This is a genomic window from Sphingomonas sp. EU05-FHT14C10 (assembly GCF_058790595.1).
Genome location: NZ_JBYTEN010000010.1, coordinates 1 through 110,773, shown reverse-complemented (window position 1 = coordinate 110,773; position 110,773 = coordinate 1). Strand labels below are relative to the sequence as shown.

The following is a 110,773-nucleotide window of genomic DNA, read 5'->3' as shown; positions in this document are numbered from 1 at the left end:
CCAGCATATTGCCCGGCCGCAGGCGCGCGGCGTCGCGTGCGGGAGGCAGGCCGAACAGCCGCGCATATTCGCGGCTGAACTGCGAGGCGCTTTCGTAGCCGACCGCGAAGCCGACGCGCGCCGCCTCGCATTGCTCGGCAAGCAGGCGCCGGCGCGCTTCCTGCAGGCGGATTTGCTTGTGATATTGCAGCGGGCTCATCGCGGTCACCGCCTTGAAGTGGCGGTGGAAGGACGAGCTGCTCATGCCTGCCAGCGAGGCGAGATGATCGATGCGCAGCGGCGCGGCATAGTTGCGGCGTATCCAGTCGGTCGCGCGCCTGATCTGCGACAGGCGGCTGTCCGAGCGCGCGATCTGGCGCAGCATCGCCCCCTGCGGCCCCTGCAGCAGGCGATAGATGATCTCGCGTTCGATCATCGGCGCCATCACCCCCGCATCGGCGGGGGTGTCGAGCAGGCGGAGCAGGCGATGCACCGGATCGAGCAGGTCGCGGTTGATTGGATTGACAGCGAAACCGCGGCCGTTGGCATCGCCGGGTACCAGATCGGCATCGAGGAGGAGCGCCGCGATCGTTGACGGATCGAGCCGGATCGCGACCGAGATATAGGGTTTGTCGGGGCTGGCGTTGACGATCTGCCCGGTCGCGGGCACATCGACCGTCGCCATCATGTAAGTCGCGCAATCATATTCGATGATGGTTTCGCCGATCGTGACGCGCTTGCGGCCTTGCAGCACGAAGCAGACCATCGGCTCATACATGCTCTGGTGCGGGCCGGCGCATGCGTCGTCGACGTAAACGGCAAGGCGCGGGAAGGCGGGCTGCCAGTCCGGTCTCGCATGTCTGAGCGCCAGTGCGCACAGTTCGTCCATCTGTTCGTGCATTAGCATCAGATCGGCTTTCGACGCTGCGACCGCAACCCCGCGCGGCATGGTTTTGGCAGGATCAGGCAAGACTGTGGCAGCATCGGGCGACGGGAGCGCGCGAGCGCGCCCTATCTCCGCTCCGCTACAAGGAGGCGTAAATGACGACGACTAACAACGAGACCAGCTTCGGCGCTACCTCGACGACTGACGAAGTGCTTGCCGGGGTCGATCTTTCGGGCAAGCGCATCCTCGTCACCGGCGTATCGGCCGGGCTGGGCGTGGAGACGGCGCGTGTGCTCGCGGCGCACGGCGCGCAGGTGGTGGGCGCCGCGCGCGATCTCGCCAAGGCCGAACGCGCCACCGCCGAAGTGCGCGCGCAGGCTGCCAATGGCGGCGGGCTTGAGCTGATCGAGCTCGACCTTGCCTCGCTCGCCAGCGTTCGCGCCGCCGCCGATTCGCTTGTCGCGGCGGGCAAGCCCTTCGATCTCGTCATCGCCAATGCCGGCGTGATGGCCACGCCCTTCGGGCACACGGCGGACGGGTTCGAGACGCAGTTCGGCACCAATCATCTCGGCCACTTCGTGTTCGTCAACCGTATCGCGTCGCTGTTCGCGCCGGGATCGCGGCTGGTGAACCTCGCTTCGTCGGGGCACCGCTTCGCCGATGTCGATCTCGAGGATCCGGGCTTCGAGCATACGCCCTATGCCGAGTTCGTCGCCTATGGCCGCTCCAAGACCGCGAACATCCTGTTCGCCGTCGAGTTCGACCGGCGGCACAAGGCCAAGGGCATCCGCGCGACTGCCGTGCATCCGGGCGGCATTCAGACCGAGCTGAGCCGTCACATGGCGCCGGGCGCGACCGAGGCGCTGATCGAATCGCTCAATCGCGACCGTCCCGCCGGCGTCCCCGCATTCCAGTTCAAGACGATCCCGCAGGGCGCCGCGACCTCGGTCTGGGCCGGCGTCGTCGCCGATGCCGACGCGGTCGGCGGCCATTATTGCGAGGATTGCCATGTCGCCGAGATTACCGACGGCGGGGCCGATGGTATCAGCGAGGGTGCGCGCCAGGGCGTCCGTAGCTATGCCGTCGATCCGGAGCGCGCCAAGGCGCTGTGGGCGAAGAGCGAGGAAATGGTCGGTGAGCGATTCTGATCGGCTGACCGGGGAGCGCCCGACCCGTTCGGGCGCTGCCTCTTCATGAAGGTGGTGGACAGGGCTGGATTCGAACCAGCGTACGGGAAACCCGGGCAGATTTACAGTCTGCTGCCTTTAACCACTCGGCCACCTGTCCAGCGGGCCGCTGCAAAGCGAGGCGGCTCAATGGCGAAGCGCGGGAGCGCTGTCAACGGCCCGCATGCAGGCATGACGATTGATCTTGCGCCATAGCGGGCATCGGCGTCTAAGGCCGCCATGCGCAAAGGCCACAGACCATCCAAGCCGCACAGCGGCCGCCCCCGTTTCTGGGGGCGTCACGCCGTCGTCGCGGCGCTCGCCAATCCCGACCGCCGCGTCCACAAGCTGTGGGCGACGCGCGAGGCGATGGCGCAGCTTGGCGGGGAGATTGGCGACCTGCCTTCCTCGCTTCCCGTCACTTATGCCGATGTCGCCGATCTTGGCCGGCTGGTGCCCAGCGATGCGCCGCATCAGGGGCTGGTGATCGAGGTCGATCCGCTCGAGGATATGTGGCTGAGCGAGCTGCTCGACCAGGGGCGCGACGATCGCCGGCCGCTGATCATACTCGATCAGGTGACCGATCCGCACAATGTCGGCGCGATCCTGCGTTCGGCGGCGGCGTTCGACGCGCTGGGCATCGTCACGCAGGACCGGCACGCGCCGCCTGAATCAGGGACGATCGCGCGCGCCGCATCGGGCGCGCTGGAAATCGTGCCCTGGGCGCGGGTCGTGAACCTTGCGCGCGCGCTCGACGAGATCGCCGAGGCGGGCTTCTGGCGGATCGGGCTGGCGGGCGAGACCGAAAGCACGCTCGCCGAGGTGATGGGCGAAGCGCGGATCGCGCTGGTGCTGGGCGCCGAAGGCGAGGGTATCAGGCACAACACCGCCACGCATTGCGACGAACTGGCGCGACTTCCGATCAGCGACCGGGTAGAAAGCCTGAACGTGTCCAACGCGGCGGCGATCGCGCTTTACGCAGTCGCCACCCGCTGAGCGGGGGAATGAGCATGGCCCGACTGCCGCTTCGGCTGGCTTTCGCGATCGCGGCGCCCCTGCTGCTGCTCGGCTGCTTCCTGACGCCCGGCAAGTTCGTCTCGACGCTGTCGGTCAATGCCGACCGCAGCTTCACCTTCACCTACAAGGGCGAGGTCTATGCCAAGGACGGCGATGCGGCGGCGGCGCTGGGCAAGACCGCATCGGGCGGCGACGATCAGGACGATGATGACGGCACGCAGGCCGCGTTCATCCTGACCGCGCAGCAGAAAGGCGACGAGGGCGGGGAAAGCGCCGCCGAGAAAGCCGAGAAGAAGGCGGCGGCCGAAGCCAAGAACCGCGCCATCGCCGCAGCGCTGGCCAAGGAATCGGGCTATCGATCGGTCCAGTATCTCGGCGACGGCAAGTTCCTGATCGACTATGCGATCAGCGGCACGCTCGACCACAGCTTCATCTATCCGTTCAACACCGATGCCGAGATCGTCTTCCCGTTCATCGCGATCGAGCTGCGCGGCAAGGATATCGTGCGCGTGAAGGCACCGGCCTTCGCCAACGACAATGACATGCCGGGCACCGACGGCGCGGCGAGCAAGCTCGACGGCATCTTCACGCTAGACACCAATGCCGAGATCGTCAGCCAGAACAACGAGGACGGTGCGACGACGACGAATGGCCGCAAGACGATCGTCTGGCGCGCAACGCCGCTGACCAAGGAAGCGCCGACCGCATCGCTGAGGGTCGCGCCGCTCAAATAGGCAGGCGTTCGGAGCCGGTCATTTCCGTCATTGCGAGCGACGCGCGGCAATCCAGTCTTCGCGCCGGGCATCGTCTGGATTGCTTCGCTGCGCTCGCAATGACGGGGTGGGCAGCGTGACGATGGTCGCTGTAGAGAATGGCGGAAAAGCGCGATTCCGGTTTCTGGAAGTTGACAAAGTTGAGAGGCTGGAGCGGTCCTCTCAACTTTCAAGCGGCGGCGATGTCAAAGAGCGGGGCGCTGTTCGTCCGCACGGCGCATAGCATCGCCCTGCTGCTGTAGGACAGCATCGTGGTTGCGCGCCGCCCCATTCCCCGCGCGCCGAAAAATCTGCCCCGCGCGATTTTGGTGGCCCCGTTTTCCGACGACCCACGCCCTCCCTTGTGCAGACCGGGGAGCGGTCTCGACGGATCACTCATTGAGCAGGGGCTTTTCATGGGACGTTACATAGCATTCGCAGCCATCACGACGGCGGGCCTCGCGGCCCTGTCGCTGGAAGCGCCGGCGGAGGCGCAGACTGCGCCCGCCGCCTATAACAGCTGTTCCTATTCGGCGAACGGCGCCAACGCGCAGACCTATCCGCATTCCTGCGCCTCGACCTCGGTCAGCGGAACGCCGGTCGGCAACTGGGGGCAGATTTCGGGCGCGTCCGCGGCGATCGTCAACGGGCGCGTCGATGAGAGCGTGACCTATGTCAGCGGTCCCGAGCCCACCGCCAATTACACCGGCTGGGCCGACAATGGCTGGACCAACACGGCGAGCGCGACGTCAAACTCGCTGTCCTACGCCTATGCCAATGCCAATCTGTCGACGGGATCGGTCCACGCCTATGCGACCAACCCGGACGCCAATTGGGGGCAGAGCTTCGCGACCTCGCAGATCAGCGATATCGTGACCTTCAACAATAGCAGCGGCGGCGCGCTGACGCTGAGCATCGGCTATACTTTCGACGGGGTGTTCAGTGGCGTGGTCGCCAATCAGGGCGGCGCCTACGCCTCGATCTACATGGCGCTGACAACCCCCGACTATACGCTGAAGTTCGCCGGTTCGGGCAACAACCTCGTCGGCGGGACCAACGGCTATGCGAGTGGCGCGCAGGCGCTGATCGATGCGGGCGGAGGCACTTATGGCGCGGCCGGGACGGTCGGGCTGTCGACCTTCATGAGCGCCGCGGACTACAGCTTCACCGGCGACTATGATGCGGCGACGGGCTTTACCAGCGGCGCGTTCAGCACCGACATCATCATCCCCGTCGGCGTGTCGCAGCTCGGCTTTTCGTTGTTCCTCGACCTCGGCTGCCGCCAGCGCCAGATCACCTGCGATTTCGGCAATAGCGGGCTGTTCAAGTTCGCGGCGCTGCCCGACGGGCTCAGCTTCACCTCGGCATCGGGAACGCTCTTCTCGGCCTTCGCGACCCCGCCGGGCGATCCCAATGCGGTGCCCGAGCCGGCGACCTGGGCGATGCTGATCTTCGGCTTCGCGCTGATCGGCGGAGCGGCGCGACGGAAGAAGTCCCATGGGGCTTATGTCGTAGCGTAAGTGTCGGCGCCCCGCTCATGTGGCGGGGCGCCGGTTTTTGAAAGGATGTTTGCAAGGTCGCCAGTTTTCGGCCGAGTTGCGGCCGGTGCCGGTCATGAGCATAGTTGCCGAATGAGGCATCAGTTCGTCTTTCTGCTTGCGTTGGCCGTTGCGCTATCCGGCTCCGCTGCTTGGGGCGAAGAGCGCGATGAAGACGACTGCCTCCGTCTCCGGCCGGGCATCACCTCATCGGTCGAAATGGCGACCTGCACATCTGATCTCTCGGGATCACAGCAAGCATTGGCCGATGCGCTGGCCAATCTTCGCGCGCATATTCCGCGCGAACGTCGCAATCAGTTGGACAAGGCTCAGCGCGCGTGGCTCGCTTACAGGGATGAGCACTGCTTATGGGAAGCAGGGGGCAACCCAGGAAGCACAGGTTATAGCGCAGCAGTCATCGCTTGCGCCGCTGACATGAACCGTGAGCGCGCCAAATATCTGCGAGATGATCTCAGGGATCGTTGGTAGCGCTTTCTTCCTGTCCAATCTCGGTCGTTCCCGCCCGCAACTGCACCCCCTAGTCGCGGGGGCCGTCGTCCCGTTCCTTATCCTCGGGCAGCGGCGCGTGCTGCTCGGGCGGCATCGGCGGCGGGCCGCGGCGTTCGCCGGGGCGGGCCGAGAGGTTGAGGCCGTCGGGGCCGAGGCTGACGTTCAGCTGGACCGAGCCGAGATCGGTGTCGATGCTGAAGCTCGCGGCGTTGGCGAGGTCCAGATCCTCATCGCTGACATTGTCAGCTTCGTCATCTTCCTCGGGCGCGGCGGGGATCGCGGCGCCGGCGACGGCGCTGGTCATGAAATCGCGCCAGATCAGCGCGGGCAGGCCGCCGCCGTGGAGGCCGGGCAGCGGGCTGTTGTCGTCATTGCCGACCCAGACGCCGGTGATGAGCCCGCCCGCGAAGCCGATGAAGATCGCGTCGCGCCCGTCCTGCGTCGTCCCGGTCTTGCCGAAGGCCTGGACGTTGAGGCGCGCCGAATGGCTTGTCCCGCTGTTGACCGAGGCGGACAGGAGATCGAGCAGCATTTCGTGCGTGCGATCGTCGAAATGGCTCTGGCGGTTGAAGATCGAATCGTACCAGCCACGTTCCTTTTCGGGCAGGCCGTGCGGCTTGACCGGATAGGCGCCATCGGCGACCGCGGCATAGGCCGAGGTCAGTTCGAGCAGCGTCACGCCCGAGGTGCCGAGCGCGATCGTCGCGTCATTGCCGATCGGCGTGGTGATGCCGAGATCGCGCGCGGCGCGGACGACTTCCTTGACTCCGACCTGCTGGATCAGCCGCGCGGCAGCGACGTTGCTCGACCGCGCAAAGGCCTGGCGCAGCGTGATCTTGCCCAGATAGCGGCCGTCGCTGTTCTTGGGCGACCAGCCCTCGATCGTCACCGGATCGTCGTCGATCGTCGAATCCGGGGTCATGCCGGCGCGGAGCGCGGCGAGATAGACGAACAGCTTGAAGGTCGATCCGGGCTGGCGGCGAGCCTGCGTCGCGCGGTTGAAGGGGCTGGCGGCATAGCTCTTGCCGCCGACCATCGCGACGACGCGGCCATCGGGGCGCATGGCGACCATCGCCACCTGCGCCCGGCCGAGGCCGGAGCGGCGCACCGCGCGTTCGGCGGCGCGTTGCAGCGGCACTTCGAGCGTGGTCTGGATCTTCTGTTCGGCATAGACGTCGCCCGCGCGATCGCGCGCATCGGGCAGCACCCAATCGGCGAAATAGGTGCCGCTCGGCACATCGGCGACGGGGCGGACGTCGAGCGTGGCGGGCCCGGCGGCGCGCGCCTGCGACGCGGTGATCACCCCGGCATCGAGCATGGCGGCGACGACCAGCCTCTGCCGCGCCTGGGCGCCCTTGAGATTGGATGTCGGGGCGAGGCGCGACGGCGCCTTGACCAGCCCGGCGAGCATCGCCGCCTGCGCGATGGTCAGCCGCTCGGGCTCGCGGTTGAAATAATGCTGCGCGGCGGCGCGCAGGCCATAGACATTGTCGCCGAAATAGACGTTCGACAGATAGCGCTGCAGGATCTCGTCCTTGCTCAGCCGCGCTTCGAGCCAGAAGGCGATCAGCGCCTCGCGCAGCTTGCGGCCGGCGGTGCGATCGGCATTGGTGAAGGCGACCTTGGCAAGCTGCTGAGTGATCGTGCTGCCGCCCTCGCGCAGGCCGCCGGCGCGCATATTATGCCATGTGGCGCGGGCGATGCCGATCGGGTCGATGCCCCAGTGGCTGTAGAAGCGGCGGTCCTCGATCGAGGTAAAGGCGCCGGGGACATATTTGGGGAGTTTCGCGACCTCGACGGGTTTGGCGATGATCGCCCCGCGCCGCGAGATCGGCGTGCCGTCGGCCGCAAGCAGCACCACGCTGGGCGGCGCGATGGGCTTCAGCGAGCGCGACAGGGGCGCGGTCACCAGCAGCCAGCCGACGAGCAGCGCGAACAGGCCGCCGAGGATCAGCGACGCCCATTTGATCCGCCGCCACCAGATGCGGAAGCGCGAGGGCGGCGGTGCGGCGGGCGCGTCGTCATAAGGCGTCACGCCGGCGGGCAGCGGCGCGCCCAGGTCGGGATTCAGAAGATCGGGCTCGTCGTCGCGCATCGGATTCGGGGAACTGTCCTATACTGATAATACAGTAGCAGCCTGTCGACGCGCGGGGAAGATGCCGCGGCGATCAGAAATCCGGCTTGTCATAATGGGCGGGTGGCGTGATCACTTCCATCCGCTCGGAAAGCAGCGGGCGAAAGCTGGGCCGCGACTTGAGCCCCGAATACCAGCGCTTCGTCTGCTCGTGCCCGCGCCAGTCGATCCCGCCCAGATAGTCGGCGACCGAGATATGCGCGGCGGCGGCGAGATCGGCGAGGCTGAGCGTCGCGCCGCCCAGCCAGTTGCGGTGGTCGATCAGATAATCGGTATAGTCGAGGTGGTTGACCGCCAGCTTCATCGCGTGGCGCAGCACATTGGCATCGGGGCTGGCGCGATCGACGAGGCGCTTCTTCATCCGCTCGTGCATCAGCGGCTCGACCACGTCGGCGTAGAATTGCTCGTCGAACCACGCGGTCAGGCGGCGGATCTCGGCGCGGTTGATCGCGGTGCCGTTGATCATCGGCGCCTTGTTCACCGTTTCCTCGAAATACTCGCAGATCGCGACGCTGTCGATCAGCACCGTGCCTTTCTCGGCCTCCACCATCACCGGGGTGCGCCCGGCGGGGTTCAGATCGAGAAACTCGTCGCGCCGCTCCCACGGCGATTCGCGCACCAGCTCATAGCCGACGCCCTTCTCCCCCAGGAGGAGACGGACCTTGCGCGAGAAGGGGCAGAGGGGGAACTGATAGAGTTGCCACATCCGGTTCGCCTAGCAGGTCAAAGACCACTGGCCAACCGGACAGGCGCTTCCCGTCATTGCGGGGAGGCGGAGCCGACGAAGCAATCCGGCGCGGCCTTTGCCATCGGACTGGATTGCTTCGCTATGCTCGCAATGACCGGGACGTGGTCCGCTGCCCGCGCCGTCACTCCGCCGCCACGGCTTCGATCGCATCGTTCAGCGGCTGATCGAGCCGGTGGATCATCTCCTTCGGGCAAACCTGCCAGAAACGGTCGCGCCAGCGATCCCAGTCGTCGAGGATGCTGTTCGCCCATTTGCTGTCGGTCGCGACGACATGCTCGGCGATCAGCGCCTTGGCGCGCGCTTCCCACCAGGCCGAGCCGAAACGCTGCCAGATGATGCTGTCGGGATTGGCGCGGCGTTCGAAATCGCCGGTCTCGTCGAGCACGAAGGCCATGCCGCCGGTCATGCCCGCGCCGAAATTCTGCCCGACCTGGCCGAGGATCACCGCAGTGCCCCCGGTCATATATTCGCAGCCGTTCGCGCCGCAGCCCTCGACCACCACGGTCGCGCCCGAATTGCGCACCGCGAAGCGCTCGCCCGCCTGACCGGCGGCAAACAGCTTGCCCGAGGTCGCGCCGTAGAGGACGGTGTTGCCGACGATCGTGTTGCGGTGGCTGTCGAGCGGCGAGCTGACCATCGGGCGCACCGCGATGATCCCGCCCGAAAGCCCCTTGCCGACATAGTCGTTGGCGTCGCCGAACACCTCGAGCGTGATGCCCTTTGCCATGAAGGCGCCGAGCGACTGGCCGGCCGAGCCGCGCAGGCGGACGAGGACGTGGTTGTCGGCGAGCATCGACATGCCGAAGCGCCGCGTCACTTCCGCCGAGAAACGCGTGCCGACCGCGCGGTGGGTGTTCCGCACATTGTAGGTGAGCTGCATCTTCTCGCCGCGCTCGAATACCGCCTTCGCGTCGGAGAGCATCTGCGCGTCGAGGCTGTCGGGCACTTCGTTGCGGAAGGTCTCGATATTGAAGCGGCGCATCTCCTCGGGCGCATCGACCTTGGCGAGGATCGGGTTGAGGTCGAGATCGTCGAGATGCTCGGCGCCGCGGCTGACCTGACGCAGCAGCTCGGTATGGCCGACAATCTCGTCCAGCGAGCGGAAGCCGAGGCGGGCGAGGATCTCGCGCACTTCCTCTGCGATGAAGGTCATCAGGTTGATGACCTTCTCCGGCGTGCCGGTGAACTTGGCGCGCAGCTTCTCATCCTGCACGCAGACGCCGACGGGGCAGGTGTTGCTGTGGCACTGGCGCACCATGATGCAGCCCATGGCGACGAGGCTGAGCGTGCCGATGCCGAATTCCTCGGCGCCGAGGATCGCGGCGATGACGATGTCGCGCCCGGTCTTGAGCCCGCCGTCGGTGCGCAGCTTCACGCGGTGGCGGAGCCCGTTGAGCGTCAGCACCTGATTGGCCTCGGTCAGCCCCATTTCCCAGGGCGTGCCGGCATATTTGATGCTCGTCTGCGGCGACGCGCCGGTGCCACCGACATGGCCCGAGACAAGGATCACGTCCGCATGCGCCTTGGCGACGCCCGCCGCGACGGTGCCGATGCCCGCCGAGCTGACCAGCTTCACGCAGACGCGCGCGCGCGGATTGATCTGCTTCAGGTCGTAGATGAGCTGCGCCAGATCCTCGATCGAATAGATATCGTGGTGCGGCGGCGGCGAGATGAGCGTGACGCCCGGCGTCGCGTGGCGCAGCTTGGCGATGAACTCGGTGACCTTGAAGCCGGGCAGCTGGCCGCCCTCGCCGGGCTTGGCGCCCTGCGCGACCTTGATCTCAAGCTCCTCGGCGGCGCCGAGATATTCGGCGGTGACGCCGAAGCGGCCCGACGCGATCTGCTTGATCACCGAATTGGCGTTGTCGCCATTCTGATAGGGGGTGTAGCGCTCCCTGGCCTCGCCGCCTTCGCCCGACACCGCCTTGGCGCCGATGCGGTTCATCGCGATCGCCAGCGTCTCGTGCGCCTCGGGGCTCAAGGCGCCCAGCGACATGCCGGGGGTGACGAAGCGCTTGCGGATTTCGGTGATCGCCTCGACCTGATCGATCGGCAGCGGCTGCTTGGCGTAGTTGAACTCGAGCAGATCGCGCAGATAGATGGGCGGCAGATCGCGGACGCCGCGCGCGAACTGCAGATAGGTCGAGTAGCTGTCAGTCGCGACCGAGGTCTGCAGCAGGTGCATGAGCTGCGCCGAATAGGCGTGCGGCTCACCGCCGTGGCGCTGGCGGTAGAAGCCGCCGATCGGCAGCGTCGCCACCGCCGGATCGAAGGCCGCTTCGTGCCGCTCCACCGCGTTGACGGTGAGCGAGGCATAGCCCTCGCCCGAGATCTTTGCGGGCATGCCGGGGAAGAGATCGTTCACCAGCGCGCGGCTGAGACCCACCGCCTCGAAATTATAGCCGCCACGATAGGAGGAGATCACCGCGATCCCCATCTTCGACATGATCTTGAGCAGCCCGTCGTCGACCGCCTTGCGATAGCGCTTGAGGCAATCGTCGAGGCTCATCTCGCCGAACAGGCCGCGCGCCTGCCGGTCGGCGATCGCGGCTTCGGCCAGATAGGCGTTGGCGGTGGTCGCGCCGACGCCGATCAGCACCGCGAAATAATGGGTGTCGAGGCATTCAGCCGAGCGGACGTTGATCGAGGCGTAGCTGCGCAGGCCCCGCCGCACGAGGTGCGTGTGGACGGCGGCGGCGGCGAGCACCATCTGGATGGCGACGCGATCCTCGCCCACCGTCTCGTCGGTCAGGAACAATTCGGTCCGCCCCTCGCGCACCGCCTTTTCGGCCTCGGCACGGACATGCGCGATGGCGTGGCGCAGTGCATCGGGCCCCTGATGGCGCTGGAAGGTGCAGTCGATCACCGCCGACTGGCCGGCGAAATGGGCGCGCAGACGATCCCATTCGGCCGAGCTGAGCACCGGCGATTCGAGCACCAGCACGTCCGAGCGCTGACCCTCGGTGTCGAGGATGTTGGCGAGATTGCCGAAGCGCGTCTTGAGGCTCATCACGTTCGATTCGCGCAGGGAATCGATCGGCGGATTGGTGACCTGCGAGAAATTCTGGCGGAAGAACTGGCTGATCAGGCGCGGCTTTTCCGAGATGACGGCGAGGGGCGTGTCGTCGCCCATCGATCCGACCGCTTCTTTGGAATCGGCGACCATCGGCGAGAGGATCAGCTCCATATCCTCGAGCGTCTGGCCCGCCGCGACCTGGCGGCGCATCAGATCGGCGCGCTCGTAGCGGCCGCTGACCTTGCCGGGATGCGCGGGGAGATCGTCGAGCGAGAGGAAGCCGCCGCCCATCTCGGCATAGGGCTGTTCGCCCGCGATGCGATCCTTGATCTCGAGATCGTGGTAGAGGCGGCCCTCGTCGAGATCGACCGCGATCATCTGCCCCGGCCCCAGCCGCCCCTTGGCGACGACGGTGCTTTCGGGGACGACGACCATGCCCGTTTCCGACCCGACGATCAGCAGATTGTCCGCAGTTTCGGTATAGCGCAGCGGGCGCAGCGCGTTGCGGTCCATGCCCGCGACCGCCCAGCGTCCGTCGGTCATCGCTAGCGCCGCCGGCCCGTCCCACGGCTCCATCACCGAGGCGAGATAGGCATACATGGCGGCATGCGATTCAGGCATGTCGTTGCCGTTCTGCCAGGCTTCGGGGACGAGCATCAGCTTGGCGGTCGGCGCGTCGCGACCGGCGCGGCAGATCGCCTCGAACGCGGCATCGAGTGCTGCGGTATCCGAAGCGCCGGCCGGGATCACCGGCTTGATGTCCTCGCTATGCTCGCCGAAGGCGATCGAGGCCATCTTGATCTCGTGGCTCTTCATCCAGTTCTTGTTGCCGCGGATCGTGTTGATCTCGCCATTATGCGCCAGCGTGCGGAAGGGCTGGGCCAGCCACCATTGCGGGAAGGTGTTGGTCGAATAACGCTGGTGGAAGATGGCGACGCGGCTTTCGAAGCGCTCGTCGACCAGATCGGGATAGAAGACCGACAGCGATTCCGCGAGGAACAGCCCCTTGTAGATGATCGAGCGGCACGACAGCGAGCAGATGTAGAAGCCGCTGATTTGCGCCGCGATCACCTTCTTCTCGATCCGGCGGCGGACGAGGTAGAGGTCCTTTTCGAAGTCACCCGCGTCCTGATCGGCGGGCAGGGGCCCCGCGATCATGATCTGCTCGATCTCCGGGCGCGTCGCCTGAGCCTTGGGGCCGATGACCGACACGTCGACGGGCACCTGCCGCCAGCCATAGATGGTATAGCCCGCCTCGATGATTTCGGACTCGACGATCGTCCGGCAGGTTTCCTGCGCGCCCAGATCGGTGCGCGGCAGGAAGATCATGCCGACGGCGAGGCGATTGGGCAGCGGCTTGTGACCCGAATCGACGATCGCATCGTCGAAGAAGCGCGCGGGCAGATCGACATGGATGCCGGCGCCGTCGCCGGTCTTGCCGTCGGCATCGACCGCGCCGCGATGCCACACCGCCTTCAGCGCATCGATCGCCGAGGCGACGACGCGGCGGCTGGGCCGGCCGTCGGTCGCGGCGACGAGGCCGACGCCGCAGGCGTCGCTTTCAAATTCGGGCCGGTACATACCCTCGCGGGCAAGGCGTTCGCGCTGGTCCATCATTGCTCCGCTCCCTTCTTCGCGGGCGAGGTCGTCGTTCGGGCCGGAGGCGGGGGCAGGTGGGCGGTCGCCGCCTTCACCTTCTCCATGATCGCCGGCATGTCCTTCATCATCTCGGGGATGAAGGCCTGCATCCGCTTCATGATCGCGGGATCGGTCATCAGCATCATCGATTCGTTCGCATAGGCCTTGCCCGTCGGCGTCGCGAAGAAGCGGCTGAGCTCGCCGAGCTGCTCGACGTTGAACTTCGCGGCATAGGCCTCGGCGACGCCTTCGCGAATGTCGGGCTCGAAGCGCGACATGATCTTGGCCATCTCGCCCATCAGCGTATCCATGGTCAGCTTCAGCCGTTCGTCGAAATAGGGATCCTTCTTGCGCGCCTCGTCGAGCGGGAGGCCGAAGGCGTTGCCCGCCATCATGTCCATCATCGCGCCCGTCGAGCGCTGCATGATCCGGGCATAGGTGCCGAGCGGCCAGATCGAGTCCACGACGACGCGCGCAGCGGCAAGGCGCTGGGGATCGATCGAGGTCTGGAGCGTCATCGCCGCAGCGGGGGCGGCGGCCGGGGCCTGTGCCAGCGCCGGCGCGGCGACCGAGGCCGCGAGGATGAGGAGAAGCGGCTTCACGCGACAGCCCTTTCGCGCGCGGACGGCGCGAGCGCCCTGGCCTTCAGATAGCGGTGCATGTGCGCCGCGACGTCGCGGCCGTCGCGGATCGCCCAGACGACGAGCGAAGCGCCACGCACGATGTCGCCAGCGGCGAAGACGCCGTCGAGGCTGGTCATCATGCTCTTGTGATCGATGCGGACGGTGCCCCAGCGCGTGACGCCGAGCTCGGCCGCGCCGAACAGCGTCGGCAGATCCTCCGCATCGAAGCCGAGCGCGGTGATCACCAGATCGGCGTCGAGGCGGAAGGCGCTGCCCGGATCGGGTTCGGGCGCGCGGCGGCCGCTGGCATCGGGCGCGCCAAGGCGCATCTTCGTCGCGCGGACGGCGCCGACCTGCTTGTCCGTCGCCTCGAACGCCTCGGGTGCGGAAAGCCAGACGAACTCGACGCCTTCCTCCTCGGCATTGGCGACCTCGCGCTGCGACCCCGGCATGTTGGCGCGATCGCGGCGGTAGAGGCACTTCACCGATTTTGCGCCCTGGCGGATCGCGGTGCGCACGCAATCCATCGCGGTGTCGCCGCCGCCGATGACGACGACATGCTTGCCCGCGGCATTGAGCGATCCGTCCTCGAAGGCGGGAACGGCGTCGCCGAAGCTCTTGCGGTTGGAGGCGATGAGATAATCGAGCGCCTTGACGATGCCCGCGCTGCCGATGCCCGGCGCCTTGATCGCGCGCGCTTTGTAGACGCCGGTCGCGATCAGCAGCGCATCGTGGCGCTGGCGCAGTTCATCGAGGCTGGCATCGTCGCCGACGTTGAAGCCGGTGTGGAAGACCACGCCGCCTTCGGCCAGCCGGTCGACGCGACGCATCACCACCTGCTTTTCCAGCTTGAAGCCGGGAATGCCGTAGGTCAGCAGCCCGCCCGCGCGATCGTGGCGATCATAGACATGGACCTCATAACCCTCGACGCGCAGATATTCGGCGGCGGTCAGCCCGGCCGGCCCCGCGCCGATGATCCCGACCGACTGGCCGCGATCGCCGCGCGCGCGCAGCGGCTCGACCCAGCCTTCGGCCCAGGCGGTGTCGGTGATGAATTTCTCGACCGAGCCGATCGTGACGGCGCCGTGGCCGGAGAATTCGATCACGCAATTGCCTTCGCACAGCCGGTCCTGCGGGCAGATGCGGCCGCAGATCTCGGGCATGGTCGAGGTTGCGTTGGACAGTTCATAGGCTTCGCGCAGCCGCCCCTCGGCGGTCAGGCGCAGCCAGTCCGGGATGTGATTGTGGAGCGGGCAATGGACCGAGCAATAAGGCACGCCGCATTGCGAACAGCGCGCGGCCTGCCCCTCCGCATCGGGGGCGGCATAACGGTCGGCGATCTCGCGGAAGTCCGCCGCGCGCTCGGCAGCGTCGCGCTTGCCCGGATAATCCTGGGCCGTGACGACGAACTTCAACATCGGGTTGTCGGCCATGCCTGATCCTTTCCGGCATGGACCAATAGACTGAAAACCCACGCAGTCACGCGGATTCCGCAATATGGGTCAGCTATACTGACTTAATATCGGCAACATTCCGGGGGCGCCGTGCGATCCTTGTAATATACTTACAGTATATAGGTCCGTATCGGTCTTACCGCGCCAGAAGCCAGACCAGCGCGATGCCGCCGGCGACGATTCGGTACCAGGCGAAAGGCGCGAAGCCGTGGCGCTGGACGATGCCGATGAACCAGCGGATGACCACCAGCGCGACGACGAAGGAGACGACGAAGCCGAGCGCAATCGCCTTCATGTCCTCGCCGCCCAGATGCGCGCCCGACTTGTAGAGCTCGTACCCCGAGGCCGCGATCATCGTCGGCACCGCGAGGAAGAAGCTGAACTCGGTCGCCGTCTTGCGATCGACGCCGAGACCGAGCGCCCCCATGATCGTCGCGCCCGAGCGGCTGACCCCCGGGATCATCGACAGGCACTGGACGAGGCCGACGCCGAGCGCGGTCTTCCAGCCCATCGTCTCGACGCTGATCGGCTTGCGCTCGCCCACCAGCCGCTCGATCAGCAGGATCGCGATGCCGCCGACGATCAGCGCGACCGCGACGATGATCGGCGTTTCCAGCATCGCCTTGACCAGCTTGTAGACGAGCAGGCCGATAACCGCCGAGGGCAGGAAGCCGAGGAGGACGTTGCGCGTGAAGGCGATCGCGCTTTTGTCGGCGCGGAGCAGCCCGACCGCGACCGTCCAGAACCGTCGCCAGTAAAGCACGATCACCGCGAGGATCGCGCCGAGCTGGATGACGACGTCGAACGTTGCCGAGGCCTCGGACTTGAAGCCGAGCAGCTCGCCGGCAAGGATCAGGTGCCCGGTCGACGAGACGGGGAGGAATTCGGTCAGCCCCTCGACGATGCCGAGGAGGATGACGATCAGCAACGGTGAGAACATCGCGGTCTGCCTTCATCGGCGCGGCGGCAGGGCGCCGCGCCGTCTGGATGGGGGGAAAGGCTGCTGCCGCGCCCGATCAGGCCGTGTGCGCGGCGAAGCGGCCGTTGCGGCGATATTGCACCAGCCAGTTGGGCGCGACCGCGCCGAGCGGCGTCGGTACGATGCCGAACGCCTCGAGCCCCGCCGCGCCGGCCTGCGCGACCGAACCCTGCTGGAGCATCCGCCACTGATCGGCGGTGATCGGCGCGCCGGGCAGCCAGCCAGTGGCCTTGGCAAGCAGGCCGGCGAGCGAATCGGGCACCGCCGCGAAGCTGCGCTTGTGATTCACCCAGCCGGCGATGCGGCGATTGAGCTCGGCAAGGTCGATCACCTCGGGGCCGGCCAGCTCATAAATGCGGCCGGCATGGCTTTCGGGATCGGCGAGCGCCGCGGCGACCGCGCGGCCGACATCGCCGGCGAACACTGGCTGGACTTTCGACTGGCCGCCGATCAGCGGCACCACGGGCAGATCGCGGATGAGGCCGGCAAAGCGGTTCACGAACTGGTCCTCGGGGCCGAAGACCAGCGACGGGCGCAGGATCGTTGCCCGCGGGAAGGCGGCGCGGACGCGGGCTTCGCCCTCGCCCTTCGAGCGACCATAGGCAGAAGGCGATTCGGGCGACGCGCCGATCGCGGAGAGGTGGACGAGCGCCTCGACACCGGCAGCGGCGGCCGCCCTGGCGACATTTTCCGCGCCCTCGACATGGATGGCGTCGAACTTGCCCTTGAGGATGCCGACGAGGTTCACGACCGCGTCCGACCCGGCCAGCGCGCGCGCCACGCTGTCGGGGCGCGTGACGTCTGCGGCGACGAACTGCGTCTGCCCAAGCCCGCCCAGCGGCTTCAGAAACCAGGCGGCGCGCGGATCGCGCTGTGCGATTCGCACGCGCGCGCCGGCGCTCAGCAGCGCCTGCGCCACATAGCGCCCGAGGAACCCACCGCCGCCGAACAGCGTGACCAGACCGTCCTTCATCGCCCGAAAATCTCCTTCGCAACCGGCCTTCGCGCCGGAAAGCCCATTGCCCCATGCTGACCTTTGTTGACAAGGCCAAGCCGGTGCCGCTAAGCGCCCGCTCCTACCCCGTGCCCAGATGGCGGAATTGGTAGACGCACCAGCTTCAGGTGCTGGCGATCGCAAGGTCGTGGAGGTTCGAGTCCTCTTCTGGGCACCATTTCGGTCCAAAAGCCCGAGTCCCTAGCACCGCCGCCTCTACGCCAGAGACGGCGGTGAGGGTGCGCAGCAACTCGGTGCGCGTGCCGCAGATTCGCACATCCGTCTTGCTGTGGACCTCGACCCGCTGGGCCACCGCCCGAATATGGTTTCGCGCATAGGAGCCATCGTCGTGGCGGAGCTTGCGTTTGGCGACCAGCGCGAAGGCGTGAAGGCTCTCGACCGTGATCTCCGGGCTGATCCGCTCAATGTGTGCGACCGCGCGCTCGGCATCGCCTCTGGCCTGGTCGCGGATGGTGGTCAGCTCGGCAATCCGCGCCTTGAGCGACGGATCGCCCATATCGACCAATCCATTCTCGATCGCTTCATAGAGCCGGGAAAGCTTGGTCTCGACCTCAGTCGCGCGCCGTTCCATCTCGGCGACGTGCTGGCGGCGCTCGGTCACCCATTCGTCGCGTCGGGCAATAAGCTGGTCCATCAGCACTTCAAGGCGCGCGGGATCGAGCAGCCGCTTCTCCAGGTGCTCGATCACCGCCTCGTTCAGCCGATCCATCGGAAGCGAGACGCCGGGGCATCCCGTCTTCCCTTTCGTCGCCTTGGTCGCGCAGGTGTAGTAGCGATACTCCTGCCCACTCCGGCTGGTGCCGGTGCGCAGCGTCATCGCGCCACCGCAACAGGCGCAGAAGCAGATGCCCGTCAAGAGCGTCGATCCGCCCACCGCCCGCGGCGGCATCATCTTCGGGCTGCGCGCTTTCAAGGATCGCTGCACGGCCTCGAACTCCGCCACCGTTATGATCGGCGGCACCTCCATGATGGCGTGCTCGGTCTCCGGCTTCGCGCGCCCCTTCTTCACGTCATAGGTGTTGAAGCGGTGCTCGCCGATATAGGTGGTCCGCGTCAGCACCTGATGGACCATGCCCTTGCCCCACCGACCGCCATAGCGCGTGCGGATATTATTCTCATTGAGCCAGCACGCGATCGCCATGACCCCGATCGGCCCGCGCCCATCCGCGCCTTCCAGCGCCAGCCGGAAAATGCGGCGCACCGTTTCGGCGTGGAGCGGATCGATCTCCAGCTTTTTCTTGATCTTCGCGCCGCGCTGCTCGGCCGCGACCGCGCGATAGCCGATCGGAGGACGGGCGCCATTCCAGAAACCCTGCCGGGCGTTTTCGTTCATCGCGCGCAGCGTATGCTTGCCGTTCTCCTTCGACTGATATTCGTCGAACAGCGTCATGATTTTCCGCATCATCTCGCTCATCGGATCATCGCCGAGAATCTGCGTGATGGAGACGAGCTGCACGCCGTTCTTCGCCAGCTTGCGGAGGTAGAACTCGAACTGGAATTGATCGCGGAAAAAGCGCGAGAAGCTATGGACCACGATCACGTCGAAGGGCGACGGCCTTTCCAGCGCCGCGTCGATCATTTCCTGGAAGGCGGGACGGCGATCGTCTGTGCCCGAAACCCCCGGCTCGACAAACTCGGCCGCGACTTCCCAGCCGTTCGAGTGGCAATAGCTCGACGTCTGGCGGCGCTGGTCCGGGATCGACAGATCGCTCTCGGCCGAACGCGGCGACGAGACGCGCAGGTAGAGCGCGGCCCGCAGCGCCGGTTGCACGGCTCCGGTTTCCGAGGGGGCGAGAGCAGCGTTCGTCATCGTTCGACCAATCTTTGAATAGTGTGCATCGGCAGCACGAGGCGTTGGGAATCTGGCAGGCGCACGAAGCCATTGCCTTCGTAGAAGGCTGCCGCGCGATCATTGATGGCGTCCACGACGAGTATCGACGAGCCAGCTGTCGCGGCCGTCGCCCAGACGCGCTCGACGGCATCGGCGATCAGGATCGCCCCAAGGCGTTCGCCCTGCCTCGCTTGCGACACCGCGAGCTGGCCGATCAGCGTCGCGGCGACGAGCGGGTAACGCGGGACATGCTTTCGCGCCGCTGCCGGAATGTCGCCCTGCGCGATGTTGGCCTGACTAAGCGTGTAATAGCCGAGAACCACGCCGGGATTTGCACGCTCGGCGAGAACGAACACACCAGCCGAGCGGCGGCGCATGTCCTGGCCCGCCTGCCTCCGCAAATATCGATCGAGACTGTCGATGCCGCAGGAAAATCCCTCGCGGTCGTGATGCGGCCCCAGCGGCTCGACCTGCAAATCCGCATGCGCCGTCATGATCAGGACGCAACCCGGCGCCGGTGCTCCTGGAGAGCGCGGATCAGCCGCTCGCTGGGCTCGGGCGGATTGATGAGCGCATCGAAGAACGCCGCGCGGTCGCGATCCGACAGCACGAGCGTTTCATGCTCGGCGATCGTTCGCCGCGCCGTGTCGGCTAGCGCTGTCACGCAAAAGTCGCTGACCTTGCGCCGCGTGAGGTGAGCTGCCCGCTCGATCAAATCCTTCGTTTCTTCGTCAATACGGAAGCCGAGCCGCTCGACGCGATTGGCTCTGGCGGACTCCGCTACGGCTTGTTTGCGCGGCATGGGACCGACTCCTGACTTATCCATTTCCGCTACAATGTACGTCACTTTGACGAACATTTCAACCCCTTTCCATTGGCCGTTTTAGGGGAGCGGCCCGAACAGGGCGTCCAGCTCCTCACGAAAAGCGCCTTCGATGACGCGCAACTCGGCATCGCCGATGGGAACCTGCTCGGGCCAGTCGTCGGTAACGACGATCGGCGCGCTGGCGGCATTCTTGCGCGCCGACGCGCGCGTCGGCTGCGGCTGCATGTAATCGTGCAGGTCTTCCAGCCCTTCCGACCAGCCGCGGGGTGCGCGGCGGCGACGTTTGCGAGAGAGTCCCATATTGCTCAAGCTGCCGCGCATCTCTCGGGAATCCAGCAAAATCGCCCTCGGGCGCATACATGCCGGACCCGTAGCAACGGCGGCGGGATTCGGCGCACGGCGGCGCAAGGCGGAAATAGCGAAGTGTAGCGTAGCAAAGATAAGTGCTCACGGCGGGATCGTGGATGCCGTGTGCAGCCCGGTTTGCTATCCTCCCGCGCATGGACTCGCGGACGGACACCGACACCGACACCGACAGAATCGACGAGGCGGTGCTTGCCCTGCTATGGCTCAACCTCAGCACCACCGGCACGGCCTGGAAAGGCTTCGACTGGAGCGCGATGGATCGACTGCACGAACGCGGGCTGATCTCCGATCCTGCGCGCAAGGCAAAGTCGGTGCATCTGACCGACGACGGCATGGCCGAAGCCGAGCGCCTATTCACCGCGCTGTTCGCTCGCCCGTGAATCCTGCCACGCCGACGCGAAAGCCATAACCCAGCCATCGCTGCTGGGTCCGCTGAAATACCGGGTGCAGCATTGTCTCCCGTCCTGCCTGCCCGACCGACCCTCGCGGCCTCCCTCGTGGCTTGATCTGATCGTGTCCACCTGGCGGCGCAACGGCGCCGGGCAGCTTTTTTCCGCCGCCTTCGGCTTTGCAGCGCGAAGCAAAAAAGCGGCCCTTTGGCCGTCCATAGGCCGCAAGCGGTGCGCAGCCGAACGTCCCCGATCTTCGACACGCCACGAGGCCGCGAAGGGCGCGGTCCCGAGTCAAGAAAGGACTGACGACATGATCTGCGGAAACTTCAAAGCGACCGATCGCGGCTTTCACGGCGAAATCCGCTTTTTCGGTCTCAGCGAGAAGGTGGAAATCCTTCGGATCGGCGACAAGGCAAGCGACAAGTCGCCCGACTATCGCATCGTTGCCGCCGACGATGAACGCGTGGAATTCGGTGTGGGCTGGCTCAAGGCCACCAAGGACCAGAAGCCCTACGCTTCGCTCAAACTCAATCCGGTCCTGGCGCCGGACGTTCATCTCCGGCTTGTCTCGACCGAGACAACGGGCAAGTTCGAGCTGAAGGTCGACTGACCGCGGAAGCGTCCCGCCAGCAATGGCGGGGCGCTTCCAGTTTTCCATAAAGGATCTGCGCCGTGCGAAACCGCACCAGCCATTGCATCGGCCTGCCACCGGACGATGCCATACTCGCTACAGGCGCCCGCCCAGCCAGATAACGGTAAGCCCAGGACTCCGCATCCTGGTCGACGGAGGCATCCATGCGCGCAAAGTGCAGGGGAAGCGTCCCACTTCTGCCCCCATTCCTACCTTGCCCGGCGTGTTTTCCACTATGGCCCTAGCCTTGCCGATCCCGCTTTGCCCGAAAATCCGTTCATCTCCCTCCCGGGCTGGTTGCTGATTAGCGCATCTGGCTTTGCCGGGCGCCTCATGCGGGAAGTGGCATAGCCACCAAGCAGAAAACCGGCGCCAGCGCCTACGGTTTCCGCAAGCGGACCCTCCGTTTTTCAGCTTGCCCGCGTCGCCCGCCAAAGCCTGCCTGATGCATCAGCAACGCCAGCACACAGGAGGCAGACATGAAAAAGGATTGGGCAAAGATTCGCAGGATCAACAAGGCCAGGGCCGACCGGAAGATGGCCGCCGAGCAGGCCAAGCCGGAATGGGAACGGAAGTGGGAAGCGCGCGAACTGGCACGCGCCCACGGATACATCCCCTACCTCAGCGATGAGGTTGCAGCCTACCGCGACCTGTAAGGCGGACAGCACCCGATGGCGCCCCACGCCATCGGGTTTTTTTGTGCCTCGCAGGATAGCGGTCTGGGGGGATCGAGCAGGGATCGGCCTGAAGGCCGCGCCGGTAATCCCGGCTGTCATTTGCTTTTCGCGCCGCCAAGGCGGCGCGATCGTTGCTAAGGACGTAGTCCTCGCGCCGGTCAAGGTAAGTGGAACCGTCCGGGGCGGTATCCCCACCTTCCGCGCTTCGCTTGTGCAGGCGGGTGATTCCCCTCCGCCCCGGCCGCCCTTGCCCCGTTGCTACCCTTGGCTCGCCGCCGGGCAGAAGTTCAGGCGCGGCATTCCGCTTCGCTGAACTTCAGAACCAAAGGATTTGAGATATGACCAGCAAGGCACAGGCTCCCCGCGATGTGATCTTCAACGGTGATTGCATTGAAGTGATGCAGGCTTTCGATAGCGGCACGGTGGATTTCATCCTGACCGATCCGCCCTATGTGACCCGCTACCGGGACCGCCAGGGGCGCAAGGTCGCCAATGACGATAACGGCCGGTGGCTGCGTCCGGCGTTTCGGGAAATGCACCGCGTCTTGAAGGATGGCGGCTTTGCGGTTTCCTTCTATGGCTGGAACAAAGTCGATTTGTTCATGGATGCATGGAAGGCGGCAGGCTTCCGCATCGTCGGCCATCTTGTTTTCCGCAAGCGTTATGCGTCATCGGCCCGCTTCCTTCGCTATGAACATGAGCAAGCCTATTTGTTGGCAAAGGGCAATCCCGTCCGTCCGACACGGCCTATCCCCGATGTGCTCGATTTTCCTTACAGCGGGAACCGCCTGCACCCCACGCAGAAGCCGGTTGAAGCACTGGCGCCATTGATCGAGGCTTTCACGCAGCCGGGCGACCTTGTCCTGGACCCATTCAGCGGTAGCGGTTCGACCCTTGCGGCAGCCCAGCAACTCGGGCGCGACTGGACCGGCATAGAACTGGACAACGGCCACTATCACACCGCCAGCAAGCGGCTTGCCGCGCGGCAGCATCGCCGGGCGGCCGCATAGGTCGCCACCCTTTCCCATCATTCGCGCCCGTCCCTGCGGCGGGCGCCACCCTCACAAGGAATTATATCATGCGCTGGATTATCACATCCGATCATATGGGCACTTCCCTTGCCGGGGTCGGTGAAGATGCCGAAGGAAGCATCGCCTATGCCGGCACGAACGAGGGCGACAGTTTGCCGATGGAGTTTCGACTCTATGACGCGCGCCATAAGCTTTGCTTTGAAGGGCGTTGCGGCGACATTGACGCCGATTGGTGGCACGGCTTTGAGCCGCTGATTTGGACCTGGAACGCATTTCGCTGCCGGCGGCTGACCTACCGCCGTGTTGACCGAAGCTGGAAAGAACAGCCGTTCTTGCCTTTCTCGGGCCGATATTGAGAACCGACAACCGACAACCGACAACCGGCTGCAGGTCCTGCCCGGAGCAGCGGCGGCCGCGCGGCCCATAGGTCCGCGCGGCCGTCATGGCGCGCGCTCGCCGGGCATCGCCCGGCTCGCAAGAGACAGTAGCCAGAACGGCGTCCCCGTCCTAAGAAAGACGTGGGCCGCTACGCGGCGGCCTGGGGCGTGGAAACCCCTGAATATCCGGTTGGGCGTCGGCCGTGACGGCGCCGCTATCCTTGACCACATGGTCGGGGAGCCTGTGACGTATACAACAGGCTTCCGGGCTAAAGGTCACAGGGACCGAGATATTCCGGTTTTCCAACTCCCCGATCAGGGTCAGGAGCGAAGTTTGCGGGGGCGCACCGCAGACGAACCGCTGCTGACCTGGAACCCGACCATTGCGGACGACGCGCGAAGCCATGCCCGCCGTGCGTATAGAATCGTCTCCGTTTCGGTCTAAAAGGTTAACGGGACTGGAGGAACGGGGGCGTTATGACCGGCAAGCATTTCAAGGATCGCGCGCCCGACGCGCCGCGGCTCACCGCCTATGACGAGGATCACCTCGCCGACTATATCCGCCTGCTCGATACCGACGACGAGGGCGCCGACTGGCGCGACGCGGCGGCGCATATCTTCGGGATCGATCCGGCCGCGGAACCCGAACGCGCCCGCGCGATGCATGAGAGCCATCTCGCCCGCGCGCGCTGGATGACCGAAGTGGGCTACGCATATCTGCTCGGCCCGCGCGCCATCGAATAAGTTAACATTCAGACCGAAATGGATTTTTCCGGTCGTGGATTCCGATGCGCGGCCGGCATCGCCTGGCGCGGCCTTCGCGCTGTCGGGATGCAGTGCTTCTCCCGATCCTCGGCGGTCCAGACTCCGCACAATGAGCGGCTGGAGAGGATGATCCCATGCCAATGACGCCCGAAGGGCGCGCGCGGCGTGCCGGCAATGCGCCGGACACGCCGGGCCGGGCCGAATTCGCCGCCGCGTTCCTGCAACGCAACCGCCAGTATCGCGCAGAGCGGGCGCGACTGAACCCGAACGCCCCGGCCAGCGAGCGAACGACGCTCGCCCGCCGCTGGGGGTTGTCCTTTCGCCTATCTGCCTGATGAGCTGTCGGGCACGGTGATCTGGCGGCCGGAACTCACCGCCGTCACCGTGATCCTCGACGCTGCGCCGGAAGGATATACCGGCGCCAAGGCGGTCGATCCGCTGGCGCTGGGCGCGCTGCTCGCCGACCAGGCCGGAATCGACGGCCGGCATGTCGTCGTCGCTGACGCGGCCGGCGAGCATCGGCTGTGGCTGCGCGATCCGACGCCCGGCCGGCCGCTCGCCGCGATCGTCCCGCTCGACAAGGACTTCATCAAGCGCATCCTCAGCCTGCTGCGTTTCCATCGACTCATGTCGGGCAAGCGAACCGGCCCATTGCCGCGCGGATGGCCGCTCACCCCGATCCGCGCGGCCCGGCTCGAGCTGATGCTTCGCGCGCTCGATCTGCGCCTCGCCGGGGCGACATACCGCCAAATCGCGATCGCGCTCGGCAGGGACGAGGCCGCGCATCTCTCGGCATCCGATTTCAAGAATTCGGACGCCCGGTCCTTCGCTTATCGCCTGGTGCGCGACGCCACCGCCATGATGAAGGGCGACTACCGCAAGCTGCTGCGCTTCCGCTGATAGCGCCCGCCGCATGACAGCGGCCGGGGGGTGGTCACATCGGCGCAGCTGCGAATCTTCGTTCCCCACCCTGCCGTGAGCACTTCGCCATGATCGCCTCCTGCCACCCCGCCTCGCAGGAGACGCCCCTTGTCCCGACCGCCCGTGACCCTTCCGCCCCGCTACCTGCGGACCCCCGAGGCGGCGCGCTTCCTTGGCCTTTCCGGCCGCACGCTTGAGAAGCACCGCTATTTCGGGAGCGGCCCGGCCTATCGCCGGATCGGCGGACGGGTGGTCTATTCGGTCGACGACCTGCGCGCCTGGGCCGACCTCGGCACCAAATATTCCACGTCCGACCCCGGCCAGAACGATCTCATGCCGCAGCGGGATGCGGCGATCACGCAGAGCCGCCGATGATGCCGCGCACCGCCTCCCGTTCCGGCGAGCGCGCCCAACTCGCGCTGTTCCCCTCGCTCGGGCGCGATATCGCGCCGCGCGATGCCCAGGACCTCATGGCCTGGCCGTTCTTCAGCCTCGCCAAGCGCAGGCGGGTGACGCCGATCGATTTCCGCATGGGCGCGACCTGGATATCGGTCGAGGCCGTGCCCGAACATGGCATGGCGACCATATGGGACGCCGACGTGCTGATATGGGCGGCGAGCCAGATCGTCGCCGCGCGCGACGCGGGGCTGCCGACCTCGCGCCTGATGGCGACGACGCCGCACGAAATCCTCACATTCACCGGACGAGGCACCGGCAAGGATCATTATGACCGGCTGAAGGCCGCGCTCGACCGGCTGCAATCCACCACGGTCGCCACCTCGATCCGCCAGCAGCACCAGCGGCGACGCCATCGCTTCTCGTGGATCAACGAGTGGCAGGAACGGCTCGACGGCGACGGCCGTCCGCTTGGACTGGAGCTGATCCTGCCGGACTGGTTCTATGCCGGCGTCGTCGACCGCACGTTCGTGCTCACCATCGACCGGGCCTATTTCGACCTAACGGGCGGGCTGGAACGCTGGCTCTACCGGATCGTGCGCAAGCATGGCGGCCAGCAGGAAGGCGGCTGGAGCTTCGACGTCCCGCACCTTCACCTGAAATCCGGCGCGCTCTCGCCCTTGAAGCAGTTCGCGTTCGAGCTGCGCGCCATCGTGCAGCGCCAGTCGCTGCCGGGCTACGCGCTGGCGATCGAGCGGGCGTTCGGCCGCGAGCGGCTGACCTTCGCGCCCGTGCCCGCCGATCCGTTCGAGAAGGCGGCGCGGGTCATGGGGCTGGCTGTGGATAACCGGCCATGAGACTCGGCCTATTGAAAACCGCCGGACTCGGCCGATTAAAAACCGCTGACTCGGCCTATAAAAAACCGGACCTCCGCACAAGCTTCTGGAATCGCTCGCGGAATCGGCTCTCTTCTAACTATGCTAACAGTAAAGAATACTTCGTATTCTTTCTAACGCGCTTTGGTGCTGTGGATAATTCGCGAGACGACGCGAAGTATCGGGCAGTAAATCCGCCGTCTCCCCTACGCTATACTACTACGCCTTTTGCGTGCGGCGATCAATCCCGGCACCGTGTTACGCGGCGCGGGCCGGAACCGCGGCCATGATCGCCGCCCAGCACTTCGGCAGCATCTCGGGCGGCAAGGACAGCCAGGCCGTCCTTTGCCGGATGGTCGAGCGGATCGAGCGCAGGGGGCTTGCCGCGTTCGGCAACCGCGCGCCGCGGTTCCTCTCGGCAGACAACGGCCACGAGAACCCGATCACGCTCGACCACATCGCGTATCTCGACGGCTGGCTGCGACAACGCACCGGCCTGTGTATCGAGACGGTCTCGGCGAACGACGTGCCGGGGCTCACAGACGCGGCGGCCTTCGCCCGCAAGCGCGCGATGCTGCGCGAGGAATGGTCGAAGGAGAAGCGGCGGACCCGCCATAAGGGCGCGTGCAACCAGCGCCGGGCCGCGTGGCAGGCAGGCAGGCTCACGAAAGGCCAATGGCTCGCCGCGTGCGAATGTCCCGTCCTGGTCTCGCCCCCGGTTCCCGATCATCTGATCGACCGCGCGCTCGAGCTGCTGCATCCCACCGGCATCCCGTTCCTCGACATGGCGATGCTGCACGGCCGGTTTCCCGGCACCAAAACGCGCTTCTGCACCGACGAGACCAAACTGATCCCGATGATGCATCGCAAGCGTCCGCTGCTCGATGCGGGGATCTCGGTCATCGACTGGATCGGCGAGCGCGCCGACGAAAGCCCGGCGCGGGCGAAGAAGCCGCCGATCCAGTCGGTGCGGCATCCCTCCGGCGCCCGCAAGGTGCTCTACCGGCCCATCTTTCGCTGGTCGGCGGCCGACGCCTTCGCCATCTCCGAGCGCCACGGACTCCGGCATAACCCGCTCTACACGATGGGGATGAGCCGGGTCGGCTGCTCGACCTGCATCATGGTTAGGAAGCGCGAACTGCGCGCCTGGGCCATGCGGTTTCCCGCGGAAGTCGATCGCGTGCGGGAGTGGGAACGGCTGGTCAGCCTCGTTTCGCGGCGCACCGCGATATCGGGAGCGCCGGCATCCCTGCTGCCCGCGCCGACCGTGCCCGGCGATCCCGCCGATCATGGACGTGCGACGATCGACAGGGCGATCGCGTGGTCGCGCACCAGCCGGGGCGGCCGCAACTACGACCTGTTCCTCGCGCAGGAGCAGCGCGACGCCGATGAGCACGGCCTGCTCTGCGACAGCGAATACGGGCTTTGCGAATGATGCGCGCGCTCGACCTGTTCAGCGCCGCGGCGGGCGGCTGGTCGCTCGGCCTGCACCGCGCCGGATTCGTCACCGTCGCCGCCTGCGAGATCGTCGAATGGCGCCGCATCCTCTACGCGGAGAACAATCCCCATGTCAGACTCTACGCGGATGTCCGGTCCCTCACGGCAGCTCGACTTGTTTCTGAACTTGGATTCCTGCCCGACATCATCGTCGGTTCGCCGCCGTGCCAGGACATCTCCAGCGCCAACACCAAAGGCAGGGGGATCGAAGGCGAACGGTCGGGCCTCTACCTCGAAGCCGTCCGGCTGGTCGGAGAGTGCCGCCCTCGCTGGTTCGCTTTTGAGAACAGCGCTAATCTGCGAACTCGCGGCGCTGACCGGCTGCTCCTTCTCCTGGAAACGCTCGGCTACGCCTGCGAACCGTGCGTGGTGGCTGCTGAAAATGTCGGCGCCAACCATGTCCGCAAGCGGTCCTGGCTTATCGGCTACGACCCAGGCCAGCTTGCCGACGCCGGTATCGCAATCCCAGCAAGGCGGCATCCGGCTGGAGGGTGGATCGGGCGCACGGACGGCCCTCAAGGAATCGGGTCTGTTCGACCTGTTTCGCGAGAACAGGCTGCCGACGCCGATGGCGACGGACGGGATGAGGGACGGCGCGGGCGGCGGCGCAGGATCGACATATCCGCTTCGCATGATCCTCGCGACGCCGCGCAAATCGGATGCGGACAAGGGCGGCCGGGGCGATGTGCTCAGCCAGTTGCAGGGCCATGCGAGCCGGCACGCGGGCATGATGCCGACGCCTGTCAAACCGAACGGCGGACGGAGATTGAGCCGGCAGGAGATCGAAACGGGACGCCGGGCGAACGGCGCGAAGGCGCAGATCGACACGCCGAACCTGTTGCGCCACGCGGCGGAAATCCTCCCCACCCCGACGAAGCGCGACAGCCGGATGGACGGCTGGAGTCCGGCCTACGATCGGCGGAAATCGCCGACGATGGACGCGGTGATGGACGGCGCGATGACGGATCGCGCGCCGGACAAATGGGCGGGCGCCCGCGCGCTGGCGGCGATGCTGCGGAGCCGTGGGCTGACTGGAACGGCGGCCTTGCCCATCACCTACGGCTGGATGATGGGCTTTCCGCCTGGGTGGCTGGCACGCGCGTTGCGATCGGCGCTGGAAAGCGGACGGCTGCGGCCAGCCTGATCGTCGAGGCGTTCGGCGACGCCGTTCTCCCGCAAATCCCCGAAGCCATCGGCCGCGCCATCCTGCGCACCGAAGCCGCGCTCGACGTCGTGCTCGGGCGAACCTCCCCCGACATCACCGGAGACGAACGATGAGCGATCCCGCGCATCCGCAGCGCATAGACTTCAGCGGGTTCGAAGCCGCGCTGCGCCGCCGCGCGGCGGAGCAGGCGCAGGCCGCCCGAACGCCGACAGAACCAACGGCGCTGGCATCGCGATCGCGGCTGACCGAAGTCGAACTGACCTGGATCGAAAAGAAGCTGGAGCACTGGATACGCTTCGGCCGCGTCGCGCAGGAACGCATCGTCACACGCCGGACGCGCGTCATGAGCTTCCGGCCGGGCGCGGTGTTTGCCTTCGTCCGCTGGACCGCCAACGACTATGGCACGATCGCCTCGCGCATCGACGTGGTGCGCGCGGTCACGCCGGGCGAGCCTTATACGACGCTGCCGTTCGTGCGGCCGGGCGGCGAAATCCTCCTGCACATCGAGAGCTGGCCCAAGGTCCAGCAGGTGCTCGCCGCGATCGACGCGGTGGAGACGGCGGGCGTCGATCCCTGCGACGCGGCGCCCGAGCACTGGCGCCACGTCCACAACCGCATCGCCGCGGGACACCAGCCGCGCCCTTACACGCTGGAGCGGCATCGCGCCTGGCTTCGCCGCAAGGAGATCGAAGGGTGACGCGCCGCCGCTACGTCATGGCGACGGCCACCGCCGCGTCCGCCTTCGCCGCGGCGTTCGTCGCGATCGCCGTCGCCGATCCTTTCCCGCGCGTGATCTGGAACGCCAGCGCCAGCGCGCCGATCGGGCTCTACCGCATCCATCCCGACCGCGATCCCGCTATCGGTGTGCTGGTCGCCGTCACGCCGCCCAAGCGGCTTTCCCGCTGGCTTTCGGCGCGCGGCTATCTGCCCGAGGGCGTGCCGCTGCTGAAGCATGTCGCCGCGAAAGCCGGGCAGCGCGTGTGCCGCATCGGCGCCGTGGTGAGCGTCGATAGCCAGTCCGTCGCCAGCGCCCGCGCGCGTGACGGCCGGGGCCGCCCGCTGCCGGTCTGGCGGGGCTGCCGCACACTGCAACCGGGCGAACTGCTGCTGCTCAACCCGTCCGTCCCCGACAGCCTCGACGGCCGCTATTTCGGCCCGCTGCCGGCGTCCGCCGTCATCGGCCGCGCGACGCCGCTGCATCTGCGCGCGCCGTCGCAATCGCCTTCCACCCCCGAAGCCAAGGAGATTGGCCATGCCGACGAATATCTTTGAACCCACCGCCAATGGCTATGCCGGGCGCGCCCGGTATTTCGGTGTCGACGAGCAGATCGTGCTGGTCGCGATCGATCCGGGCGACGCCGAGAACGCGCCCGATTACCGCGTCCACCTCGACGACGAGGACGGCCCGGAAGTCGGCGGCGCATGGAAACGGGTCGGCGAACGCGCGGGCAATTACATCGCGCTGGAGATCGACAGCCCGCTCTTCGGGGCGCCGTTCCGGCCGGTTCTGTTCCGCGCCGACGACGATGGCCGGACGTTCCGGCTGTCATGGAAGCGCCCCCGGCCGCGCGACGACCGGAGCTGATCGGTGGCTGTTTCGATCATCATCCCTTTGTTCGCGGAAAAGCCGCATCCCTCCGTCCCGCTCGGTCGCAGGCTGACCGGCGCGCGCAGCGAAGGTCAAGAGTCTGCCCCGGACTTGATCCGGGGGCGGCCCACGGCCGGCGCATCGCGCGCACCCTTTACCGCAGCGAGCACGCTGGCAGGCTGGCGTAAGAGCGGGGGCGGATTGGCCGTCCTGCTCGCGGCCCTGCTGCTGTCGTCCGGCATCGGGCCGAACGCTGTGCGGGCACAGGACACGCCGGCCGAACGCACGGCAGCCAGCCATCCCTATGCCGTTCACGTCGCCGACGCCGCGCGGCGCTTCGGCATCCCGGAAAGCTGGATATGGGCGGTGATGCGCGTCGAGAGCAACGGCGATGTCCGCGCGGTCTCGACGGCCGGGGCGATGGGCCTCATGCAGATCATGCCCGGCACCTGGGCGAGCTTGCGCGCGCGCCACGGGCTGGGACGCGATCCCTATGATGTGCGCGACAACATCATGGCGGGCGCGGCTTACCTGCGCGCGATGCACGACCGCTACGGCAACGCGATGGCAATGCTGGCGGCCTATAATGCGGGGCCGGGCCGCTACGACGAATATCTATCGCGCGGCCGTCCGCTGCCCGCCGAGACGCGCGCCTATCTCGCAAAGCTCGCGTCGATCATAGGCGGCGCGGACGACAGCCGGCTTGCTGCCGCACCGCCGTCCGATCCTTTTGCATGGCGCAGGGCTGCATTGTTCGCGGCGCGGCCGAACGGCGATCCGGCCGCACCGGAAACGTCGTCCGGCGAACGCGCGGCTGACATGCGCGCTGCGGTCGAACCGCCCGCGAACAGCCTGTTCGTCGCGCTGTCGGGGCGGAGGCAGCCGTGAAGATCGCCTATGCCGATCCGCCCTATATCGGCTGCGCGCATCTCTATCGCGATCATCCCGACTATGCGGGCGAGGTCGATCATCCCGCGCTGATCGAGCGGCTCCAGCGAGACTATGACGGCTGGATTTTGCATGCCGCCGCGACGCCGGAATCGGTCGCCGTGCTCGCGCCGCTCGTGCGCGAGACCGGCGCGCGGTGGATGGCCTGGGTGAAAGGCTTTGCCGCGTTCAAGCGCAACGTGCCGGTCGCTTATGCGTGGGAACCCGTCATCGTGAAGCCCGCGCGCAAGCCGGTCGTAAGCAAGCGGCTGGTCCTGCGTGACTGGATCGAATGCCCGATCACGCTGCGCCGTGGGCTTACCGGCGCGAAACCCGAAGTGGTCGCTCATTGGGCGTTCGAGACGGTCGCCGCGCGTCCCGACGACACGCTCGACGACCTGTTCCCCGGCACCGGCGCCGTCGCCGAAGCGTGGCGAACCTGGCGCCTCAAGTTCGCGCTGCCGGGCGATCCCGTTGCAGCGCCGCCGCGGCCGAATTGCACGGTGGCTGCACGTCGAGAGGCGAGCGGCGCGCCATGACCGCCCCCGTTTTCAGATTGCCCGGTTGGAAGGTGGAAGTGCCTGGAAGGGCAGGAAAAAGCCGAAGGAAGGGACGGCAAGATAGAAAGCGCGCCCCAAATTCGCTGAAAGCCTATGTCTTTCAACGATTTGGCGCGGGTACGTCGGTCGGCGAGCGTGCCGCTCGGAAGAAAAAAGCCAGCAAAATCAAAGCGCCGAATGGCACTATGGGCCATTTTCGGCGGAAAGCGGCCCGGCCGTGAGCGAGGACGAGGATTTCCGCGTCCGGCCGGGCAAGGTCAGGAACAGGGGAGCCGGCCAGGGCCGCAAGGCGCAAGGACTTGTCGTCCAGGTGCTCCGCGTCGCCGCGCGCAGCGGCGGAGGCCGGCGAACGGCCGGCTGGGGCGGATCGCGCCAGCGCGGGCAATCGAACTTCGGCCGTGGCCGCACGTCCTTCGCACGCAGCCGCCTGTTCGGATCGGGCCGGCGCGTGCTGGTCAAGATTGTCCCTGTCACCCGTTTCCACCGGAATGGACGGCCGAGGGCGCCGCTGTCCGCGCACATCGCCTATCTCAAGCGCGAGGGCGTCACCCGCGACGGATCGCCCGCGCGGATGTTCGACGCCAATGGCGATGGCGCCGACGATCGCGCCTTCGCCGATCGGTGCAAGGACGACCGGCATCATTTCAGGATCATCGTCTCGCCCGAGGATGCGGCGGACCTGTCGGACCTTCGCGAATATACCCGCGATCTCGTTCGCCAGATGGAAGCCGATCTCGGCACCAGGCTCGAATGGGTCGCGGTCGATCACTGGAACACCGACAACCCGCATGTCCATCTGCTGGTGCGCGGCGTCGATGACCATGGCGCCGACCTTGTCATCAACCGGGACTATATCAGCCACAATCTGCGCTCGCGCGCCGAAGAACTGGCCTGGGCCGAGCTGGGTCCGAAACCGGAGCATGAAATCCAGCGCGCGCTCGAACGCGAGGTAACGGCCGAACGCTGGACCAGGCTCGACGCCGAGATCGATCGCACGGCGGACGCACTCGGCGTCATCGACTTGCGCCCCCAGCAGCCCGGACTCGACGATCCCCAGGTCCGCCGCCTGATGATCGGCCGCTTGCAGCATCTGGAAACTATGGGGCTCGCAGCCGAGGCCGCGCCCGGTCAGTGGGCACTGGCGTCGGATGCGCAAGCCAGGTTGCGCGAGCTGGGCACGCGCGGCGACATCATCCGCACGATCGGCAAGGCGCTGAACGGTCGCGGCCTGCAGCGCCCGCTCGACACTTACGAGATCGTCAGCGCAGCGCCGCAAAAGCCCATCGTCGGCCGGTTGATCGACAAGGGGTTGCACGACGAGTTGCATGGCTCGGCCTATGCCGTGATCGACGGCATCGACGGGCGCACCCACCATGTCCGGCTTCCGGGCATCGAGGCGCTGGATCGCAGCCCGGATATCGGCGGCATCGTTGAGCTGCGCGCCGTCGGCCGGCCGGGCGATCCGAAGCCGTCCCTGTTCCTGGCGACGCGATCCGATCTCGACCTCGCGGCTCAGGTGAAGGCGAGAGGCGCGACCTGGCTCGATCATCGTCTGATCGAGCGCGGCCGTGGAGTGACGGCCGCCGGCTTCGGATCGGAGGTGCAGCGGGCGCTCGACCAGCGCACCGACCATCTCGTGCGCGAAGGACTGGCCCGCCGCTTCGGCAACCGCGTGGTCCTGCAAGGCAACCTGATCGAGACGCTTCGCCGCCGCGAACTGGACGCGACAGGTGCCGAGATCGCGGGCCGGACGGGGCTCGCCTACCGGCCTACCAATCCCGGCGACAAGGTCGCCGGCACATGCCGCCAGCGCCTCGCGCTCGCCTCCGGTCGCTTCGCGATGATCGACGACGGGTTGGGCTTCCGGCTCGTCCCCTGGTCGAACGACCTTGAACGCCAGCTCGGGCGCCAGATCGCGGGCATCGCCCGCAACGGCGGCGGCATCGGATGGTCATTGGGCCGCAAGCGCGGCCTCGCCCCCTGAAAGAAGGAGACTCTCATGCCCGCTACCAAAATCCTCTGGGGCCAGATCATCGCCGTCTTCCTGATCGTGGTCGCCGCGATCTGGAGCGCCACACAATGGACCGCGGCGGCGCTGGCGTATCAGCCCGAGCTTGGCGAACCCTGGTTCACGGCGCTCGGCTGGCCGGTCTATCCGCCCTACGCCTTCTTCTGGTGGTGGTTCAGCTACGACGCCTATGCGCCCGCCATCTTCCAGACCGGCGCCTGGATCGCCGCGTCGGGCGGCTTCGTGGCGGTCGCTGTCGCCATCGCCATGTCGGTCTGGCGCGCACGCGAGGCGAAGAACGCGGAAACCTATGGCTCGGCGCGCTGGGCGACCGAGGACGAGGTGCGTGCGGCCGGGCTGCTCGGCGACGACGGTGTGGTGCTCGGCAAGCTGGGCCGCGCCTATCTGCGCCACGACGGCCCCGAGCATGTGCTGTGCTATGCGCCGACCCGCAGCGGCAAGGGCGTCGGCCTCGTGATCCCCTCGCTTCTGACCTGGCCGGCATCGGCGATCGTTCATGACATCAAGGGCGAGAACTGGACGCTGACCGCGGGCTTCCGCGCGCAGCATGGCCGCGTGCTGCTGTTCGACCCGACCAACGCGGCGTCGGACGCCTACAACCCGCTGCTGGAGGTGCGGCGCGGCCAGTGGGAAGTCCGCGACGTGCAGAACGTGGCCGACGTGCTGGTCGATCCCGAAGGCAGCCTGGAGAAGCGCAACCACTGGGAGAAAACCAGCCACGCGTTGCTGGTCGGCGCGATCCTGCATGTTCTCTACGCCGAGCCCGACAAGACCCTGGCGGGTGTCGCCGCCTTCCTGTCCGACCCGGCGCGGACGATCGAGCAGACGCTGGCCGCGATGATGGCGACGCCCCATCTCGGCGAAGCCGGCGTGCATCCGGTGGTGGCCTCGGCCGCGCGCGAACTGCTCAACAAGAGCGACAACGAACGCTCGGGCGTGCTCTCGACCGCCATGTCGTTTCTCGGGCTTTACCGCGATCCCGTCGTCGCCCGGGTCACGCGCGCCTGCCACTGGCGCGTCATGGATCTCGTATCGGGCGAGCAGCCGGCGACGCTCTACCTCGTCATTCCCCCCAGCGACATCTCGCGGACCAAGCCGCTCATCCGCCTGATGCTCAACCAGATCGGGCGGCGGCTGACGGAGGAACTGCCGAGCGGCGCCAGGCGTCATCGCCTGCTGCTGATGCTCGACGAGTTTCCCGCGCTCGGGCGCCTGGACTTTTTCGAGAGCGCGCTGGCGTTCATGGCCGGCTATGGCCTGAAATCCTTCCTCATCGCGCAGTCGCTCAATCAGATCGAGAAAGCCTACGGGCAGGACAATGCGATCCTCGATAACTGCCATGTTCGGGTGAGCTTCGCGACCAACAACGAGAAGACGGGCGAGCGCGTGTCGAAGGCGCTCGGCACCAAGACTGAGATGCGCGCGATGAAGAACTACGCCGGGCACAGGCTCTCGCCCTGGCTCGGGCATCTGATGGTCTCGCGCTCCGAAACCGCCCGCCAGCTTCTGACCCAGGGCGAGGTCATGCAGCTGCCGCCCGACGAGGAAATCGTCATGGTGTCGGGCGTCCAGCCCATCCGCGCGAAGAAGGCTGCTTACTACGCCGATCCCCGTCTCGCCGCGCGGATCATGCCGCCGCCCGATCCGGCCGCATCGCCACCTCGGGAAATCCGTCCCGACGACTGGACGGGGCTCGCCGCTTCGGCCGATCCCGCCGAGATCGCGGCAATCATCCGGCGCCAGGAGGATGCCGCCAACAGCGGGCTGCGCCGCGAGCCCGAGCTTCCCGATCATGTCGCCATCGTGAAGGAGACGACGCCCGCACCGCCCGCGCAGGAGTTTTCCATCGTCGAGGACGAACCCGAGGATGCTGCGCGCCAGGCGGCGGCACGGCGGCGGATGCAGGGCGTCGCGCGGCAGGCGTCGCTCGATCCCGACGACGGCATCGAAATGTAGGAGATTCCCATGCGCGTGCGTCTCAACGTCTATTTTCCGCCCGAGCTGGCCCGTCAGGTCAGCGAGCTGGCGATCCGCCGCCGCATCTCGCGCTCGGCGATCGTGGAAGCCGCCGTCACCTCCTGGATGTCGCCGGACGGCGCCGACCGGATGGAGGCGGCCTTCGCCCGAAGGCTCGACCGGCTTTCGCGGCAGGTCCAGCGGCTCGAACGCAACACCGGCCTCACCACCGAGGCACTGGCGCTTTTCGTCCGCTTCTGGCTGGCGGTGACGCCGCCGCTGCCCGACGAGGATCAGGCGGCCGCCCAGGTCAAGGGCCGCAAGCGCTATGAGGGTTTTGTCGAGACGCTGGGCCGCCGCTACGCCAGCGGCAAGAGCCTGCTCGACGAAATACCGGAGGATATTGCAGGTCGTGACGGCGGCTCCACCGACACATGACAGTGCAGCGAACCAGCCGGGGCCGGCCATGCGCGAATCGGCCAGGTATCTTCACGAAATAGCGCGGGCGGAGAGCGGTGCTGAAAGCGTCAGACCGCAACGCGCACTTATCTGCCGCCGTCACTACTACGCCCTGACATAGTTGTTGCCTCGCGCGATTTCCTGTCTCTCTTGATGTGCCCCTGACGCCGGGCGGCGGTTCGCCCGGCCTAATTCAGGGGCCGTTTCTTGTCCGTCCAGCCGATCCGATCCGAAGCGAACACGCGCGGCGCGCGGATGCTGCGCACGGCGCTGGGGCCGTCGATCGCGGCCTGGCTCGACGATGCCGCCGTGATCGAGGTGATGCTGAACCCGGACGGACGGCTGTGGGTCGACCGGCTCGGCGAGGGCATCAGCGACACCGGCATGACGCTGGCCGCCGCTGACGGCGAGCGCATCGTCCGCCTGGTCGCGCATCATGTCGGCGTCGAGGTTCATGCCCGGTCCCCGCGCGTCTCCGCCGAGCTGCCCGAAGGGGGCGAGCGGTTCGAGGGGCTGCTGCCGCCCGTCGTCGCGGCCCCGGCCTTCGCCATCCGCAAGCCCGCCGTCGCGGTGTTCACGCTCGACGACTATGCGGCCGCCGGGATCATGTCGCCGGCCGAGGCGGCGGCATGCCGCGATGGCGTCGCCGCTCGCGCCAACATCCTCGTGGCGGGCGGCACCGGCAGTGGCAAGACCACGCTGGTCAATGCGCTGCTGGTGGAAGTCGCCAAGACCACCGACCGTATCGTCCTGATTGAGGACACGCGGGAGCTGCAATGCGCCGCGCCGAACCTCGTCGCCATGCGCACGAAGGATGGCGTCGTCTCGCTGTCCGATCTCGTCCGGTCCTCGCTGCGCCTGCGCCCTGATCGCATCCCGATCGGCGAGGTGCGCGGCGCCGAGGCGCTCGATCTCCTCAAAGCCTGGGGCACCGGCCATCCGGGCGGCATCGGCACGATCCACGCCGGAACCGCGCTCGGCGCGCTGCGCCGTATGGAGCAGCTCATTCAGGAGGCCGTCGTCACGGTCCCGCGCGCGCTGCTGGCCGAGACCATCGACCTGATCGCCGTGCTCGTCCGCGACGGGCACGGCCGCCGCCTCGCCGAGCTGGCCCGCGTCGAAGGGCTCGACGCCGCGACCGGCGACTACCGCCTCACGCCGCTCACCACCCCCCAGACCGGAGACCTGCCATGACCAACGACGCCACGCCTCTCAGGACCATGAAGGGCCGCCTGCTCGGCGGCACCGTGCTCGACCGCCTCGGCCATATCGGCATCACCGCGGCCGGGCTGCTCTACGCGATGCCCGCCCATGCGGGCGGATCGTCGATGCCGTGGGAGGCGCCGCTCCAGTCTATCCTCGAAAGCATCGAGGGGCCGGTCGCCAAGATCATCGCGGTGATGATTATCATCGTGACCGGGCTGACCCTGGCCTTCGGCGATACGTCGGGCGGGGCACGGCGGATGATCCAGATCGTGTTCGGTCTGTCGATCGCGTTCGCCGCGTCGAGCTTCTTCCTCTCGTTCTTTTCCTTCGGTGGCGGAGCGATGGTCGCATGACCGGCGCGGCCGATCATGGCGAGCCCATCGCGGGCTACTTCGCGCCGGTCCACCGGGCGCTGACCGAGCCGATATTGCTCGGAGGCGCCCCGCGCTCGCTCGCCATCGTCAACGGGACGCTGGCAGGCGCGATCGGGCTGGGCCTGCGCCTCTGGATCGCCGGCCTCGCGATATGGGCGATCGGCCATGCGCTCTCGGTATGGGCCGCGCGGCGCGATCCCCAGTTCGTCGACGTGGCCCGCCGCCACCTCCGCTACCCGACATGGATGCAGCCATGATGAGCTTGCGCGAATACAGGAACGGCGCCGCGCATCTCGCCGACTTCCTGCCCTGGGCCGCGCTGGTCGGGACAAGCGTCGTTCTCAACAAGGACGGCAGCTTTCAGCGCACCGCCCGTTTTCGGGGACCGGACCTTGATTCCGCCACGCCAGCCGAGCTGGTCGCCACCACGGCGCGGCTCAACAATGCGCTGCGCCGTCTCGGCTCGGGCTGGGCAATCTTCGTCGAAGCGCAGCGCACGCCCGCGCTCGACTATCCGGAATCGGACTTTCCCGATCCGGTCTCGGCGCTGGTCGATATGGAGCGGCGCGAACAGTTTCGCGAAGAAGGCGCGCATTTCGAGAGCGACTATTATCTGACGCTCCTCTGGATGCCACCGGCCGAGGACGCCGCCCGCGCCGAAACCTGGCTCTATGAAGGCCGTTCCGGCACGGGCGTCGATCCGTGGGAATTGCTCCAGAGCTTTACCGATCGCAGCGACCGGGTGCTCAATCTGGTCGAGGGCTTCGTGCCCGAGGTTTGCTGGCTCGATGACGGCGAGACGCTGACTTACCTGCACAGCACGATCTCGACCCGGCGCCAGCGCGTGCGCGTGCCGGAAACGCCGATGCATCTCGACGCGCTGCTCGCCGACGAGCCGCTGACCGGCGGGCTGGAGCCGAAACTCGGCGACCATCATCTGCGCACGCTGACGATCACGGGATTCCCGAGCGTCACCTTCCCCGGCCTGCTCGACGAACTGAACCGGCTCGCCTTCGAGTATCGCTGGTCGACCCGCGCGATCATGCTCGACAAGACCGACGCGACGAAGCTGCTGACCCGCATCCGCCGCCAATGGTTCGCCAAGCGCAAAAGCGTTGCTGCGATCCTCAAGGAAGTGATGACCAACGAGGCATCGACGCTGCTCGACAGCGATGCCTCGAACAAGGCGGCCGACGCCGACACTGCCTTGCAGGAGCTGGGCGCCGACTACGCCGGCATGGCCTATGTCACCGCCAGCGTGACGGTGTGGGACCGCGATCCCGCCATTGCGGCTGAAAAGCTGCGGCTGGTCGAAAAGGTCATCCAGGGTCGCGACTTCACCGTGATCCCCGAGGGCATGAACGCGATCGAGGCGTGGCTTGGGAGCCTCCCCGGCCACACCTATGCCAACGTCCGCCAGCCTCCGATTTCCACCATCAATCTCGCCCACCTGATCCCCCTGTCAGCAGTATGGGCGGGGCCGGAACGGGACGAGCATTTCGGTGCGCCCCCCTTGCTTTATGGCAAGACCGAAGGCTCGACCCCGTTCCGGTTTTCCCTTCATGTCGGCGATGTCGGGCACACCCTCATCGTCGGGCCGACCGGCTCCGGCAAGTCGGTGCTGCTTGCACTGATGGCGATGCAATTTCGCCGCTACGAGAACGCGCAGGTCTTCGCCTTCGATTTCGGCGGCAGCATCCGCGCGGCTGCGATCGGTATGGGCGGCGACTGGCAGGATCTCGGCGGGATGCTCGCCGACGAGGCCGGGGACGGCGTGCAGCTCCAACCGCTCGCCCATATTGACGACCCAGCCGAACGCGCCTGGGCCGCCGAATGGCTGGCGGCGATCCTCGCATCCGAGAATGTGACCGTCGACCCGCAGGCCAAGGAGCATATCTGGTCGGCGCTGACCTCGCTCGCCACCGCGCCGATCGCGGAACGGACCCTGACGGGCCTTGCCGTCCTGCTCCAGAGCCAGCAGCTCAAGCAGGCGCTCGCGCCCTGGTGCGTGGGCGGAGCATGGGGCCGGCTGCTCGATGCCGAGACCGAGCGGCTTGGCGAGGCCACCGTTCAGGTGTTCGAGACCGAAGGCTTGATGGAAAGCGGCGCGGCCCCGGCCGTCCTGTCCTACCTGTTTCACCGCATCGCGGGGCGGCTCGACGGCAGCCCGACGCTCATCGTCATCGACGAGGGCTGGCTGGCGCTGGGATCGCCCGCGTTCGCCAAACAGCTTTCGGAATGGCTGGTGACGCTGCGTAAGAAGAACGCCAGCGTCATCTTCGCCACCCAGTCGCTCGCGCAGATCGAGGGCAGCACGATCGCGCCCGCCATCGTCGAGAGCTGTCCGACCCGGATATTCCTGCCGAACGAACGCGCGGTCGAACCGCAGATCGCGGTGATCTACGAGCGGTTCGGGCTCAACGCCCGCCAGATCGAAATCCTGAGCCGGGCGACGCCGAAGCGCGATTATTACTGCCAGTCAAGGCGCGGCAACCGCCTGTTCGAGCTGGGGCTTGGCGAGGTCGCGCTGGCCTTCGCCGCCGCCTCTTCCAAGACCGATCAGCGCCGGATCGCGGAGCTGGTGGAGGCGCATGGCGCGCCTGCCTTCGCGGCCGAATGGCTGCGTCACCGCGGCTGCGCCTGGGCGGTCGAGCTTCTTCCCGAACCTCAACCCGATCCGCTGGCCGGAAACCGGGAAGATACCGGCCAGCTCCCCCTTGCCTTGAAGGACATGATCCCATGAAAGCCACCATCCTGCGCCGCGCCATGCTGGCCGGCGCGATCGCCACGTCCGGCATGATCGGCACCACCGCCGCGACGCCCGCGCACGCCCAGTTCGGCGGGATCGTCTATGACCCGACCAATTACGCCCAAAACGTGCTGACCGCCGCCCGGTCGCTCCAGCAGATCAACAACCAGATTCAGCAAATTCAGCAGCAGGCGACGAGCCTCATCAACGAGGCGCGCAATCTCGCTTCGCTGCCGCTCTCGACGGTCGACGTTCTCCAGCAGCAGGTCCGGCAGACGCAGCAGCTGCTTAGGCAGGCCCAGCGCATCGCCTACGATGTCCGGGACATCCAGAGCGCCTTCACCGACCGTTACAAGGGCACCGCGCTCACCGGCACCAACGCCCAGATGATCGCCAATGCGAACGCGCGCTGGGAGGACAGCGTCGGCGCGTTCCAGGACTCCTTGCAGGTGCAGGCCGGCGTCGTCGGTAATATCGAGGGCGCGCGCACCACGATGAACAGCCTGGTCTCGGCCAGTCAGTCGGCGACCGGCGCGCTCCAGGCCGCGCAGGCGGGCAACCAGCTTCTCGCCCTGCAATCGCAGCAGCTCGCCGACCTCACCGCCGCCGTCGCGGCGCAGGGACGGGCGCAGTCGCTCGACGCCGCGCGGCAGGCCGCGATCGAGGCGGAGGGGCGCGAACGCTTCCGCCGCTTCTTCGGCCGCGACTGACAGGAGAAGCCGCATGTCGCGCAATGCAAAGATCGCCGGTGTCGCCGCGCTCGGCGGCATCATGCTGGCCGTGGCGCTCGCGGGCTCGCGCGAACCGCATGAACCGCAGCTTGAAGCCGTCCTGCCCGTCCTTGAAGAAGGAGAGCAGGAGAAGCGGCTGGCGCGCGAACTGGAACGCTGCGCCACGCTCACCATGCCGGATTCCGGCTGCGAGGCGGCATGGGCGGAAAAGCGCCGCCGCTTCTTCGGCAAGGATGCCGACGCGCCCGCGCCGGGCGAGCATCCTGCGCTTCCCGCCGCATATGACAGCGACGGCAGCCGGGCTGACGAGGCGATCCGGCCGGAGCTTCCCGGCCCCTTTGTCCCCGCCGATCAGGCCGGGAGCACCGCGCCGTGAGTGACACCGGGATCGTCGATACCTTCCTCGACACCTTCACCAGCTACATCGACAGCGGCTTTGGCCTGCTCGGCGGCGAGGTCGGCTTCCTGTCCTCGACCCTTATCGCGATCGACGTGACCATCGCCGGGCTGTTCTGGGCCTGGGGCGCCGATGAGGACGTGATCCAGCGGCTGGTCAAGAAAACCCTCTATATCGGCGCCTTCGCCTTCATCATCGGCAATTTCCAGACACTGGCGACGATCCTGTTCGACAGCTTCGCGGGGCTGGGGCTCAAGGCGAGTGGCGATGCCCTCAGCCTCGCGGAGTTCATGAAGCCCGGCACGATCGCTGCAAAGGGTCTCGATGCGGCGCAGCCACTGATCGACGCGATGGAGGCCTATAACAGCCTCTGGTCGGTGTTCGCCAATCTCGCGATCATCGCCGTGCTGCTGCTCGCCTATCTGATCGTCGTCCTCGCCTTCTTCATTATCGCCATCCAGATATTCATCACCCTGATCGAGTTCAAGCTGGTGACGCTGGCCGGATTCGTCCTGCTGCCCTTCGCCTTCTGGAACCGCACCGCGTTCATGGCCGAAAAAGTGCTCGGCCATATCGTCTCCAGCGGGATCAAGGTGCTGGTGCTCGCGGTCATCACCGGGATCGGCACGACCCTGTTCAGCACGTTCACGGCGACGGTCGGTCCCGAACCCGACGCGCGGCAGGTTCTGGCGATCGCGCTCGGCGCGCTGTCGCTGCTCGGCCTGTCGATCTTCGGCCCCGGCATCGCCAACGGGATCGTCTCGGGCGGGCCGCAGCTCGGCGCGGGCGCGGCGGCCGGCACCGTGCTGGCGGCGGGCGGCGCGCTGGTCGGTGGCGCCGCCGCCGCGAAGCTCGGCGTCGGCGCTGCCGCCTCGACCATAGGCGCGACCGGGCGGATGGGTGCGGCAGCCGCGCAAGGCGGCGCGCGCATGGCGGGCGGCGCGGCGGGCGCCTACAGCGTCGGCTCGCTCGGCAGGAGCGGCGCGGGCGCTGTGGCGGGCGGCATGGCCGCTGTCGGACAGACGGCGGCGACCGGCGCCGTCAATGCCGCGCTCTCGCCGCTGCGCCGGATGGCCGGCAAGGCGAGCGCATCCATGAAGGACAACTTCCGCACAGGCGCCCGCGCCGGGCTGGGCGTCGCTCCCGCATCGGGAAGTCCCGCGCCCGCGGCATCGCCGGCAGCCCCGGCTTCCGCGCCGCCCGCATGGGCCTCGGCCATGAAGCAGCGCCAGTCCGCGACCCACGGCGCGACCGTCCTCGCTCACACGATGAAGGCCGGCGACAGCCACGGCGGCGGCGGCGGTCCCGACGTCAAGGAAAGGGAGTGATCCGAAAATGTTCCGACGACCCACCATCCGCTACGGCCAGACCCCCGAACCCGCGACGCCCTACCAGCGCGCCGCGCAGGTCTGGGACGACCGCATCGGTTCCGCCCGCGTGCAGGCGAAGAACTGGCGCCTTGCCTTCTTCGGCGCGCTCGCCCTGTCCGGTGGGCTCTCGGCCGGACTCGTCTGGCAATCCGCCCGCGGCCATATCGTGCCCTGGGTGGTGCAGGTCGATCGGCTCGGCGAAGCGCAGGCCGTCGCTCCCGCCGAAACCGGCTACCGCCCGACCGATCCGCAGATCGCGTTCCATCTCGCCCGGTTCATCGAGCAGGTCAGGGCGATCCCGGCCGATCCGGTCATCGTCCGGCAGAACTGGCTCAGGGCTTACGATTTCACGACCGACAAGGGCGCACTGGCGCTCAACGACTACGCGCGCGCCAACGATCCGATCGCACAGGTCGGCAAGGTGCAGGTCGCGGTGGACGTCTCCAGCGTGATCCGTGCCTCCGGCGACAGCTTCCGCGTCGCCTGGATCGAGCGGCGCTATCAGGACGGCAGTCTCGCCGAGACGACCCGCTGGTCGGCGATCCTCACTGTCGTTGTCCAGACCCCGCGCACCCCCGACGCGCTGCGCAAGAACCCGCTCGGCGTGTTCGTCAACGCCCTCAACTGGAGCAAGGAGCTGTCGCAATGACACGCATGTCCGCCCGCCATGCCGCCAGCGCGGTTATGTTATTGTCCGCAACCGCGCTGGCCGGCTGCGCCACCTCATCGGCGAAAGCGCCGAGCATCGCTTACGATGATCCACCGCGCGAGATCGCGGCCACGCCGGCCGCACAACCGCCACGCGTGGTCGAGGTGGTGACTATCCCCGAACCGCTGCCGCTTCCGGGCCAGTTGAAGCCGGTCACGCAAAGCGCCTCGCCGCGAGAAGCGACCGATCCGCGCCGCCGCGTCGGGGCCGCGAACGCGGCCGCCCGCGTGCAACCCACCCGCGACGGCTATGTGAACGCCATCCAGCAATATCCCTGGACCGAAGGCGCGCTTTATCAGGTATATACCGCGCCCGGCCAGGTGACGGACATCGCGCTTCAGGAGGGCGAGCAGCTCGTCGGGCCGGGGCCGGTCGCGGCCGGCGACACCGTGCGCTGGATCATCGGCGACACGGTGAGCGGCAGCGGCGCGACGGCGCGCGTGCATATCCTCGCGAAGCCCACGCGGCCCGACATTTTCACTAACCTCGTCATCAACACCGACCGGCGCACCTATCATATCGAACTGCGCGCGACGGCCTCGACCTATATGGCGTCGGTGTCGTGGACCTATCCGCAGGACGCGCTGATCGCCCTGCGCGGCGCAAACGCCGCCGCTGCCGCCTCGGCCCCCGTCGCCACCGGCATCGACATCGCGGCGCTCAATTTCCGCTACCGGATCGAGGGCGACCGCGTGCCGTGGAAGCCCGTGCGCGCCTTCGACGATTCCGCGCAGGTGTTCATCGAGTTCCCGGCCGGGATCTCGCAGGGCGAGATGCCGCCGCTGTTCGTGACCGGCGCGGCTGGCGACGCCGAGCTGGTCAATTACCGCGTGCAGGGGCGCTATATGGTGGTCGATCGCCTGTTCGCCAGCGCGGAATTGCGCCTGAGCGACAAGCGCACCGAGCGGCGCGTGCGAATCGTGCGCGACGGCGCGGACACGTCCCGCAGGGGGCGGTGATGGCCGATCCCACCAATACGCCCGTCCAGCCAGCGCCGCAGGCATCCCCCCAACCCGCATCCGCGAACCCCGCCGCCTTTCAGCTTCGCGGGCCTGCGCCGCGCGTCATGCGCCTTTCGAGGAAGGCGCTGGCGACGCTCGGCGTGGTCGCGGGGCTCGGTATCGGCGGCTCGCTCTGGTATGCGCTCGCGCCCAAAGGAGAACAGGCGGCGAAGGAACTCTACAATACCGACAGCCGCGCCGCATCCGAGACCATCACCTCGGGGCCGAAGGATTACGGCCAGGTCCCGAAGCTCGGCCCCAGGCTTCCCGGCGATCTCGGCGGCCCGATCGTCTCGGCGCAGCAGCGCGGGGAGAATGTGCCCGTGCCACCGGTCGGCGCGCAGCCCGATCCGCGCATCCAGGCCGCCGAAGCCGCTCGCCAGCGCATCGCCCAGGAACGCGATGCAGCCCGCACCAGCATGGTGTTCCTCGGCGGAAGCAGCGCCGGGACCGGTGCGATGCCGTCCTTGCCGAGCCTCGCCATCGCAGCGCCGGAGGCCGCAGCTCCGCAACCGTCAGAGGCTGCGCAGGGCGACCAAGCCGCCAAGCGGGCGTTCATGGCGCAAGCGACCAATCAGCGCACTGTCAGCGCCGAGCGGCTGACCGCGCCGGCCTCGCCCAACATTGTCCAGGCCGGCAGCATCATCCCCGCCGCGCTGATCACCGGCATCCGTTCCGACCTTCCCGGCCAGATCACCGCCCAGGTGACGCAGAACGTCTATGACAGCATCACCGGGCGCATCCTGCTCATTCCGCAGGGCGCGCGGCTGATCGGCGAATATGACAGCGAGGTCGCCGCGGAGCAGACGCGTGTGCTGCTCTCCTGGGACCGCCTCATCATGCCGGACGGGCGCTCGATCGTTCTCGAGCGCCAGCCCGGAACGGACGCCGCGGGATTTGCGGGGCTACAGGGTCGCGTCAATCAGCATTGGGGCAATCTGCTGAAAGCCGCCGCCGTCTCGACCTTGCTCGGCGTCGGCGCCGAGCTGGGGGCCGACAGCGAGGACGACCTCACCCGCGCGCTTCGGCGGGGATCGCAGGACACCATCAACCAGACCGGACAGCAGGTCGTGCGGCGGCAGCTCAATGTGCAGCCGACGCTCACCATCCGGCCGGGGCATCCGCTCAGGGTCGTCCTGACGAGAGATTTGATCCTCGAACCCATCGGAGCAACGCGATGACCAAACTCAAGCTGGGGCAGATCCCCGAGGACAAGCCCGTCAAGCTCGCCGTGGAACTGCCCGCGCCGCTGTTCGAGGATTTACGGCGCTACGGCGAGATTCTCGGCGAGGGCAGCCCGATCCCGCCCGCGCGCCTGATCGCGCCGATGCTGGAGCGGTTCATGGCCACCGACCGCGCCTTTCGCCGGCATCGCGCGCAGGGGGACTGAAAGCCCGTTCGCGTGGTCAATTGCCAAAGAACTTCTTGTGCCGCGCTCGGCCCTCCGCCTCGGTCACGGCCATCTCGGCATTGAAGCATTCGTCGCCGCGCGTCGAGCCTTCCGCGCACTGTGTCAGAACCTGCCGGGCCTCGTCGAGATGCGCCGCGAAATATTGCTTGCCGCGCGGCTCCGCGGGCGCGGCGACGGGCACAGGACTCGCGACCGCTGCTGCCGGTTCGGCCGGCGCGATCACCGGGCGCAGAACGAAACCCGCTCCGAACCCGACGATCAGCGTGACCAGCACGATGATGAGTGTCTTTCCCTGCGTCATGACGGCTCCTTTCTCCGGTTGCAAATCAGGCCGGCCGTTGGTTGCGATCCCGCCTGTTAACGTCGCATGTCACTGTCTCGCGCGGTCACGGGATGTCGAAGGACAGCGCATAGCGGTCGCGCACGAAGGCGAGGAAACGCCTCAGCGCGGGATTGGCGTTGTCCTTTCGCCAGTAGCCCGAATAGTTGATGAAGGCCGGTCCCTGCTCGCCCTGGACGGGGCGATAGATGACGTCGGGATAGCGAGCGCCCGTCGCGCCCTCGCAGACGATCGACACGCCCAGACCGCCGCCCAGCACGCTCAGGATCGCCTCGCGGCTGGCCTGATGCATCCTGATATCGGGAGGCTCGCCCGCCATCATCAGGCGGCCGAGCAGCAGGTCGCGGATTTCCGGGCCGGGATCGGCGGCAGGCAGCAGAAAGCGCTCGCGCCGCAAATCGGTCCAATGAACGGCCTCGCTTGCGGCAAGGGCATGATCTGCCGGCAACGCGGCCATGACACGCTCGTTCCACAACCCCTCACGCCGGAATCCGGCATGGCCCGCTTCGCCGACCAGGACCGCGATATCGATCTCGCCCGTATCGAGCCCCGCGAGCAGCGCGCCCCGGTCGGCTTCCACGCCGTCGATCTCGACATCGGGATTTGCCGCTCGCCAGCCCAGTATGGTGGCGCGCAGATGGCCGGCCGAGATCGCGCTGTTGTGTCCGATCATAAGTCCCCCCGCGCGGCCCTGGCCCGCCGCCCGCATCGTTGCCACCATCTTGTCCGCGTTCGCCACCATCGACCGCGCCGCGCGGATGAACTGCGCGCCGGCGAGCGTCATGCTGACGCCGCCCTGCGAGCGGTTGAAAATCCGTCCGCCGATCACCCGCTCCAGCTTCAGGATGGCCCGGCTCAACGTCGACTGCTCCACGTCCAGCACCCTGGACGCGCGATAGAAGCTGCCATGATCCGCCGCGGCGATGGCGTAGCGAAGTTGGCGAATGTCGAAAGGCATATCTATTTCTTCAATCCGACATGGTCAGTACAATCTGAATGGCCGATACCGAGTATAACTCGGTATCGGCTGTAGAATCCCAAGGAAGGCACTCTGTTTTTATGCGCTAGATTAGCCGCTTTATGTCGGCATACTGGCCTTGAGTTTCCAGAAGCACGGTCACTTCGGCATCACCCCGATTGCGCCAATACCAACCATGATTGCCGTTAAACGCAGCCGTAATTACGCCTTCGCCCCTGGAAAGGCCGCGCTTCTTTTCGTAGCTGATCGATTGTCCGCCGCCGTCACCGTGGAGGTCGACATTCACGGCTCCGCCTTGAACGGTCCAGACGAAGCTCGCCTTTTCCCCTCGTTTCATCACGAGCTTCACCTCTGCACCCTCGCCGGGTTTCAGAGTGACGCTCATCCGATCAGTCCGGCCCGGCGCAGCGTCGACTGCGGGCGGGGCGTCGGCGCTCTGCCCAGGGGCGATGGTTCTTCCTGATGCAGCGGCCTCGATGATGGCCCTGCTTCTGGCATCATTCGCGGCGGTATCAACTTTCCTGTCCGCTTCGGCCTCTTCGGCGAGTTGGCGCTTTATATCCCCCATATCAGTGAAACCGAGCGCGCGGCCGATTCCGGTAGGATCGACACCATATTCGGCCGGGAGCACGATCGTGACGAGGAGCGCGACGGCTGTCACGGCAGCGATCACGGTCGAACGGATAAGCTGGCCGGATGACGGCAGTTCGGCTTGTGAGGGTATGGGCGTGTTATACATGGTTCAAATCCTTTGATCAGGCGACGACCCAGCCGGTGAGCTGATATCCGATCAGCACGAACCCGGCGGTCATCATCACGACGTTGGCGGTGTAGGCATGACGCCAGAAGCTCGGCGTTCGGCGCCAGAAGCCCATGATGATCAGAATGGCGGCGAGCGCGAGCAACTGACCGAGTTCGACGCCGACATTGAAGGCCAGCAGGTTAGGCAGCAGGCCGTCGGGAGAAATCTCATAGTCGATGATCTTGTTCGCCAAGCCGAAGCCGTGGCAGAAACCGAATATCAGCGTTGCAGCCTTGGTGTTCGGCTGGAAGCCGAACCAGCGTTGGAACGCCCCAAGGTTGTCGAGCGCCTTATAGACGATCGAAAAGCCGATGATCGCGTCAATAATATAGCTGTTGATGCCGAAGTCGAAGAAAACGCCCAGCAGCATGGTCGTCGAATGGCCGATCGCGAACAGGCTGACATAGATCGCGATATGCTTCATCCGATAGAGGAAGAAGATGATCCCGAACAGAAATAAAATATGATCGTATCCCGTCACCATATGTTTGGCGCCGAGATACATAAACTCCAGCAGGTGAACCCCGCTGATCTCCTGGATATAGCCCTTATCGCCTTCGGCGACGGCATGGGCGAAGGCGGTGCCGGTCCAAAGAACGAGGCTCAGCCCGGTCAAGAACAATAACAATAGGAGCCGGGAGGACGCACGTCGTCCGTGCGCCGGCTCAGTAAAAGCCTGTATCATGAGAATACCTGTCTATCTATGTGAATTGCCGCGCTGGCGCGGCGTCGCGGTCACATCGAGGACAGGTACTCCGGGGGGCGGTCCATAGGGTCGCTGTTGCGGCCGCTCAATATCGGTCCGGCCTGAGGTGGCCATCCCTGTTGCACAAGAGGGAGATCGACGCCTGACTGGGCAACACCGATAGGCGTATCATGGCTATGGTCGGCCGGGTTATGCCCATGCACATGGCCACGCACGCGCTCGCCATCATCGCCGTCGTCATGGATGTGGCCGTGGGCAGCGGATTGCTGCTTTAATTCGGCATGGCGTTCTGCCTCCGCAGCGAGCGTTGCACTAGGGGCGTGGCGTGCAATAGCCTGACAAGCGGAAAGTTGCACAGCAAAGGCGAGCAGGCCCAACAGAAAGCGGCGGAATGTTTGACTTGAAAACAGTGTGGACATGGCTCCGTCGCTGTTCTTTCCCGGCTGCGTCGGTTAGAGATATTTAGAGATAGCTTGAAACTCAGCCATCGCCTTTTCGCCGTGCGCCGGATCGCCACCGATGCAGTGGCTGAGGTGATCCTGGATCAAGGTTCGCTTGGCGGTCGCGATCGCCTTTTCGACCGCCTGCAATTGCATGGCGATATCGGAGCAGGATCGTCCGTTCTCGATCATGTCCACGATGCTGCGTAAATGACCGGTAGCCCGGTTGAGGCGTTTGACGATTGCGGGATGGGTCGAGTGAGGATGGGGATGGGACATCTTCTTATCATCGTTACCTAAGGTCATGCTGTCGAGACGTAGTTTTCGGTTCACCGACCGCCAGGTAGGAATTTGATCATGATGCCACCGACCGAAAGAGCGATCGACACCAGTCCTTTATTGACCTTTTAACCGCAACGAGGATAAAGGCAAGTATCCCCCTGGGGGGATATGCCCGACTCGTTGGAAACCATGCTCGCCGTTCTTGCGAACCGAACCTACCGGCATCTGCTGCTCGCCCAGGTCATCGCCCTGGTCGGGACCGGCCTTGCGACCGTGGCGCTCGGCTTGCTGGCCTACGATCTCGCTGGCGGCAATGCGGGCGCTGTCTTGGGAACAGCTCTCGCTATCAAGATGGTCGCCTATATCGGGATTGCGCCCATCGCCGGGGCCTTTGCTGATCGCGTCCCGCGCAGGGCGCTGCTCGTTTCTCTGGACCTCGTGCGCGCGGCCGTTGCGATCTGCCTGCCCTTCGTGAGCGAGATTTGGCAAATCTATGTCCTGATCTTCGTGCTCCAGGCTGCCTCGGCCGCATTTACGCCGACCTTCCAGGCGACCATTCCCGACGTCCTGCCCGATGAGCGCGACTATACCCGCGCGCTCTCGCTGTCGCGCCTCGCCTATGACATGGAGAATATCACCAGCCCGATGCTGGCGGCCGCCTTGTTGACCGTGATCAATTTCCATTGGCTGTTTTCCGGCACGGCGATCGGTTTCATCGGTTCGGCGCTGCTAGTCGTTTCGGTCATTCTGCCGCGCGCCGAGCGGTCAGCAGATCGGCAGGAAAGCCTCTATGCCAAGACCACGCGCGGGATGCGTATCTACCTCCAGACGCCGCGCTTGCTCGGTCTGCTGGCGATTACCTTGTCCGCCGCCGCCGCCAGCTCTATGGTAATCGTCAACACCGTGGTCATCGTCCAGAGCTTACTCGGGATGGCCCAACGCGACGTGGCGCTGACTCTGGCAGCTTATGGTCTGGGTTCGATCGCCGCAGCCCTGCTTCTGCCCCGATTGCTCGACAGGATCGATGATCGAAGGGTTATGGTCGGTGCAGCTGTCGCCCTGTCTGTGGGCCTCGGCGCAATGACCTGGATCAGTATCGCCGTTCCGGTCGGTCCTTCGTACTGGCACATGTTGCTCGCTGGTTGGGTCGTGCTGGGGATCGCATATTCGATGAGCGTCACGCCTTCGGGGCGGTTGCTCAAACGATCGGCCAATGCAGAAGACAGGCCGGCGCTGTTTGCCGCACAGTTTGCTCTCAGCCACATATGCTGGCTGATATGCTATCCGCTGGTTGGTCAACTCGGCGCCAATATCTCCATGACCGCTGCGTTCGGTGCGATGGCGATTTTTGCAAGTGCGGGCACGATTTTTGCCTTGCTATTTTGGCCGTCTGACGACCCCGATGTCGTGCCGCACGAGCATGACGATCTACCGAAGGATCATGAGCATATTCGTCTATATCATACGGGCGACGGTGCCGCACACGCCTATATGATCGACGATCTCCACCCGCATTGGGCGAGGCGGGCATGAGGGCCGTTCGCTGTCTTGCGGGAAGGTCGGGATTGCCGATTTGCGCATTTGCCGATAGTAAAAAGAAGATGCGCCTCGGCCAACGCCATGTCCTTCATGCAAAAGCCGCCAATCGATACCTCATCGTTGGCGCGCTGTTGGCCATGCTAGCGATGCTCAACGTGCTCGGCTTGAATGCTTGGCACAGTTCGATGGCCGGCCATGATGAGACGAGGATCGAAAGCGCTCTTGTCCAGCATGATGACGATAGTCCGTCCATGCCGGAAGTCGATCTTCATAAGGCGACCCACACGGTCATTCATGGGTTGGCGGACATCGTGCCTAGCACTGGCATGACTGCTACTTTCTTCGCCGTTTCAGGCGACTGGTTCGTTTCCAAAGACTTCGTCATCAGCGGTCTTTTACCGGAAGCCCTTCTGCGTCCCCCACGAGGCTGATGCCCGCGCGCCGACCGGCGTTCCGCAAGCATAACCTCAAGGAAAATCCAAATGACCGATTATATCGGCCAACGGCGCGTTCGCGTGGCGCTGTTTGGCCTGTTCACGGCGGCCGGCGGCCTGATGTGCACAAGTGTAAACGCGCAAACCGCCCCGCCTTTCGCAGAACTCTTTCGCGAGACACAGGAAGCGCCGCGTCAGGTGATCCTGGAAGCAGATGTCGAACGCGCCGAGGGCCTGGCCCGGCAAGCACGGGCACGGCCCAATCCCAGCATTGGGGTGATGACCGAGAACATCGCCGGTCAACAGCCCTATAGAGGTTTCGACCGGGCCGAGAGCACACTGCAACTCAACCAGGTCATCGAGCTGGGCGGCAAACGCTCCGCGCGCATTGCGGCTGGCGAAGCGGGAGTCGTAGCCGCTCGCGCCAGGAGCAGGGATGGTCGCCTGGCCTATGCCTATGATCTTGCCCGCGCTTACGGCGCGGCGGAGATCGCTGATCGACGAATCACTCTGGCGGAAGATGAAGTCGAGAAGGCCGAGACTGACCTGCGTGCTGCACGCGCGCTCGTTGGGGCTGGAAAGGAAGCGCGGCTGCGCAGCCTTCAGGCCGAGACCGAGGTCAATTCTTTACGGGCATCCGTGGACACGGCGAAGGCCGAGCGGGTCGGCGCCTATGCGCGCCTTTCCGCGCTTGCTGGTCAGACGACACCGTTCACTACCTTGTCCGAACCTCTCCTGGGAAGGTTCGAGGCGCGGTCCGGCTATGGTCCCGTGGACCCGATGCAGACCGCACCTTACCTCGCCGCCAAGGCTGAGCGAGAGGCGGCAGCGCATCGTGTGATCGTGGCACGGCGTCAAGCAGTGCCGGACGTGACGGCGTCAGTCGGCGTCCGTCGTTTGGAAGTCGACAAGGCCAATGCGATCATCGCGGGGATAACTGTCCCCTTTCCGCTGTTCGATCGCAATCGCGGGAACATTGCCGCCGCCCAGGCGGAGCTACGCGGCGCGGAAGCGCGGGCAAATGCTACCTTGCTAGAATTGGAAGCAGAAATCAGCGCCGCTGTCGCCCTCAACGAAGCGGCGGACGCGCGTGTCGCAGCGGCCGAACAGACGCTGCGAACGGCAGACGAGACCTACCGGCTTGCTCGCATCGCCTACGAGTCCGGCAAGTCGCCCCTGATCGAACTCATCGCGGCAAGGCACGGGCTGGGACTTGCGCGCGGGGTCGTTCTCGACGCTGCCGCTGCCCGCCTCGATGCCCGCGCCAATCTCGCCCGTCTCCAGGGCCTCACCATCACCGGAGAACCGGTCCAATGAACGACAAGAACCGCCTCTATGCCGGTGCCGCCCTTGGGCTGGTCGCCGCCGCCGCGCTCGGCTTCGGTGCCGCGCGCCTCACGCAGCCTTCCGCCTCTGCTCCGGCAGCAGAAACGGAGTCGCAAGCTTCGGCTGCACCAACCGATACGATAGCCATATCGCAGCAGGGCATCGCCGCGTCACAGATCGGCATTGCTCCCGCCGCGTCCGGTGAACTGGACGCGGCGATCCCGGCCGCCGCCACGGTTGAAGCTACGCCGGATGCCGAGGCGGTGTTGACCGCAAGAGCGCCCGGCACCGTGACCCGAATCTTCAAGCGGATCGGCGATCCCGTCGGGCAAGGTGAAACCCTCGCTCTCGTTGAGAGCCGGGATGCTTCGACGATCGCCGCCGATCAGGCGGCGGCGGCGGCGCGCGTCACGCTCGCCAACCGCCAGCTCGCGCGTGAGCGGGGCTTGCTGGCGCAAGGTGTGAGTCCGAGAGCTGACTATGAAGCCGCCGAAGCGAATCTCGCCGTCGCACAGGCCGATGCCCGCCGGGCGAGCGCGGCTGCGGGCGCAGCAAGGGTGTCGAGAGACGGCCGCTCGGTCGCGGTGGTGAGCCCGGTCAGTGGCCGCATCACGTCGGCTCCCGCCAATCTCGGCCAGTTCGTCGCTGCGGAAACCGAACTGTTCCGCGTTGCCGATCCGCGCCGTCTGCAAATCACGGCCAGCATTCCTCCGGCAGACGCCGGGCGCGTGCGCACAGGCGATCGCGTCGAACTCACCGTCAGCGACGGCCGCACCATCGAGGGCCGCGTCCGGTCCGCGACCGGCGTGATCGATCCGCAGAGCCGGGCAGCGACCGTCGTCATCGAGCCGAAGGGTGACGCGGGCTTGCTCGCTCCGGGGCAGCTCGTCCAGGCGCGCATTTTTGCGAGCGGCGGTGCCGTCAAAGATGGCGTTATGGTGCCGCAGGATGCCGTGCAGACGATCGGGGATCGCACCGTCGTCTTCGTTCGGACCCGTGACGGCTTCAAGGCGCAGACGGTCCAGGCCGGCAGCCGCAGCGGCGGGCTCGTTGCCATCGTCTCCGGCCTCAAGGCCGGGACGCCGATCGCCACCACCAACGCTTTCCTGCTGAAAGCCGAACTCGAAAAGGAGTCGGCGGAATGATCGCGCGTATCCTCAGCCTCTCGGTGAGGGGGCGATGGTTCGTCGCCTTCCTCGTCCTCATCATCGTCGGCATCGGCGCATGGCAAATCACCAAACTGCCGATCGACGCCGTGCCCGACGTCACCAACCGTCAGGTGCAGATCAACACCTTCAATCCGACGCTTGGTCCCGTCGACATGGAAAAGCAGGTCACGTTTCCGGTCGAAACCGCGTTGGCCGGTATTCCCGGCCTCACCCTGACCCGATCACTGACGCGCAACGGATTCAGCCAGGTGACGGCGGTATTCACCGACGACACCAACATCTATTTCGCGCGGCAGCAAGTGACCGAACGGCTCGCCCAGGCAAGGGATAGCCTGCCTGCCGGCGTCCAGCCCAATCTGGCGCCGCTCAGCACCGGCCTCGGGGAGATTTTCTTCTACTCGGTCGCCTTCCGCCATCCCGACGGGAAGGGCGTGAAGATCGAGAACGGAAAGCCCGGCTGGCAGTCGGACGGCAGCTATCTCACGCCCGAAGGCGAGAAGCTGACGACCGAACTCGCCAAGGCGGCTTATCTGCGGACGGTGCAGGACTGGATCATTCGCCCGCAGATGCGGACGGTGCAGGGCGTGGCCGGCGTCGATTCCAACGGCGGCTATGTGAAGCAGTATCTCGTCCAACCCAACCTCAATGCGCTGGCTTCCTATGGTCTCTCGATCACGGAGCTGGCAGACTCGCTGGAGCGGGCCAACCTCTCTGCCGGTTCCAATTACATTCGGCGGGCCGGTGAAAGTTTCCTTGTCCGCGCCGACGCACGCCTCAAGTCGATCCAGGACATTGAGGAGGCGGTCGTAGCCACGCGCGCCGGCGTGCCGGTGCGTGTGAAGGATGTCGGTCACGTCGAGATCGGTGGCGCGGTCCGCACCGGCTCGGGCAGCCGCATGGGATCGGAGGCGGTCATTTCGACCGTGCTGATGCTGACCGGCAGCAACAGCCGGATCGTTGCCACCAGCGCGGCAGACAAGCTCACGGAAATCAACCGGGCACTTCCACCCGACGTCTTCGCGGAGCCCGTTTACAATCGTTCCAAGCTCGTCAACGCCACCATCGCCACTGTCGAGAAGAATCTCGTCGAAGGCGCTTTGCTCGTCATCGTCGTCCTGTTCCTGCTGCTGGGCAATATCCGTGCAGCGCTCATCACCGCGGCAGTGATCCCGATCACCATGCTCATGACCGCTACCGGCATGAACAGGCTCGGCGTGTCGGGAAACCTCATGAGTCTCGGCGCGCTCGACTTCGGCTTGATCGTCGACGGCGCGGTCATCATCGTGGAGAACGCGCTCAGACGCCTTGCGGAGCGGCAGGAGCATGAAGGACGGCTTCTTACCCGATCCGAACGCATGGAGGAAACCACACTCGCCGCACAGGAGATGATCCGGCCGACCGTCTATGGCCAGCTCATCATCTTCCTGGTCTTCGTGCCGCTGCTCACCTTCCAGGGCGTCGAGGGTAAGACCTTCGCGCCGATGGCGATCACCCTGATGGTGGCGCTCGCGTCCGCCTTCGTGCTGTCGCTGACCTTCGTGCCCGCCATGATCGCGCTCGTGATCACCGGCAAGGTCAGCGAGACGGAGGTGAAGCCGATCCGCTGGTTCAAGGAGAAATACGCGCCACTCCTGACCAAAGCGGTGGCGCATCCACTGCCGTTTGTCGCCAGTGGCGCGGGCGTGTTCGTGGCGGCGATATTCGCCTTCGGCCTGCTCGGCGAGGAGTTCATGCCGCAGCTCGACGAGAAGGACATCACCGTTACCAACTTCCGCGTGCCCTCGGCCTCAATCGACCAGTCGACGCAGATGCAGCTTCAGATAGAAAATGCGCTGAAATCGCTACCGGAGGTGGCATTGGTCTTTTCCAAGAACGGCAACGCCGACCTTGGCACCGACCCGATGCCGCCCAACGCCTCGGACACCTATGTCATCCCCAAGCCCGAGGATGAGTGGCCGGCCGAGGTCAAGTCGAAGGAGGACATCCTTAAGCGAATCGAGGAACGGATGAAGCCGCTGATCGGCAATCGCACCGAGATTCAGCAGCCCATTCAGATGCGCTTCAACGAACTCATCGCCGGCGTGCGCGCGGATGTCGCGGTCAAGCTCTATGGCGACGACCTCGGCGCGATGAGTGCCCAGGCCAACCGGATCGCCGGTATCCTTCGCTCGATACCGGGCGCCGGTGACGTCAGCGCAGAGCAAACATCGGGTGCGCCGACCTTCGACGTTAAGATCGATCGGCAGGCTGCGGCGCGTTACGGCCTGTCGGTCGAGGAGGTGGCGAACACCGTCGCCGCCGCGCTCGGCGGGCGCGAGGCCGGGCTGCTGTTCGAGGGCGATCGGCGCTTCTCAGTGGTGGTGCGACTGCCGGACGCGCAGCGCGACGATCTGGAAACGCTTGGCGCGATTCCGGTCATGCTGCCCGCAGGACCGGGCGAGGTCGCGCGCTCGATCGCGCTGCGCGAGGTGGCACGGTTCAGCTACACACAAGGGTTGAACCAGATCAGCCGTGAGAACGGCAAGCGCATGGTCGTCGTGCAGGTCAATGTGCGCGGTCGCGATCTCGGGGGCTTCGTCACCGAAGCCCAGGAGAAGATCGGCCAGCTCAATCTGCCCGCTGGCATGTATACCGATTGGGGCGGCACGTTTGAAAGCCTCCAGTCGGCACGTTTGCGCCTGCTGATTGTGGTTCCGATCTGCTTCCTCGCCATTTACGCACTGCTTTACATGGCGCTCGGCGGCTTCGTGCCGGCGGCGATCGTGTTCTCGGCAGTGCCGATGGCGCTGGCGGGTGGGGTGTTTGCGCTGCTGTTGCGTGGCATACCCTTCTCGATCACGGCGGCGGTTGGGTTCATCGCCCTGTCGGGCGTCGCCGTGCTCAACGGCCTCGTCATGATGAGCGCGATCCGAAAGCGGCGTGACGATGGCGTCGATGAGGATGAAGCGATCATCGGCGGCGCGATGGAACGTGTCCGGCCAGTGCTGATGACCGCATTGGTCGCCAGCCTCGGCTTCGTGCCGATGGCGCTCGCCACGGGCACCGGCGCCGAGGTGCAGCGTCCGCTCGCGACAGTCGTGATCGGGGGCCTCATCACCTGCACGGCGCTCACCCTGCTGGTCCTGCCGGCGATCACTGCGCTCATGTCCCGCTACATGGCCGGGCGCGGGCAAAGGGATGAGCGCGCAGAGCCGCATGAGCCCTTGCCGGCCAACTAGCAAGAGGGGCCGGCGGCGAACCGCAAACGTCGTCGGCCCCTCGACACGAAACGAAGAGAGGACAGCGTTATGACAGCCAAATCCTATTCCTTGCTCCGTATCTTCACCGATGAACTGGCGATGAGCGGCGACCGTCCCGTGTTCGAGGTGATTCTGGAGAAGGCGAAAGCGCATAAACTGCTTGGAGTGACGGTCCTGAACGGGCGTGTCGGCTTCGGGCATTCCAAACTGATTCATGCCTCTGGCTTCCTCGATCGCAATGATCCCCTGGTCGTTGAAATCGTCGACGAAGACGAGCGCCTTCGGACGTTCGTGACGGAGATCAACACCATACGTAGCATCGGGCTCATCACGATCGCGCCGGTCGAGACATTGCTCGGCGCGCGCGACGATCAAGCCTGAAAAGGCCGTCGAGACGTCGGGAGCTGAGCCATGTTCACCGTCGAGAATGAAACCGTCATCCACACGTCGCTTCCGCGGGTTTGGACCGCCATCACGAGGTTTGACGATTACCCTCGCTGGCATCCTTTCGTCAGAATAACCGGTTCGCTGACGTCGGATACAAAGGTCGATTATTCGTTCCGCATGAAGACAGGCAATGCGCCTTTCCGAACCGTCGATGCCCGCATTGTAACGGTAGATGAGCAGCGGTGCTTTGCCCTGCGCTTCGGTCTGGGAAAGCTTTTCGCACTGGAGGAAAGCTACCTGCTCTCTGCAATCCCCCCAGGCGCGCGCGTGGTCCACAGTTTCCGCTGCACGGGGCTTTTATCCTTGCTGCCGCTCAAAGGTGCGAAGCGACTTTTCGGTTCGTTGCTCAGGGCCGAGGACCGCTTGCTCGCGCGGCATCTTGCGCTCCGCAGGCCGTCAACTGCACCCAGGCGTCGCGCCAGGAAGGGCTTTCGCTCCGGTGCTTAAAATCGAGATTGGTTCGGGCCTGCCCCTTGAGGTCTGAACCACGCCGCGGGCGCTCGCCCCCGCGCTCGCGGCGAAATGTCCCCTCAGGGTGCGGGAAACGGGAGCCTCTATCGGGCGAACGGAAAAATGAAGCGACAGGAGGCAGCGTTACGATGAGTGAGGCAGTTGAACCCCGGGAAGACGGTGCGACCTGGCGCGACCTGATGACACGGGAACGCTGGATCGAAATTGGCCGGATACTGCTTACCGGCACGGTGGCGCTGCTGTATTGGCAACAGCTTGTGCCGATCCAGGTGCTTTGGGCTGCGGTCGTCATCGGCCTCTATCCGCTGGTCAGGACAGGGCTCGCCGACCTCATAACTGAACGTAAGATCGGCACCGAGATCTTCGTGACGATCGCGACCATTGTCGCGATATTCGGCGGCGAAACTGTGGCCGGCGCCGTCCTAATGGTCATCATTCTCATTGCGGAGTTCATTGCCGACCTCAATACCGATCGCGCTCGCGCCTCGATCAAGGCGCTGATCGGGTCCGTGCCCCAAACCGCGATCGTGCGGGATAACGGGTCGGAGCGCACGGTGCCGATCGCGGCGCTCAAGGCGGGCAACATCGTCCTCGCGCGAACCGGCGAGAAAATCCCGGTCGATGGCGTGGTCGTCGGCGGGCGAGCCTCGGTCAACCAGGCACCGATCACCGGTGAAAGCGTCCCCCAGGACAAGACGGAGGGTGCAGAGGTGTTCGCCGGCACCATCGTTGAAGCCGGCGCGCTCGACATCCGAACCGAAAAGGTCGGCGGCGATACGATCTTCTCCCGCATCATCGCGCTGGTCGAAAATGCCGAAGCCGAGGCTGCCCCCGTGCAGAAGCTGGCCGACAAGGTCGCGGGATGGCTGATCCCGGTCGTGTTCGTCTTCCTGATCGTCGTTTTTCTGGTGACGCGCGACGTCTCCAAGATCGTGACCTTGTTGATCTTCACCTCGCCGGCAGAGCTTGGCCTGGCGACGCCGATCGTCATGATCGCCGCGATTGCCAGGGCTGCTCGCAGCGGCATTCTCATCAAGGGCGGGCTCTATCTTGAGCAACTCGCCAAGGCAGACGCGATCGCCTTTGACAAGACCGGCACGCTGACCGCCAACAAGCCGTTAGTGGTCGACGTCAAGGTGACCAATCCAGATTTTTCGGAAACGACACTGCTGCGGATCGCGGCCGCCGCCGATCGCCGCTCAGCCCACCCTTTGGCCAAGGCGGTGGTCGAGGCGGCCGCCGAGGACGGAATCACAGTGCCGGAACCGGAAAACTACGAGCAGGTTCAGGGTCGAGGCGTTAGGGCGACCGTGGAAGGCAGAACCGTTCTCGTAGGTAATCCGGCTTTACTTCGCGAGAACGGCGTGTCCATCGCCTATGCTGTCGAAGATCGGGATCGCACGCCCGTCCACGTCGCGGTTGACGGCCGGTTTTGCGGGATCATCTTCATCGCCGATACGCTGCGCCCAGGGGCGCGAGAAGCCATCGCCGCTTTGAAGGAAAATGGCGTCAGACATATCGTCATGCTGACCGGCGACAATCAGACGACTGCTAACGCGATTGCGAGAGACTTGGGTGTCGATGAGGTCAAGGCCGACCTGATGCCCGAAGACAAAGTCGCCATGATCGCCGACTTGCAGAAGCGCGGCTATAAGGTTGCGATGGTGGGTGACGGCGTCAACGACGCGCCGGCACTCGCGCGTGCCGACATTGGCATCGCCATGGGCGGCGGCGGCACGCAGGCGGCGTTGGAAGCCGCTGACATCGCACTGATGACCGACGACCTCGGCAAGATTGTTGGCGCGCGCACTATCGCGCGTCGCGCCTATCGGACCGTCCAGGAAAATCTCTGGGTCGGTGTCGGAGTGGTCCATGTGCTTGGCATCACCGCCGCGCTCATGGGCTGGATTGGACCAATCCAGGCGGCGTTCATCCATCTGGGACCAGACGTTCTCGTGTTCCTTAATTCGGTCAAGCTTCTGCGCGTCAGGATTGCGGAAGCATGATGGAGGGGTCTCGGCGTTGGCCACCGAGTGCTGAGTCCTTCGGGCATAAGTGCGGAAACAGTCCGCGCCATGGGCGTCTCACTGGATGCCCATCGCGAACGAGGCAGGGAGACTGAGGCATGCGACATCCGAGCGAACGGCATCTGGTGCAGCGGGTCGGCTGGCTGCGAGCGGCAGTGCTCGGCGCTAATGACGGCATCATTTCAACCTCCAGCCTGGTGGTCGGCATCGCTTCGGCCCAGACGAGTTCGTCGACGGTAATGCTGACCGGCGTCGCAGCGCTTATCGCCGGCGCAATCTCGATGGCGGCGGGTGAGTATGTCTCGGTGAGCAGTCAGGCCGATGTCGAAGGCTCCGACCGGCTGCGCGAAACGCGCGAACATGCATCAGACCCCGAGGAGGAACGCCGCGAACTGGCCGCTGTCTATGAAGCGCGCGGGCTTGCACCCGACCTCGCCGTCCAGGTCGCCGAGCAGTTGATGCGCAGCGATCCGGTCGGCGCGCACATGCGTGACGAGCTTGGCATCACGTCCGAATTGGCGGCACGGCCGATCCAGGCGGCACTGGCGTCGGCGGCAACCTTCTGCGCAGGTGCGATCATACCGGTGTTAATGGTCGGCGTGGTCCCGCGCGCCTCGCTGGTCATCGCAATCACGATCGCGACGCTCGTCCTCCTCGCCATTCTCGGCGCGATCGGCGCAAGGGCAGGCGGCGCGTCGATGTGGCGTGGCGCGGTGCGGGTGACCTTCTGGGGCGCGATCGCGCTGGCAGCCACGGCGGGCATCGGCCACCTGTTCGGCACGACTGTGCAGTGAAGGATGCGAACCGCTATGCCTTCTGTCGATCGCGATGATCGCTATAGCGGCGCCCTATGCCGGGTTGTTCGTGACAGCGTTCGTCGCCGCGACCCTGCTGCCTGCACAGTCCGAAATCCTGCTCTCGGCGATGGCGATCAGTGGGCGATACGATCTGCTCCTGCTGCTGTTAAGTGCGACGGCAGGAAACACGCTCGGTTCGCTTTTCAATTGGCTGCTCGGACGCGGTTTCGAACGGCTGCGCGACCGGCGCTGGTTTCCGTTCAAGGCCGCCACGGTCGAGAAGGCCGTTTGCTGGTATGCCCGGTGGGGCAAATGGTCTCTCCTGCTTTCCTGGGCGCCGATTGTAGGAGATCCGCTAACCTTTGCGGCCGGATTGCTACGCACGCCTTTACGGGTCTTCCTGCCGCTGGTGTTGCTGGCCAAAGGCGGGCGCTATGCCGTGCTGCTGATCGCGGTCGAGGCTGTGCGGTAATCTGCGAAAGCTGCTGCGTGTCGCCTCACCAAATTCAGCGCCCAACAAGTGGAAGTGTGAAGCATGGTTCGAAGATTTTTTGCGGACGCCCCTGATTTCAAATTGGATTTTGACGCACTGGTGGAAGCGCGGCGCGAAGCCGACGAGGATGTCTCGGTGGTCGTGCGCGAGGTGATCGCGGCTGTTCGCCGGGACGGCGACGATGCGTTGCGCGCCTATACTTGGAAGTGGGATCGGCACGACCTCGACCAGACCGGATGGACGATCGGCCGCGACGTTTGCGAGAGGGTGTTCCGCGACCTCGACCCTGACTTGCGTATGGCCCTGGAACTTGCCGCGCGGCGGATTGCCACCTACCATGAAAGGCAGTTGCCCACGGACAGCGACTATGTGGACGGTGCTGGCGTCCGGCTCGGCGCGCGATGGCGGGCAGTGGAAAGCGCCGGTATCTATGTGCCGGGGGGCCGAGCCACTTATCCCTCATCGGTGCTGATGAACGCGATTCCTGCCGCCGTTGCGGGCGTAAGTCGCGTGGTGATGGCGACCCCGATGCCCGATGGCATCGCCAACCCGCTGGTGCTGGCGGCGGCCTACCTCGCCGGCATTGACGAGGTGCGTCCGATTGGCGGTGCACAAGCGGTCGCCGCGCTGGCTTACGGCACTGGGTCGATCCCACGCGTCGATGTCATCACCGGTCCGGGCAATGCCTGGGTCGCCGAAGCCAAGCGGCAGGTTTACGGTGTCGTGGGAATCGACATGGTCGCGGGTCCATCCGAGATTGTCGTCCTGGCGGATGGAGCGAACGATGCGGATTGCATCGCCGCCGACCTTCTCAGTCAGGCCGAACATGATCCGACGAGCCAGTCGATCCTCATCACCAACGATCGGGCCTTCGCCGACCACGTCGCTGCGGCGGTCGAAGTGCAACTCGGCACCCTCGCCACTTCGGCGGTGGCGCGTTCCTCGTGGGAAGCGCATGGCGCGATCATTGTCGTCCCTGCTCTCGACGATGCCATACCACTCATCGATGCGCTTGCGCCCGAACATCTCCAGATCGCCACCCCTCGACCTCGCCATCTTTTTGACCGTGTCGCACATGCTGGCTCGGTCTTTCTCGGCCAGCATACGCCGGAAGCTATCGGCGACTATATCGCTGGCCCCAATCACGTCCTGCCAACAGGGCGCCGGGCGCGGTTCGCCTCAGGACTATCGGTGCTTGATTTCATGAAGCGCACCAGCGTTATCGAGCTGGACGAACGGGCTTTACGAGAACTCGGTCGTGCAGCCGTGACCCTTGCCGAGGCTGAAGGACTGCCCGCCCATGCTGCATCTGTGGGTCGCCGTCTTGAATGGAATAGCCGTTCTTACAATCGGAGTTAAGGTGCACGAACATGCGCTCTTCCCATTTGACGATGCAATATTGATGAACGCAAGTCCCTTTTGTTGCGAATGCGAATTGTTTGCGCTACGTGGGTGATGTTGAATTGGACCTTGGGCTTCTTAGAAGCAATCGAAATCAGGGATATATGCATGCGTTTTCGCTTGACGGGATTGACTGCGGCGGCTCTCGGCTCGAGCGGCTTTGGGGTAACGCCAGCTGGCGCGCAGACGATTGACCTTTCGTTCACGCTGCCGCGATTGTCGGTTGCCGAATATCATCGCCCCTATGTGGCGGTCTGGCTGGAGAAGGCGGGCAGCGCTCCCCGGACCCTCAGCATTCTCTATGATGTCGACAAGCGCAACAATGCGGGCGCCAAATGGCTGCGCGACGTGCGTCTTTGGTGGCGTGCTGCCGGACGAATGCTCAGTGTTCCTGCCGACGGCGTGAGCGGCGCAACCCGTCCGGCCGGATCGCATACGCTCAGCTTCACCGCCGGTCGGGGAGGTATGCCCGCGCTGACACCGGGGAACTATGTCCTCGTCGTCGAAGCAGCACGCGAGGCCGGTGGACGCGAAGCGGTGCGTCTGCCCTTCACCTGGTCGGGAACCCAGGCAACTGCATCGACGAGCGGCAAGTTCGAGCTTGGCCGCGTCTCACTGAACGCCCGGCGTTAAGGGGGAGCTATGCCTGTGAAGATGATCCGCACGTCGATCCTGTCGGCCCTCGCCATGGGAGCCGCGCTTGCGCCGATCGCTGTCGAGGCAGCGCCCCGGTCGTGGATGCTTCCTTCCGAGACCATGTTCGTCGGTAGCGGCGACGAATGGCTGACGGTCGATGCGGCCCTATCGACGGACCTCTATTATTTCGATCACGCCGTGCAGAATTGGGAACCGTTCGCGCTCGCGCCGGATGGCAGCAAGGTAGCGGTCGAGAACAGCGCGAAGGGCCGCCTGCGTCAGACTTTCGATGTCCATGTCGTGCAGCCCGGCACCTACAAGATCGCAATCGTTTCTGAATCGGTGAGCGGCAGCTACCTGCTGAACGGAGAACGGAAGATGCTTCCGCGCGGGACCACGCCTGCAACGCTCGCTCAAGCTGTGCCCGCCGGGGCGACCGATGTATGGAGCGCGGTCAATACGAGCCGCATCGAGACCTTTGCGACCGCTGGAGAGCCGACCACCGCGGTTTTCAAGCCGACCGGCAAGGGACTTGAGATGGTTCCGGTTACGCACCCTACCGAACTGGCGAGCGGCGAGGCTGCCACTTTCCAGTTCCTGCTTGATGGCAAGCCGGCGGCCGACCTTTCCGTGAGCGCGGTAAACGGTGGCGTTCGCTATCGCGATGGCATTCAGCAGCTTGATCTCACGACCGATGCCGAGGGCAAGGTCACGATCACTTGGCCGGACGCCGGTATGTGGTGGGTAAACGTCGCCAGCGGCGGTGGACGGAGCGCGGCCGGCCCCGGTGGTTCTGCGCCCCAAGCCAGTGCCAAGGCTGAACAGCCACTGGCTGCTGGTAATCTGCCCGGAGGCGAAGGAGCACCGCGCCCGATTGCGCCACCGCGGCCACGATCGTCTTATTCCATGACTGTCGAAGTTCTTCCGTCATAGACTCGACTGCGGCGGCGGCCCATCCGAATTGATTCGAATGTGCAAGCATTAGGGCGGTGTTACAGCGTAAATGTAGTGTTCATCATCGCGGGTCACCACATACCGTTGGTTTCCGCCGAAAATGACCTATAAACCGCCTTTGCTACGCCAGCGTAGTGACAACGGCGATCGATGACGGTCATGGAGTTCAAATCGATTGCGGAGATTCTGGCTACGTATCCGCGACCAGCATTCCGAAGGGACGGTGCAGTCTGACCGGCTTGATATTTGCTGGATCACAATGCCGATGCCCATCCGGGCACCGGCATTGCGTTTGCCTACGAGGTCGCCAACTTGGCCTTTGGCATGGGACCGATCTTCAGGCGGGCTGTCCAAGCCGTAATCGCCGGCAGCACCAGCCTGGCCTTCGGCCGCCGGCAGCATGACCGGGATGACGCCAAGCGTTTCAAGATCGTCGCGCTGGGCATCCGGCAAGCGGACCACCACCGCGAACCGCCGATCGCCCTCGAACAGGGCGATCGAGGGTTTCAAGGCAATCTCGCGCTACTTGTAGATTGAGCCAGCGGGCGCCGATGCTCATCAGGCGATGAGGAGTAATCTCCAGAACACAATAAGGTTCGTTTATCGATAAATATCCTATCCAGGGGGATGGGATGATGCGAAAGCTCATGCTAAACGCCACGCCATGACCTCTCTTGCAGACCTGCTTCAACAAAGCGCCGCCCATGCGTGGCTGTTTGTGCCTACCGCCATCTTGCTCGGCGCGCTGCACGGGCTCGAACCGGGCCATTCGAAGACGATGATGGCGGCCTTCATCATCGCGGTCAGGGGAACAGTGCGCCAGGCCGTGCTGCTGGGTTTGGCGGCGACGCTCTCCCATACGGTCGTGGTCTGGGTCGTGGCGCTCGGCGGCATGTGGCTGTTCGGCGGCCTCAACGCGGAAGCGACCGAACCCTATTTCCAGCTCGCATCCGGCGTGCTGATCGTCGTGATCGCCGCCTGGATGCTATGGCGCACCCGCCGCGAGCAGATTGCAGCCGAACACTATCACCACGATCATGGGCACCATCACGGCCACTCCCACGGCCACGGGCATAATCATCACGGCGATCACGACCACCATGAACATGAAGAATTCGAGGAAGCCGAGGAACGCGGCCTGGAGGTTGCGACCGGCGGCTTTGTCGATGCGCACGAAATGGCCCATGCAGAGGACATCCGGCGCCGCTTCGCGAACAGCAATGTCACCACCGGCCAGATCATCCTGTTCGGCCTGACCGGCGGTCTGATCCCATGCCCGGGCGCGATCACCGTGCTGCTGCTCTGCCTCCAGCTCCAGCGGCTCGCGCTGGGCGCCGTGCTGGTGTTGTGCTTTAGCATCGGGCTTGCCATCACCATGGTCGCGTCGGGCGTCATCGCCGCGATCGGCGTCAAGCAGGTGACGAAGCGCTGGAGCGGTTTTGGCGAGATCGTCCGCAAGGCGCCCTATGTTTCGGGTGGGGTCATCCTGATCGTCGGCCTCTATGTCGCCGTTCACGGATGGATCGCGCTACCGCATTGAGCAGGACATTTGCATGAGCCATGCCGCCAATCCCGATCTTCTCAACCGCCTGAAGCGCGCGCAGGGCCATCTCGCCAAGATCGTCGAAATGGTTGCCGAAGGCCGGGACGGCCTCCAGATCGCGCAGCAGATGCAGGCGGTGGTCGCTGCGCTCGACAAGACCAAGACACTGCTGGTCAGCGATCATATCGAACATCATCTGGAGGAACTGGTCGGGCCGTTGCCCAAGGCGACGCGCGACGAACTGGCTAAGCTGGGTGAACTGGCCAAATATCTCTGACGCCGCCGTGCTTCAGCGCTGGGGCTGCGCGAGATTCAGTTTGAGCGCCCAGATCGCGGCGGGATGACCATGGGCCGGAACCGCCACGAACAATCGGTCCAGCTCCGGCACATAGAGCCCGGTGCGTGCGCCGCCAGCAGTTTGCGCCCACGCGCTCTGTCCATCGGCGCCGATCACATCGACATGGCCGGCGCCGCAGACCAGCAGGATATGATCGCGCACCAGGAATAGATCGTCGGCATCACCGCAAGCTGATCCGAGGGAGAGCGTTTGGCCGCTCGCTGTATCGATCGTCGCCAGCGCCGCCGGGAGCCGATAGGCGATCACGATCCGGTTGCCTGACGGCTCGACCGCCATCGGGAAGTTAAGCCGGTGCAGTCCGGTCGGCCAGCGTGCCAGTTGTTTTCCCTGGTCGATGTCGGCCGCGATCACCGAGCCGTCATCGGGGATATTGATATAGGCGCGCGATCCGGACAGCCGAAACCCCTCCGGATGGCCGGGCAGCGCCAATCGGGCGAGAACCGTGTGACGGACGGGATCGATCGTGGCGAGGCCGCCCTTGCCATAGCCGACGATGACATGGCCGTTGCGCGGATCGACCCGCACATTGTCGGCATCGTCCTCAAGCGCGATCCGCGCCCGCTCGTGAAGCTCTGTGTCATAGAAGCGGACCGAGCCGTCACCGCAGGCGACCACCAATTCGTGGGTCGCCGGAAGCCAGGCGACGCCCTGCGGTTCGCCAAGGCCGGCGATGCGGCCGATGACCTTGCCGGCCTCAAGATCGACCTCATCGACCGTGCCGTTGGCGATCTCGGCAACGAACAGCCGATGGTCCGCCAGATCGACCGCCAGATGGTCGATGCGCCCCCTGGTGTCGGGGAGCGAGATCGTTCGCTCCAGCACGAGAGGGGAGTGCGGATCGGTCGGTTGTGCCTGGCTGCACCCCGGCAGCGCCAGCAGCAGTGCCGCTGCACATCCCCTCCAGGGTTTCATCGCTGCGCCCTAGTTCGCCGCGACCGCGACATGGCTGAGCGCGGCGGTCAACCCGCGCGCGAGCTTCTGCGCGTCGTCATTGGCCCAGAAGTGCATGAAGAACAGGCGCGGCTCGTCGTCGAGCATGTGGTTGTGGAGCGCCGTCACCTCGATCCCGTTCTGCCGCAACTCGCGCAGCACCGGATTGACCTCCGACGCTGTCAGCACGAAGTCGCCGGTGATCGCCGCCTTGCCGCCGCCGGTTGGCTGGAAGTTGATGGCGATGGCCGCGCCCATCGCGGGCGGTAACGCCATCCCACCATCGCGCGGTGCCTCGGCACGGGGAATGCCGAATGCATAGACGCCGCCGCCGATCTTGCCCTTGTGGCCCATGATGCGGTCGAGCGCGGCGGTGTCGAGGTCGATCGTCTCCGGCGCGGCGGGGCTTGCCGCCGGAGGCGCGGACAAGGGCGTGCCGCTCAGCGCCAGCGCATCGTGCAGCACCTTGGCGAGTTGCGCCGGATCGCCATGCCCGGCGATGTGCATATACATGGTGTGGGGTGTGTTCCGCAGCAGATGGTTGTGGAGCGCGGTGATCTCGATTCCGCCGGCGACAAGCTTGGCCATCACCGGATTCACTTCGGTATCGGTGAGCACCAGATCGCCCATGACCATCGCCTGACCCCCGCCATGCGGTACGAACGCCAGCCAGGAGCCGAGCGCCAGCGCCGGTTTCAAGGTCACGCCGTCGAGCACCACATGCAGGTCGCTGCGCGGCAGGCCGATGCGATAGACACCGCCCGGCATCTCGGCGCCCGGTTTGCCGATGGCGGTGGCGACCGCCTGTTCCCAGGGTTCAGCCGCCAATGCGGGCGAACTCAGAGCGAGAAGCCCCAACAGGCCGAACGTGGTGATACGCTTCATCATGATCTCCTTGAGCAGCAGCGGGATCATTGGACCACGCCTGACAGATAGAGGGCCGCACCGATCGCGGAACTTGCCGCGAGGACCGGGATCATCCCGACCTTGAACCGGAACACGGCTATCGCGGCGCCGGCGGCCAGCAGCGCCGCCGGGAGGTAAAGCGAGGTCAGAACCGGGAAGTCGAAGGCGAACCGCGCGACCCGGACCACCCGCACGTCCTGGAACAAGGTGTGGATCGCAAACCAGACGGCAAGGTTGAGGATCACGCCCACGACGGCCGCCGTGATCGCGCTGAGTGCGGCCGAGAGCGTCCGGTTGCCGCGCAACTGCTCGACGAACGGCGCACCCGCGAAGATCCACAGGAAGCAGGGCATGAACGTCACCCATGTCGTCAGGATCGCGCCCAGCGTGGCCGCGACCAATTGCGGCAATGCGCCCGCATCGCGAAACGCCGCGAGGAAGCCGACGAACTGCGTGACCATGATCAGCGGCCCCGGCGTCGTCTCGGCCAGGCCAAGGCCGTCGAGCATCTCGCCGGGCCTGAGCCAATGATAGGTGCCTACCGCTTCCTGCGCGACATAAGCCAGCACGGCATAAGCGCCGCCGAATGTAACCATCGCCATCTGGCTGAAGAAGGTTGCGATGCGCGTGAACACGTCATCGGGGCCGAGAAGCACCAGCAGCGCGATGACCGGCGCGAGCCAAAGGAACAGGAATGTCCCGGAAATCTTGAGCGACCAGCCAAGGTTGGGCTTGGCATGATCCGGCAGGCTTTCGCCGAGCGCGGTATCGCGGTCATGGACGACATTCCCGCCCGCGCTCCCATGTCCGCCGCCGCCCTTGAAGGCCGACAAGCCCAGCCGTCCGCCGACATAGCCGCCGATGCCCGCCGCTAGGACGATCAGCGGAAAAGGCGCATTGAGGAAAAAGATCGCGACAAAGGCGGCCGCCGCGATCCCGCGCATGACGTTGTTCTTGAGAGCACGCGATCCGACCCGCACCACCGCCTGGATCACCACCGCGAGGACCGCCGCCTTCAAGCCGAAGAACAACCCGGTGATCAGCGGCACATGGCCGAGCAGCACATAGAGATAACTGAGGCCCAGGATTGCGAGGAAGCCGGGCAGCACGAACAGTCCGCCTGCGACCAGACCGCCCTTGGTCTTGTGAAGCAGCCAGCCGATATAGGCGGCAAGCTGCTGCGCTTCGGGGCCGGGCAGCAACATGCAATAGTTGAGCGCGTGCAGAAAGCGCTCCTCACCGATCCAGTGCTTCTCCTCGACGAGGATGCGGTGCATTACCGCGATCTGGCCAGCGGGGCCGCCGAAGCTCAGCGATGCGATCCGCGCCCAGACGCGCACGGCTTCACCAAATGTGATGCCGTGATCCGGCGTGCCTGCTTCGCTGCCTACGGGCAGTTCCGTCACCGCGCCGCTCATGGCCGCACCTGCGCTTTGGCGCGGGCTTTCGCGGGCTGGTGCGAGACCCAATTATGGGTTTCGTCGGTCGCGTCGCGGCACCAGCGATAGAAGGCGTCGTAGAGGAGCATCCCGGCCTCGAGCTGTTCCTGATCGTCGGCATACATGCGCGACAGGCCGAGCGAGGCGGCAAGCAACCCGTCCGCTTCGGGCACGAGGTCGGGGCGGCCGGTATCGGCACCGCGCACGATCGGCGCGAGGCGTTTGAGTGACTCATGACCGCTGAGGCCGAATGCCTCGACCATGACGTCGAAGGTGCATAGCTCACCCCGATGGCTCCAAGTGACGCCTTCGCCTTCGATGTCGAAGGGAGCGGCGCCAAAGCGCTCGGCGACGCCCTGAACCTCGGAGGGCGCCACGAACAGGAAGATCGCGCTCGGATCGATGAAGCGGCGGATCAGCCACGGGCAGGCGATCCGGTCCACCTTGGGGCGACCGCGCGTCACCCAGACGGTCCGTCCCTCGGCATCGCGGGGCGGCAGCACGGTGTTCGGCACCATTGGAAGACCAGAGTTCGCCCATCCGGCCACACCGCCCTCCAGCGCCTCCGCTGACACGCCGTCGTGGCGCAGCCGGGCGGCGACGCCTTGGCTCAGCGATCCACCGTCCCGACAAGCAACAACGACCGACTGGCCGTGGAATGCTCGTGCCCAGGCGCTGACATCGCTGGCGGACCTTCGCAACGATCCAGGGATCAGCAGCGGTTCGGCCGAGAATTCCTCCTCGGGTCGAACGTCGATCAAAACAGGCCCGGTCGGAATACCGACCAAGCGAACGAGTTTATCCGGTGAGATCGTGTTGAGAACAGACATGATGCGTCCTTGTTGAAAGTAGGACGCGATTCTTGAGCCTGTCGCCTCGTGGGGAGACCGCGATCCCCATATTCAAATCATGGCAAATGCCGCATGGACGGTCAATCCTTTCGATGTGATGGTTTGCCGCAGGGTGATCGTTCCTCGACGGATGAGTAAAACGGTTCCTTTAGGTCATAGCGCTGGGGGCAATCCGGGGACGAAGGAAGGCGATCATTTGCGTTAAATGGCGGCTCTAGGGTAGTAGAAGCGGCGATTCATATTCATCGCTTTCGTCCGCCTTGGGGCACCACTTTCCCCATCCGCAGACATCCGTCGACGTCGCGCAAGTGGCTGGGGAAACTGCGCTTTTTCGAATATCTTTTCCGACGAAATTTGGGCGGGTTTGCCGAGATACCATCAGTTTTGCTGGTATAATTCGGCAGTGGATTCGCCCGTTTTCGAACGGAGATACCATCATGGCTCTTACCGCACTCGCGATCAGGAATGCGCAGCCCCGGGCGAAGCCCTACAAGCTCAACGACGAGCGATCTCTCTTCCTCCTGGTAATGCCGAACGGCGCCAAATACTGGCGCGTCGGCTATCGCTTCCTCGACAAGCAGAAGACCCTCGCTCTTGGCGTCTGGCCGGAAGTCAGCCTCGCAGAAGCGCGAGACAAGCGCGACTCCGCGCGAAAGATGATCGCCGACGGTGTCGACCCGATGGTCGAGAAGAAGCGCCGGAAGCTGCGTGCGCAGATCGACGCCAATGTCACGTTCAAGGGCGTCGCCGAGGAATGGTTCGTCAAGATCACCCGCGAGGAGCGGGCGGAAGTAACGCTCAGCAAGGTCCGATGGCTGCTGGAGAAGGTCTATCCGTTTCTCGGCCATCTCCCGCTTCACGAGATCGAGGTGCAGGAGGTGCTGGCGGTCCTGCGCAAGATCGAGGCGACCGGCCGCTATGAGAGCGCGCGACGTATGCGCAGCGTGATCAGCCGCGTCTTTCGGTACGGCATCGCCACGGGGCGAGCGAAGGTCGACGTCGCCCGTGACCTGCGCGGCGCGATCATCGTTCCCAAGACCAGGCACTTCGCCGCGATCACCCGCCCGAAGGAGGTCGGCAAGCTGCTCCGGGACATCGACGATTGCCCCGGATACGCGATCACCAGGCTCGCGCTGCGGATGACGCCGCATGTCTTCGTGCGCCCCGGGGAGCTGCGCCGCGCCGAATGGAGCGAGTTCGACCTGGAGCGCGCGGTGTGGTCGATCCCGGCGGAAAAGATGAAGATGCGCTGGCCGCATCAGGTGCCGTTGTCGCGCCAGGTGCTCGACCTGCTCGACGAGATCCGACCGCTGACCGGCCACAGCCCTTATGTCTTCCCGGCTTCCCATACCTGGAAGCGCCCCATGTCGGAGAATACCGTCACCTTCGCGCTCCGGCGGATGGGCTATAGCGGCAGCGAGATGACCGCGCATGGCTTCCGCGCGATGGCGGCCACGCTGCTCAACGAGATGGGACTATGGAATCCTGATGCGATCGAGCGGCAACTTGCGCACATGGAGAATAACGGCGTGCGACGCGCCTACGCCCGCGGACAATATTGGGAGGAGCGCGTGCGGATGATGCAACACTGGTCCGATTATCTCGATCAACTCCGCAACGGCGACAATGGGAGCGACAAATCATCCGGTGACGGAAAGGTGGTGACCATCGATTTCGGCGGGCGAGCCAGGCGCCAAAACCAGTGAGCAAATTACGTAGCTGCCTACGGCTTTGCCGCCCCATTCTCACCGTTTGGGCCGGAGGCAAGCGATGCTGAAAACCGCCGGTCATTTGGCTGGTCCGTAAGTGGAGCTATTGGAAGACGGCTCGATCGCACCGATAATGCACGATTATGCGATCTTTATGATCTTATTTAGGCTCAGCGTACGCAAGAACGAACCTTATTGCAAAGGATCATTATGATCGCTTATATAGTCCTTACGCTACTCAAACCAAGATAAGGATCGCATTTCCGTGCCTAATGATGAGATCGCGCAGCAACCCATTGCCAATGTGCTCGCAACGCTTGGAGAGCGGATCGAGAAATACCGTCTGTCACGCAATCTGCGCCAGCAGGATATAGCGGACGCAGCCGGAATCCGGCGGGGAACCGTTGGTAAACTGGAAAAGGGAGGTGGCACGATCGAGACGCTGGCGCGCGTGCTGCGCGCACTCGACATCGGAGATCGCTTGCTGGACGTCGTACCCGACGCACGCCTGAGCCCGATGGATGCACACACGACGCGAGGCACCGAGCGTGAGCGCGCGCGCCCGCAAGAGCCGGACGGGGGCGATGTGCCCTGGTCCTGGGGGAAGGAATAATCGGTGCCGGACGTTACACGTGCGGAAGTCTGGCTATGGGGCCGACAGATCGGTGCGGTCCTCTGGGACGATCAGCGCCAGCTCGGATCGTTCGAATATGATCCGAAATTTCTGACGTCGCGGATCGAGATCGCGCCGCTTACGGTGCCGCTGCGCGCGGGCGTGTTCGATTTCCCCAACCTGTCGCGCGAGACGTTCAAGGGTCTGCCGGGATTTCTGTCGGACAGCTTGCCCGACAAGTTCGGCAATCTGCTCATCGACCGCTGGCTTGCCGAGCAGGGCCGGGCTGCGAGCAGCATGAACCCGGTCGAACGGCTCTGCTACACGGGCGTACGCGGGATGGGTGCACTCGAATTCCGTCCAGCCAAAGCCGATGTCGATCGCAAGAGCGAGCCTGTCGAGATCGCGCACCTGGTCGATCTGGCCTCGGCGATCCTGACCCAGCGCGAGGCGCTCAAGGGCCAGCTGGATGGCAAGCACGATGCAGCCGCACTCCAGGAGATCCTGAAGGTCGGCACTTCGGCCGGTGGCGCGCGAGCAAAGGCCGTGCTGGCCTGGAACCCGACCACCGGCGAATTTCGATCGGGCCAGGTACAGGTGACCGAGGGGTTCGAATCCTGGCTGCTCAAATTTGACGGTGTCGCCGACAATGGCGACAAGGAACTGGCCGACCCGAAAGGCTTCGGTCGCCTGGAATATGCCTGCTATCTTGCCGCGCGCGACGCCGGCATCGAGATGATGCCGTGCCGGCTACACGAAGAAGGCGGACGCGCGCACTTCATGACCAGGCGTTTCGACCGCACCGGGAGCGGCGGCAAGATTCACATGCTGTCGCTCGGTGCCATGCGGCACTTCGATTTCAACCTGGCTCGTGCGTATTCCTACGAGCAGGCGATCGAGACGATCCGCAAGCTTGGCCTCGGACAGAAAGCGATCGAAGAACAGCTGCGCCGGGCCTATTTCAACATCCTGATTCGCAACCAGGACGACCATGTGAAAAACATCGCCTTCCTGATGGACCAACAGGGTGCGTGGCGCCTGTCACCCGCATTCGATGTGGCGTATGCGCACAATCCGTCGGGGCCGTGGACGAGCGAGCATCAGATGTCGCTCAACGGCAAGACCACCGATTTCACCCTCGACGATCTGCTCGCATTTGCCAGCTTCTGCGACGTCAAGTCGACCCGCGCGAAAACCATCCTGGAGAAGGCCCATAAGGCGGTCGCGGACTGGGATCGCCATGCGCATGTCGCGGCCGTCCCAATAGACCTTTCCAGGCGCGCCAAGGCTGCATTTCGCACTGCCATCGTCGCAGCTGGCTGATTCACGCCGATATACAAGGGCCGCCGGCTTACTCGTCCTTGGTATCAACTTCGCTCGAACAGTCGCTTCAGGCTGGGATAGAGGATGAAGGTCGATCGCCCGATCTTCATCGTCTCGATCGTCCCGTCGTTGATCAGCTCGTAGATCGTCGACCGGCAGATTCCGGTCAGCTTGACCGCGGTGGCAATCCGCACGCTGATCGGCTCCAGGGTGTGAGCGACCGGTGGTCCCTGTCCTTCCCATCCACCTGTATTCCCATGCATGTCGTTCTTCATCACGCTATCCTCCGTAAGAGCCAGTTTTCGATGTCGGTTTGCCGGCGGGCGCGGTCGACCGGCGGCAAGGCGGCTGCAAAGCGGGAGACGCCGGAGCCGTCGAAGCTGTCGGCGCCGGCCGCCATGCAGAGGCGGACACGGCGGGCGCTGTTGACGCGTCCCACATGGCAGATCGAACCGTGCGCATGCGCAAGGCGCGCCCAGCGACCCATGGTCGCCAGCTTCCATGAAGTGTCGCCACCCACGAAGACGCCGACCCCGGGACCCGGCAGGTGACGCACCTCCTCGGGGTGCATCCCGTTCTGCACGGCGATCAGGAAGGTCTGGCCGGCCAGTGCCCTGCGGTGTCGGAGCCGCTCGAGCCACTTCTGCGAGAAGCGCAGGGATGCGGAGCCGCCCATGACGATGTCCGGAAGGACGATCCAGTCGGCACCGGGTCGGAGGAGGGCGACCGCCCGCTCGAAGGCCGCCTCGTCGAAGGGCTCCTTCCTCTGGAAGGACGTCCATGCGCCGTTGTCGAGCGCGTACCGGAAGCCTTCGGTGCGCAGCACGCCGCGGGCGGAGACCATCAGTCGCCATCCGGCGGCGCGCAGTGCGTCGAGATTGCGGCGCGTGCCGGTGCGCGATGCACAGGCGAGCATCATCGGCCGCCTCCGGCCGGCGGGCGCCGCGAGCGGGCGAACGCCCTGTCGCTTTCGAGAAAGGCGGCGAGCATTGCCGGAATCAGGTCAGCGACCGGCTCCTCCCGGCCATAGGCCTGGGCATAGAGCACCGCATAATCGTTGAGCGCCTGGTGGAGGTCCGGCGTCACCGAGATGCCGAGCTTGACCGGGGTGCGGTCAGGCAATTGTGCGAGTTTGAGATCCGGCATGCTATCGCTCCTGTCCGGGCCACGGCGCGAGGACGATGTCCTTGTGGACGACCACGCGCAGCGGCCAGCCCGGCCGCACCTCGAGGGTCGGCTGGACGTTGAGGTTCCTGGTGACGATCTGGTCACCGGCACGCGACGTTCCCTGCTGCACCGATTCCCGGATGGCGCGCACGAGGTCGCTTTCGCTGTCGCCCAGGCTCAGCCCGGTGCCGACGCCGAGCAGCGTCGACAGCGCCACCCCCTTGAGCAGCTGCCAGGTGTGGGCATCGACCTTGTCGGAGAGCCCGCCATAACCCGCCATGTCGGTTGCCGGCACATTGTCGATACGGATCGAGCGGCCATCGGGCAGGATGATGCGCTGCCATACGACCAGCGCGCGCTTCTGTCCGAACGCCACGACGCTGTCGTAGCTGCCGATCAGGCGAGACCCCTGCGGCACCAGGAGAATGCGGCCGGTGACACTGTCATAGGCGTTCTCGGTAACCTGCGCGGTGACGAGCCCCGGCAGGTCGGAGTTGAGCCCCGTAATCAGGCTCGCGGCGATGATGCTGCCGGCGGTCAGCGTATAAGGTGAGACAGGCGTCACCAGCCTGTGCGGATTGATGTCGCTGGTCGGGTCCTTGCTTGCGAGAAAGTCGGCCTTGCGCTGCTGGTTGCCCGGATCGCGTGCGGGATCGACGGCGATCGTCGCCGGCTGCGCTTCCTGTGCCGGAGCCGGGGCCGGCGCATCGGTGGTCAGAGCAGCGCCGGTTGCGTGCCCGGCAGCGCCGAGCTGCATCATGATGCCGGACTCGCGGGCCGACTTGCGCTCGGCGAGAAGTCGCTGTCGCTCGGCCTCGGCGGCCTGTGCGGCCTGATCCGAAGAGCCGGGAGGCGGCAATCCACCGAGCGCCTCCTGTCGGCGCAGGATCGGGCGCCCGAGATCGCCGGGCAGCGGCGGGCCGAGCCTTGGCACGTCACCATAGCTTTTCGGCGCGCCGGCGAGCGCATCGTCCGGCGCCCGGCTGGCGATATCCTTCTGGTCTCCGGCGCCGGCGACGATCCGGAAGGTTGCGGGCTTGAGCGCGATCCAGGTCACGCCGACGATTGCCGTCGATCCGAGCGCTGCGATCGCGATGATCACGGCGCGCCGAAAGCGGATGATCCGGCTCGGGCCGCCGCGCAGCACGAGCGTCTCGGGGTCGACTTTCGGAGCGGCCGCCGCCGCAGGCACGGTCTCGCTCATGACGCCCTCCGGTGCCGGCGCCGGTCGGCGCCTGTACGGCTGATCCGCACCACGGCCTGCTTCTTCGCGCCCAGCCGAAGCTCGGCGGCATCGAACAGCCGGTCGACGACATAGAAGCGACCGGCCATGCGGTAATTGACGAGCTGGGCATCGCCCCGGTCGCCGATGACGAACAGCGGCGGCGCTTCGCCGACGCCGACGCTCGCCGGGAACTCAATGAACGTCTGGTGCCCGTCGTCGAACGCACGCAGCGGCCGCCAGGCCGGCCTGTCGCCGGTCACGACATAGCCGAAGTCGAGGCGCTCGATGGCGAGGCCCGAAGCAACCGGCCTTGCCGCTTCCGCCGACGCCTGCTGGCGGCGGATCGCGATCATCTCGTCCTGCGGATAGGTCCAGGACAAGGCGGCCATGGCGGTGGCCAGCGTACTGTCGAGCTGCAGATGATAGGCGCGCCGGTCGGTCGTGATGACGAGATTGGTCGAGAGCCCGGCGGCGAACGGCTTGACGAGAATATGGACGCGCTTGCTTTCCCCCGCGCCGCTCGTCGTGTCGCCGACCGTCCAGCGTGCGGTGTCACCCGCCGCCACCGAGACGATCGCCTCGCCGGGTTGCAGGGCGATGTCGCTGACCCGCTCGGGCGCGGCGAACAGGCGGTACAGGACGCCCTCGCCATAGGGGTAGACCTGCACGGCGTTGACGAAAGCCGGTGTCGCGGGCTCCCGGGTCGCCTTTGCATTCGCCGTGCGGACCCGAAGCTCGGCCGGCGACGGCTTGTGGCGATGCGGCGCCACGGGGCGCACTACCAAAGGTGGAGCGATGGCGGTCGCCACCGGCGGCGGGCTGGGACTCGTCGTGGCGACCTGAGGCGGCTGGGGCGGCGAGGTTTGCGCGACGGCGGGCATCACGGCGAGCGCGCTCGCCGCAAGCAGGATGCGGTTCATGGACGGTTCTCCGGTTGGGCCTGGGAGGGCTGGCCGAGGCCAGGATCGAGCGGCGACCCGCCGGGCACACCGGAATCCGGCACGGGCGTCGACGCCGTGCCCGGTGCATGGTCGGCAGGGGTCTCGAGCTCGCGGCTCCAGTCGATCGCATCGACATAGAGCCCGAGCGGGTTCCTGCGCAGCGTGTCCGCGTCGCGCGGCGGCTTGAGCAGGACGGTGACGATCGCGGTCCAGCGCGATGTGCCCGCAAGGCTCCCGCGGTCATAGGCGCGCTCGGCCCATTTCACCTGGAAGCTCGTCGCGGACGCGCGGACCACGCTGGTCACCTGGACCGAGACGGTCCTGTCGCCGACATCGGCGAACGGGTTCGCCGAGCGGGCATATTCGCCGAGGAAGATGGCACCGCGCTTCGATGCGAAGTCATAAGCCTGAAGCCAGTTCTCCCGCATCAGCACCGGGTCGAGCGACCGTCCCCGTATGTCGGTGACGAAGCGAGCGAGGAACCAGGCGAGCTGGGGGTCGGTCGGCCGATACTCGGCGGCGGCTGGTGACACCGCCTGCGCCTCGCCGAGGCTGTCGACCGCGACAACATAGGGGACGACGCGGCTCTGCATTGACTGCCAGACCAGCGCGCCCGACAGGCCCGTGGTCAGCGCCAGCCCGCCGAACGCCATCAGCCGCCAGTTACTCGCCTGGGCCCGGGCGGAACCGATCCGTTCGTCCCAGAGCTGGCCGGCCCGCTGATAGGGTGTCTCGGGTTCGTCCGTGCGCCCGTAGCGCTGGACGGCACGTTTGAAGCGCATCAGTCCTTCTCCTTGATGTCGGGGGTCGCGCCGCCGCCGCCGCGATCCGAACCCTGGAGGGCGTGAATCGCCGCCTGGCGATGGTGACGGCGGGATTGCGTGTTCTGGAGGTCGCGCGCCCAACCCGGCATGGCGTCAGACGCAGGAGCCGGTGCTTCCCCGGGGTTCGCCTGCGCGCCCGTCGTGCCGGCATTCCAGGCTGCGCGCTGGCCTTCGCCGGCTGCGGCGCGGAGCCCGAGCCCGCCTCCCATGCGCTGCGCGAGCGCGCCGCGGGCGGCGGTCGCGACACCGCCCATGCCGGCGGCGACCGATTTCGAGCCGGAGGTCTCCTGGCCGAGCTTGTACGCGCTCGACGCCGCCGACCCCATCGAGGTGCCGGCGCGGATTGCGCCGAGACCGGCACCGGCAAGCCCCTTCGCCGCTGCCATGCCCGCGCCGCCGGCGACCGCGAAGCCGCCCGCCGCAAGCGCCGTGGTCGCGACCGCCGAGCCGGCGCCGAGCTGCGGCGCGCCGGAGACAAGCCCGGAGGCGATGCCCGGTCCGAAAATGCCGAGGCCGAACAATGCGAGGCTGGCGAGCACGAGGCTCATCGCCTGGCCGATATCGGGCTCCTTGCCACGGAGCGCGGAGGTGAACTCGGTGAAGAAGCCCGAGCCGATACCGACGATGACGGCGAGCACCATCACCTTGATGCCCGACGAGATGACGTTGCCGAGCACGCGCTCGGCGAGGAAGCTGGTCCGGTTCCATAGCGCGAACGGCACGAGGATGAAGCCGGCAAGCGTCGTCAGCTTGAACTCGAGGATGCAGACAAACATCTGGACCGCGAGGATGAAGAAGGCGACGATCACGATCAGCCAGGCGATCAGGAGCACCATGATCGTCAGGAAATTGTCGAAGAAGGTCGTGAAGCCGAGCAGTTCGCTCGCTTGGTCGAGCAATGGCCAGGCGGCCTGAAAGCCGGTGCCCGCGAGCCTGCCCGGGCGCAGCAGGTCGTCGGCCGAAAGCGTTCCCCCGCCGGCGGTCAGGCCGGCCTGCGCAAACGAGCGATAGATGATGTCGGCAAGAGTCGAGAAGCGGTTCAGGATCAACGCGAATACGCCGATGTAGAGAATCTTCCTGAGGAAGCGGCCGATGATGTCGTCCTCGCCGCCCATCGCCCAGAACAGGCCGGCGAGCGTGATGTCGATGCCGATCAGCACGGATGTCAGGAAGCCGACATCGGGCCCGAGCAGGCCGAACCCGCTGTCGATGTAGCGGATGAAGTCGGCCATGAACCGGTCGATCACGTTGAGGTCGTTCACAGGTTCTTCCCTGGATCTGGGCCCCGTGTGCCGCGGCCGCGGCGGCGGGGCTCGTTCCGCCGCGGCCGGTCTCGCTATTGCCGGGGGGTGTAGGCAGTCCCGGTGCCGAGGAACCTGCGCGTCGCGGCACGCGACGCCTCGGACTCGGTCAGCTGGCGCTGCTTCTCGAGCGCGTCGGCGCGGAACTGCGCGGCCATCATCTGCTGGAGCGCCATGCCCTGCTTGGCGGTGAGCGCGAGCAGCTGGTTGGTGGCCTGGCCGACGGCGAGCGCGCCTTCCGCACCCTGGCTACGTGACGCGATCCCGGCCAGCGCCTCGGCATCCTCGCGCGCCTGCTGCACGATATTGCTCTGGACGGTCATCGTCCGGCGCAGGGCATCGGTGCTCGCGTCGTAGCGCGCCCGGGCAGCCTGCAACCGCTGGTCGCGTGTCGAGGCGGGATCGAAGCGGCGCGGATAGAGCGCCTTCAGCCTGGCCTCGAGCTGGTCCACCTCGAAGTCGACGCTCTGCGCCTGCTGCATCAGCCGGTCGATACCGTCGAGCTTGTCGAGCAGCGCCTGGAGCTGCGGAAAGGCGATGCCCTTCAGGTTCCTGTCCAGCCGGAGCAGCATTTGCGCCTCGTTCTGGAGCGACTGGATCTGGTTGTTGACCTGCTGGAGCGTACGCGCCGCGGTCAGGACAGTCTGACTGTAGTTGCTGGGGTCGAACACCGTGATCTGCGCGTGCGCCGAGGTGGCGAAGCCCATCGTCAGCGAGCCCAGGGCGCCAAGGCCCAGCGCCGTTGCAATCAGGTTCTTGCGGGTGAGGATACGCATCAGGTCTACTCCATCGCCTGGGGATCGGGGAATTGGGCGAGCAGCGCCGCGGCCCAGTCGAGACCGGCCTCCTCGAGGAAGCGCGCGGCGAATCCGGCCGGGCCGTGCTCCGCGAGCAGCGCGTCGATGCGCGCCTGCGTTGAGGGATCGGAAGAACCGCACAGCGCGAGCGCGACGGGTCCGAGACCCAGCTCGAAGAGACGGTTGCCCGCGGCCGACTGGAGGTAATAATGCCGCTTCGGCGTCGCGCGGCTGACGAGCTCGATCTGCCGGTCGTTGAGCCCGAACCGCTGATAGGCAGCGCGCCCCTGCGGCTCGATCGCCGCGGCATTGGGAAGCAGGATGCGCTGCGGGCAGCTCTCGATGATCGCGGGCGCGATGCCGCTGTCGGCAATGTCGGCAAGGCTCTGGCTCGCGAAGATCACCGCGACGTTCTTCTTGCGCAGCGTCTTCAGCCACTCGCGGATGCGTGCGGCGAACAGCGGGTGGTCGAGGAACTTCCATGCCTCGTCGAGGATCAGCAATGCCGGGCGTCCGGTGAACCGCGCCTCGAGCCGGTGGAAGAGATAGGTCAGGACGGGCGCGACCACGCTGCCGGCACCCATCAGCGCCTCGGTCTCGAAGCACTGGACGTCCGCCATGCGCAGGTCGTCCCCGGCCGCGTCGAGCAGCCGGCCGAACGGACCTTCGAGCGTATAGGGCGCGAGCGCCGAGCGGAGCGCCGTCGACTGGAGCAGCAGCGACAGGCCGGTGAGCGTCCGTTCCTCGATCGGCGCGCTCGCCAGGCTGGTCAGCGCCGACCAGACGGCTTCCTTCACCTCCGGCGTGACCACGACCTTCTCGTGCGCGAGCAGCGCGGCGATCCATTCGGCTGCCCAAGCGCACTCCGCCGCATCCCCGATCCGGGACAGTGGCTGGAAGGCGATCGTTCCGCCGGCGTCGCCACCGAGCCCGAGCCCGTGATGCGCGCCGCCCATCGCCAGCGTCGCGGCCCGTGCCGAGCGGCCCATGTCGAAGATGTAGAGCTGGCTCCCCGGATAGCGGCGGAACTGGAGCGCGATCAGCGCGAGCAGCACCGACTTGCCGGCACCGGTCGGCCCGACGATCATCATGTGCCCGACATCGCCGACATGGGTCGAGAGCCGGAACGGGGTCGACCCGCTGGTCTCGGCATGGAGGAGCGGCGGCCCGTCGAGGTGCCGGTTGCGCGCGGGCCCCGCCCAGACGCTCGACAGCGGCATCAGGTGCGCGAGGTTGAGCGTGTGGACGAGCGGCTGGCGGACATTGGCATAGGCCTGCCCGGGCAGGCTCGAGAGCCAGGCCTCGACCGCATTCAGCCCCTCGCGGATGCAGGTGAAGCCGAGCCCGTTGACGATCCGCTCGACCGCGCGGACCTTGTCCTCAACGCGGGCGCGATCCGCGTCGGCGACGGTGATCGTCGTGGTGAGGTGGCCGAAGGCGACATGGTCGCCGCCCAGCGCCTGGAGTGCCAGATCGGCGTCGGCGGTCTTGTTGTCGGCGTCGCTGTCGAGCAGCTGGACCGGCTGGTTGTAGATCACCTCGCGCAGCATCGCGGTGACCGACTTGCGCTTGTTGAACCATTGGCGGCGCAGCCGGGTCAGGGCCATGGTCGCGTCGGTCTTGTCGAGCGCGATGAATCGCGTGACCCAGCGATAGCCGAAATCCTGGTGGTTTAGCGCGTCGAGAATCCCGGGCCGGCTGAGGCCGGGGAAGCCGAGGATGGTCAGCGTGCGCAGGTGCAACGACCCGAGCATCGGCTCGAGCCCGCCGGTCAGCGGCGTATCGGCGAGCAGCCCGTCGAGATACATCGGCGTCTCGGGCACGCGCACGCGGTGGCGTCGCGTCGAGATCGTGCCGTGGAGGAAGGCAAGCGTCTCCGCATCGTCGAGCGCGGCGATCTCGGGCATGAAGCCCGAGAAGAGATCGAGCGCGCGATCGGTCTCCGCGACGAACCCGGCCAGCGCCTGGCGCCAGTCGCGGCCCTGCGGCGCATCGGCACGCTCGACCAGCGCGCGACCGGCGCTGTCCGCCTGGTCGGGCGGCGGCAGGAAGGTCAAGGTGAGATGGTAGCGGCTCTCGAAATGCGCTCCCGCCGCCTCGAACGACGCACGCCGTTCCTCGTCGACGAGCCAGGATGCCGCGTCCGGGAAGCTGCTCGCGGGATAGCCCGGCGCCTCGCGGCGCTCGGCCTCGATGTGCAGCGCCCAGCCCGAGCCGAAGCGCTTGAGCACATTGTTGGCGCGCGCGCAGGCGGAGACCAGTTCGGCCTCGGTCGCCGATTCGAGGTCGGGACCGCGGAAGCGCAAGGTGCGCTGGAAGCTGCCGTCCTTGTTGAGCACCACGCCGGGCGCGACCAGCGCGGCCCAGGGCAGATGATCGGCCAGCCTGTCGGCGCGGCTGCGATATTCGCGCAGGTTCAGCACGCGAGATATCCCCGCTGCCTCAGGTGGCGCGCGAGCACCGGAGCGAAGTCCGGATCGCGTTTCGCGGCGAAGACCGCGATGGTGTGACCAACCGCCCAGACCAGCACGCCTGCGATCCATTGCTGGAGGCCCAGCCCCAGCGCGGCGGCGGCGGTGCCGTTGACGATCGCGATGGCGCGCGGCGCGCCGCCGAGCAGGATCGGTTCGGCGAGCGACCGATGGAGCGGCGCCTCGAACCCGTCGAGATGCTGGGCCCTGAATGCATCTGGCCCGATCATGCCAGCAGCGCCCCGCCGCCGAACGAGAAGAAGGACAGGAAGAAGCTCGAGGCGGCGAACGCGATCGACAGCCCGAAGACGATCTGGATGAGCCGGCGGAAACCGCCGGCCGTCTCGCCGAACGCCAGGGTCAGGCCGGTCACGATGATGATGATCACCGCGACGATCTTGGCGACCGGGCCCTGGACCGACTCCAGCACCTGCTGGAGCGGCTCCTCCCACGGCATGCCGGTTCCGGAGGCCCAGGCCTGGCCGGCGGCGAGGACGGCGATGGCGGCGCCGGCCAGCAGGCGCGGCCTGGTGGGCGAGGCAATGGTCTTCATGGTCATTCTCCTGGGTTGGTGGGAAGGTGGAACGGTGCGAGGGCGTAGGCGCCGCTGTCGGGATCGACGCCGACGACCCGCGCGATCGCATCGACCGAGCGATGGGCACCGCGCCCGGCGATGAAGACGACGAGGTCGATCGCCTCGGCGACGAGGCAGCGGGGCACGGTGACGACCGCTTCCTGGACGAGTTGCTCGACGCGGTAGAGCGCGGCCTCGGCCGAGTTGGCGTGGACGGTCGCGATCCCGCCGGGGTGCCCGGTATTCCAGGCCTTGAGCATGTCGAGCGCCTCGAGCCCGCGAACCTCGCCGACGATGATCCGGTCGGGGCGGAGGCGGAGGGTCGAGCGCACCAGGTCGGTCATCGAGACCACGCCCGGGCGGGTGCGCAGCGCCACCGTGTCCGGCGCCGGGCTCTGCAGCTCGCGGGTGTCCTCGATCAGGATGACGCGGGCATCCACGCAGCGCATCTCGGCAAGGAGTGCGTTGGCGAGCGTCGTCTTGCCCGAGCTCGTCCCGCCGGCGATGAGGATGTTGAACCGCTGGGTGACCGCTACCCGCAGCGTATCCGCCATCGCGGCGGACATGATTCCGTCCGCCACATAGTCGTCCAGCGTATAGAGGCGCCGGGCGGGCTTGCGGATCGAGAAGCAGGGGCCGGTCGAGACCGGCGGCAGCACGCCTTCGAAGCGTTCGCCGGCCCGGCCATCGAGATGCGGCGGCAGCTCGGCAGAAATGATCGGCTGTGCCGCATGGACCTCGGTTCGGGCATGGCTCGCGACCAGCCGGACGATCCGCTCGACCTGCGGCGCCTCAAGGACGACGCCCGTGTCGATCCGGCCTTCGCCGAGCCGGTCGAGGCGCAGCGAGCCGTCGGGATTGACCATGATCTCGACCACCAGTGGATCGGCCAGCGCCGAAGCGATGTCGGGGCCCATCGCCGTGCGCAGCATCGCGCGCCGGCGATCGGACGAGAGGATCTCGCTCATCGCTCCTCCTCCGCGGGAAGGAGCGTGCGCCTGCCGGTCGCGACGGCGCGGCCGACCTGGGTCACGAACGCCTCGAAGCGCTCGCGCCCGAGCGCGCGGCCGGCCGCGTCGTTCTCGGCGAGCGGCGCCTGGATCGCGAGTTCGAACCGGATGAACAGCGCAAGCGTCTCGAGCACGACATGACCGTCGCGCTCGATGCGGCCCAGCGCATTGGACATCCGGTCGAGGCGGAGCGCGAAGCGGTCCTCGAGTTCGGACGCGCCGCGGCGATTGAGCCAGGCGGTCACGGCGTCCGCAAGGATCGCAGACTTGGTCGCGCCGGGTGCTGCGGCGAGCGCCTCGAGACGGTCGCTGGTCGCTTTCGGCAGGAACAGCTGGTGGCGGACGCGATCGGCCATCTCTAGAAGTCCAGCTCGAGATTGCCGGGCCGCCTGTCGGCCATATCGAGGGCATAGGCGCGCCGCGCGGTGCTGGTCGTGGCACGATCCATCGCGTGCTTGTCGGTGACAGCGTCGCCTTCGTCCTCGCCCAGCCCGAGCGGGTCGGTGGATGCCGGATCGACAGGTGTCGCGGTGGCAATCTCCTGCTCGGGATGACGCGCCTGTTCGAGGCCGCCGGCCTCCTCCTCGCCTTCAGCCGCGGCCTCAGCGAGCCGCGCGTCGACGGGGCGGACACGATCATGCCAGTCATGGGCGCGGTGAGGCGGCAGGTCGGTTGCCCCGCTTTGCCCGGGCGTCGGCGGCGGGAGCACCCGCGCCTTGAACTGCGCGTCCTCGAAGTAGCGCAGCTTCCGGGCGCGGACCGGCGGATGCCCCGCGACGAGGACGACCTCGTCGGTCGGCGGCAGCTGCATGACCTCGCCGGGTGTCAGCAGTGCGCGGGCGGTCTCCTGGCGGCTGACCATGACGTGTGCGAGCCAAGGCGCGAGGCGGTGGCCGGCATAGTTGCGCATCGCGCGCTGCTCGGTCGCGGTGCCGAGCGCGTCGGAGATCCGCCTGGCTGTCCGCTCGTCATTCGTCGCAAAGGCGACGCGGACATGGCAGTTGTCGAGGATGGCGTTGTGCTCGCCATACGCTTTCTCGATCTGGTTGAGGCTCTGCGCGATCAGGAAGGCGCGGACGCCATAGCCGGCGAGGAAGGCAAGGCTCGTCTCGAAGAAGTCGAGGAGGCCGAGGGCAGGAAACTCGTCGAGCATCATGAGAAGCTTGTGGCGCCCGGGTACGCCTGCAGTATGGAGTTGCTCGGTCAGGCGCCGGCCGATCTGGTTGAGCACGAGGCGGATCAGCGGCTTGGTGCGGCTGATGTCCGAGGGCGGCACGACCAGGTAGAGCGACACCGGATGCGGTGCGGCGACCAGGTCCTCGACTCGCCAGTCGGAGGCGGCCGTGACCGCGGCGACGGTGGGATCTCGATAGAGGCCGAGGAACGACATCGCCGTCGACAGCACGCCCGAGCGCTCGTTGTCGGACTTGTTCAGCACCTCGCGCGCGGCCGAGGCGACGACCGGATGCACCAGCGGCATCTCTTCCGTGCCGAGGTGGTTGGTCGCCATCATCGCGCGCAGCGTGGCGACGAACGGGCGCTCGGGATCGGACAGGAAGGTCGCGACGCGGGCGAGCGTCTTCTCCTCCTCGGCATAGAGGATGTGGAGGATCGCGCCGACCAGCAGCGAATGGCTGGTCTTCTCCCAGTGGTTGCGCCGTTCGAGCGCACCTTCGGGATCGACCAGGATGTCGGCGATGTTCTGGACGTCGCGGACCTCGTCGGCGCCGCGGCGCACCTCGAGCAGCGGATTGTAGCGCGCGGAGCGCGCGTCGGTCGGATTGAAGAGCAGGCAATGCGAGAAGCGCGCGCGCCAGCCGGCGGTCAGCTGCCAGTTCTCGCCCTTGATGTCGTGGACGACCGTCGAGCCGGTCCAGCCGAGGAGGGTCGGCACGACGAGACCGACGCCCTTGCCCGAGCGCGTCGGCGCGAACGCCATGACATGCTCCGGCCCGTCATGGCGCAGGTAGCGAGAGGCGGTGCGGCCGAGGAACACGCCGGCCTCCGCCGCCAGGCCGGCGGCCCGGATATCGCGAGGGCCGGCCCAGCGCGCGGATCCATAGGTGGTGATGTTGCGCTGCTGCCGGGCGCGCCAGACCGACCCGGCCACAGCCGCACCGCAGCCCAGCAGCCCGCCCCCGGCGGCGATCGCGCCAGCCTCGTCGAAGACAACCGGTGCATAGGCGTCGAAATGGAACCACCAGGGGAAGAGCGACCAGGGCGGATAGACGGGCGTGCCGCCGAGCCGGAACCAGGGCGTGCCGAGCTCGGGCTGATAGGCGAGCGACGCCGCCGCCCACTGCGTCGCGAACCAGATGCCGGCGACGACGATCCCGGCGACAACCAGCATCTGGTCAAGGAGGAGCTTCGTCGGTGTCATGCGGGCCTCCGCCCGCACGACTCAGCGTCCCGGGCTCGGCCTCAAGGGTCGCTGGATCTCGATCAGCGCGTCAGGCACTCGCTGGTGACACGGGGTACGTATTTGAGGTCACTCGGTCTGACGGCTGCATTCGGGCCGTCTGCCGACTGTCAGGTTCCGGGCAGGGAACCGCAGAAAGCTGCCCTTCCTCGCGGCGCCGCAGCTATGACGGCTGTCGACCCAACTCATGACGTTCTACACCGGGCGTCTGAACGTCGGCTAAGACCGAGACCTGCCATAAAGATATCTCCAAGAGCCTGGGTTGCCGCCGACACGAAACGCCGTTCACCTCGAACAATCGCCTCGTCAGACGCAGAAATATGTTCATCCAGATCAACCAAATGGCGCGGTTGCCAGCAATCCGCCCGCGGGTTCTTGTTTTTGACAAATTATATGTTAAAAGAGGTAGATGAAGCTCGAAGAACTCTCCGCGATTACCGGAGCGACAATCCGGCAGATCCGTTTCCTGATTTCCGAGGGGTTCGTCCCCTCGCCCGAAGGCGGGCGCACTTATGCTACATATGATGACGCACACATCCAGGCGATCCGTCGCTTTCAGCGCTTGAAGGGCCTTGGCTTTCCCAATGCCGCGATCCGGCTTCTTCTGGATGCGCGCGAGGGCGTGCCCGTGCCGGTGATGGACGGCCTGACACTGGTGGTCGCACCCGATCTGATCGGCAGGGATGCTGACCTGGATCAGATGATCGCGCAGACCGAAACTAGACTGCGCGAAGCATTTTCAGGCGACGTACCCAAGGCGCGCAAGCGGGCGGCTGGCTGATCATTCGCGGGATCCGGGGAAGCACGACGATGGATAAGCTGATCGATCCGCTGGTGCCCTTGTTCCGGCCGTCGCTCGCCCCCAGACCACCCCTGCTGCTCGACAAAACCGAGATCCGACTTCGTCTGGTTCCACCAATTGCCCGTCTGATCGTCACGCGCACGTTCACCAACCAGGAAACGCTGCCGATCGAGGCGGTGCTGACCATGCCGCCCGCGCTGACCGGCGAAGTGGTTCACGGGGTGGAAGTTCGGATCGGCGAGAAACGATGGACCGCACAGGCACGACCGAGACGGCGAGCCGAAACCGCCTATGACGGCGCGGCGGTTGACGGCAACCGCGCGATCCTGCTCGAAGATTTGAAGCGCGGATGGCGCACCTTGTCGGTGGCGGGCGTGAAGCCGGGCGAAGTGGTCTCGCTGGTGTGCGAAAGCGCGATCGCGCTTGGTCTTACCGGAGCGACGGTACGTCTCTGCCCCGGGGTCGACCCTGATCTGACTGTTCCTGCGGTGCCTGATCATCTCACCCCACGCCAGACCAGCGAGTCGCATCCGATCACGCTGAAGATTGAGGGCGCGAATGAACTCATTGTGCGGTCGGGGGGAACTGATCTGCTGCCCAGGCAGCAGATCGGCAATGCGCCAATGACGCTGGATATCGTCATCCCCGCAGGCTTTGAGGGCAAGGTGATAGATTGGTCCGCCGACGATGTGCGTGCGGAAATGGGCCTGCGCATGGCGGAGCAGATTGCGGCACTGCTTGACGGTGATAGGCCAGCGGATCGCCAGCGGGTTCGCGATCTTGCGCTCAAGGGCAATTTGCTGACCAGCGAAACCAGCCTGGTTTTCGTAGGCGCCGAAGGCGAAGCGACCGGGGTGCTGCCGGCTATGCGCAAGCTCGCACTGGTCGATGCGGTATCCTCCGATGTGCAGGCGGTTCCGTCTCAGGCACCGGCCGTCGAGCCTGCTGCGTCTCCGCTCGCGCCAGATGGCGACGTTCCCGCCCCCGGCCGGGTCCGTGGGTTTGCCGTGCGATGGCCGACCGTCGGAGCGCGACCGCCATGGCATGTCCGGCTTGGCAACTGGTGGCGCAACAGGAGACCCCGCCGGGAGGTCCCTACCGATATGTCGCACCTGGGCGCGCGACTTCGCTCTGCAGCTTCGCAGGTGCTGTGGAATCAGGACGGGGTGCTGGCCTTGCGGTTGGGCGATGTGGGCCATCTGCCGGGCGAGGTCGCGACAATGGTCCGGGACATCGCCACCGTCGAGACCGTGCGTCAGACCGCTTCGGCAATGAACCTCACGGCGGACCATCTCGCCATCGCGTTGCTGGCACAAGCCGCTGCATCTGCTGGCGTGGCTTCGCCCGATCTGCTCGATCAGCTGTTCCCGGATCGGCTGCCGCTCCCCTTTGAGCGGTTGGCCCGGCAATTGGGGGTAAGCGCATGAGATTTATATTGTTAGCCGGAGCGCTGTTGCTGGCTGCGCCGCGTGCCAATGCGGAACCTTCTTTGCTCGCGCCATGGGGCGCCCGAACTGACGAGGAACTCACGATAGACACCGCTCGCGGCCCCTGGGCGCGGCGCTCGGTGGGACGGAGCGACGTCGGCGCTGTCATGCTCACTGTCTATCGGTCGGCGGAAGACGCCAAAAAGGTCGCGAGGTTTTCGCGCGGACTGAGTGAGGGGCCTGAGCATGATGACGACCTGGCATTTCTCACGGGCTATCTTCCCCATGCATGGCAGACGCAAGTACGGGCGATTCAGGCGACCGCTTACAATTCGGACGCACGCGGTCTGTGCGCGATTGTCGGGACAGGCGAGAAGCCGCTCAGGCTCTGCATGGCAAGTCGGCCCGACAGCGCAGCCGTGGCGACCGTTATGACTTCGCTTGATCGCGATACCGCCACGGAAGCGGCGATGCTACTGGCGCGTTACGCGGCGCGTCATCCTATGCGCGTGGCCGGGTGACAGCGGACCTACTGTTCTTCCTTCAACCTCTTCTCCAGTAACGCACGTGCTTCCGGCGTGAGGCCCTGATCCGAATCGGCATTGCCGCCCGGTGAGGGCGTGCCTTGCGTGCTCGACGGGTTGCCAGAATGCTCGACCAGATAGCGATCGAGATTGCGATGGCCGATCGAAGGATTGCCGCCAGGCAATGATCCGGACAGTTCGCCTGGATTGATCCGCCCGTCCTTCTCGCGCAAAATCTCCCCGACCATAGCGTTGCCCGGGAACGGAGGCGTCGCCTGGCCGAGCCCGATGACGCCCGGTTTGCAAGGAATGGGCGTTGCGCGTGTGCCTCGAAGCCAATGAACTGGCCAGTCCCATCCCGTGGCGATGTAGTCTATCCACCCAAAAGCTTCACGGTCGCTTGCCTTGGCAGGGTAACAATGTCTTCGAACAGCTTGGTCTTCCGCGCCGAGGAACCAACCCAAGGCCAAAAGAACAAGAACAACGCCGGTCAATTTGCCAACGACATCCGAGGCTCTACTCATCATGACGTCTCCCCATCAGCAGGCAGGCACTAGCTACGGCGGGCCCCACCTGTCGCCTTTTCATCTCACTATTTTGTCGGTGCCGAAGTCGTTGCAGATATCGCCTGGCTGAAGCCACGACGCGCTACAAGGGGGGCGGAGGACGAACGGTGCCGAATCGCCCCCGCGTGCGGGGGCGGCCTGTCGGTTACGCCGCACCGCCGCCGCGCGCCGCTCATAGTCGGCGACTTCATCGCCGAACACCACACGACAATCCCGCACACCGCTTTGCGCCACATCATAGCAGATGTCGCCCCGGCGATTGCCTGCCATGGGACGCGTGAACACCCACCAGAGGCCTGCGGCGTCTCCATTGCCCCACCAGCGCAGGACAGCGGGACCATCTTCCGGGCTCCCGCCGGCAAGCGACGGCAGAGCCATGGCGTCGGCGGGGATTGCCTTCGTCGTTCCGGTCACGTCGCCCGCATAGGTCTTGCCTGTCGGTAGTTGCCCGGCCGCCGCGTCGAAGAGCATGACCATCGTGATGTTCTTGGTGCGCGAATAGAAGCTCGGCGCCACTACCGGGCTGGAGAAGTCGCCGTCATGCGGCCGCAGTTCCAGTGCGCGCAGTTCGGCGTCCGGCGACCAGGCCTTGGCGACGGCCATGGCGAGTGCGATGTTGGAGGCCATATCCCTGCCTGCGCCGCTTGCGGCCTCGATCATCGCATCGACCTGCTTCCTGGCATTCGGTCCGATGGGGCGGAACCACAGGATCTTCTGCTGCATCATTGCGACCATGCCGCCGCCCGTCACCGGCAGCCACTGACCCTCGTCATTCCATCCCTGACCTGAGACGAAGCGCAGACCAGCGTCGCTCGCCGACATCTGTCCGCGGTCGATATGAAAGGCATAATCATCATCGGCGACACCATCGCGCACGATCGCGACATAGCTGCCGTCCGGCGCCACACGCAGCCCGATCACGCCGGCCGACTTTTCCACATTGGGCTGGAAGATCGCGACCGACCATGTGCCGCAGAAATGGCCGATGCCCGAGCGGTCACCGGCATCCGCCGGGCGTGCCACGCCACGGCGCATGCGATCGACCCAGAAATCAAAGCTGCGCCAGCGCGGGTCCTCGCTGGCGATCGTCCCTCCGGTCGCGGGAGGGATAACGCAATCGCCTGCCTGCTCCAGCTTTTCATCAGATTGTGAGAGCTGCTGCGCCGCAGCTGGCGTGGCGGCATTGGCGGCTTCATGACCGTCCTTTGCGGCATCGCAGGCGCTGACCATGAGCGCGAGAAGCAGCGTTGCCGTTACCGAAACCCCGAATCGCGCCATGATCGATCCCCTTCAGATGAGGACGATTTATCAAGGCATGTTTCTTTTGACAATATATATGTTATAAGAGCATCGAGTTTGCCGAACCATTTTGTGGGACGGAAGGACATGCGCCGTGAAAGATGACGAAGAACTGCCGATCGACCCTACGAAGCTCTACTTCGTGCGGATCGTCGAGACTCGCGCGGCCGTGGGCCTGTTTTGGTCGGGGTGGCACGGGTTGCAACTGCTGATCCCGCGCCACATTGATCAAAGGCGCTGCGAAGTGGCGGAGATTGAGCCGCTGGCTGGCATGCTGTTCGTGGATGGGTCGGATTTTCGCCAGCAGGCCGTTGCGGAAGGCTATGAGCACCGCTGCGCACTGACGGACGGTCTTGCTCAGCAACTCTTCGACGACGATGGCAGGGTGTTTGGATTACCCCTGACGTTCGAGCCGCTCTATCGGGCGTTCGGCCTAGGGGAGGATGCTGCGACATAGGATGACAACCGGCTTCGCGCCGAGCGGTATGCCCTTCGGGTCGGCGTGGCGCGGGCGAATCGGCGCTGGCTGCCATGAGTGGGCGGCGCTCGGTTTCTAACCTCCGTTGAGCGTTGCTCAGGAGCCGGGGTCAATGATCATGACGCTGACGGAGACCAACAGAAAGACCGGAATGAAATTGGCGACGGCGATCGCCGATGCGCATCGTCTCGCGCCACGCGCCCGAACGATGCCGACCGCAGCAATGAAGCAAAGAAGCGCCATGGCCGCATACTGGCCGATCATCATCCGTTCCCGGATGTGCGTGCCGACCGCATGATGGTCTATCACGAAAGGACCCAAGAGAATCGCAAGGCCCCACGGCATGATCATGAACGATAGGGCCCGCAGACGACGCCGTACCTCGGGCGCCCTCGGAAAGGAACGGACGACGATCACAACGGATCCGATCCACGCGAGAAGCAGGACCCAAATGAGCATCGGAAGTTGTCTCCTTCCTGTCCTGGGGGAGCGCCCCCATTCCCGTCTCGTGAAAGACTTTGATGCACCGGAGGATCGCAAAGAATGTTGGGCTCTGAACCGGGATTTTACGTCCGGAGGCGTTGAAACACCTTGATCATTCGGTCGATCGGATCCTGCTTGAAGACCTCATCGGTATCGTTTTGCCGCGGATAGGTTGTTAACAGCAGCAAAGGAATGTCGGCTACACTGGCCGAGCATGTCGCCTGGCGGCTTTCAGCGACCGGCCGGGCCATGCAGAAAGCCAGGAGATTGTCCTGCCCCCCAAAGCTGGTTCTGGCCGATGATCCGGTCGGCAGGCCGACGATATCCATCGTTTCGTCCAAAATCCTCTTTCCGCCCTCAGCGTCGGGCTTGCCCGGCCTCGCGATGGGCTTCTTGAGATAATAGACAGTGACTGGCGGGTCGCCCGCGAAGGATATGGTCGCTCGCCCGACATAGCTGGCGCCAGCCGGCGGATCGATATTCACTTCATATTGCGTCACGCGGCTTGCGCCTGCGCCGCTGCCGATGGGCGGCAGGATGCTGGCGAGCATGTTGGCAGCCTGCTGGCGAGCCGGCGTGAGGGAGGGCGCCTGAGCAGGCGTAGAACTCCCTGTAAGCTGCAGCGCTTCCTGCGCAACGTCATTGACGCGCTCATTGGTGGATTTGTCCTTATCCAGCTCGGCGATAACGGCTCGCCAGCCTGGCGAACGGGCGCTGGAGGCGTCCGCCTTTGGCTCTGGCGACCCCACGTTCTCGCTTTCGGCAGCCTGCCGATTCTCCTGGGGCGCCCGGCCGCAAGCTCCCAGAGCGATAACCGCGCATATCGTGATCACATGTCGCTTCATCCGAGCCTCCCAATTCCTAGCGGCCCCTTTTTACACCTATGTTGTCATAAGAAAAGTGGCAAACTGTCTGAGCTGCAGAAGCCTCGGCCCCAAAGCGCGCTAATTCTGAGGCTACCGACGGAATTCGACCCAACTCAAGCCGTTCCCATAAGCGGCCGGGAACGACCGCTTGGGCCGAAAGCGGCCACAGGCAACCCTGACCGCAACTGCCCGTGATCGTCACCCCCGACTGGCGGCTCGCGCCCCATTTGCAGACCTCAGCGCGGGGCCCTGATGGCCCTGTTCAAAGCCCGCAGGCTATCCGTCCGTGCTGCGTCCGCCACTGCCGACTTTGGCCAGGCATTGAAGGCATGGAACGCTCCCGGATAAACATGCAGTTCTACCGACACCCCGGCTCGCAATAGGCGGCGTGCGTATTCGAGATCCTCCTCCAGAAACAGGTCTAATGCGCCGGTCGCGATATAGGCGGGAGGTAAGCCCCTGAGATCGACAGCGCGGGCTGGGGCGGCATAATGGGACACATCATCCAAGCCCGGTTCGTGGCCAAGCAGGCTCGACCAGCCGAACCTGTTGCTGACGCTATTCCAGATGAAATGTCCCGTGTGCGGATGGGGATCGGGTGCGGTACAGGTCCGGTCGTCGAGCATCGGATAGATCAGGTGCTGAAATGCTAAGGCAAATTCGCCGCGATCCCGGACGAGCAGTGCCAATGCGGACGCCAAGCCGCCTCCGGCGCTTTCACCCATCACACCTATCCGGGCGTGATCAATCCCGAGCGTATCGGTGTTGGCAAAGACCCATTTGAGTGCGGCGTAGCAGTCCTCGATCGCCCCCGGGAAAGAGGTCTCTGGGGCCAAGCGGTAGTCCACGGAAACCAAGCAGCAGCAGAGGTTCGCAGCCATTGGCAGATGAACGCCCTCTAGGTCCTTCGCTGACCCGGCGACGTAGCCCCCACCGTGGATGTGGAAGACACAGGGTAGTTCGCCATCAGCGCCTCGCGGACGATAGATGCGGATCGGAACATCCGGGCTACCTTCGGGACCGGGTATGGATTTTTCTTCCAACAGTGTTCGCTCGCGATCTGTCGGATCGACTTCAACCCATGCCGGCCGATTGCGCATAAGCGGAAGAATTTCCGTCGTGACCGAAATGGTCGGAAATGCCTCCAGCATCGGCCGCAATTCTAGATCGACCAGATCAAGGTTGCTCGACTCTGTCTTCATGCGCGGCTCCTCCTGTCTGCACTGTAGCTGACCCGTTGAACGACGGAAGCCTCGCGCTGGAGGAATGGCAGCTAACCACCAGCATGCGGAATTCGGCACTGACGGCTGCCGACCCAATTACAGACGCTCCCCGACCTGCGCATGAGCGACTACTCTTGCCGGAACCCGCCACTTCCGCTTCGTTGAGTGAAGCGGCAGCAGCGCGCTCCAAAGTCGGACGTTCGAAGGCGCCCGCGACAATCCCGAAACTTGCCGTTGCATCCAAACCGCCAAGAATATTGACTTTGCGCTTCCGAAAGGGCTCATTGGCTCGAGATGGGGTTTGCGATCTCCCCATGAGGCGTCAGCCGAAGTGTCGCGTCCCGTTTCAATGAGGACGCACTATGCCTGCACTCCACTCGATTTCGTCCGAGAAGCTAGCGCGGCTAATCGGATTGCCGAACGCGCCACTGGTCATCGATCTGCGCGATGGTCCGGCGGCGACTATCCCTGGCTCGGTGTTTCGCGATCCGGGCAATCCGCTGCAATGGGCTGCGCGCCTCTCGGGCGCGGTCGTGTTGGTCGACGAAAGGGGTGAGGGAGCAACGGCCATCGCAGCAGCGCTCCGCAGCGAGGGCATCGCCGCGGAAGTCCTTGAAGGCGGCTACGCCGATTGGGCGGCCGGGGAGTATCCGATCACATCACTTGCGCATTTGCCGGCGCGCCACGACGACGGGCGGACCTGGTGGGTGACCCGCGCACGACCCAAAGTCGACCGTATCGCCTGTCCATGGCTGATCCGCCGATTCGTCGATCCCGATGCGCGGTTCCTGTACGTCCCGCCGGCCGATGTGCTGACGACGGCAGAGCAGCTTGGGGCCGAACCATTCGATATTTCCGATGATCGCGTATTCTGGAGCCACCGCGATGAACGTTGCACCTTCGACCTGATGGTTGAGGCCTTCGGGTTGGGCGGCCATACCCCGCTCGCTTATCTCGCCGACATCGTGCGAGGCGCCGATACCGACCGGCTTGATGCCGCGCCTGAGGCGGCTGGGCTGCTCGCTGTCTCGCTCGGCCTCTCACGCAACCACAGCGACGATCACGAGCAGCTCGAAGCCGGCATGGCGATCTACGACGCGCTCTACCGCTGGTGCCGCGACGCGCGTGACGAAAAGCACAATTGGACCTCGCACCAGCCGACCCGCAGCAAGGTGCTATCGTGACCCCCGCGACATTGGGCACGGCCGCGCCTTCGCGGCCGGAGCCGGTGACGCTTGGCCAGGCCTTCTGGATCTGGCTGAGAATTTCGTTGCTGTCGTTCGGCGGCCCTGCCGGGCAGATCGCGGTGATGCATCGCATCCTGGTCGAGGAGAAACGCTGGATCGGCGAGCATCGATTCCTGCATGCCCTCAACTACTGCATGCTCTTGCCTGGCCCGGAGGCGCAGCAGCTCGCCACCTATATCGGCTGGCTGATGCACCGGACGAAAGGCGGAATCGTCGCGGGCGTGCTGTTCATACTCCCAGGGGCGATTGCGATCATGGCGCTGAGCTGGATCTACGTTCTTTATGGGCGGGTCGGGTTCGTCTCCGCGCTGTTTTTCGGGCTCAAGGCCGCGGTCCTGGCGGTCGTGCTGCAAGCCGTGGTCAGGATCGGAGGGCGAGCACTCAAGACCATGGCCGCACGTTTGATTGCCGTCGCCGCGTTCGTGCTGATATTCTTCTTCGCCGCGCCGTTCCCGTCGATCGTGCTCGGGGCAGGGGTGATCGGCTGGATCGCGAGCCGGCGCGGCAGCACGGCGTTCAAGGGCGGCGGCGGGCATGGCGCGAGCGGTGGCGAGGTCGTGGCGGACGCCGGTACGCTGCTCGGTGAGGAATTACCCGCACATGCCCGGCCGAGTTGGCGGGAGACGGTGCGAACGGCGCTGATCTGGCTCGTTCTGTGGCTTGCGCCCGTCGCGGCGCTGATCGCGTTGCTCGGCCCTGACAATGTTTTCGGCCGGATCGCGACGTTCTTCTCCGTCATGGCGACCGTGACGTTCGGCGGAGCCTATGCGGTGCTCGCTTACGTCGCGCAGGAAGCGGTCGGGTCGTATCACTGGCTCCAACCCAAGGAGATGCTCGACGGGCTGGGCATGGCCGAGACGACGCCCGGGCCGCTGATCATGGTGCTCCAGTTCGTCGGCTTTCTCGGTGCGTATCGCTCAGCCGAGGACATATCGCCACTGCTTGCGGGGACGCTTGGTGGGTTGCTCGCGACGTGGGTGACATTCGTGCCTTGCTTCTTATGGATTTTCCTCGGCGCGCCGTTCATCGAACGGCTGCGCGGCAATGTCGCCGTTGCGGGCGCGCTGTCGGCGATCACTGCGGCGGTGGTCGGCGTTGTGTTGAACCTCGCGGTCTGGTTCGCGCTACACACACTCTTTCGCATAACCGTGCCGGTCGCGCTCGGTCCGGTCGGCTTCGATGCCCCAGTGTTGGCCAGTGTTGACCTTTGGGCGGCGGTGCTGGCGGCGGCCGCGATCGTCGCGGTGTTCCGGTTCCGGGTCGGTATGATCGCCACGTTGGTGGCGAGTTCGCTCGCGGGGATAGCACTTCACCTGCTGGGACTGATTGGCTGAGGAGAAGGACATGCAAATCGATCGACGCGCAGCGATGATGGCCGGTCTGGCGGTGGGTGTGGCAGCGATGCCCGGCGTTGCGAACGCACAGGGCGCAGCCCCCCCGCCGGTCGGCTTTTCGCCCAAGCCCCTGCCGTTCGATCCGGCGGCGATCACCGGATTGTCGGCGAAACTCCTGACCAGTCACCACGACAACAACTACGTCGGGGCGGTGAAGCGGCTCGGTGTAATCCGGGCGCAGTTTGCCAAGACCGATTCGCTGACCGTGCCAGGGTACGCGCTCAACGGTCTCAAGCGCGAGGAGCTGATCGCCTGGAACTCGATGATCCTGCACGAGATCTATTTCTCTGGGCTTGGCAGCACGTCGAAGCCCGGCGCGAAACTGGCGCAGGCAATGGAGCGCGATTTCGGCAGCCACACCCGCTGGGCGGCAGAGTTCACCGGCATGGGCAAGGCGTTGGGTGGCGGCTCGGGCTGGGTGCTGCTCCAGTGGAGCGAGCATGACGGCCGGCTGGTCAATCAATGGGCCGCAGATCACACGATGGCGCTCGCCGGCGGCATGCCCCTCATCGCGCTTGATATGTATGAACATGCCTATGCGATCGACTATGGCGCAAAGGCTGGCGACTATGTCGACGCGTGGATGAAGGTGCTGAGTTGGGACGTGGCCAGCCGGCGCTTCGACCGTTTTGCCCAACCAAACTAACGCACGCCGTCAGTTAATACGCGCCCTATAAGCAGTCGTTTGCGGGTCGGTGGCGTCACTCCCAAAATTGTCGTAAGCTCGCAGGCGTATTGCCAAAGGTTTTGCGCGTCGCGCTGATGAAGCTGGCGTACGTATCGAACCCTGCCATGAGCGAAACCTCAATGAGCGATAAAGAGCGGTCCCGCATCAGAATTGCGCCATATCTGGCGCGCTCTTGCAGAACATATTGCCAAATCGAGCGGCCGATAGCCGCCCGGAACGTGTGATTGAGGTAGTACGGGCTGGTTGCTGCCGCGCTCGCGATCGCCGTTATGTCGATCCGATCCGTCAGGTGAGCGTGGATGTACTCCAGCGCGTGTCGTACCCGGTCAACTTCTCCATGGTGCCGACGGGATAGATTGAAGTGTGCGCTGGCCTTTGCCAGACTCGGCGCCAATGCAAGGAAGATCGCGTCGCCCACGAGCGAGCCGTGCGGTTGCCCAGCGGCGGCGTCGGCGAACATTGCGCGCAGCAGGCGAACCATGTGGGGTGCGGTCAATTCGATGCGCGTGCGGACGTCGTGCTCGATCCGCTCGTCGTCGCAACCAAGCGCTGCCGCAAGGGCGGCATCGGTAAAATAGAAGCAGGCGGACTCGAACGTGTCGTCCCAGCGCGTCATGCCGCCTGCGCCGGCCTCGATCATCGTTACGATGCCGGGCGCGTTGCGCCCCAATTGGCGCCTGCCGTCCATGTGAAGACCGAAGCGTAAAGGGTTACGCTCAAGCGGAAGGGCGATGTGATGAAAGGCCGCCCCGGGAGCGTCGAACTCGATCGCACCGATCCGCGAATGCTCCATCGCACAGAACGACCATTCGCCCCGCCTGATCACCGCATGCGCCAGTTCGGGGGGGATGCGGCTCAGTCCCGCTGGCGACAAAGGGGCCGATCGGCGCATTCCCGCATCCTTCAAAAAAGCACGAATCCGAAATACGTCGGGCAGCTTGGCAAGTTATCATTCGCAGTAACAGCCTGAGGGCCATTTGGAGATGATCCGGTGCCAAGTCATTCCATGTTGCGATCCGCGCTCCAAGCCCGCGGGCTTGTGGGAATTGCGCTGCCATTGACGCTGATGAACGGCGTGCTGGCCGCTCAGCAGGCGCGATCTGTTGGTGCGGCACCGGATACCATTCTTTTTGACGGCAGGATTTTTACCGGCGACCCAACGCGGCCTGCGGCGCAGGCCCTGGCCATTCGCGGCGATCGCATTGTCGCGGTCGGGGATGATGCGACTGTCAAGCCAATGGCCGACGCCCATACCAAGATCGTGGATCTGGGCGGCCGGACCGTGATTCCGGGACTGAACGACGCGCATACGCATCTCGCGATATGGCCGCAAAATCAGGTCGGGATTGAGACGGAGGGCTATGATCCCAGTTGGTCCGATATCGCGGCGGCGACCAGGAGGGCGGCGGCCAAGGCTGAACCGGGCGCGGTCCTCTCAGGCACGATCGGACCGCTTGTTACCTACGATGCCAAGATCGACCGCTTGGCGCTCGACGCAATCGAGCCGAACCACCCTGTGGTGCTGAACACCTTCGACGGGCATGCCTACCTCCTCAACAGTGCTGCACTGCGAAAACTCGGGATCGACGAGTCCATTCGCGATCCGGTCGGCGGCAAGTATGAGCGAACCGACGGGAAGCTCAACGGCTGGGCGCGCGAATATGCCGCAGGCGACGTCACTCGGCGGCTCGCTACTCTCACCAGCGATGCCGACGCGATGGCGGCACTCAAGAGGCAGCTCAATCGTGCCGCGAGTTATGGCATAACGAGCATACAGGATCTGCCGGGTGATATGAGTCCGGAGCGGTTTGCCAAGCTGGCAGCGGCCATTCCGACACCGATCCGCTTGCGCATCACCCGCATGAACATGACGACACCGACCGGGCCGGATTTTGTTGAGGGACGTAACGCGCCGCGCCACCCGTCGCCGATGATTGCGATTAACGGCACCAAATGGCTGATCGACGGCGTTATTTTCGAAGGCAGCCTGAACCCGCGAGCAGGGGGTGCAGCGGGTGTAAAGATCGCCGGCAGCCCTTACAGCTATTCCGGTCTGCCAATGCTGTTCGGCCGTCGCGACATCGACTCCATCGTGCGCGACGCGTTGACGCGGAACGATCAGCTGGAGGTCCATGTCTTCGGACGACCGGCGGCAATTGCAATGCTCGACGCGCTGGAGCGCACCGGCGGCGCGCGGGTCTGGGCGACGCGCAGGGTTCGCTTCGAACATGGCGATGGGCTCACGCCCGATCTGTTCGAGCACGCCAAGCGCCTCGGCATCATCGTATCGCAGCAAGGCACGCATCTGATGATCGGCGGCATCGCGACGAGCCTGAGTGACGATTACATCGCACGGCTGCGAGCCGAGAAGGCACAGTCGCTGCGTTCCCTGTTGGCAGCAGGCATTCCGGTCGCACTCGGATCGGACGGGCCGATCAATCCCTATCTCAGTCTGCTTGGGGCGGTGACCAATCCCGATCGACCCGATGAAATCATCACGATGGAGCAAGCCGTAGGCTGTTACACTTATGGCTCCGCCTACGCCGAGTTCCAGGAGAGCGAAAAGGGGACGATCGCGGTTGGGATGCTGGCTGATATCGCCGTGCTGTCACAGGACATTTTTTCCGCGAAGCCCGATACGCTTCCAAGCACCACGTCGGTCCTAACGTTGGTCGGAGGGCGGGTGGCCTACGATAGCCACCAACTGGGATTGTCGACGTCTGCGATTGGTGACACGCCTCGAAGAGGAGACCCGGATCGGCAAGGGCGGGACCCTGGCGGGACAGCTCTCGCGGCTCGACCTGGTGGTGTTCGATGAGCTTGGATATCTGCCGTTCGCGCGCTCTGGTGGCCAGCTCCTGTTCCACCTGATCAGCAAGCTCTACGAACGCACCAGCGTCGTTATCACGACCAACCTCGCCTTCGGCGAGTGGCCTACCGTGTTCGGGGATCCCAAGATGACCACGGCTCTGCTCGACCGCGTCACCCATCACTGCGATATCGTCGAGACCGGCAATGACAGCTGGCGCTTCAAAAACCGCAGTTAACCGCCACTCTCACCCCTGCTTCAGAACGGACTTGCGCTGGGTGCGCCTCCGGCCGGGCTACGCCCGACCTCCGCCGCACCCAGCGCAGGGCGTCACCCACAACCCTCCGCTCAATCTCGAAAAGGGGGTCCCTCTTCGACGCCGATACGGGGTCCCGTTTGCGCGCCGTTTGACAGTTGGGGCTGATGTTGATGGGCACGAAGCCGCTCGCGATGTTCAGCTACACTGACGGCTATGAGGTCGATTGCGTTCTGCGCTACCTGAGGATGTTCGACCGGCATGCTGCGGTCGGCCGATTTACAAGGCACGAGAAGGTGTCACCGCTACAGCAGCTGAACGGGACGCTTTACCATCAGGTCTTTTACACGCTGCCCAACGAGGATTGGCGCGTGAATGCCATGTTGGAGCTGCTTGCCTTGCCGGGAGCGTGGTCCAATGAACGCGAGCGTCGATACGGCATGCTACTCGGCTACGAAGATTGGCAGAATGACATTTGGCTTCTCCGCCACCCTGTCCCGTGACGATGCTCGCAGCCCGCACCGCGTGCCCGCCGGTTTATGGGTTCACAGCCTAGTCTAAATTGCCGTTACGGACTTCCCAGTTGGTCCTGAAGATTTATCTTAGAGCGGCTATCGTCGCCTGGCGCGCCACCAGCTTCCATCCATCGCTTCGCTTCACCCAGATATCGGTGAACGGCCGCATAACTTGCTGCCCTGCACCTGGCCCCTTGATAGGGACGAGGGTGTCGTAGCCCATCACGACGGTCATCTCGGGCTTCTGTCCGACGAACGTGATATGCTTCTTGAACTCTCTGTAGTCGAGGAAGTCGCGCTCCATTACCGCGATGACCTGGTCGCGATTGAGCACCTCGTTATTGGGAGAGTTGACGACGAAGTCCTCGGCCCAAACGGCTTTAAGGCCTTCGCTGTCGTGGTTGCGGATAGCCTTTCCCAGCCGCCCATAAGCCGAACCGATTTCACTCGGTAGCGAGGTCGCTGGCGCTTGCTGCGCGCTCGCAGGGGTTGCTAAGCCGCAGATAACGGCCGCAACCAAAAATACTCGACGCAGCATCCCGAAACGTCCTTTGCAACCTTCGATCCCGCTGTCTGTAACGACGGCCCGAACCGGGATATTGAACGAAGGCGACACGCCAGTCTGAGGGACGAACTTTTCGTTCCTGGGCAGCAACTTTCTGTCAAAGCACGGGAGTTACCGTTTGGGGCGGAACTTCATCCTCGACCATTGCAAGGGAAACGACGGGATGTGATGTTGCCTTGCGCTTGGAGGTTCGATGAACGCCCTGAGACAGTTTTTGGACCGGCAAGTGTTTTCGGGATTGATGTTCGTCCGCATCCGACCCGAGCCGGGTCGAATCGCGCTGCCAGACATGTGCTGCGACCTGGTGTGGCGAGGAGAGCGGTTGATGCTCTCCGGTCCGATGAGCCGCGGCCATGCGATCGAAAGCCATGGCGGCGAGATCCAGCTTCTCAATCTCGATCCGCTCGCATTTCGCGCACTTGCCGGGATGCCGATGGTTGAACTGACCGACCAGTGCATACCGATCGCCGATCTGCTCCCCGACCTGGCCGGGCCCATGGCGGAGCTGTTCTTCACAGGACGTGCCGGTGATCTGGTCGAGGCCCCGTCCAGACGACGGCACCATCCGCGCATCGGCCGAGCTGCCGAAGCGATCCGCGCCGGGGCAACCGTTGCGAAAGCGGCGGAGCTGGTATCGCTGTCGGTGCGTCAACTCGAACGATAATTTCTCGATCAGCTTGGTTTGTCCCCCAATCGTTTCCGCCGGATCATGCGGCTGAGGCATTCGATCGAGCTTGCCAAGGCTGGTGAGACGCTGGCGGGAGCCGCAGCCATGGCGGGCTTCGCGGATCAGCCACATTTCACGCGGGAAGCCAAAGCGTTGACCGGACGCAGCCCTGCCGCACTTTTACCCAATGTCGGGAAGCTTCAAGACAGCATCGTCGCCGCACGCGATTACTGATCGAACCAGAATTGGCGAAGAGGGGCAATACCGGTGGAAGATAATGGTGATTCAGTCGAACAGCGCAACTTGGCTGTGGTTGCTCGAATGAACGACGCATTCAACGCCCACGACTTCGCAACGGCAGTCGCCTGCCACGCTCCGGAATTTGATAATCACGGACGTCAGGTGCCTCGCGAGATCATGCACGCGATCTACCGCGATATCGTCATGCGCTTCCCCGACATCGCGATTGAGGTCGAGGACATGCTCGCTCACGGCGACAGCGTTGTGGTCCGATGGGTGTACTGCGGCACTCATTTGGGCATGGGCAAATTGCCCATCGACGGCGGTCAGATGGTGGACGTTCCTCCGACCGGCCGCAGCTTTGCCGTGCAGCATCTGCATTGGTTCAAACTGCAGGACGGGTTGATTATCGCTCATCGTGGCTGTCGCGACGACGTGGGTATGCTGGTGCAACTGGGGCTATTACCGGAACCGCCGCCCTTCATACCGCCTAATCATTTTGATGCGATCATTGGGTGAGGCGGTCGTCCGCAATGCGCCCGATTGTGTTGAAAAACTCCTCGTGGGCCGATCACAGTGGTCGGCACTGAAATACCGATGCCATAAAGGCTCGCCAGTTGTAGTTTAATAACTCGTCAGGCGAGCCGTGCGAACTCATGTTGCACTCCATCGCTGTCGGTCAGCCGCTCACGGAGTTTTTCAACACAATCGGATTGGAAGCCGTCATCGCGGCGGCGCCCGCAGGATCCGTCAGATAAGCACCCCATCTTCGCCGTTCAGACGGTTTGTGGGCTTGCCCAAAAGCCGCCGCTTGGTAACCGTCACATTGATGGAGGGCGTCATGGATGCCGGATAAGGTCGTCCGGTCGGTGGTTGGCGCTCATTATCGGTTTGGCCAGACAAGCTGATGGCTGCAATGGGCCTCAATATCGGTCGTAGATGGACACCGCAGTTGTTCTCGATAGCTGCCCTTCGTTCGTCGAGCAGGAGCGGGTTGGCTAAGCGACTGACGTTGGGAACTTTTCCGTCATTCCCGGTGGCCTCCGCCAACGACGGCTCCGGTCAGAACCGGACATCCCCCGCTTGATCGCATCGGCGGCTAGATACGAGCAGGGCTGCCATGCTCAGCGCTTCTCCCTCTCAGGCGGCTTGTCGAAGTGCAGCGTGATCGCGCGGCCATCATAGGCGACGGTGCGGAAATCTGCCCCAACGCCTGTGCGATCCATCACCTGCACCCTAAGCGTTCGCTGTTTCACCATACCGGCGAAGGTGCCGTGCCGCGCGCCGATCGTCAGCGTGCGGGCCGCATCGTCCCAGCGCAGATCGTAACGCGCCGACTGGCCCTTTTCGTAGGCGTAGGTCTCGTTATCGTCCTCGTACAGCGTGAACCGACCGTTGGCGCCGGGATAGATGCGCACATCATAGGGCGAATCGGGCTGCTCGGTCGCATATTGCAGCACCGGCCCCATCGGCAGGATCGTGCCCGCACGGACATAGAGCGGTATCACGTCGAGTGGCGCGTCGCGCGTGACATTCTCGCCGCCGTGATACCGCTGGTTGCTCCAAAAATCGTACCAGTCCTGCCCACGCGGCAGATAGGTTCGCATCGTGAGGTCGCGCGGCGCGTTCAGCACCGCCGCATCGCGCTTCAACGCGCCCGGCGTGCGCCAGATGAAGCGGAACACGCGCCCGCCTTCGGGGTGGAAGAATTCGAGCTGCACCGGCAGCCGCTCGCCCTTCTTCAGCGTGTAGCGCACCGTGCGCGTGCGGGTGGCGCTGCGGTTCCAGTCGTCGATCGCGGGCTTGCCATTCAGGAACAGGCGCATCCCGTCATTGCCGGTCAGGCCAATCTCATATTCGCCATCCTCGGGCGCGATCAGATCGCCCTGCCAGCGCGCGGAGAAATGGCTGAGCGAGGTGAGATCCGGCGGCAGCTCGGCAAGCGGCGGATCGGGCCAGGTGTGGTCGATCTTCGCATCGAGCGCGGTTCCTGCCGGTTTCTCGAAATTCTCGCCCGCAAAATACTGGACGGCGAGCCCCGCCTTGCCATCGGCGCTGCGTAGCACGTCGGCCGGCACCACGTTCGCCGCCGAGGGCAGGATATTGTACATCGCGCGCGTAACCGGATGGACCAGCAGCGACGATCCGAACATGAAGCTGTCGTTGACATTCCTGACCGCCGGATCGTCGGGAAAATCCATGGGCAGCGCCCGCATCAGCGTATAGCCGTCCGAGGTGACCTTCGCCGCAAGGCTGTAGATATAGGGCAGCAGCCGGTAGCGCAGGTGCACGCTGTCCAGCAGGGTCTTGTACACCGCCGGATCGAGTGTCTTGAATATATAGGGCTCGCGCTCGACGCTGGTGCCGTGCACGCGCATGATCGGGTTGAACGTCGCATATTGGAACCAGCGCGCGAACAGCTCGCGCCAGGCCGGGTTCTTCTCGCCGCCGGGAAAATCGCTGACGAAGAAGCCGCCAGTATCCTGCGTCCAATAGGGATTGCCGGTGATGGTGACGTTCACGCCGCCCGATACCTGCTGCGCGAAGGTGCGCCAGTTGGCGTAAATGTCGCCCGACCAGGATGCGGCAGCGGTGCGCTGCGCGCCCGCCCAAGCCGAGCGGGTGAGGGTGAAGACGCGCTTGTCGCTGGTCGCGCGCTCGCCGTCATAGGTGCCTTGTGTCGTCATCAGCGAATAGGGGTTGAGATAGCGGGTGAAGTCACCCAGCGCGTTGCTGCCCAGCGCCTTGGTGTCGCGCACATTGTCGACCGGGTTCCACATCGCCGAGCTGACCTCGACCTCGGTACCGTCCATCCAGAGCGCGTCGACGCCTTTGTCGAGTAGGCCGGACTTGACATATTTGAAGTAGATTTTGCGGCCGAGCGGGCTGTAGGCATCGTACACGCGCGCCTGTTTGGAAATCCAGTGCAGCGACTTGAAGCGCAGATCGTAGCGATCAAGCTCATGCGCGAGCGGCGTGTCGTTGCCGATCGACGGCCAGATCGACACCATCAGCTTCATGTGCAGATCGTGGATCTCGCGGCTCATCGCGGCCGGGTCGGGATAGCGCTTCGGGTCCCACATCATGCCGGACCAGGTGCCGTCCTTGTCGCCGCCCCAATATTGCCAGTCCTGCACGATGTAATCGAGCGGAAACTGCTCCTTGCGGAAGGTGCGTGCGACCTCCAGGAGGCGCGCTTCAGTGGGGTAGCGCTCCTTGCTCATGAACAGGCCGAATGCCTGTTTGGGGAACATCGGCGCGTCGCCGGTCAGCCAGCGATAGGCGCCGATCACGCCGTCCATCGTGTCGCCTGCCATGATGTAATAATCGACACCGCCCGGCGCGCTTTCCGCCCACAGCCGCGCCCCGTCCGCATCGTCCTTGAAGCGCATCTGCGAATAGGTATCCCAAAGTACGCCGTAGCGTTCGGTCGAAACCATGACCGGGATGATGATGCCGACATTAGTCTGGACGAGCAGTAGATCCTTGCCGCGCCGGTTCACATCGTCGTCGCTGGTGAAGCCGAAGCCGTAAATGCCTTCATCCGGCTTGAGCGTGAAGCGGTTCTCGACCTCGTAGGTGGGGGCGTTGGCGATAGTGCGCTTGGTGATCGTCTGCGGCGCGTCCGCTTTTTCGCGGGTGAGCAGGCGGCCGGTGGCATCGTAATAGCTGGCCGCGCCGCTGTGCTTGTCGATCGCGACGCGCAACTTCGTGCCGCTCAGCGTGAGTGAGTCAGCCGTTTCGCCCAGCGTGAAGGGCACATCTTCGGGCGCGCGGATCACGACGAGACTGCGCGCGGTCCAGTAGGACTGACCGAGATTGGCGGTCACCCGCACGACGCCGGGCGCATAGAAGATCACCGATTTGGTGACCCCGCCGAGCGTGAACTGCACGCCGCTGCGTAGGCGGTGGAAATGGAATGCCGCATCCGGCGCGGGCGCGACCGCCTGCAACTGGCCGAGCGCATCGAGGCCGCTCGGCGCCTGTGCGAAGGCGGGGGCTGCCGTCGCCAGCGCGGCAGCGGCGATCCATCGTGCGTTCATGCGCCCGCTCCTTTTCGTGTCGGTTCGAATTGCCAGCTATCCATATCCACCAGCGACCGCGCGTTGCCGCCGCGGAAGACCAGGTAGAGATCATGTACGCCGCGCGCGCCCGATACGGTGGCGGTCTTCTCCTGCCAGCCGCGCACATCGCCGACCGGCAGCATGGCGATGACCGGCCCATCGGTGCGATCCAGCCGCAGCTCGATCGCCGCGCCCGGCGTGCCGTTGGCGACGCGCGCCCGGAACGCGCCCGCGCCCGCGCCGAAATCGACGCCTGCGACCTTGATGTAGCTGCGGTCGGCGGTGCGGGTGACGTACACGCCGCCGCGATCGTCCTGCGCGGTGGTGACGCCGGGCGTCCACGCATAGGGCCGGTCGCGGTCGCGCCTGATCCGCGAGGTCCAGGCGATCGTCTCTGCCTCGACGCGGGTGTAGGGATTCAGCGTGCCGATCTGCGGCGCGGCGGTCTTGTCCCACCAGTGGAGGTTGGGGATGGTGCCGTCCGCATTGTAGGTGAATTTCGCGACCGAGACCGAGCGGCGTTCGTGGTGGATCGGCGTCGTCGCGAAGTTCAGGTCGTAGCTGAAGCCGAACAGGTACGATCCGCCCTTATAGTCGATGATGCCGGGATGGTTGCCGGTGGCGCGGGTGTCATGATCCATGATCGGCCCCTTGTACGTCCACGGACCCGTGGGGCGATCGCTCATCGCATAGCCGATCCCCTCCGAGCAGCAGGTCGAGGCGAAGGCCATGTAATAATGCCCGCCGCGCCCGTAGAACCACGGCCCCTCCTGATAATCGGTGATGCGCGGCTGCACCTTTGTGATCGGACCGGAATAGCTCACCATGTCGCGGTTGAGCTTGACGTACCACAGGTCCGGGTTGCCCCAGTAGAGATAGGCTTGGCCGTCTTTGTCGATCCAAACGGTCGGGTCGAAATAGCCTTCGCCCGGCGCGATCAGCGGCTTGCCGAGCACGTCGCGGAACGGCCCGGCGGGAGTGTCGGCGACCGCGACCGCGATCACGTTGCGCGGCGATCCCGCCACGGTGACCGGCGCATAGAGGTAGAACTTGCCGTTCCGCGCGACCACCTGTGGCGCCCAAGCGTCGTTGGTCTGGTTCGCCCAGGGAAAGGTTTTGAGCGAGGCGACCACGCCGCGATCGGTCCAGTTCGCCATGTCGGTCGAACTGTAGAACCGCCAGTCGAGCATCCTGAAGCCCTCGGCATCGTCCTCGTCGTGGCTGGTGTAGAGATATACCACGCCGTCCTGCACCATCGGCGCGGGATCGGCGGTGAAGCGCGTCTGGACGATCGGCGCGCTCGCCTGCGTGGCGACGGGCGATGCCGCCGCGATGAGCGCGGCGACGAGTGGGCGGACGAGGCGTGGCATGGCGGGTCTTTCCCGGATCAGGACGTGACGGTGACGATCACGCGCGCATAGCGGGTGAGCGGCGGCGAGCCCTTGTCGGTCACGCGGACGATAAAATGCGCCTCGCGCGGCTCGGTGACGACAGGCGCGGTGAAATCGACCGTGTGAGTGTTGGCGGCGATGCCGTTCGGGATCACCGTGCGCCAGTGGCCGACCTCGGCATAATGGAACCACTGGAAGCTGAGGCTGTCGCCATCCGGATCGGTGCTGTCGATCGCGCTCAGCACGAAGCGGGTGCCCGATTTGACCGTGATCCGTTCGGGCGCGGAGAGCTTCACCACCGGCGGGTGGTTGGCGTGGGCGATCGGCTCGGTCGTCCACAGCATGCGCGCGGCAAAATCGTTCTGGAAATCGTCGCGCCAGCGCCAGATGCCGGCACGGAAATCCTTGATCTGCCGATCCGACGGCGTATGCGCGCGGCCAAACTCGCGCTGCTGCCACGGCATGTAGCTGTCGATCGCGTTGGTCCAGATGGGGCGGGTCTCCGGCTCGATCGGCACATTGCTGAACCCGCTCGGATCGACGGTGGCGATCGGCGGCGTGTAGAGTTCGTAGCGCCCGCCCCAGCCGCCCCAATCGGGATGTTCGGGCACGCTCAAGCCATTGGGGATCAGCGAGAGCCAGGACGGCGTATCGCCCTCCATCCCGTAAGCGACATCGGGATAGATCGCACCGAGCGGGCCGTGGCCCTGCTGGATATGCTCGCGCAGCCAGCCGTTGCTGATCGTCGTATTGTCGGCGCCATCGATCAGCGTGTTGATCCCGGTCCATGTGCCCGCACCATAACCGCCGGGGCTGACCACGTAGAACAGATCGGGGAAGGTGCGCCTGATCCATGCGCCGCTATCGTCCTGATCCGAGATCGTATAGACGCGCAGCTTCGCGATCAGCCGCTTCGCCGCGGCGGGCGTGCGGGTCTCGCGGATCGTGTAGAGCGCCTGCCCCAGCGTGTTGACGCCGCCCCATGCCGTTACCCAGAGCGGGCGCGGATCGGGCCGCTCCAGCGCGGCGATGATGGCGCGCGAACCGGCGCTGTCCTTGCCCGCGCCGACCATCGCCATACCGTATCCCGGCTGCCCGTCCTGCACCAAGCCGAGCAGCCGGTCCGCGCTCGGATAGCCGGTTTCGTGCAGCGCGAGGTTCGGCTGCACCTTGGCATAGGCGCGGATGATGCGGCGGATGGAATCGGGGTAGATTGCCGTCTTCATGTGGACGGAGGTGGTCGCGATCAGACCTTCGAGGTCGATCTCGCTCGCATAGAGCAACAGGCGGGTGAAGCTTTCCGTATCGTCGGGATCCGCCTCGATATCGCTCAGCACGATCAGCCGCTGCTTCGGCGCAGGCGCAGAGATCGGCGCCTGTGGCGTGGCAGTGGCGGCGGGCGCAACAAGAATTGCCACGCACCCCAGCATGACCCGAAACATCCGCATCCTTACCTCGACATCCCGGTCGCTCATTCGACCTTTGAGGACGATCTAACGGGCAGAGCTCTAATAGTCATACTAAATCAGCGAACGATGTCCCGTGTCGACCGATGGATCTCAACGGCAGTCCTCGGGCAACTAACTGCCCGTAGATTGATCATCGCCACCCGCGGCGGCTTTGGGCCTGAACGGTCATGACGTGACCCCCGGCTTTCATCCAGCGGCAACCAGAGACCGATCATTGTTGTCGCGCATCAGCGCAGGTGAAGCAA

General features: G+C 65.4%; 112 protein-coding genes, 2 tRNA genes and 3 pseudogenes (1 of these 117 cut by a window edge). 69 read left to right on the top strand and 48 right to left on the bottom strand.

Annotation, left to right across the window (positions count from 1 at the left end; genetic code table 11):
• A protein-coding gene (locus tag AC3WT0_RS11850) for an AraC family transcriptional regulator (protein ID WP_492753717.1) crosses the window boundary here: on the bottom strand, positions 1–886 show its 5' portion. The gene continues 11 nt to the left of window position 1, outside the view; 886 of the gene's 897 nt are visible here — the first part of the coding sequence; it begins with the start codon at positions 884–886; the stop codon falls past the left edge of the window.
• A 134-nt stretch (positions 887–1,020) separates the two neighbouring features.
• Between AC3WT0_RS11850 and AC3WT0_RS11845 the strand changes: the two genes are divergently transcribed.
• On the top strand, positions 1,021–2,013 hold the full coding sequence (locus tag AC3WT0_RS11845) for an SDR family NAD(P)-dependent oxidoreductase (RefSeq protein WP_492753716.1): 993 nt from the start codon (positions 1,021–1,023) through the stop codon (positions 2,011–2,013).
• A 52-nt stretch (positions 2,014–2,065) separates the two neighbouring features.
• Here AC3WT0_RS11845 and AC3WT0_RS11840 read toward each other — a convergent pair.
• Positions 2,066–2,152 (bottom strand) — tRNA-Tyr (locus tag AC3WT0_RS11840).
• A 119-nt stretch (positions 2,153–2,271) separates the two neighbouring features.
• Between AC3WT0_RS11840 and rlmB the strand changes: the two genes are divergently transcribed.
• The 4 genes from rlmB to AC3WT0_RS11820 all read left to right on the top strand — a co-directional run bounded on the left by rlmB (position 2,272) and on the right by AC3WT0_RS11820 (position 5,827).
• Complete coding sequence (gene rlmB / locus AC3WT0_RS11835; protein ID WP_492753715.1) at positions 2,272–3,027, top strand: 23S rRNA (guanosine(2251)-2'-O)-methyltransferase RlmB; 756 nt, start codon at positions 2,272–2,274, stop codon at positions 3,025–3,027.
• Between the two features lie 14 nt (positions 3,028–3,041).
• Positions 3,042–3,782 (top strand): hypothetical protein, encoded by a 741-nt coding sequence (locus tag AC3WT0_RS11830; RefSeq protein ID WP_492753714.1) that lies wholly within the window; start codon positions 3,042–3,044, stop codon positions 3,780–3,782.
• Between the two features lie 434 nt (positions 3,783–4,216).
• A complete protein-coding gene (locus AC3WT0_RS11825; RefSeq protein WP_492753713.1) occupies positions 4,217–5,320 on the top strand; it encodes a PEPxxWA-CTERM sorting domain-containing protein in 1,104 nt (367 codons plus the stop codon).
• A 111-nt stretch (positions 5,321–5,431) separates the two neighbouring features.
• Positions 5,432–5,827, top strand: coding sequence for a lysozyme inhibitor LprI family protein (locus AC3WT0_RS11820; protein ID WP_492753712.1), 396 nt, complete (start codon positions 5,432–5,434; stop codon positions 5,825–5,827).
• A gap of 49 nt (positions 5,828–5,876) precedes the next feature.
• Here AC3WT0_RS11820 and AC3WT0_RS11815 read toward each other — a convergent pair whose 3' ends face one another.
• From AC3WT0_RS11815 to AC3WT0_RS11785, 7 genes are all read right to left on the bottom strand, one after another.
• Positions 5,877–7,943 carry a transglycosylase domain-containing protein gene (locus tag AC3WT0_RS11815; RefSeq protein ID WP_492753711.1) on the bottom strand — a complete coding sequence of 689 codons (2,067 nt, stop codon included), beginning with the start codon at positions 7,941–7,943 and terminating at the stop codon, positions 5,877–5,879.
• 73 nt (positions 7,944–8,016) lie between these two features.
• Positions 8,017–8,688, bottom strand: coding sequence for a glutathione S-transferase family protein (locus AC3WT0_RS11810; protein ID WP_492753710.1), 672 nt, complete (start codon positions 8,686–8,688; stop codon positions 8,017–8,019).
• 163 nt (positions 8,689–8,851) lie between these two features.
• Entirely contained in the window at positions 8,852–13,363 is a 4,512-nt protein-coding gene (gltB, locus tag AC3WT0_RS11805) for a glutamate synthase large subunit (protein WP_492753709.1), read from the bottom strand.
• Positions 13,360–13,986, bottom strand: a complete 627-nt coding sequence (locus tag AC3WT0_RS11800; protein WP_492753708.1) for a DUF2059 domain-containing protein — start codon at positions 13,984–13,986, stop codon at positions 13,360–13,362. Before AC3WT0_RS11800 ends, gltB begins: the two co-directional genes overlap by 4 nt.
• Positions 13,983–15,440, bottom strand: a complete 1,458-nt coding sequence (locus tag AC3WT0_RS11795) for an NAD(P)-dependent oxidoreductase (RefSeq protein ID WP_492753707.1) — start codon at positions 15,438–15,440, stop codon at positions 13,983–13,985. Before AC3WT0_RS11795 ends, AC3WT0_RS11800 begins: the two co-directional genes overlap by 4 nt.
• 157 nt (positions 15,441–15,597) lie before the next feature.
• Positions 15,598–16,401, bottom strand: coding sequence for an undecaprenyl-diphosphate phosphatase (locus tag AC3WT0_RS11790; RefSeq protein ID WP_492753706.1), 804 nt, complete (start codon positions 16,399–16,401; stop codon positions 15,598–15,600).
• A 76-nt stretch (positions 16,402–16,477) separates the two neighbouring features.
• Entirely contained in the window at positions 16,478–17,413 is a 936-nt protein-coding gene (locus tag AC3WT0_RS11785) for a complex I NDUFA9 subunit family protein (protein WP_492753705.1), read from the bottom strand.
• A gap of 112 nt (positions 17,414–17,525) precedes the next feature.
• On the opposite strand from AC3WT0_RS11785, the gene AC3WT0_RS11780 reads away from it, so the two are divergent.
• Positions 17,526–17,612: transfer RNA gene (locus AC3WT0_RS11780), tRNA-Leu, on the top strand.
• A 576-nt stretch (positions 17,613–18,188) separates the two neighbouring features.
• On the opposite strand, the pseudogene AC3WT0_RS11775 reads toward AC3WT0_RS11780, so the two are convergent.
• The 4 genes and pseudogenes from AC3WT0_RS11775 to AC3WT0_RS11760 all read right to left on the bottom strand — a co-directional run.
• Positions 18,189–19,265: pseudogene (locus AC3WT0_RS11775) on the bottom strand (recombinase family protein); the annotation flags it as partial.
• A complete protein-coding gene (locus tag AC3WT0_RS11770; RefSeq protein WP_060977324.1) occupies positions 19,262–19,780 on the bottom strand; it encodes a GNAT family N-acetyltransferase in 519 nt (172 codons plus the stop codon). The pseudogene AC3WT0_RS11775 and the gene AC3WT0_RS11770, both read right to left, overlap by 4 nt.
• A 2-nt stretch (positions 19,781–19,782) precedes the next feature.
• Positions 19,783–20,145 (bottom strand): type II toxin-antitoxin system TacA family antitoxin, encoded by a 363-nt coding sequence (locus AC3WT0_RS11765; RefSeq protein ID WP_227876605.1) that lies wholly within the window; start codon positions 20,143–20,145, stop codon positions 19,783–19,785.
• Positions 20,146–20,169: 24 nt separating this feature from the next.
• A complete protein-coding gene (locus AC3WT0_RS11760) occupies positions 20,170–20,433 on the bottom strand; it encodes a hypothetical protein (RefSeq protein ID WP_060977326.1) in 264 nt (87 codons plus the stop codon).
• 179 nt (positions 20,434–20,612) lie between these two features.
• On the opposite strand from AC3WT0_RS11760, the gene AC3WT0_RS11755 reads away from it, so the two are divergent.
• The 31 genes from AC3WT0_RS11755 to AC3WT0_RS11605 all read left to right on the top strand — a co-directional run bounded on the left by AC3WT0_RS11755 (position 20,613) and on the right by AC3WT0_RS11605 (position 46,651).
• Complete coding sequence (locus AC3WT0_RS11755; RefSeq protein WP_060977327.1) at positions 20,613–20,858, top strand: DUF6429 family protein; 246 nt, start codon at positions 20,613–20,615, stop codon at positions 20,856–20,858.
• 133 nt (positions 20,859–20,991) lie between these two features.
• The gene (locus AC3WT0_RS11750; RefSeq protein WP_223806432.1) at positions 20,992–21,480 is read left to right on the top strand and encodes a DUF736 domain-containing protein; all 489 of its coding nucleotides are present in this window, start codon (positions 20,992–20,994) and stop codon (positions 21,478–21,480) included.
• 500 nt (positions 21,481–21,980) lie between these two features.
• Positions 21,981–22,157: a hypothetical protein gene (locus AC3WT0_RS11745; RefSeq protein ID WP_155645922.1), complete on the top strand. Its 177-nt coding sequence runs from the start codon at positions 21,981–21,983 to the stop codon at positions 22,155–22,157.
• A gap of 359 nt (positions 22,158–22,516) precedes the next feature.
• Positions 22,517–23,188 carry a DNA methyltransferase gene (locus AC3WT0_RS11740; RefSeq protein ID WP_060977329.1) on the top strand — a complete coding sequence of 224 codons (672 nt, stop codon included), beginning with the start codon at positions 22,517–22,519 and terminating at the stop codon, positions 23,186–23,188.
• A gap of 68 nt (positions 23,189–23,256) precedes the next feature.
• Positions 23,257–23,565, top strand: coding sequence for a hypothetical protein (locus AC3WT0_RS11735; protein ID WP_060977330.1), 309 nt, complete (start codon positions 23,257–23,259; stop codon positions 23,563–23,565).
• A 498-nt stretch (positions 23,566–24,063) separates the two neighbouring features.
• Positions 24,064–24,330 carry a DNA -binding domain-containing protein gene (locus tag AC3WT0_RS11730; RefSeq protein WP_060977331.1) on the top strand — a complete coding sequence of 89 codons (267 nt, stop codon included), beginning with the start codon at positions 24,064–24,066 and terminating at the stop codon, positions 24,328–24,330.
• A gap of 155 nt (positions 24,331–24,485) precedes the next feature.
• Entirely contained in the window at positions 24,486–24,686 is a 201-nt protein-coding gene (locus AC3WT0_RS11725; RefSeq protein WP_075151006.1) for a transcriptional regulator domain-containing protein, read from the top strand.
• Positions 24,687–24,702: 16 nt separating this feature from the next.
• Positions 24,703–25,251 (top strand): DUF2285 domain-containing protein, encoded by a 549-nt coding sequence (locus tag AC3WT0_RS11720; RefSeq protein ID WP_208597816.1) that lies wholly within the window; start codon positions 24,703–24,705, stop codon positions 25,249–25,251.
• A 129-nt stretch (positions 25,252–25,380) separates the two neighbouring features.
• Complete coding sequence (locus AC3WT0_RS11715) at positions 25,381–25,647, top strand: helix-turn-helix transcriptional regulator (RefSeq protein WP_060977333.1); 267 nt, start codon at positions 25,381–25,383, stop codon at positions 25,645–25,647.
• Entirely contained in the window at positions 25,647–26,525 is an 879-nt protein-coding gene (locus AC3WT0_RS11710) for a replication initiator protein A (protein WP_060977362.1), read from the top strand. Before AC3WT0_RS11715 ends, AC3WT0_RS11710 begins: the two co-directional genes overlap by 1 nt.
• A gap of 370 nt (positions 26,526–26,895) precedes the next feature.
• Positions 26,896–27,978: a phosphoadenosine phosphosulfate reductase domain-containing protein gene (locus tag AC3WT0_RS11705; RefSeq protein ID WP_237241256.1), complete on the top strand. Its 1,083-nt coding sequence runs from the start codon at positions 26,896–26,898 to the stop codon at positions 27,976–27,978.
• Entirely contained in the window at positions 27,975–29,318 is a 1,344-nt protein-coding gene (locus AC3WT0_RS11700) for a DNA cytosine methyltransferase (protein WP_062346144.1), read from the top strand. Before AC3WT0_RS11705 ends, AC3WT0_RS11700 begins: the two co-directional genes overlap by 4 nt.
• A complete protein-coding gene (locus AC3WT0_RS11695; protein ID WP_082730629.1) occupies positions 29,315–29,902 on the top strand; it encodes a DUF2840 domain-containing protein in 588 nt (195 codons plus the stop codon). Before AC3WT0_RS11700 ends, AC3WT0_RS11695 begins: the two co-directional genes overlap by 4 nt.
• Positions 29,899–30,477, top strand: a complete 579-nt coding sequence (locus tag AC3WT0_RS11690; RefSeq protein WP_060977336.1) for a S26 family signal peptidase — start codon at positions 29,899–29,901, stop codon at positions 30,475–30,477. The genes AC3WT0_RS11695 and AC3WT0_RS11690 overlap by 4 nt, the downstream gene beginning before the upstream one ends.
• The gene (locus tag AC3WT0_RS11685) at positions 30,458–30,790 is read left to right on the top strand and encodes a DUF736 domain-containing protein (RefSeq protein ID WP_060977337.1); all 333 of its coding nucleotides are present in this window, start codon (positions 30,458–30,460) and stop codon (positions 30,788–30,790) included. Before AC3WT0_RS11690 ends, AC3WT0_RS11685 begins: the two co-directional genes overlap by 20 nt.
• 204 nt (positions 30,791–30,994) lie before the next feature.
• Positions 30,995–31,681 carry a lytic transglycosylase domain-containing protein gene (locus tag AC3WT0_RS11680; protein WP_196490428.1) on the top strand — a complete coding sequence of 229 codons (687 nt, stop codon included), beginning with the start codon at positions 30,995–30,997 and terminating at the stop codon, positions 31,679–31,681.
• A complete protein-coding gene (locus tag AC3WT0_RS11675; protein ID WP_060977339.1) occupies positions 31,678–32,259 on the top strand; it encodes a hypothetical protein in 582 nt (193 codons plus the stop codon). The genes AC3WT0_RS11680 and AC3WT0_RS11675 overlap by 4 nt, the downstream gene beginning before the upstream one ends.
• A 238-nt stretch (positions 32,260–32,497) precedes the next feature.
• Positions 32,498–34,264, top strand: coding sequence for a relaxase/mobilization nuclease domain-containing protein (locus AC3WT0_RS11670; RefSeq protein WP_060977340.1), 1,767 nt, complete (start codon positions 32,498–32,500; stop codon positions 34,262–34,264).
• Between the two features lie 15 nt (positions 34,265–34,279).
• Positions 34,280–36,265, top strand: coding sequence for a conjugal transfer protein TraG (locus AC3WT0_RS11665; RefSeq protein WP_060977341.1), 1,986 nt, complete (start codon positions 34,280–34,282; stop codon positions 36,263–36,265).
• A 9-nt stretch (positions 36,266–36,274) separates the two neighbouring features.
• Positions 36,275–36,703: a ribbon-helix-helix domain-containing protein gene (locus AC3WT0_RS11660; RefSeq protein WP_060977342.1), complete on the top strand. Its 429-nt coding sequence runs from the start codon at positions 36,275–36,277 to the stop codon at positions 36,701–36,703.
• Between the two features lie 228 nt (positions 36,704–36,931).
• Positions 36,932–37,918 carry a P-type conjugative transfer ATPase TrbB gene (gene trbB / locus AC3WT0_RS11655; RefSeq protein ID WP_062346140.1) on the top strand — a complete coding sequence of 329 codons (987 nt, stop codon included), beginning with the start codon at positions 36,932–36,934 and terminating at the stop codon, positions 37,916–37,918.
• The gene (locus AC3WT0_RS11650) at positions 37,915–38,283 is read left to right on the top strand and encodes a TrbC/VirB2 family type IV secretion system protein (RefSeq protein ID WP_099046471.1); all 369 of its coding nucleotides are present in this window, start codon (positions 37,915–37,917) and stop codon (positions 38,281–38,283) included. The genes trbB (AC3WT0_RS11655) and AC3WT0_RS11650 overlap by 4 nt, the downstream gene beginning before the upstream one ends.
• Positions 38,280–38,561, top strand: a complete 282-nt coding sequence (locus AC3WT0_RS11645; RefSeq protein WP_021244356.1) for a VirB3 family type IV secretion system protein — start codon at positions 38,280–38,282, stop codon at positions 38,559–38,561. The genes AC3WT0_RS11650 and AC3WT0_RS11645 overlap by 4 nt, the downstream gene beginning before the upstream one ends.
• Entirely contained in the window at positions 38,558–41,047 is a 2,490-nt protein-coding gene (gene trbE / locus AC3WT0_RS11640; protein WP_060977345.1) for a conjugal transfer protein TrbE, read from the top strand. Before AC3WT0_RS11645 ends, trbE (AC3WT0_RS11640) begins: the two co-directional genes overlap by 4 nt.
• Positions 41,044–41,763 (top strand): P-type conjugative transfer protein TrbJ, encoded by a 720-nt coding sequence (gene trbJ, locus AC3WT0_RS11635; protein WP_060977346.1) that lies wholly within the window; start codon positions 41,044–41,046, stop codon positions 41,761–41,763. The genes trbE (AC3WT0_RS11640) and trbJ (AC3WT0_RS11635) overlap by 4 nt, the downstream gene beginning before the upstream one ends.
• Before the next feature lie 13 nt (positions 41,764–41,776).
• Entirely contained in the window at positions 41,777–42,160 is a 384-nt protein-coding gene (trbK-alt, locus tag AC3WT0_RS11630) for a putative entry exclusion protein TrbK-alt (protein ID WP_075151007.1), read from the top strand.
• On the top strand, positions 42,157–43,509 hold the full coding sequence (gene trbL, locus AC3WT0_RS11625; protein ID WP_060977347.1) for a P-type conjugative transfer protein TrbL: 1,353 nt from the start codon (positions 42,157–42,159) through the stop codon (positions 43,507–43,509). Before trbK-alt ends, trbL (AC3WT0_RS11625) begins: the two co-directional genes overlap by 4 nt.
• A gap of 7 nt (positions 43,510–43,516) precedes the next feature.
• Entirely contained in the window at positions 43,517–44,200 is a 684-nt protein-coding gene (gene trbF, locus AC3WT0_RS11620; RefSeq protein ID WP_060977348.1) for a conjugal transfer protein TrbF, read from the top strand.
• Complete coding sequence (trbG, locus tag AC3WT0_RS11615; protein ID WP_060977349.1) at positions 44,197–45,219, top strand: P-type conjugative transfer protein TrbG; 1,023 nt, start codon at positions 44,197–44,199, stop codon at positions 45,217–45,219. The genes trbF (AC3WT0_RS11620) and trbG (AC3WT0_RS11615) overlap by 4 nt, the downstream gene beginning before the upstream one ends.
• Positions 45,219–46,442: a TraB/TrbI/VirB10 family type IV secretion system protein gene (locus AC3WT0_RS11610; RefSeq protein ID WP_492753704.1), complete on the top strand. Its 1,224-nt coding sequence runs from the start codon at positions 45,219–45,221 to the stop codon at positions 46,440–46,442. The genes trbG (AC3WT0_RS11615) and AC3WT0_RS11610 overlap by 1 nt, the downstream gene beginning before the upstream one ends.
• A complete protein-coding gene (locus tag AC3WT0_RS11605; RefSeq protein WP_060977350.1) occupies positions 46,439–46,651 on the top strand; it encodes a DUF2274 domain-containing protein in 213 nt (70 codons plus the stop codon). Before AC3WT0_RS11610 ends, AC3WT0_RS11605 begins: the two co-directional genes overlap by 4 nt.
• A gap of 16 nt (positions 46,652–46,667) precedes the next feature.
• Here the strand turns inward: AC3WT0_RS11605 and AC3WT0_RS11600 are convergent, their stop codons facing one another.
• The 6 genes from AC3WT0_RS11600 to AC3WT0_RS11575 form a co-directional block, all read right to left on the bottom strand.
• Positions 46,668–46,973 carry a hypothetical protein gene (locus tag AC3WT0_RS11600; protein ID WP_060977351.1) on the bottom strand — a complete coding sequence of 102 codons (306 nt, stop codon included), beginning with the start codon at positions 46,971–46,973 and terminating at the stop codon, positions 46,668–46,670.
• Positions 46,974–47,058: 85 nt separating this feature from the next.
• On the bottom strand, positions 47,059–47,970 hold the full coding sequence (locus AC3WT0_RS11595) for a LysR family transcriptional regulator (RefSeq protein ID WP_060977352.1): 912 nt from the start codon (positions 47,968–47,970) through the stop codon (positions 47,059–47,061).
• Between the two features lie 106 nt (positions 47,971–48,076).
• On the bottom strand, positions 48,077–48,730 hold the full coding sequence (locus AC3WT0_RS11590) for a hypothetical protein (protein WP_062344281.1): 654 nt from the start codon (positions 48,728–48,730) through the stop codon (positions 48,077–48,079).
• Between the two features lie 16 nt (positions 48,731–48,746).
• Positions 48,747–49,409 (bottom strand): HupE/UreJ family protein, encoded by a 663-nt coding sequence (locus AC3WT0_RS11585; RefSeq protein ID WP_223811305.1) that lies wholly within the window; start codon positions 49,407–49,409, stop codon positions 48,747–48,749.
• A gap of 119 nt (positions 49,410–49,528) precedes the next feature.
• Positions 49,529–49,918, bottom strand: a complete 390-nt coding sequence (locus AC3WT0_RS11580; protein WP_124811103.1) for a hypothetical protein — start codon at positions 49,916–49,918, stop codon at positions 49,529–49,531.
• Between the two features lie 33 nt (positions 49,919–49,951).
• Positions 49,952–50,218, bottom strand: coding sequence for a metal-sensing transcriptional repressor (locus AC3WT0_RS11575; protein WP_060977355.1), 267 nt, complete (start codon positions 50,216–50,218; stop codon positions 49,952–49,954).
• A gap of 192 nt (positions 50,219–50,410) precedes the next feature.
• On the opposite strand from AC3WT0_RS11575, the gene AC3WT0_RS11570 reads away from it, so the two are divergent.
• From AC3WT0_RS11570 to AC3WT0_RS11495, 16 genes are all read left to right on the top strand, one after another.
• Positions 50,411–51,754: an MFS transporter gene (locus tag AC3WT0_RS11570; protein ID WP_060977366.1), complete on the top strand. Its 1,344-nt coding sequence runs from the start codon at positions 50,411–50,413 to the stop codon at positions 51,752–51,754.
• 32 nt (positions 51,755–51,786) lie between these two features.
• Positions 51,787–52,191, top strand: coding sequence for a hypothetical protein (locus AC3WT0_RS11565; RefSeq protein WP_124811104.1), 405 nt, complete (start codon positions 51,787–51,789; stop codon positions 52,189–52,191).
• Positions 52,192–52,242: 51 nt separating this feature from the next.
• Positions 52,243–53,511 carry a TolC family protein gene (locus AC3WT0_RS11560; RefSeq protein ID WP_492753703.1) on the top strand — a complete coding sequence of 423 codons (1,269 nt, stop codon included), beginning with the start codon at positions 52,243–52,245 and terminating at the stop codon, positions 53,509–53,511.
• Complete coding sequence (locus tag AC3WT0_RS11555) at positions 53,508–54,665, top strand: efflux RND transporter periplasmic adaptor subunit (RefSeq protein WP_060977358.1); 1,158 nt, start codon at positions 53,508–53,510, stop codon at positions 54,663–54,665. The genes AC3WT0_RS11560 and AC3WT0_RS11555 overlap by 4 nt, the downstream gene beginning before the upstream one ends.
• Positions 54,662–57,907 carry an efflux RND transporter permease subunit gene (locus AC3WT0_RS11550; protein ID WP_060977359.1) on the top strand — a complete coding sequence of 1,082 codons (3,246 nt, stop codon included), beginning with the start codon at positions 54,662–54,664 and terminating at the stop codon, positions 57,905–57,907. Before AC3WT0_RS11555 ends, AC3WT0_RS11550 begins: the two co-directional genes overlap by 4 nt.
• Before the next feature lie 69 nt (positions 57,908–57,976).
• The gene (locus AC3WT0_RS11545) at positions 57,977–58,309 is read left to right on the top strand and encodes a DUF190 domain-containing protein (protein ID WP_060977360.1); all 333 of its coding nucleotides are present in this window, start codon (positions 57,977–57,979) and stop codon (positions 58,307–58,309) included.
• 30 nt (positions 58,310–58,339) lie between these two features.
• Complete coding sequence (locus tag AC3WT0_RS11540) at positions 58,340–58,822, top strand: SRPBCC family protein (protein WP_062344279.1); 483 nt, start codon at positions 58,340–58,342, stop codon at positions 58,820–58,822.
• A gap of 152 nt (positions 58,823–58,974) precedes the next feature.
• Positions 58,975–60,852 (top strand): heavy metal translocating P-type ATPase, encoded by a 1,878-nt coding sequence (locus tag AC3WT0_RS11535; protein WP_060978292.1) that lies wholly within the window; start codon positions 58,975–58,977, stop codon positions 60,850–60,852.
• 119 nt (positions 60,853–60,971) lie between these two features.
• Positions 60,972–61,667, top strand: a complete 696-nt coding sequence (locus AC3WT0_RS11530) for a VIT1/CCC1 transporter family protein (protein ID WP_060978293.1) — start codon at positions 60,972–60,974, stop codon at positions 61,665–61,667.
• Between the two features lie 70 nt (positions 61,668–61,737).
• On the top strand, positions 61,738–62,142 hold the full coding sequence (locus AC3WT0_RS11525) for a YqaA family protein (protein ID WP_223806831.1): 405 nt from the start codon (positions 61,738–61,740) through the stop codon (positions 62,140–62,142).
• Between the two features lie 63 nt (positions 62,143–62,205).
• Positions 62,206–63,522, top strand: coding sequence for a histidinol dehydrogenase (gene hisD / locus AC3WT0_RS11520; protein ID WP_060978295.1), 1,317 nt, complete (start codon positions 62,206–62,208; stop codon positions 63,520–63,522).
• A gap of 150 nt (positions 63,523–63,672) precedes the next feature.
• Positions 63,673–64,197: a DUF2271 domain-containing protein gene (locus AC3WT0_RS11515; protein ID WP_060978296.1), complete on the top strand. Its 525-nt coding sequence runs from the start codon at positions 63,673–63,675 to the stop codon at positions 64,195–64,197.
• Between the two features lie 9 nt (positions 64,198–64,206).
• A complete protein-coding gene (locus AC3WT0_RS11510) occupies positions 64,207–65,133 on the top strand; it encodes a DUF4198 domain-containing protein (RefSeq protein ID WP_223811304.1) in 927 nt (308 codons plus the stop codon).
• 267 nt (positions 65,134–65,400) lie between these two features.
• Positions 65,401–65,691, top strand: coding sequence for a hypothetical protein (locus AC3WT0_RS11505; RefSeq protein WP_060978297.1), 291 nt, complete (start codon positions 65,401–65,403; stop codon positions 65,689–65,691).
• A gap of 127 nt (positions 65,692–65,818) precedes the next feature.
• Positions 65,819–66,694, top strand: coding sequence for a nickel/cobalt efflux transporter (locus tag AC3WT0_RS11500; protein ID WP_492753702.1), 876 nt, complete (start codon positions 65,819–65,821; stop codon positions 66,692–66,694).
• Between the two features lie 13 nt (positions 66,695–66,707).
• Entirely contained in the window at positions 66,708–66,974 is a 267-nt protein-coding gene (locus tag AC3WT0_RS11495) for a metal-sensing transcriptional repressor (protein ID WP_060978299.1), read from the top strand.
• 12 nt (positions 66,975–66,986) lie between these two features.
• Here AC3WT0_RS11495 and AC3WT0_RS11490 read toward each other — a convergent pair whose 3' ends face one another.
• Genes AC3WT0_RS11490 through AC3WT0_RS11475 form a run of 4 tightly spaced genes read right to left on the bottom strand, consistent with a single transcriptional unit; the run spans position 66,987 to position 71,160 of the window.
• Positions 66,987–67,967, bottom strand: a complete 981-nt coding sequence (locus tag AC3WT0_RS11490) for a YncE family protein (RefSeq protein WP_060978300.1) — start codon at positions 67,965–67,967, stop codon at positions 66,987–66,989.
• Between the two features lie 9 nt (positions 67,968–67,976).
• Positions 67,977–68,900 carry a DUF1259 domain-containing protein gene (locus AC3WT0_RS11485; protein WP_208597921.1) on the bottom strand — a complete coding sequence of 308 codons (924 nt, stop codon included), beginning with the start codon at positions 68,898–68,900 and terminating at the stop codon, positions 67,977–67,979.
• Positions 68,897–70,309 (bottom strand): chromate efflux transporter, encoded by a 1,413-nt coding sequence (gene chrA / locus AC3WT0_RS11480; protein WP_060978301.1) that lies wholly within the window; start codon positions 70,307–70,309, stop codon positions 68,897–68,899. The genes AC3WT0_RS11485 and chrA (AC3WT0_RS11480) overlap by 4 nt, the downstream gene beginning before the upstream one ends.
• Positions 70,306–71,160: a chromate resistance protein ChrB domain-containing protein gene (locus AC3WT0_RS11475; RefSeq protein ID WP_060978302.1), complete on the bottom strand. Its 855-nt coding sequence runs from the start codon at positions 71,158–71,160 to the stop codon at positions 70,306–70,308. Before AC3WT0_RS11475 ends, chrA (AC3WT0_RS11480) begins: the two co-directional genes overlap by 4 nt.
• A 458-nt stretch (positions 71,161–71,618) precedes the next feature.
• Between AC3WT0_RS11475 and AC3WT0_RS11470 the strand changes: the two genes are divergently transcribed.
• From AC3WT0_RS11470 to AC3WT0_RS11460, 3 genes are all read left to right on the top strand, one after another.
• The gene (locus tag AC3WT0_RS11470) at positions 71,619–72,887 is read left to right on the top strand and encodes a tyrosine-type recombinase/integrase (RefSeq protein WP_492753733.1); all 1,269 of its coding nucleotides are present in this window, start codon (positions 71,619–71,621) and stop codon (positions 72,885–72,887) included.
• A gap of 268 nt (positions 72,888–73,155) precedes the next feature.
• Positions 73,156–73,503 carry a helix-turn-helix domain-containing protein gene (locus AC3WT0_RS11465; RefSeq protein ID WP_492753701.1) on the top strand — a complete coding sequence of 116 codons (348 nt, stop codon included), beginning with the start codon at positions 73,156–73,158 and terminating at the stop codon, positions 73,501–73,503.
• A 3-nt stretch (positions 73,504–73,506) separates the two neighbouring features.
• A complete protein-coding gene (locus AC3WT0_RS11460) occupies positions 73,507–74,826 on the top strand; it encodes a type II toxin-antitoxin system HipA family toxin (RefSeq protein WP_492753700.1) in 1,320 nt (439 codons plus the stop codon).
• Between the two features lie 44 nt (positions 74,827–74,870).
• Here the strand turns inward: AC3WT0_RS11460 and AC3WT0_RS11455 are convergent, their stop codons facing one another.
• The 14 genes from AC3WT0_RS11455 to AC3WT0_RS11390 all read right to left on the bottom strand — a co-directional run bounded on the left by AC3WT0_RS11455 (position 74,871) and on the right by AC3WT0_RS11390 (position 87,516).
• Positions 74,871–75,020, bottom strand: coding sequence for a helix-turn-helix domain-containing protein (locus AC3WT0_RS11455; protein ID WP_492753699.1), 150 nt, complete (start codon positions 75,018–75,020; stop codon positions 74,871–74,873).
• A gap of 80 nt (positions 75,021–75,100) precedes the next feature.
• On the bottom strand, positions 75,101–75,745 hold the full coding sequence (locus tag AC3WT0_RS11450) for a hypothetical protein (RefSeq protein WP_492753698.1): 645 nt from the start codon (positions 75,743–75,745) through the stop codon (positions 75,101–75,103).
• Positions 75,742–75,972 (bottom strand): DUF2274 domain-containing protein, encoded by a 231-nt coding sequence (locus tag AC3WT0_RS11445; protein ID WP_492753697.1) that lies wholly within the window; start codon positions 75,970–75,972, stop codon positions 75,742–75,744. Before AC3WT0_RS11445 ends, AC3WT0_RS11450 begins: the two co-directional genes overlap by 4 nt.
• Position 75,973: 1 nt before the next feature.
• Entirely contained in the window at positions 75,974–77,197 is a 1,224-nt protein-coding gene (locus tag AC3WT0_RS11440) for a TraB/TrbI/VirB10 family type IV secretion system protein (RefSeq protein ID WP_492753696.1), read from the bottom strand.
• Entirely contained in the window at positions 77,194–78,138 is a 945-nt protein-coding gene (gene trbG, locus AC3WT0_RS11435) for a P-type conjugative transfer protein TrbG (RefSeq protein ID WP_492753695.1), read from the bottom strand. Before trbG (AC3WT0_RS11435) ends, AC3WT0_RS11440 begins: the two co-directional genes overlap by 4 nt.
• Positions 78,135–78,941, bottom strand: a complete 807-nt coding sequence (gene trbF, locus AC3WT0_RS11430; RefSeq protein WP_492753694.1) for a conjugal transfer protein TrbF — start codon at positions 78,939–78,941, stop codon at positions 78,135–78,137. Before trbF (AC3WT0_RS11430) ends, trbG (AC3WT0_RS11435) begins: the two co-directional genes overlap by 4 nt.
• Positions 78,941–80,245, bottom strand: coding sequence for a P-type conjugative transfer protein TrbL (trbL, locus tag AC3WT0_RS11425; protein WP_492753693.1), 1,305 nt, complete (start codon positions 80,243–80,245; stop codon positions 78,941–78,943). The genes trbF (AC3WT0_RS11430) and trbL (AC3WT0_RS11425) overlap by 1 nt, the downstream gene beginning before the upstream one ends.
• A 74-nt stretch (positions 80,246–80,319) precedes the next feature.
• The gene (gene trbJ, locus AC3WT0_RS11420; RefSeq protein ID WP_492753692.1) at positions 80,320–81,060 is read right to left on the bottom strand and encodes a P-type conjugative transfer protein TrbJ; all 741 of its coding nucleotides are present in this window, start codon (positions 81,058–81,060) and stop codon (positions 80,320–80,322) included.
• Positions 81,061–81,065: 5 nt separating this feature from the next.
• Complete coding sequence (gene trbE / locus AC3WT0_RS11415; protein ID WP_492753691.1) at positions 81,066–83,504, bottom strand: conjugal transfer protein TrbE; 2,439 nt, start codon at positions 83,502–83,504, stop codon at positions 81,066–81,068.
• A complete protein-coding gene (locus AC3WT0_RS11410; protein WP_492753690.1) occupies positions 83,498–83,782 on the bottom strand; it encodes a VirB3 family type IV secretion system protein in 285 nt (94 codons plus the stop codon). The genes trbE (AC3WT0_RS11415) and AC3WT0_RS11410 overlap by 7 nt, the downstream gene beginning before the upstream one ends.
• Positions 83,779–84,111, bottom strand: a complete 333-nt coding sequence (locus tag AC3WT0_RS11405; protein WP_492753689.1) for a TrbC/VirB2 family type IV secretion system protein — start codon at positions 84,109–84,111, stop codon at positions 83,779–83,781. The genes AC3WT0_RS11410 and AC3WT0_RS11405 overlap by 4 nt, the downstream gene beginning before the upstream one ends.
• Complete coding sequence (gene trbB / locus AC3WT0_RS11400) at positions 84,108–85,094, bottom strand: P-type conjugative transfer ATPase TrbB (protein ID WP_492753687.1); 987 nt, start codon at positions 85,092–85,094, stop codon at positions 84,108–84,110. Before trbB (AC3WT0_RS11400) ends, AC3WT0_RS11405 begins: the two co-directional genes overlap by 4 nt.
• Positions 85,091–85,492: a CopG family transcriptional regulator gene (locus AC3WT0_RS11395; protein ID WP_492753685.1), complete on the bottom strand. Its 402-nt coding sequence runs from the start codon at positions 85,490–85,492 to the stop codon at positions 85,091–85,093. The genes trbB (AC3WT0_RS11400) and AC3WT0_RS11395 overlap by 4 nt, the downstream gene beginning before the upstream one ends.
• A 2-nt stretch (positions 85,493–85,494) precedes the next feature.
• On the bottom strand, positions 85,495–87,516 hold the full coding sequence (locus AC3WT0_RS11390; protein WP_492753684.1) for a conjugal transfer protein TraG: 2,022 nt from the start codon (positions 87,514–87,516) through the stop codon (positions 85,495–85,497).
• Positions 87,517–87,964: 448 nt separating this feature from the next.
• Here AC3WT0_RS11390 and AC3WT0_RS11385 point away from each other — a divergent pair, with 448 nt between their 5' ends.
• The 3 genes from AC3WT0_RS11385 to AC3WT0_RS11375 all read left to right on the top strand — a co-directional run bounded on the left by AC3WT0_RS11385 (position 87,965) and on the right by AC3WT0_RS11375 (position 90,305).
• Entirely contained in the window at positions 87,965–88,336 is a 372-nt protein-coding gene (locus AC3WT0_RS11385; protein ID WP_492753683.1) for a helix-turn-helix domain-containing protein, read from the top strand.
• A gap of 29 nt (positions 88,337–88,365) precedes the next feature.
• Positions 88,366–89,784: a VIT domain-containing protein gene (locus AC3WT0_RS11380; protein ID WP_492753681.1), complete on the top strand. Its 1,419-nt coding sequence runs from the start codon at positions 88,366–88,368 to the stop codon at positions 89,782–89,784.
• Between the two features lie 167 nt (positions 89,785–89,951).
• Positions 89,952–90,305 carry a hypothetical protein gene (locus AC3WT0_RS11375; RefSeq protein WP_492753680.1) on the top strand — a complete coding sequence of 118 codons (354 nt, stop codon included), beginning with the start codon at positions 89,952–89,954 and terminating at the stop codon, positions 90,303–90,305.
• Positions 90,306–90,313: 8 nt separating this feature from the next.
• Here AC3WT0_RS11375 and AC3WT0_RS11370 read toward each other — a convergent pair whose 3' ends face one another.
• Both AC3WT0_RS11370 and AC3WT0_RS11365 read right to left on the bottom strand, forming a co-directional pair.
• Positions 90,314–90,835, bottom strand: coding sequence for a hypothetical protein (locus AC3WT0_RS11370; RefSeq protein ID WP_492753678.1), 522 nt, complete (start codon positions 90,833–90,835; stop codon positions 90,314–90,316).
• Positions 90,836–90,892: 57 nt separating this feature from the next.
• Entirely contained in the window at positions 90,893–92,152 is a 1,260-nt protein-coding gene (locus AC3WT0_RS11365) for a hypothetical protein (protein WP_492753677.1), read from the bottom strand.
• Positions 92,153–92,267: 115 nt separating this feature from the next.
• On the opposite strand from AC3WT0_RS11365, the gene AC3WT0_RS11360 reads away from it, so the two are divergent.
• Positions 92,268–92,630 carry a hypothetical protein gene (locus AC3WT0_RS11360; RefSeq protein ID WP_492753676.1) on the top strand — a complete coding sequence of 121 codons (363 nt, stop codon included), beginning with the start codon at positions 92,268–92,270 and terminating at the stop codon, positions 92,628–92,630.
• 117 nt (positions 92,631–92,747) lie between these two features.
• Here the strand turns inward: AC3WT0_RS11360 and AC3WT0_RS11355 are convergent, their stop codons facing one another.
• From AC3WT0_RS11355 to AC3WT0_RS11345, 3 genes are all read right to left on the bottom strand, one after another.
• A complete protein-coding gene (locus AC3WT0_RS11355; protein ID WP_492753674.1) occupies positions 92,748–93,110 on the bottom strand; it encodes a hypothetical protein in 363 nt (120 codons plus the stop codon).
• A 107-nt stretch (positions 93,111–93,217) separates the two neighbouring features.
• Positions 93,218–93,979, bottom strand: a complete 762-nt coding sequence (locus AC3WT0_RS11350) for a hypothetical protein (protein ID WP_492753673.1) — start codon at positions 93,977–93,979, stop codon at positions 93,218–93,220.
• A gap of 257 nt (positions 93,980–94,236) precedes the next feature.
• The gene (locus AC3WT0_RS11345) at positions 94,237–95,202 is read right to left on the bottom strand and encodes an alpha/beta hydrolase (RefSeq protein ID WP_492753672.1); all 966 of its coding nucleotides are present in this window, start codon (positions 95,200–95,202) and stop codon (positions 94,237–94,239) included.
• A 383-nt stretch (positions 95,203–95,585) separates the two neighbouring features.
• Between AC3WT0_RS11345 and AC3WT0_RS11340 the strand changes: the two genes are divergently transcribed.
• The 3 genes from AC3WT0_RS11340 to AC3WT0_RS11330 are packed head-to-tail and all read left to right on the top strand — an operon-like array spanning position 95,586 to position 98,510.
• Positions 95,586–96,407, top strand: a complete 822-nt coding sequence (locus AC3WT0_RS11340) for a chromate resistance protein ChrB domain-containing protein (RefSeq protein WP_492753670.1) — start codon at positions 95,586–95,588, stop codon at positions 96,405–96,407.
• A gap of 44 nt (positions 96,408–96,451) precedes the next feature.
• Positions 96,452–97,804, top strand: a complete 1,353-nt coding sequence (gene chrA, locus AC3WT0_RS11335) for a chromate efflux transporter (protein ID WP_492753669.1) — start codon at positions 96,452–96,454, stop codon at positions 97,802–97,804.
• A complete protein-coding gene (locus tag AC3WT0_RS11330) occupies positions 97,797–98,510 on the top strand; it encodes a superoxide dismutase (RefSeq protein ID WP_492753667.1) in 714 nt (237 codons plus the stop codon). Before chrA (AC3WT0_RS11335) ends, AC3WT0_RS11330 begins: the two co-directional genes overlap by 8 nt.
• Before the next feature lie 55 nt (positions 98,511–98,565).
• On the opposite strand, the gene AC3WT0_RS11325 is transcribed toward AC3WT0_RS11330, so the two are convergent.
• Positions 98,566–99,444: a helix-turn-helix transcriptional regulator gene (locus AC3WT0_RS11325; protein WP_492753665.1), complete on the bottom strand. Its 879-nt coding sequence runs from the start codon at positions 99,442–99,444 to the stop codon at positions 98,566–98,568.
• A 114-nt stretch (positions 99,445–99,558) separates the two neighbouring features.
• Here AC3WT0_RS11325 and AC3WT0_RS11320 point away from each other — a divergent pair, with 114 nt between their 5' ends.
• The 3 genes and pseudogenes from AC3WT0_RS11320 to AC3WT0_RS11310 all read left to right on the top strand — a co-directional run bounded on the left by AC3WT0_RS11320 (position 99,559) and on the right by AC3WT0_RS11310 (position 102,120).
• A complete protein-coding gene (locus AC3WT0_RS11320; RefSeq protein WP_492753732.1) occupies positions 99,559–101,370 on the top strand; it encodes an amidohydrolase in 1,812 nt (603 codons plus the stop codon).
• Positions 101,279–101,599: pseudogene (locus AC3WT0_RS11315) on the top strand (ATP-binding protein); the annotation flags it as partial. The gene AC3WT0_RS11320 and the pseudogene AC3WT0_RS11315, both read left to right, overlap by 92 nt.
• A 185-nt stretch (positions 101,600–101,784) precedes the next feature.
• Positions 101,785–102,120, top strand: a complete 336-nt coding sequence (locus AC3WT0_RS11310) for a hypothetical protein (protein ID WP_492753664.1) — start codon at positions 101,785–101,787, stop codon at positions 102,118–102,120.
• 94 nt (positions 102,121–102,214) lie between these two features.
• Here the strand turns inward: AC3WT0_RS11310 and AC3WT0_RS11305 are convergent, their stop codons facing one another.
• The gene (locus AC3WT0_RS11305; RefSeq protein WP_492753662.1) at positions 102,215–102,670 is read right to left on the bottom strand and encodes a nuclear transport factor 2 family protein; all 456 of its coding nucleotides are present in this window, start codon (positions 102,668–102,670) and stop codon (positions 102,215–102,217) included.
• Positions 102,671–102,890: 220 nt separating this feature from the next.
• Here AC3WT0_RS11305 and AC3WT0_RS11300 point away from each other — a divergent pair, with 220 nt between their 5' ends.
• The 3 genes and pseudogenes from AC3WT0_RS11300 to AC3WT0_RS11290 all read left to right on the top strand — a co-directional run bounded on the left by AC3WT0_RS11300 (position 102,891) and on the right by AC3WT0_RS11290 (position 104,123).
• Positions 102,891–103,361: a DUF6597 domain-containing transcriptional factor gene (locus tag AC3WT0_RS11300; RefSeq protein WP_492753661.1), complete on the top strand. Its 471-nt coding sequence runs from the start codon at positions 102,891–102,893 to the stop codon at positions 103,359–103,361.
• 12 nt (positions 103,362–103,373) lie between these two features.
• Positions 103,374–103,598: pseudogene (locus AC3WT0_RS11295) on the top strand (helix-turn-helix domain-containing protein); the annotation flags it as partial.
• An 87-nt stretch (positions 103,599–103,685) separates the two neighbouring features.
• Positions 103,686–104,123 carry an ester cyclase gene (locus tag AC3WT0_RS11290; protein ID WP_492753660.1) on the top strand — a complete coding sequence of 146 codons (438 nt, stop codon included), beginning with the start codon at positions 103,686–103,688 and terminating at the stop codon, positions 104,121–104,123.
• Between the two features lie 231 nt (positions 104,124–104,354).
• Here the strand turns inward: AC3WT0_RS11290 and AC3WT0_RS11285 are convergent, their stop codons facing one another.
• The 4 genes from AC3WT0_RS11285 to AC3WT0_RS11270 form a co-directional block, all read right to left on the bottom strand.
• Positions 104,355–104,654 (bottom strand): hypothetical protein, encoded by a 300-nt coding sequence (locus tag AC3WT0_RS11285; protein WP_492753659.1) that lies wholly within the window; start codon positions 104,652–104,654, stop codon positions 104,355–104,357.
• 74 nt (positions 104,655–104,728) lie between these two features.
• Entirely contained in the window at positions 104,729–107,647 is a 2,919-nt protein-coding gene (locus AC3WT0_RS11280; protein WP_492753658.1) for a TIM-barrel domain-containing protein, read from the bottom strand.
• Positions 107,644–109,038, bottom strand: coding sequence for a glycoside hydrolase family 43 protein (locus AC3WT0_RS11275; RefSeq protein WP_492753657.1), 1,395 nt, complete (start codon positions 109,036–109,038; stop codon positions 107,644–107,646). The genes AC3WT0_RS11280 and AC3WT0_RS11275 overlap by 4 nt, the downstream gene beginning before the upstream one ends.
• Before the next feature lie 17 nt (positions 109,039–109,055).
• Positions 109,056–110,477, bottom strand: a complete 1,422-nt coding sequence (locus AC3WT0_RS11270; RefSeq protein WP_492753655.1) for a DUF1593 domain-containing protein — start codon at positions 110,475–110,477, stop codon at positions 109,056–109,058.
• Between the last annotated feature and the right edge of the window lie 296 nt (positions 110,478–110,773).

What these genes read in the sequence shown, in the direction of transcription:
- AC3WT0_RS11845 (WP_492753716.1), top strand. Translation starts at nt 1,021, where the DNA reads ATGACGACGACTAACAACGAGACCAGCTTCGGCGCTACCTCGACGACT.
- rlmB (WP_492753715.1), top strand. Translation starts at nt 2,272, where the DNA reads ATGCGCAAAGGCCACAGACCATCCAAGCCGCACAGCGGCCGCCCCCGT.
- AC3WT0_RS11830 (WP_492753714.1), top strand. Translation starts at nt 3,042, where the DNA reads ATGGCCCGACTGCCGCTTCGGCTGGCTTTCGCGATCGCGGCGCCCCTG.
- AC3WT0_RS11825 (WP_492753713.1), top strand. Translation starts at nt 4,217, where the DNA reads ATGGGACGTTACATAGCATTCGCAGCCATCACGACGGCGGGCCTCGCG.
- AC3WT0_RS11820 (WP_492753712.1), top strand. Translation starts at nt 5,432, where the DNA reads ATGAGGCATCAGTTCGTCTTTCTGCTTGCGTTGGCCGTTGCGCTATCC.
- AC3WT0_RS11815 (WP_492753711.1), bottom strand. Translation starts at nt 7,943, where the DNA reads ATGCGCGACGACGAGCCCGATCTTCTGAATCCCGACCTGGGCGCGCCG.
- AC3WT0_RS11810 (WP_492753710.1), bottom strand. Translation starts at nt 8,688, where the DNA reads ATGTGGCAACTCTATCAGTTCCCCCTCTGCCCCTTCTCGCGCAAGGTC.
- gltB (WP_492753709.1), bottom strand. Translation starts at nt 13,363, where the DNA reads ATGATGGACCAGCGCGAACGCCTTGCCCGCGAGGGTATGTACCGGCCC.
- AC3WT0_RS11795 (WP_492753707.1), bottom strand. Translation starts at nt 15,440, where the DNA reads ATGGCCGACAACCCGATGTTGAAGTTCGTCGTCACGGCCCAGGATTAT.
- AC3WT0_RS11790 (WP_492753706.1), bottom strand. Translation starts at nt 16,401, where the DNA reads ATGTTCTCACCGTTGCTGATCGTCATCCTCCTCGGCATCGTCGAGGGG.
- AC3WT0_RS11785 (WP_492753705.1), bottom strand. Translation starts at nt 17,413, where the DNA reads ATGAAGGACGGTCTGGTCACGCTGTTCGGCGGCGGTGGGTTCCTCGGG.
- AC3WT0_RS11770 (WP_060977324.1), bottom strand. Translation starts at nt 19,780, where the DNA reads ATGACGGCGCATGCGGATTTGCAGGTCGAGCCGCTGGGGCCGCATCAC.
- AC3WT0_RS11765 (WP_227876605.1), bottom strand. Translation starts at nt 20,145, where the DNA reads ATGTTCGTCAAAGTGACGTACATTGTAGCGGAAATGGATAAGTCAGGA.
- AC3WT0_RS11760 (WP_060977326.1), bottom strand. Translation starts at nt 20,433, where the DNA reads ATGCGCGGCAGCTTGAGCAATATGGGACTCTCTCGCAAACGTCGCCGC.
- AC3WT0_RS11755 (WP_060977327.1), top strand. Translation starts at nt 20,613, where the DNA reads ATGGACTCGCGGACGGACACCGACACCGACACCGACAGAATCGACGAG.
- AC3WT0_RS11745 (WP_155645922.1), top strand. Translation starts at nt 21,981, where the DNA reads ATGAAAAAGGATTGGGCAAAGATTCGCAGGATCAACAAGGCCAGGGCC.
- AC3WT0_RS11740 (WP_060977329.1), top strand. Translation starts at nt 22,517, where the DNA reads ATGACCAGCAAGGCACAGGCTCCCCGCGATGTGATCTTCAACGGTGAT.
- AC3WT0_RS11735 (WP_060977330.1), top strand. Translation starts at nt 23,257, where the DNA reads ATGCGCTGGATTATCACATCCGATCATATGGGCACTTCCCTTGCCGGG.
- AC3WT0_RS11730 (WP_060977331.1), top strand. Translation starts at nt 24,064, where the DNA reads ATGACCGGCAAGCATTTCAAGGATCGCGCGCCCGACGCGCCGCGGCTC.
- AC3WT0_RS11725 (WP_075151006.1), top strand. Translation starts at nt 24,486, where the DNA reads ATGCCAATGACGCCCGAAGGGCGCGCGCGGCGTGCCGGCAATGCGCCG.
- AC3WT0_RS11710 (WP_060977362.1), top strand. Translation starts at nt 25,647, where the DNA reads ATGCCGCGCACCGCCTCCCGTTCCGGCGAGCGCGCCCAACTCGCGCTG.
- AC3WT0_RS11705 (WP_237241256.1), top strand. Translation starts at nt 26,896, where the DNA reads ATGGTCGAGCGGATCGAGCGCAGGGGGCTTGCCGCGTTCGGCAACCGC.
- AC3WT0_RS11700 (WP_062346144.1), top strand. Translation starts at nt 27,975, where the DNA reads ATGATGCGCGCGCTCGACCTGTTCAGCGCCGCGGCGGGCGGCTGGTCG.
- AC3WT0_RS11695 (WP_082730629.1), top strand. Translation starts at nt 29,315, where the DNA reads ATGAGCGATCCCGCGCATCCGCAGCGCATAGACTTCAGCGGGTTCGAA.
- AC3WT0_RS11685 (WP_060977337.1), top strand. Translation starts at nt 30,458, where the DNA reads ATGCCGACGAATATCTTTGAACCCACCGCCAATGGCTATGCCGGGCGC.
- AC3WT0_RS11665 (WP_060977341.1), top strand. Translation starts at nt 34,280, where the DNA reads ATGCCCGCTACCAAAATCCTCTGGGGCCAGATCATCGCCGTCTTCCTG.
- AC3WT0_RS11660 (WP_060977342.1), top strand. Translation starts at nt 36,275, where the DNA reads ATGCGCGTGCGTCTCAACGTCTATTTTCCGCCCGAGCTGGCCCGTCAG.
- AC3WT0_RS11650 (WP_099046471.1), top strand. Translation starts at nt 37,915, where the DNA reads ATGACCAACGACGCCACGCCTCTCAGGACCATGAAGGGCCGCCTGCTC.
- AC3WT0_RS11645 (WP_021244356.1), top strand. Translation starts at nt 38,280, where the DNA reads ATGACCGGCGCGGCCGATCATGGCGAGCCCATCGCGGGCTACTTCGCG.
- trbE (WP_060977345.1), top strand. Translation starts at nt 38,558, where the DNA reads ATGATGAGCTTGCGCGAATACAGGAACGGCGCCGCGCATCTCGCCGAC.
- trbJ (WP_060977346.1), top strand. Translation starts at nt 41,044, where the DNA reads ATGAAAGCCACCATCCTGCGCCGCGCCATGCTGGCCGGCGCGATCGCC.
- trbK-alt (WP_075151007.1), top strand. Translation starts at nt 41,777, where the DNA reads ATGTCGCGCAATGCAAAGATCGCCGGTGTCGCCGCGCTCGGCGGCATC.
- trbF (WP_060977348.1), top strand. Translation starts at nt 43,517, where the DNA reads ATGTTCCGACGACCCACCATCCGCTACGGCCAGACCCCCGAACCCGCG.
- trbG (WP_060977349.1), top strand. Translation starts at nt 44,197, where the DNA reads ATGACACGCATGTCCGCCCGCCATGCCGCCAGCGCGGTTATGTTATTG.
- AC3WT0_RS11610 (WP_492753704.1), top strand. Translation starts at nt 45,219, where the DNA reads ATGGCCGATCCCACCAATACGCCCGTCCAGCCAGCGCCGCAGGCATCC.
- AC3WT0_RS11605 (WP_060977350.1), top strand. Translation starts at nt 46,439, where the DNA reads ATGACCAAACTCAAGCTGGGGCAGATCCCCGAGGACAAGCCCGTCAAG.
- AC3WT0_RS11600 (WP_060977351.1), bottom strand. Translation starts at nt 46,973, where the DNA reads ATGACGCAGGGAAAGACACTCATCATCGTGCTGGTCACGCTGATCGTC.
- AC3WT0_RS11595 (WP_060977352.1), bottom strand. Translation starts at nt 47,970, where the DNA reads ATGCCTTTCGACATTCGCCAACTTCGCTACGCCATCGCCGCGGCGGAT.
- AC3WT0_RS11590 (WP_062344281.1), bottom strand. Translation starts at nt 48,730, where the DNA reads ATGTATAACACGCCCATACCCTCACAAGCCGAACTGCCGTCATCCGGC.
- AC3WT0_RS11580 (WP_124811103.1), bottom strand. Translation starts at nt 49,918, where the DNA reads ATGTCCACACTGTTTTCAAGTCAAACATTCCGCCGCTTTCTGTTGGGC.
- AC3WT0_RS11575 (WP_060977355.1), bottom strand. Translation starts at nt 50,218, where the DNA reads ATGTCCCATCCCCATCCTCACTCGACCCATCCCGCAATCGTCAAACGC.
- AC3WT0_RS11570 (WP_060977366.1), top strand. Translation starts at nt 50,411, where the DNA reads ATGCTCGCCGTTCTTGCGAACCGAACCTACCGGCATCTGCTGCTCGCC.
- AC3WT0_RS11560 (WP_492753703.1), top strand. Translation starts at nt 52,243, where the DNA reads ATGACCGATTATATCGGCCAACGGCGCGTTCGCGTGGCGCTGTTTGGC.
- AC3WT0_RS11555 (WP_060977358.1), top strand. Translation starts at nt 53,508, where the DNA reads ATGAACGACAAGAACCGCCTCTATGCCGGTGCCGCCCTTGGGCTGGTC.
- AC3WT0_RS11550 (WP_060977359.1), top strand. Translation starts at nt 54,662, where the DNA reads ATGATCGCGCGTATCCTCAGCCTCTCGGTGAGGGGGCGATGGTTCGTC.
- AC3WT0_RS11545 (WP_060977360.1), top strand. Translation starts at nt 57,977, where the DNA reads ATGACAGCCAAATCCTATTCCTTGCTCCGTATCTTCACCGATGAACTG.
- AC3WT0_RS11540 (WP_062344279.1), top strand. Translation starts at nt 58,340, where the DNA reads ATGTTCACCGTCGAGAATGAAACCGTCATCCACACGTCGCTTCCGCGG.
- AC3WT0_RS11535 (WP_060978292.1), top strand. Translation starts at nt 58,975, where the DNA reads ATGAGTGAGGCAGTTGAACCCCGGGAAGACGGTGCGACCTGGCGCGAC.
- AC3WT0_RS11530 (WP_060978293.1), top strand. Translation starts at nt 60,972, where the DNA reads ATGCGACATCCGAGCGAACGGCATCTGGTGCAGCGGGTCGGCTGGCTG.
- hisD (WP_060978295.1), top strand. Translation starts at nt 62,206, where the DNA reads ATGGTTCGAAGATTTTTTGCGGACGCCCCTGATTTCAAATTGGATTTT.
- AC3WT0_RS11515 (WP_060978296.1), top strand. Translation starts at nt 63,673, where the DNA reads ATGCGTTTTCGCTTGACGGGATTGACTGCGGCGGCTCTCGGCTCGAGC.
- AC3WT0_RS11510 (WP_223811304.1), top strand. Translation starts at nt 64,207, where the DNA reads ATGCCTGTGAAGATGATCCGCACGTCGATCCTGTCGGCCCTCGCCATG.
- AC3WT0_RS11500 (WP_492753702.1), top strand. Translation starts at nt 65,819, where the DNA reads ATGACCTCTCTTGCAGACCTGCTTCAACAAAGCGCCGCCCATGCGTGG.
- AC3WT0_RS11495 (WP_060978299.1), top strand. Translation starts at nt 66,708, where the DNA reads ATGAGCCATGCCGCCAATCCCGATCTTCTCAACCGCCTGAAGCGCGCG.
- AC3WT0_RS11490 (WP_060978300.1), bottom strand. Translation starts at nt 67,967, where the DNA reads ATGAAACCCTGGAGGGGATGTGCAGCGGCACTGCTGCTGGCGCTGCCG.
- AC3WT0_RS11485 (WP_208597921.1), bottom strand. Translation starts at nt 68,900, where the DNA reads ATGATCCCGCTGCTGCTCAAGGAGATCATGATGAAGCGTATCACCACG.
- chrA (WP_060978301.1), bottom strand. Translation starts at nt 70,309, where the DNA reads ATGAGCGGCGCGGTGACGGAACTGCCCGTAGGCAGCGAAGCAGGCACG.
- AC3WT0_RS11475 (WP_060978302.1), bottom strand. Translation starts at nt 71,160, where the DNA reads ATGTCTGTTCTCAACACGATCTCACCGGATAAACTCGTTCGCTTGGTC.
- AC3WT0_RS11470 (WP_492753733.1), top strand. Translation starts at nt 71,619, where the DNA reads ATGGCTCTTACCGCACTCGCGATCAGGAATGCGCAGCCCCGGGCGAAG.
- AC3WT0_RS11450 (WP_492753698.1), bottom strand. Translation starts at nt 75,745, where the DNA reads ATGATGCTCGCCTGTGCATCGCGCACCGGCACGCGCCGCAATCTCGAC.
- AC3WT0_RS11445 (WP_492753697.1), bottom strand. Translation starts at nt 75,972, where the DNA reads ATGCCGGATCTCAAACTCGCACAATTGCCTGACCGCACCCCGGTCAAG.
- AC3WT0_RS11440 (WP_492753696.1), bottom strand. Translation starts at nt 77,197, where the DNA reads ATGAGCGAGACCGTGCCTGCGGCGGCGGCCGCTCCGAAAGTCGACCCC.
- trbG (WP_492753695.1), bottom strand. Translation starts at nt 78,138, where the DNA reads ATGAACCGCATCCTGCTTGCGGCGAGCGCGCTCGCCGTGATGCCCGCC.
- trbF (WP_492753694.1), bottom strand. Translation starts at nt 78,941, where the DNA reads ATGCGCTTCAAACGTGCCGTCCAGCGCTACGGGCGCACGGACGAACCC.
- trbJ (WP_492753692.1), bottom strand. Translation starts at nt 81,060, where the DNA reads ATGCGTATCCTCACCCGCAAGAACCTGATTGCAACGGCGCTGGGCCTT.
- AC3WT0_RS11410 (WP_492753690.1), bottom strand. Translation starts at nt 83,782, where the DNA reads ATGATCGGGCCAGATGCATTCAGGGCCCAGCATCTCGACGGGTTCGAG.
- AC3WT0_RS11405 (WP_492753689.1), bottom strand. Translation starts at nt 84,111, where the DNA reads ATGACCATGAAGACCATTGCCTCGCCCACCAGGCCGCGCCTGCTGGCC.
- trbB (WP_492753687.1), bottom strand. Translation starts at nt 85,094, where the DNA reads ATGAGCGAGATCCTCTCGTCCGATCGCCGGCGCGCGATGCTGCGCACG.
- AC3WT0_RS11395 (WP_492753685.1), bottom strand. Translation starts at nt 85,492, where the DNA reads ATGGCCGATCGCGTCCGCCACCAGCTGTTCCTGCCGAAAGCGACCAGC.
- AC3WT0_RS11390 (WP_492753684.1), bottom strand. Translation starts at nt 87,516, where the DNA reads ATGACACCGACGAAGCTCCTCCTTGACCAGATGCTGGTTGTCGCCGGG.
- AC3WT0_RS11385 (WP_492753683.1), top strand. Translation starts at nt 87,965, where the DNA reads ATGAAGCTCGAAGAACTCTCCGCGATTACCGGAGCGACAATCCGGCAG.
- AC3WT0_RS11380 (WP_492753681.1), top strand. Translation starts at nt 88,366, where the DNA reads ATGGATAAGCTGATCGATCCGCTGGTGCCCTTGTTCCGGCCGTCGCTC.
- AC3WT0_RS11375 (WP_492753680.1), top strand. Translation starts at nt 89,952, where the DNA reads ATGCTCACTGTCTATCGGTCGGCGGAAGACGCCAAAAAGGTCGCGAGG.
- AC3WT0_RS11370 (WP_492753678.1), bottom strand. Translation starts at nt 90,835, where the DNA reads ATGATGAGTAGAGCCTCGGATGTCGTTGGCAAATTGACCGGCGTTGTT.
- AC3WT0_RS11365 (WP_492753677.1), bottom strand. Translation starts at nt 92,152, where the DNA reads ATGGCGCGATTCGGGGTTTCGGTAACGGCAACGCTGCTTCTCGCGCTC.
- AC3WT0_RS11355 (WP_492753674.1), bottom strand. Translation starts at nt 93,110, where the DNA reads ATGCTCATTTGGGTCCTGCTTCTCGCGTGGATCGGATCCGTTGTGATC.
- AC3WT0_RS11350 (WP_492753673.1), bottom strand. Translation starts at nt 93,979, where the DNA reads ATGAAGCGACATGTGATCACGATATGCGCGGTTATCGCTCTGGGAGCT.
- AC3WT0_RS11345 (WP_492753672.1), bottom strand. Translation starts at nt 95,202, where the DNA reads ATGAAGACAGAGTCGAGCAACCTTGATCTGGTCGATCTAGAATTGCGG.
- AC3WT0_RS11340 (WP_492753670.1), top strand. Translation starts at nt 95,586, where the DNA reads ATGCCTGCACTCCACTCGATTTCGTCCGAGAAGCTAGCGCGGCTAATC.
- AC3WT0_RS11325 (WP_492753665.1), bottom strand. Translation starts at nt 99,444, where the DNA reads ATGCGCCGATCGGCCCCTTTGTCGCCAGCGGGACTGAGCCGCATCCCC.
- AC3WT0_RS11320 (WP_492753732.1), top strand. Translation starts at nt 99,559, where the DNA reads ATGTTGCGATCCGCGCTCCAAGCCCGCGGGCTTGTGGGAATTGCGCTG.
- AC3WT0_RS11310 (WP_492753664.1), top strand. Translation starts at nt 101,785, where the DNA reads ATGTTGATGGGCACGAAGCCGCTCGCGATGTTCAGCTACACTGACGGC.
- AC3WT0_RS11305 (WP_492753662.1), bottom strand. Translation starts at nt 102,670, where the DNA reads ATGCTGCGTCGAGTATTTTTGGTTGCGGCCGTTATCTGCGGCTTAGCA.
- AC3WT0_RS11300 (WP_492753661.1), top strand. Translation starts at nt 102,891, where the DNA reads ATGAACGCCCTGAGACAGTTTTTGGACCGGCAAGTGTTTTCGGGATTG.
- AC3WT0_RS11290 (WP_492753660.1), top strand. Translation starts at nt 103,686, where the DNA reads ATGAACGACGCATTCAACGCCCACGACTTCGCAACGGCAGTCGCCTGC.
- AC3WT0_RS11280 (WP_492753658.1), bottom strand. Translation starts at nt 107,647, where the DNA reads ATGAACGCACGATGGATCGCCGCTGCCGCGCTGGCGACGGCAGCCCCC.
- AC3WT0_RS11275 (WP_492753657.1), bottom strand. Translation starts at nt 109,038, where the DNA reads ATGCCACGCCTCGTCCGCCCACTCGTCGCCGCGCTCATCGCGGCGGCA.